Annotated in this window: 103 protein-coding genes, 1 tRNA gene and 1 riboswitch; of the genes, 58 read left to right on the top strand and 46 right to left on the bottom strand. The window is 44.4% G+C overall.

All coding sequences use genetic code 11. From position 1 onward, the window contains the following. Nucleotides 1-545: 545 nt before the first annotated feature. The 28 genes from rpsJ (at nt 546) to rplQ (ending at nt 14,197) form a co-directional block, all read left to right on the top strand. Nucleotides 546-857 (top strand): 30S ribosomal protein S10, encoded by a 312-nt coding sequence (gene rpsJ, locus ACED60_RS16695; RefSeq protein WP_004736761.1) that lies wholly within the window; start codon nt 546-548, stop codon nt 855-857. Between the two features lie 14 nt (nt 858-871). Then, nucleotides 872-1,501 (top strand): 50S ribosomal protein L3, encoded by a 630-nt coding sequence (gene rplC, locus ACED60_RS16690; RefSeq protein WP_004736763.1) that lies wholly within the window; start codon nt 872-874, stop codon nt 1,499-1,501. Between the two features lie 16 nt (nt 1,502-1,517). Further along, entirely contained in the window at nt 1,518-2,120 is a 603-nt protein-coding gene (gene rplD, locus ACED60_RS16685; RefSeq protein WP_004736764.1) for a 50S ribosomal protein L4, read from the top strand. Next, nucleotides 2,117-2,419, top strand: a complete 303-nt coding sequence (rplW, locus tag ACED60_RS16680; RefSeq protein WP_004736765.1) for a 50S ribosomal protein L23 — start codon at nt 2,117-2,119, stop codon at nt 2,417-2,419. Before rplD ends, rplW begins: the two co-directional genes overlap by 4 nt. Before the next feature lie 14 nt (nt 2,420-2,433). Continuing rightward, nucleotides 2,434-3,258 (top strand): 50S ribosomal protein L2, encoded by an 825-nt coding sequence (rplB, locus tag ACED60_RS16675; RefSeq protein ID WP_012604912.1) that lies wholly within the window; start codon nt 2,434-2,436, stop codon nt 3,256-3,258. A 19-nt stretch (nt 3,259-3,277) separates the two neighbouring features. Next, a complete protein-coding gene (gene rpsS / locus ACED60_RS16670; protein ID WP_004736729.1) occupies nt 3,278-3,556 on the top strand; it encodes a 30S ribosomal protein S19 in 279 nt (92 codons plus the stop codon). A 10-nt stretch (nt 3,557-3,566) separates the two neighbouring features. Continuing rightward, nucleotides 3,567-3,899, top strand: a complete 333-nt coding sequence (rplV, locus tag ACED60_RS16665) for a 50S ribosomal protein L22 (protein ID WP_004736732.1) — start codon at nt 3,567-3,569, stop codon at nt 3,897-3,899. A gap of 18 nt (nt 3,900-3,917) precedes the next feature. Then, a complete protein-coding gene (gene rpsC, locus ACED60_RS16660) occupies nt 3,918-4,616 on the top strand; it encodes a 30S ribosomal protein S3 (protein WP_004736734.1) in 699 nt (232 codons plus the stop codon). 11 nt (nt 4,617-4,627) lie between these two features. Continuing rightward, nucleotides 4,628-5,038, top strand: a complete 411-nt coding sequence (gene rplP / locus ACED60_RS16655) for a 50S ribosomal protein L16 (RefSeq protein WP_004736736.1) — start codon at nt 4,628-4,630, stop codon at nt 5,036-5,038. Then, nucleotides 5,038-5,229, top strand: coding sequence for a 50S ribosomal protein L29 (gene rpmC, locus ACED60_RS16650; RefSeq protein ID WP_004736737.1), 192 nt, complete (start codon nt 5,038-5,040; stop codon nt 5,227-5,229). The genes rplP and rpmC overlap by 1 nt, the downstream gene beginning before the upstream one ends. After that, the gene (gene rpsQ, locus ACED60_RS16645) at nt 5,229-5,483 is read left to right on the top strand and encodes a 30S ribosomal protein S17 (RefSeq protein WP_004736739.1); all 255 of its coding nucleotides are present in this window, start codon (nt 5,229-5,231) and stop codon (nt 5,481-5,483) included. Before rpmC ends, rpsQ begins: the two co-directional genes overlap by 1 nt. A 162-nt stretch (nt 5,484-5,645) precedes the next feature. Continuing rightward, on the top strand, nt 5,646-6,017 hold the full coding sequence (gene rplN, locus ACED60_RS16640) for a 50S ribosomal protein L14 (protein ID WP_004736740.1): 372 nt from the start codon (nt 5,646-5,648) through the stop codon (nt 6,015-6,017). An 11-nt stretch (nt 6,018-6,028) separates the two neighbouring features. Beyond that, nucleotides 6,029-6,346, top strand: a complete 318-nt coding sequence (gene rplX / locus ACED60_RS16635; RefSeq protein ID WP_004736742.1) for a 50S ribosomal protein L24 — start codon at nt 6,029-6,031, stop codon at nt 6,344-6,346. Between the two features lie 24 nt (nt 6,347-6,370). Continuing rightward, entirely contained in the window at nt 6,371-6,910 is a 540-nt protein-coding gene (gene rplE / locus ACED60_RS16630) for a 50S ribosomal protein L5 (RefSeq protein ID WP_004736744.1), read from the top strand. A 16-nt stretch (nt 6,911-6,926) separates the two neighbouring features. Next, a complete protein-coding gene (gene rpsN / locus ACED60_RS16625) occupies nt 6,927-7,232 on the top strand; it encodes a 30S ribosomal protein S14 (RefSeq protein ID WP_004736747.1) in 306 nt (101 codons plus the stop codon). Between the two features lie 29 nt (nt 7,233-7,261). Beyond that, nucleotides 7,262-7,654: a 30S ribosomal protein S8 gene (gene rpsH / locus ACED60_RS16620; protein ID WP_009847785.1), complete on the top strand. Its 393-nt coding sequence runs from the start codon at nt 7,262-7,264 to the stop codon at nt 7,652-7,654. Between the two features lie 10 nt (nt 7,655-7,664). Next, on the top strand, nt 7,665-8,198 hold the full coding sequence (rplF, locus tag ACED60_RS16615) for a 50S ribosomal protein L6 (RefSeq protein WP_009847784.1): 534 nt from the start codon (nt 7,665-7,667) through the stop codon (nt 8,196-8,198). A 9-nt stretch (nt 8,199-8,207) separates the two neighbouring features. Beyond that, nucleotides 8,208-8,561 (top strand): 50S ribosomal protein L18, encoded by a 354-nt coding sequence (rplR, locus tag ACED60_RS16610; RefSeq protein WP_009847783.1) that lies wholly within the window; start codon nt 8,208-8,210, stop codon nt 8,559-8,561. Nucleotides 8,562-8,575: 14 nt separating this feature from the next. Continuing rightward, nucleotides 8,576-9,076, top strand: a complete 501-nt coding sequence (rpsE, locus tag ACED60_RS16605) for a 30S ribosomal protein S5 (RefSeq protein ID WP_004736754.1) — start codon at nt 8,576-8,578, stop codon at nt 9,074-9,076. Nucleotides 9,077-9,083: 7 nt separating this feature from the next. Further along, complete coding sequence (gene rpmD / locus ACED60_RS16600) at nt 9,084-9,260, top strand: 50S ribosomal protein L30 (protein ID WP_004736756.1); 177 nt, start codon at nt 9,084-9,086, stop codon at nt 9,258-9,260. 5 nt (nt 9,261-9,265) lie between these two features. Further along, complete coding sequence (rplO, locus tag ACED60_RS16595; protein WP_004736758.1) at nt 9,266-9,700, top strand: 50S ribosomal protein L15; 435 nt, start codon at nt 9,266-9,268, stop codon at nt 9,698-9,700. Between the two features lie 20 nt (nt 9,701-9,720). Beyond that, nucleotides 9,721-11,055, top strand: coding sequence for a preprotein translocase subunit SecY (gene secY / locus ACED60_RS16590; RefSeq protein ID WP_004736759.1), 1,335 nt, complete (start codon nt 9,721-9,723; stop codon nt 11,053-11,055). A gap of 41 nt (nt 11,056-11,096) precedes the next feature. Then, entirely contained in the window at nt 11,097-11,210 is a 114-nt protein-coding gene (gene rpmJ, locus ACED60_RS16585; protein WP_000868186.1) for a 50S ribosomal protein L36, read from the top strand. 149 nt (nt 11,211-11,359) lie between these two features. Then, a complete protein-coding gene (gene rpsM, locus ACED60_RS16580) occupies nt 11,360-11,716 on the top strand; it encodes a 30S ribosomal protein S13 (RefSeq protein ID WP_004738779.1) in 357 nt (118 codons plus the stop codon). Between the two features lie 19 nt (nt 11,717-11,735). Beyond that, nucleotides 11,736-12,125: a 30S ribosomal protein S11 gene (rpsK, locus tag ACED60_RS16575; protein WP_004738778.1), complete on the top strand. Its 390-nt coding sequence runs from the start codon at nt 11,736-11,738 to the stop codon at nt 12,123-12,125. 31 nt (nt 12,126-12,156) lie between these two features. Further along, the gene (gene rpsD, locus ACED60_RS16570) at nt 12,157-12,777 is read left to right on the top strand and encodes a 30S ribosomal protein S4 (RefSeq protein ID WP_004738777.1); all 621 of its coding nucleotides are present in this window, start codon (nt 12,157-12,159) and stop codon (nt 12,775-12,777) included. 22 nt (nt 12,778-12,799) lie between these two features. Further along, on the top strand, nt 12,800-13,792 hold the full coding sequence (gene rpoA / locus ACED60_RS16565; protein WP_004729813.1) for a DNA-directed RNA polymerase subunit alpha: 993 nt from the start codon (nt 12,800-12,802) through the stop codon (nt 13,790-13,792). 24 nt (nt 13,793-13,816) lie between these two features. Then, nucleotides 13,817-14,197 (top strand): 50S ribosomal protein L17, encoded by a 381-nt coding sequence (rplQ, locus tag ACED60_RS16560; RefSeq protein ID WP_004729812.1) that lies wholly within the window; start codon nt 13,817-13,819, stop codon nt 14,195-14,197. A 264-nt stretch (nt 14,198-14,461) separates the two neighbouring features. Here the strand turns inward: rplQ and ACED60_RS16555 are convergent, their stop codons facing one another. Continuing rightward, on the bottom strand, nt 14,462-14,968 hold the full coding sequence (locus ACED60_RS16555; protein WP_065679716.1) for a DUF2780 domain-containing protein: 507 nt from the start codon (nt 14,966-14,968) through the stop codon (nt 14,462-14,464). 134 nt (nt 14,969-15,102) lie between these two features. After that, nucleotides 15,103-15,723 (bottom strand): FKBP-type peptidyl-prolyl cis-trans isomerase, encoded by a 621-nt coding sequence (locus tag ACED60_RS16550; protein ID WP_008220519.1) that lies wholly within the window; start codon nt 15,721-15,723, stop codon nt 15,103-15,105. 213 nt (nt 15,724-15,936) lie between these two features. On the opposite strand from ACED60_RS16550, the gene ACED60_RS16545 reads away from it, so the two are divergent. Next, on the top strand, nt 15,937-16,515 hold the full coding sequence (locus ACED60_RS16545; RefSeq protein ID WP_371728021.1) for a LysM-like peptidoglycan-binding domain-containing protein: 579 nt from the start codon (nt 15,937-15,939) through the stop codon (nt 16,513-16,515). 59 nt (nt 16,516-16,574) lie between these two features. Here the strand turns inward: ACED60_RS16545 and ACED60_RS16540 are convergent, their stop codons facing one another. The 11 genes from ACED60_RS16540 to ACED60_RS16490 all read right to left on the bottom strand — a co-directional run bounded on the left by ACED60_RS16540 (nt 16,575) and on the right by ACED60_RS16490 (nt 26,532). Continuing rightward, on the bottom strand, nt 16,575-17,423 hold the full coding sequence (locus ACED60_RS16540; protein ID WP_012604900.1) for a DMT family transporter: 849 nt from the start codon (nt 17,421-17,423) through the stop codon (nt 16,575-16,577). Beyond that, entirely contained in the window at nt 17,423-17,875 is a 453-nt protein-coding gene (locus ACED60_RS16535) for a GNAT family N-acetyltransferase (RefSeq protein ID WP_371728020.1), read from the bottom strand. The genes ACED60_RS16540 and ACED60_RS16535 overlap by 1 nt, the downstream gene beginning before the upstream one ends. Nucleotides 17,876-17,932: 57 nt before the next feature. After that, a complete protein-coding gene (locus ACED60_RS16530; RefSeq protein ID WP_004735262.1) occupies nt 17,933-18,499 on the bottom strand; it encodes a Crp/Fnr family transcriptional regulator in 567 nt (188 codons plus the stop codon). 71 nt (nt 18,500-18,570) lie between these two features. Next, the gene (locus tag ACED60_RS16525; RefSeq protein ID WP_371728019.1) at nt 18,571-20,325 is read right to left on the bottom strand and encodes a lysophospholipid acyltransferase family protein; all 1,755 of its coding nucleotides are present in this window, start codon (nt 20,323-20,325) and stop codon (nt 18,571-18,573) included. A 12-nt stretch (nt 20,326-20,337) separates the two neighbouring features. Then, complete coding sequence (locus tag ACED60_RS16520) at nt 20,338-20,781, bottom strand: hypothetical protein (RefSeq protein WP_371728018.1); 444 nt, start codon at nt 20,779-20,781, stop codon at nt 20,338-20,340. A 10-nt stretch (nt 20,782-20,791) separates the two neighbouring features. Then, the gene (locus tag ACED60_RS16515) at nt 20,792-21,229 is read right to left on the bottom strand and encodes a YHS domain-containing (seleno)protein (protein WP_371728017.1); all 438 of its coding nucleotides are present in this window, start codon (nt 21,227-21,229) and stop codon (nt 20,792-20,794) included. 9 nt (nt 21,230-21,238) lie between these two features. Continuing rightward, nucleotides 21,239-21,988, bottom strand: a complete 750-nt coding sequence (locus ACED60_RS16510) for an NRDE family protein (RefSeq protein WP_017086680.1) — start codon at nt 21,986-21,988, stop codon at nt 21,239-21,241. Between the two features lie 2 nt (nt 21,989-21,990). Next, nucleotides 21,991-22,533, bottom strand: a complete 543-nt coding sequence (locus ACED60_RS16505) for a DinB family protein (RefSeq protein WP_017078811.1) — start codon at nt 22,531-22,533, stop codon at nt 21,991-21,993. A 19-nt stretch (nt 22,534-22,552) separates the two neighbouring features. Then, on the bottom strand, nt 22,553-23,686 hold the full coding sequence (locus ACED60_RS16500; RefSeq protein ID WP_371728016.1) for a D-alanine--D-alanine ligase: 1,134 nt from the start codon (nt 23,684-23,686) through the stop codon (nt 22,553-22,555). Beyond that, entirely contained in the window at nt 23,683-24,270 is a 588-nt protein-coding gene (locus tag ACED60_RS16495; RefSeq protein ID WP_371728015.1) for a DedA family protein, read from the bottom strand. The genes ACED60_RS16500 and ACED60_RS16495 overlap by 4 nt, the downstream gene beginning before the upstream one ends. Before the next feature lie 285 nt (nt 24,271-24,555). Further along, nucleotides 24,556-26,532, bottom strand: coding sequence for a bifunctional 2',3'-cyclic-nucleotide 2'-phosphodiesterase/3'-nucleotidase (locus ACED60_RS16490; RefSeq protein WP_017096578.1), 1,977 nt, complete (start codon nt 26,530-26,532; stop codon nt 24,556-24,558). 415 nt (nt 26,533-26,947) lie between these two features. Between ACED60_RS16490 and cysD the strand changes: the two genes are divergently transcribed. The 4 genes from cysD to cysC all read left to right on the top strand — a co-directional run bounded on the left by cysD (nt 26,948) and on the right by cysC (nt 31,776). Next, nucleotides 26,948-27,892 carry a sulfate adenylyltransferase subunit CysD gene (gene cysD / locus ACED60_RS16485; RefSeq protein ID WP_226974827.1) on the top strand — a complete coding sequence of 315 codons (945 nt, stop codon included), beginning with the start codon at nt 26,948-26,950 and terminating at the stop codon, nt 27,890-27,892. Nucleotides 27,893-27,910: 18 nt separating this feature from the next. After that, nucleotides 27,911-29,341, top strand: coding sequence for a sulfate adenylyltransferase subunit CysN (cysN, locus tag ACED60_RS16480; protein WP_004735272.1), 1,431 nt, complete (start codon nt 27,911-27,913; stop codon nt 29,339-29,341). Nucleotides 29,342-29,406: 65 nt separating this feature from the next. Next, nucleotides 29,407-31,131, top strand: coding sequence for an SLC13 family permease (locus ACED60_RS16475; protein WP_009847766.1), 1,725 nt, complete (start codon nt 29,407-29,409; stop codon nt 31,129-31,131). A gap of 24 nt (nt 31,132-31,155) precedes the next feature. Next, a complete protein-coding gene (cysC, locus tag ACED60_RS16470; protein WP_122047477.1) occupies nt 31,156-31,776 on the top strand; it encodes an adenylyl-sulfate kinase in 621 nt (206 codons plus the stop codon). Between the two features lie 167 nt (nt 31,777-31,943). Here the strand turns inward: cysC and ACED60_RS16465 are convergent, their stop codons facing one another. The 7 genes from ACED60_RS16465 to ACED60_RS16435 all read right to left on the bottom strand — a co-directional run bounded on the left by ACED60_RS16465 (nt 31,944) and on the right by ACED60_RS16435 (nt 37,566). Continuing rightward, nucleotides 31,944-32,852, bottom strand: a complete 909-nt coding sequence (locus ACED60_RS16465) for a TIGR03899 family protein (protein ID WP_371728014.1) — start codon at nt 32,850-32,852, stop codon at nt 31,944-31,946. A 351-nt stretch (nt 32,853-33,203) separates the two neighbouring features. Then, complete coding sequence (locus tag ACED60_RS16460; protein ID WP_004735277.1) at nt 33,204-33,719, bottom strand: DUF3299 domain-containing protein; 516 nt, start codon at nt 33,717-33,719, stop codon at nt 33,204-33,206. A 14-nt stretch (nt 33,720-33,733) separates the two neighbouring features. Continuing rightward, nucleotides 33,734-34,993: an ABC transporter permease gene (locus ACED60_RS16455; RefSeq protein ID WP_017103586.1), complete on the bottom strand. Its 1,260-nt coding sequence runs from the start codon at nt 34,991-34,993 to the stop codon at nt 33,734-33,736. After that, nucleotides 34,990-35,706, bottom strand: coding sequence for an ABC transporter ATP-binding protein (locus tag ACED60_RS16450; protein ID WP_004735279.1), 717 nt, complete (start codon nt 35,704-35,706; stop codon nt 34,990-34,992). The genes ACED60_RS16455 and ACED60_RS16450 overlap by 4 nt, the downstream gene beginning before the upstream one ends. Nucleotides 35,707-35,845: 139 nt before the next feature. Next, a complete protein-coding gene (locus ACED60_RS16445; protein WP_371728013.1) occupies nt 35,846-36,592 on the bottom strand; it encodes a DUF2796 domain-containing protein in 747 nt (248 codons plus the stop codon). A gap of 41 nt (nt 36,593-36,633) precedes the next feature. Next, a complete protein-coding gene (locus ACED60_RS16440) occupies nt 36,634-36,924 on the bottom strand; it encodes a DUF2607 domain-containing protein (protein WP_083784112.1) in 291 nt (96 codons plus the stop codon). A gap of 90 nt (nt 36,925-37,014) precedes the next feature. Continuing rightward, a complete protein-coding gene (locus ACED60_RS16435) occupies nt 37,015-37,566 on the bottom strand; it encodes a YtfJ family protein (RefSeq protein ID WP_009847759.1) in 552 nt (183 codons plus the stop codon). Nucleotides 37,567-37,818: 252 nt separating this feature from the next. Here ACED60_RS16435 and ACED60_RS16430 point away from each other — a divergent pair, with 252 nt between their 5' ends. Then, nucleotides 37,819-38,019, top strand: a complete 201-nt coding sequence (locus ACED60_RS16430; RefSeq protein ID WP_017103582.1) for a DUF1107 family protein — start codon at nt 37,819-37,821, stop codon at nt 38,017-38,019. A 267-nt stretch (nt 38,020-38,286) separates the two neighbouring features. On the opposite strand, the gene msrA is transcribed toward ACED60_RS16430, so the two are convergent. After that, on the bottom strand, nt 38,287-38,916 hold the full coding sequence (msrA, locus tag ACED60_RS16425; protein WP_371728012.1) for a peptide-methionine (S)-S-oxide reductase MsrA: 630 nt from the start codon (nt 38,914-38,916) through the stop codon (nt 38,287-38,289). A gap of 212 nt (nt 38,917-39,128) precedes the next feature. On the opposite strand from msrA, the gene ACED60_RS16420 reads away from it, so the two are divergent. From ACED60_RS16420 to ACED60_RS16410, 3 genes are read left to right on the top strand one after another with little or no spacing between them, the layout of a single operon-like run. Further along, on the top strand, nt 39,129-40,841 hold the full coding sequence (locus ACED60_RS16420) for an autotransporter assembly complex family protein (RefSeq protein ID WP_371728011.1): 1,713 nt from the start codon (nt 39,129-39,131) through the stop codon (nt 40,839-40,841). Next, entirely contained in the window at nt 40,838-44,596 is a 3,759-nt protein-coding gene (locus ACED60_RS16415; protein WP_371728010.1) for a translocation/assembly module TamB domain-containing protein, read from the top strand. The genes ACED60_RS16420 and ACED60_RS16415 overlap by 4 nt, the downstream gene beginning before the upstream one ends. Before the next feature lie 48 nt (nt 44,597-44,644). Continuing rightward, complete coding sequence (locus ACED60_RS16410) at nt 44,645-44,998, top strand: gamma-glutamylcyclotransferase (protein ID WP_017103698.1); 354 nt, start codon at nt 44,645-44,647, stop codon at nt 44,996-44,998. A 106-nt stretch (nt 44,999-45,104) separates the two neighbouring features. Here ACED60_RS16410 and fbp read toward each other — a convergent pair whose 3' ends face one another. Then, nucleotides 45,105-46,115, bottom strand: coding sequence for a class 1 fructose-bisphosphatase (gene fbp, locus ACED60_RS16405; protein ID WP_371728009.1), 1,011 nt, complete (start codon nt 46,113-46,115; stop codon nt 45,105-45,107). Nucleotides 46,116-46,384: 269 nt separating this feature from the next. Here fbp and mpl point away from each other — a divergent pair, with 269 nt between their 5' ends. The 5 genes from mpl to thiQ all read left to right on the top strand — a co-directional run bounded on the left by mpl (nt 46,385) and on the right by thiQ (nt 52,056). After that, a complete protein-coding gene (mpl, locus tag ACED60_RS16400) occupies nt 46,385-47,743 on the top strand; it encodes a UDP-N-acetylmuramate:L-alanyl-gamma-D-glutamyl-meso-diaminopimelate ligase (RefSeq protein ID WP_371728008.1) in 1,359 nt (452 codons plus the stop codon). A 37-nt stretch (nt 47,744-47,780) separates the two neighbouring features. After that, on the top strand, nt 47,781-48,404 hold the full coding sequence (locus ACED60_RS16395; protein ID WP_371728007.1) for a flavin prenyltransferase UbiX: 624 nt from the start codon (nt 47,781-47,783) through the stop codon (nt 48,402-48,404). A 43-nt stretch (nt 48,405-48,447) separates the two neighbouring features. After that, a riboswitch (TPP riboswitch) is annotated at nt 48,448-48,567 on the top strand. 53 nt (nt 48,568-48,620) lie between these two features. Beyond that, complete coding sequence (gene thiB, locus ACED60_RS16390) at nt 48,621-49,613, top strand: thiamine ABC transporter substrate binding subunit (protein ID WP_017103696.1); 993 nt, start codon at nt 48,621-48,623, stop codon at nt 49,611-49,613. 125 nt (nt 49,614-49,738) lie between these two features. Next, nucleotides 49,739-51,352 carry a thiamine/thiamine pyrophosphate ABC transporter permease ThiP gene (thiP, locus tag ACED60_RS16385; protein WP_017103695.1) on the top strand — a complete coding sequence of 538 codons (1,614 nt, stop codon included), beginning with the start codon at nt 49,739-49,741 and terminating at the stop codon, nt 51,350-51,352. Next, a complete protein-coding gene (gene thiQ / locus ACED60_RS16380) occupies nt 51,352-52,056 on the top strand; it encodes a thiamine ABC transporter ATP-binding protein (protein WP_009847749.1) in 705 nt (234 codons plus the stop codon). Before thiP ends, thiQ begins: the two co-directional genes overlap by 1 nt. A gap of 142 nt (nt 52,057-52,198) precedes the next feature. Here the strand turns inward: thiQ and yjgA are convergent, their stop codons facing one another. Further along, a complete protein-coding gene (gene yjgA / locus ACED60_RS16375) occupies nt 52,199-52,723 on the bottom strand; it encodes a ribosome biogenesis factor YjgA (RefSeq protein WP_009847748.1) in 525 nt (174 codons plus the stop codon). Between the two features lie 118 nt (nt 52,724-52,841). Between yjgA and pmbA the strand changes: the two genes are divergently transcribed. Continuing rightward, nucleotides 52,842-54,185, top strand: coding sequence for a metalloprotease PmbA (gene pmbA / locus ACED60_RS16370; protein ID WP_009847747.1), 1,344 nt, complete (start codon nt 52,842-52,844; stop codon nt 54,183-54,185). 97 nt (nt 54,186-54,282) lie between these two features. Here pmbA and mgtE read toward each other — a convergent pair whose 3' ends face one another. From mgtE to ACED60_RS16310, 12 genes are all read right to left on the bottom strand, one after another. Next, the gene (mgtE, locus tag ACED60_RS16365; RefSeq protein WP_009847746.1) at nt 54,283-55,638 is read right to left on the bottom strand and encodes a magnesium transporter; all 1,356 of its coding nucleotides are present in this window, start codon (nt 55,636-55,638) and stop codon (nt 54,283-54,285) included. 148 nt (nt 55,639-55,786) lie between these two features. Beyond that, nucleotides 55,787-56,062, bottom strand: a complete 276-nt coding sequence (locus tag ACED60_RS16360) for an HPr family phosphocarrier protein (RefSeq protein ID WP_009847745.1) — start codon at nt 56,060-56,062, stop codon at nt 55,787-55,789. A 2-nt stretch (nt 56,063-56,064) separates the two neighbouring features. Beyond that, entirely contained in the window at nt 56,065-56,934 is an 870-nt protein-coding gene (gene rapZ, locus ACED60_RS16355) for an RNase adapter RapZ (protein WP_009847744.1), read from the bottom strand. A gap of 4 nt (nt 56,935-56,938) precedes the next feature. Further along, entirely contained in the window at nt 56,939-57,397 is a 459-nt protein-coding gene (gene ptsN, locus ACED60_RS16350; RefSeq protein ID WP_009847743.1) for a PTS IIA-like nitrogen regulatory protein PtsN, read from the bottom strand. A 1-nt stretch (nt 57,398) separates the two neighbouring features. Then, the gene (hpf, locus tag ACED60_RS16345; protein WP_371728006.1) at nt 57,399-57,686 is read right to left on the bottom strand and encodes a ribosome hibernation promoting factor; all 288 of its coding nucleotides are present in this window, start codon (nt 57,684-57,686) and stop codon (nt 57,399-57,401) included. Between the two features lie 90 nt (nt 57,687-57,776). After that, a complete protein-coding gene (locus ACED60_RS16340) occupies nt 57,777-59,237 on the bottom strand; it encodes an RNA polymerase factor sigma-54 (RefSeq protein ID WP_009847741.1) in 1,461 nt (486 codons plus the stop codon). A 54-nt stretch (nt 59,238-59,291) separates the two neighbouring features. After that, nucleotides 59,292-60,017: an LPS export ABC transporter ATP-binding protein gene (lptB, locus tag ACED60_RS16335; protein ID WP_009847740.1), complete on the bottom strand. Its 726-nt coding sequence runs from the start codon at nt 60,015-60,017 to the stop codon at nt 59,292-59,294. 2 nt (nt 60,018-60,019) lie between these two features. Next, nucleotides 60,020-60,514, bottom strand: a complete 495-nt coding sequence (lptA, locus tag ACED60_RS16330; protein WP_009847739.1) for a lipopolysaccharide transport periplasmic protein LptA — start codon at nt 60,512-60,514, stop codon at nt 60,020-60,022. Then, complete coding sequence (lptC, locus tag ACED60_RS16325; RefSeq protein ID WP_009847738.1) at nt 60,495-61,058, bottom strand: LPS export ABC transporter periplasmic protein LptC; 564 nt, start codon at nt 61,056-61,058, stop codon at nt 60,495-60,497. Before lptC ends, lptA begins: the two co-directional genes overlap by 20 nt. Beyond that, nucleotides 61,055-61,612 (bottom strand): 3-deoxy-manno-octulosonate-8-phosphatase KdsC, encoded by a 558-nt coding sequence (gene kdsC / locus ACED60_RS16320; protein ID WP_009847737.1) that lies wholly within the window; start codon nt 61,610-61,612, stop codon nt 61,055-61,057. Before kdsC ends, lptC begins: the two co-directional genes overlap by 4 nt. Beyond that, the gene (gene kdsD / locus ACED60_RS16315) at nt 61,612-62,583 is read right to left on the bottom strand and encodes an arabinose-5-phosphate isomerase KdsD (protein ID WP_009847736.1); all 972 of its coding nucleotides are present in this window, start codon (nt 62,581-62,583) and stop codon (nt 61,612-61,614) included. Before kdsD ends, kdsC begins: the two co-directional genes overlap by 1 nt. A 34-nt stretch (nt 62,584-62,617) precedes the next feature. After that, complete coding sequence (locus ACED60_RS16310) at nt 62,618-63,583, bottom strand: calcium/sodium antiporter (RefSeq protein WP_009847735.1); 966 nt, start codon at nt 63,581-63,583, stop codon at nt 62,618-62,620. A 263-nt stretch (nt 63,584-63,846) separates the two neighbouring features. On the opposite strand from ACED60_RS16310, the gene mlaF reads away from it, so the two are divergent. From mlaF to ACED60_RS16270, 8 genes are all read left to right on the top strand, one after another. After that, the gene (gene mlaF / locus ACED60_RS16305) at nt 63,847-64,653 is read left to right on the top strand and encodes a phospholipid ABC transporter ATP-binding protein MlaF (protein ID WP_371728005.1); all 807 of its coding nucleotides are present in this window, start codon (nt 63,847-63,849) and stop codon (nt 64,651-64,653) included. Continuing rightward, nucleotides 64,643-65,422 carry a lipid asymmetry maintenance ABC transporter permease subunit MlaE gene (gene mlaE, locus ACED60_RS16300; RefSeq protein ID WP_029223888.1) on the top strand — a complete coding sequence of 260 codons (780 nt, stop codon included), beginning with the start codon at nt 64,643-64,645 and terminating at the stop codon, nt 65,420-65,422. Before mlaF ends, mlaE begins: the two co-directional genes overlap by 11 nt. A 2-nt stretch (nt 65,423-65,424) precedes the next feature. Next, nucleotides 65,425-65,916 (top strand): outer membrane lipid asymmetry maintenance protein MlaD, encoded by a 492-nt coding sequence (gene mlaD, locus ACED60_RS16295; protein ID WP_102249064.1) that lies wholly within the window; start codon nt 65,425-65,427, stop codon nt 65,914-65,916. A gap of 4 nt (nt 65,917-65,920) precedes the next feature. Next, on the top strand, nt 65,921-66,598 hold the full coding sequence (locus ACED60_RS16290; RefSeq protein ID WP_029223887.1) for a phospholipid-binding protein MlaC: 678 nt from the start codon (nt 65,921-65,923) through the stop codon (nt 66,596-66,598). Further along, nucleotides 66,598-66,906, top strand: coding sequence for a lipid asymmetry maintenance protein MlaB (locus ACED60_RS16285; protein ID WP_004735315.1), 309 nt, complete (start codon nt 66,598-66,600; stop codon nt 66,904-66,906). The genes ACED60_RS16290 and ACED60_RS16285 overlap by 1 nt, the downstream gene beginning before the upstream one ends. 13 nt (nt 66,907-66,919) lie before the next feature. Further along, nucleotides 66,920-67,174 carry a BolA family iron metabolism protein IbaG gene (gene ibaG / locus ACED60_RS16280; protein ID WP_004738686.1) on the top strand — a complete coding sequence of 85 codons (255 nt, stop codon included), beginning with the start codon at nt 66,920-66,922 and terminating at the stop codon, nt 67,172-67,174. An 8-nt stretch (nt 67,175-67,182) separates the two neighbouring features. After that, the gene (murA, locus tag ACED60_RS16275) at nt 67,183-68,448 is read left to right on the top strand and encodes a UDP-N-acetylglucosamine 1-carboxyvinyltransferase (protein ID WP_371709901.1); all 1,266 of its coding nucleotides are present in this window, start codon (nt 67,183-67,185) and stop codon (nt 68,446-68,448) included. 150 nt (nt 68,449-68,598) lie between these two features. After that, a complete protein-coding gene (locus ACED60_RS16270) occupies nt 68,599-69,324 on the top strand; it encodes a 1-acylglycerol-3-phosphate O-acyltransferase (RefSeq protein WP_004735318.1) in 726 nt (241 codons plus the stop codon). A 124-nt stretch (nt 69,325-69,448) separates the two neighbouring features. Here ACED60_RS16270 and ACED60_RS16265 read toward each other — a convergent pair whose 3' ends face one another. The 5 genes from ACED60_RS16265 to arcA form a co-directional block, all read right to left on the bottom strand. After that, nucleotides 69,449-69,838: a RidA family protein gene (locus ACED60_RS16265; protein WP_009847729.1), complete on the bottom strand. Its 390-nt coding sequence runs from the start codon at nt 69,836-69,838 to the stop codon at nt 69,449-69,451. A 135-nt stretch (nt 69,839-69,973) separates the two neighbouring features. Then, nucleotides 69,974-70,435 carry an aspartate carbamoyltransferase regulatory subunit gene (gene pyrI, locus ACED60_RS16260; protein ID WP_004735320.1) on the bottom strand — a complete coding sequence of 154 codons (462 nt, stop codon included), beginning with the start codon at nt 70,433-70,435 and terminating at the stop codon, nt 69,974-69,976. A 12-nt stretch (nt 70,436-70,447) separates the two neighbouring features. Then, nucleotides 70,448-71,377 carry an aspartate carbamoyltransferase gene (pyrB, locus tag ACED60_RS16255; RefSeq protein ID WP_371728004.1) on the bottom strand — a complete coding sequence of 310 codons (930 nt, stop codon included), beginning with the start codon at nt 71,375-71,377 and terminating at the stop codon, nt 70,448-70,450. A gap of 287 nt (nt 71,378-71,664) precedes the next feature. Beyond that, complete coding sequence (locus tag ACED60_RS16250; RefSeq protein WP_017097535.1) at nt 71,665-72,669, bottom strand: ornithine carbamoyltransferase; 1,005 nt, start codon at nt 72,667-72,669, stop codon at nt 71,665-71,667. Nucleotides 72,670-72,825: 156 nt separating this feature from the next. Further along, nucleotides 72,826-74,046, bottom strand: a complete 1,221-nt coding sequence (gene arcA, locus ACED60_RS16245) for an arginine deiminase (protein ID WP_371728003.1) — start codon at nt 74,044-74,046, stop codon at nt 72,826-72,828. Between the two features lie 577 nt (nt 74,047-74,623). On the opposite strand from arcA, the gene rraB reads away from it, so the two are divergent. Both rraB and ACED60_RS16235 read left to right on the top strand, forming a co-directional pair. Next, the gene (gene rraB, locus ACED60_RS16240) at nt 74,624-75,040 is read left to right on the top strand and encodes a ribonuclease E inhibitor RraB (protein WP_004735324.1); all 417 of its coding nucleotides are present in this window, start codon (nt 74,624-74,626) and stop codon (nt 75,038-75,040) included. A 124-nt stretch (nt 75,041-75,164) separates the two neighbouring features. Continuing rightward, on the top strand, nt 75,165-75,962 hold the full coding sequence (locus tag ACED60_RS16235) for a hypothetical protein (protein WP_102545690.1): 798 nt from the start codon (nt 75,165-75,167) through the stop codon (nt 75,960-75,962). A gap of 94 nt (nt 75,963-76,056) precedes the next feature. Here the strand turns inward: ACED60_RS16235 and ACED60_RS16230 are convergent, their stop codons facing one another. The 5 genes from ACED60_RS16230 to pepA all read right to left on the bottom strand — a co-directional run bounded on the left by ACED60_RS16230 (nt 76,057) and on the right by pepA (nt 82,713). Then, on the bottom strand, nt 76,057-76,962 hold the full coding sequence (locus ACED60_RS16230) for a GNAT family N-acetyltransferase (RefSeq protein ID WP_371728002.1): 906 nt from the start codon (nt 76,960-76,962) through the stop codon (nt 76,057-76,059). Nucleotides 76,963-77,041: 79 nt separating this feature from the next. After that, nucleotides 77,042-77,446 (bottom strand): DUF2061 domain-containing protein, encoded by a 405-nt coding sequence (locus tag ACED60_RS16225; RefSeq protein WP_017103683.1) that lies wholly within the window; start codon nt 77,444-77,446, stop codon nt 77,042-77,044. Nucleotides 77,447-77,666: 220 nt separating this feature from the next. Further along, nucleotides 77,667-80,540, bottom strand: a complete 2,874-nt coding sequence (locus tag ACED60_RS16220; protein WP_004735333.1) for a valine--tRNA ligase — start codon at nt 80,538-80,540, stop codon at nt 77,667-77,669. A 103-nt stretch (nt 80,541-80,643) separates the two neighbouring features. After that, nucleotides 80,644-81,093 (bottom strand): DNA polymerase III subunit chi, encoded by a 450-nt coding sequence (locus tag ACED60_RS16215; protein WP_371728001.1) that lies wholly within the window; start codon nt 81,091-81,093, stop codon nt 80,644-80,646. Nucleotides 81,094-81,192: 99 nt separating this feature from the next. After that, the gene (gene pepA, locus ACED60_RS16210) at nt 81,193-82,713 is read right to left on the bottom strand and encodes a leucyl aminopeptidase (protein WP_017097529.1); all 1,521 of its coding nucleotides are present in this window, start codon (nt 82,711-82,713) and stop codon (nt 81,193-81,195) included. 191 nt (nt 82,714-82,904) lie between these two features. Here pepA and lptF point away from each other — a divergent pair, with 191 nt between their 5' ends. Together lptF and lptG are read left to right on the top strand one after the other, a co-directional pair. Beyond that, the gene (gene lptF, locus ACED60_RS16205) at nt 82,905-84,005 is read left to right on the top strand and encodes an LPS export ABC transporter permease LptF (protein ID WP_009847716.1); all 1,101 of its coding nucleotides are present in this window, start codon (nt 82,905-82,907) and stop codon (nt 84,003-84,005) included. Between the two features lie 3 nt (nt 84,006-84,008). Further along, nucleotides 84,009-85,079, top strand: a complete 1,071-nt coding sequence (gene lptG / locus ACED60_RS16200) for an LPS export ABC transporter permease LptG (RefSeq protein ID WP_017103680.1) — start codon at nt 84,009-84,011, stop codon at nt 85,077-85,079. A gap of 61 nt (nt 85,080-85,140) precedes the next feature. Here lptG and ACED60_RS16195 read toward each other — a convergent pair whose 3' ends face one another. Continuing rightward, nucleotides 85,141-85,617 (bottom strand): RDD family protein, encoded by a 477-nt coding sequence (locus ACED60_RS16195; protein ID WP_102249060.1) that lies wholly within the window; start codon nt 85,615-85,617, stop codon nt 85,141-85,143. Nucleotides 85,618-85,812: 195 nt separating this feature from the next. Between ACED60_RS16195 and ACED60_RS16190 the strand changes: the two genes are divergently transcribed. From ACED60_RS16190 to ACED60_RS16180, 3 genes are all read left to right on the top strand, one after another. Then, nucleotides 85,813-85,897 (top strand) — tRNA-Leu (locus tag ACED60_RS16190). Between the two features lie 356 nt (nt 85,898-86,253). Then, nucleotides 86,254-86,661, top strand: a complete 408-nt coding sequence (locus ACED60_RS16185) for a VOC family protein (protein WP_029223884.1) — start codon at nt 86,254-86,256, stop codon at nt 86,659-86,661. Nucleotides 86,662-86,742: 81 nt separating this feature from the next. Then, nucleotides 86,743-87,996 carry an HD-GYP domain-containing protein gene (locus ACED60_RS16180; RefSeq protein WP_009847713.1) on the top strand — a complete coding sequence of 418 codons (1,254 nt, stop codon included), beginning with the start codon at nt 86,743-86,745 and terminating at the stop codon, nt 87,994-87,996. Nucleotides 87,997-88,386: the final 390 nt, after the last annotated feature.

The following is an 88,386-nucleotide window of genomic DNA, read 5'->3' as shown; positions in this document are numbered from 1 at the left end:
TCGCAATCCGCGAAGGTGGCCGTACAGTTGGTGCTGGTGTTGTAGCTAAAATCTTCGCTTAATAGCATTTAGATTTTTGCACACTCTTCATTAGAAGAACTGCATAAGAAAAGGGAAGCTTCGGCTTCCCTTTTATTTTTCCACTTTCCACCACTTTTTTGCTTTCCCTTAGTATAATCCCCGTTCCTTGTCGTTCTACTTTTGTTACACAACTTTTCTTCGAATGCTCTGCACAAATATATTCCGATTATTTTTCCAACACCACTTGCATACTAAAACGTGATCTGTATAATGCATCGCACTGGCTAACGCCGGTTTGTGAACCAATGAGCACTGAGGAGTAGGTCTTACCTAGTAATGTATACTCAGCTTATGTTCGCGGTTAATAAAAATAGTAAACCTTGTGTTTACTTCAAAAGTTAACTGACAATGCGTCCTAATCTTGGATGCTACGGTTTCACATAAATCAATCGGCATTCTCTCGTTCTTTCGAGCTTGAGTGGCGATATTGTTTGTGTAATTTTTAATAATTGGAGCTCTGTCTCATGCAGAACCAACGTATTCGTATCCGCCTTAAAGCGTTTGATTACAAGCTAATCGATGCTTCAACTGCGGAAATCGTTGAAACAGCAAAACGTACTGGCGCACAGGTTCGTGGTCCTATTCCACTTCCTACTCGTAAAGAGCGTTTCACTGTTCTTACCTCTCCACACGTCAACAAAGATGCACGTGATCAGTACGAAATTCGTACTCACAAGCGTTTGATCGACATCGTTGAGCCAACAGATAAAACTGTTGATGCTCTAATGCGTCTTGATCTTGCAGCTGGCGTTGATGTTCAAATCAGCCTAGGTTAAGGGAGATAAGAATAATGATTGGTCTAGTCGGACGTAAAGTGGGTATGACCCGCGTATTTACTGAAGAAGGCGTTTCTATCCCAGTAACTGTTGTTGAGGTTGAAGCGAACCGTATTTCTCAAGTTAAAACTCTTGAGACAGACGGCTACGCAGCAATCCAAGTAACTACTGGTGCTAAGAAAGCTAACCGTGTAACTAAACCTGAAGCTGGTCACTTCGCGAAAGCGGGTGTTGAAGCAGGTCGCGGTCTTTGGGAATTCCGTTTAGAAAACGGCGAAGAGTTTGAAGTTGGCGCTGAGCTAAACGTAGAACTTTTCAACGAAATTAAAAAAGTAGACGTTACTGGTACATCTAAAGGTAAAGGCTTCCAAGGCGCTATCAAGCGTTGGAACTTCTCTACTCAAGATATGACTCACGGTAACTCTTTGTCTCACCGCGCACCGGGTTCAATTGGCCAATGTCAAACTCCAGGCCGCGTGTTTAAAGGCAAGAAAATGGCAGGTCACATGGGTGCTGAGCGTGTAACGACTCAAAACCTAGAGATCGTACGTGTTGACGCTGAGCGCAATCTACTCCTTATTAAAGGTGCAGTACCAGGCTCAACAGGCGGTAACGTGATCGTAAAACCTGCTGTTAAAGCATAACGTCTAGGAGTAAGTAATGGAATTGATGGTTAAAGGTGCTGATGCACTAACTGTTTCCGAGACTACTTTCGGACGTGACTTTAACGAAGCTCTAGTACACCAAGTAGTTGTTGCGTATGCAGCAGGTGCTCGTCAAGGTACTCGTGCTCAAAAGACTCGTTCTGAAGTATCAGGCGGCGGTGCTAAGCCATGGCGCCAAAAAGGTACTGGCCGTGCACGTGCTGGTACAATTCGTAGCCCAATCTGGCGTACAGGTGGTGTTACTTTTGCTGCGAAACCACAAGATCACAGCCAAAAAGTTAACAAGAAAATGTACCGCGGTGCTATGAAAAGCATTCTTTCTGAGTTGATTCGTCAAGAGCGTCTAATCGTTGTTGATAACTTCTCTGTAGAAGCACCAAAAACAAAAGAACTTGTAGCTAAGCTTAAAGAGCTTGAGCTAAATGACGTTCTGATTGTGACTGGCGAAGTAGATGAAAATCTATTCTTAGCTGCTCGTAACCTATACAAAGTAGATGCACGTGATGTTGCTGGTGTTGATCCAGTATCACTAATCGCTTTCGACAAGGTTCTGATGACTGCTGATGCAGTTAAGCAAGTTGAGGAGATGCTAGCATGATCACTGAAGAGCGTATCTTAAAAGTTCTACGTGCTCCGCACATCTCTGAAAAAGCAACTATGGCAGCTGAGAAAGCGAACACTATCGTTTTCAAAGTAGCTAAAGATGCAACTAAGAAAGAGATCAAAGCAGCTGTAGAAAAGCTATTTGAAGTTGAAGTTAAGTCTGTAAATACTCTTGTATTAAAGGGTAAGACCAAACGTCAAGGTATGCGTGAAGGCCGTCGTTCAGACGTTAAGAAAGCCTACGTTACTTTGAAAGAAGGTCAAGATCTTGACTTCGTTGGCGGCGCGGAATAACAGGAGTAGTAAAAATGGCTATTGTTAAATGTAAGCCGACTTCCCCTGGTCGTCGTCACGTCGTTAAAGTTGTTAACGCTGACCTGCACAAGGGTAAGCCATACGCACCACTTCTAGAGAAAAACTCTAAGAACGGTGGTCGTAACAACAACGGTCGTATTACAGTACGTCACATCGGTGGTGGTCATAAACACCATTACCGTCTGGTTGACTTCAAACGTACTAAAGATGGCATCCCAGCGAAAGTTGAGCGTCTAGAATACGATCCAAACCGTAGTGCTAACATCGCTCTAGTTCTGTACGCAGACGGTGAGCGTCGTTACATCATTGCACCTAAAGGTGTTAACGCAGGCGACCAGATTCAATCTGGCGTAGATGCTGCAATCAAAGCAGGTAACACTCTGCCGATGCGCAACATCCCAGTAGGTTCTACTGTACACTGTGTTGAACTTAAGCCTGGTAAAGGTGCTCAACTAGCTCGTTCGGCTGGTGCTTATGCTCAAATCATCGCTCGCGATGGTGCATACGTAACTATCCGTCTACGTTCTGGTGAAATGCGCAAAGTTCTTTCTGAAGGTCGTGCAACGATCGGTGAAGTTGGTAACTCTGAGCATATGCTACGTGAACTTGGTAAAGCTGGTGCTTCACGCTGGCGCGGCGTACGTCCAACCGTACGTGGTGTAGTAATGAACCCGGTGGATCACCCACATGGTGGTGGTGAAGGCCGCACATCTGGTGGTCGTCACCCAGTTTCTCCTTGGGGCGTTCCTACTAAGGGCTTCAAGACTCGTAAGAACAAGCGCACTGACAAGTACATCGTACGTCGTCGCACTAAATAATTTATAAAGAGGAATCGCCATGCCACGTTCTCTCAAGAAAGGTCCTTTTATTGACCTACACTTGCTGAAGAAGGTAGAGAAAGCGGTGGAAAGCGGAGACAAAAAGCCTATTAAGACTTGGTCCCGTCGCTCAATGATCATCCCAACAATGATTGGTTTGACCATCGCTGTCCATAATGGTCGTCAGCACGTTCCAGTTTTCGTTACCGAAGAAATGATCGGTCACAAACTGGGCGAATTTGCACCAACTCGTACTTATCGCGGTCATGCTGCAGATAAGAAAGCTAAGAAGAAATAAGGAGTAGATGATGGAAGCTTTAGCTAAACATAACTTTGCTCGTATTTCTCCACAGAAAGCTCGCTTAGTTGCAGACCAAATTCGCGGTAAGTCGGTAGACCAGGCTCTAGAAATTCTAACTTTCAGCAACAAAAAAGCTGCTGTACTAGTTAAGAAAGTTCTTGAGTCAGCTATCGCTAACGCGGAACATAACGAAGGTGCAGATATCGACGATCTAAATGTCGCTAAAATCTTCGTAGATGAGGGCCCTATCATGAAGCGTATTATGCCTCGTGCTAAAGGTCGTGCGGATCGTATCTTGAAGCGTTCAAGCCACATCACTATTGTTGTAGCAGATCGCTAAAGACTAGGAGAGTAAGCAATGGGTCAGAAAGTACATCCTAATGGTATTCGTCTTGGCATCGTTAAGCCTTGGAATGCTACATGGTTTGCTAATACCAACGAATTCGCTGACAACCTAGACGGCGACTTCAAGGTACGTCAGTTCCTTACCAAGGAACTACAAAAAGCATCATTATCTCGTATCGTTATCGAGCGTCCAGCGAAGAGCATCCGTGTGACTATTCACACAGCTCGTCCTGGCGTTGTTATCGGTAAGAAAGGTGAAGACGTAGAGAAGCTACGCGCAGCTGTAGCTAAAATCGCAGGTGTACCAGCGCAAATTAACATCGCTGAAGTACGTAAGCCTGAGCTAGATGGTCAGCTTGTAGCTGATAGCATCGCGTCTCAACTAGAGCGTCGTGTTATGTTCCGTCGTGCAATGAAGCGTGCGGTACAAAATGCTATGCGTCTAGGCGCTAAAGGCATCAAAGTACAAGTAGGCGGCCGTCTTGGCGGTGCTGAAATCGCACGTTCAGAGTGGTACCGTGAAGGCCGTGTGCCTCTACACACTCTACGTGCAGACATTGATTACGCAACTTCTTCGGCTCACACCCAATACGGTGTGATCGGCATTAAAGTTTGGATCTTCAAAGGTGAGATTCTAGGCGGTATGCCAGCTGCTAACGCAGTAGAGCCAAAAGGCGATAAGCCTAAGAAGCAGCGTAAAGGCCGTAAGTAAGGAGTCGAACGATGCTACAACCAAAACGTACTAAGTTCCGCAAGGTTATGACTGGTCGTAACCGTGGTCTAGCTAAAGGTACTGAAGTAAGCTTCGGCGAATTCGGTCTTAAAGCTGTTGGCCGTGGTCGTCTGACTGCACGTCAAATCGAAGCGGCACGTCGTGCTATGACACGTCACATTAAGCGTCAAGGTCAAATCTGGATCCGTGTTTTCCCAGACAAACCGATTACTGAAAAGCCTCTTGAAGTTCGTCAAGGTAAAGGTAAAGGTTCAGTTGCGTACTGGGTTGCTCAAATCCAACCAGGCAAAGTTATGTACGAGATGAATGGCGTACCTGAAGAGTTGGCACGTGAAGCGTTCCGCCTAGCGGCACGTAAACTGCCTGTTAAAACTACTTTTGTAACTAAGCAGGTGATGTGATGAAAGCACAAGATCTACGCGAAAAGAACGTTGAAGAGCTTAACGCTGAGCTATTGAATTTGCTACGTGAACAGTTCAACTTGCGCATGCAAGCTGCAACTGGTCAACTACAGCAAACTCATACTCTAAAAGCTGTACGCCGTGACATCGCACGTGTGAAAACTGTTTTGACTGAAAAGGCAGGCGCATAATGAGCGAAACTAACCGCATCCAGCAAGGCCGTGTAGTAAGTGACAAGATGGACAAGTCTATCGTTGTTGCTATTGAGCGTACTGTAAAACACCCAATTTACGGTAAGTTCATCAAACGCACGACTAAAGTACACGCACACGACGAAGACAACACTTGTGGCCTAGGCGACAAAGTTGAAATCGCTGAGTGTCGTCCTCTGTCTAAGACTAAGTCTTGGACATTGGTTAAAGTTCTAGAAAAAGCGAAGATTTAATCTTTGTAATTCTATAACTTATAAGCGGCTCCAAATAATTTTTTGGAGCCGCTTGTTTTTTGTCTACCCAATTTAAAAAAAGGGTGGTACAATTCGCGTCCCTTTTAAAGAGGCAGCCCGACCCGAGAGGGTCTAGTTTTAATATTTAGCGGAGCACTAACAATGATCCAGATGCAAAGTACACTTGACGCAGCAGATAACTCTGGCGCGCGCAAGGTAATGTGTATTAAGGTTCTGGGTGGCTCTCACCGCCGTTATGCACATATCGGTGACGTCATCAAGGTTACAGTGAAGGAAGCGATTCCTCGCGGTAAAGTAAAGAAAGGTGATGTTCTGAAGGCGGTAGTAGTGCGCACCCGTAAAGGCGTTCGTCGCCCAGACGGTTCTGTCATTCGCTTCGACAGTAATGCTTGTGTATTGTTAAATGACACTACTGAGCAACCAGTCGGCACACGTATCTTTGGTCCTGTGACTCGTGAACTTCGTAACGCGAAATTCATGAAGATTGTATCACTTGCACCTGAAGTTCTGTAAGGAGCGGCAACATGGCAGCTAAAATCCGTCGTAATGACGAAGTAATCATTCTTGCTGGTAAAGATAAAGGCAAGAAAGGTAAAGTAACTAAGGTTCTGACAACTGGTAAAGTTGTTGTTGAAGGCATCAATCTTGTTAAAAAACACCAAAAGCCGGTTCCGGCTCTAGGTCAACAAGGTGGCATCGTTGAACAAGAAGCAGCTATTGATGCTTCTAACGTTGCAGTCTTTAACGCGGCTACTGGTAAAGCAGACCGTATCGGTTTCCGTATCGAAGATGGCAAGAAAGTTCGTTTCTTCAAATCTAACGGCGAAACTGTTTCTAACTAATTAGAAGTAATTTGGAGTTCTACTATGGCGAAACTGCATGATTACTACAAGTCGTCTGTAGTCGCTGAGCTTACCAAAGAGTTCAGCTACACAAGCGTCATGCAAGTCCCTAGGATTGAGAAAATCACCCTAAACATGGGCGTTGGTGAAGCAATCAACGATAAGAAACTGCTAGAAAACGCAGCATCTGATATGGCAACGATCTCTGGTCAAAAGCCTCTTATCACGAAAGCGCGTAAATCTGTAGCTGGTTTCAAAATTCGTGAAGGCTACCCAATTGGTTGTAAAGTAACCTTGCGTGGTGAGCGCATGTGGGAATTTTTAGAGCGTTTAATCTCTATCGCACTTCCACGTGTACGTGATTTCCGTGGTGTTAGCGCTAAGTCTTTTGACGGACGCGGTAACTACAGCATGGGCGTTCGCGAGCAAATCATCTTTCCGGAAATCGACTACGATAAAGTCGATCGTGTCCGCGGTCTTGATATTACTATCACGACATCTGCGGGATCCGATGAGGAAGGCCGAGCTCTGCTGGCTGCCTTTAACTTCCCATTCCGTAAGTAAGGGTAGGGTTACTGTTATGGCTAAACAATCAATGAAAGCACGTGAAGCTAAACGTGCAAAACTAGTAGTTAAGTTCGCTGAAAAGCGTTCTGCGCTAAAAGTTATCATTAGCGATGTAAACGCATCTGAAGAAGATCGTTGGAATGCGGTTCTTAAACTGCAATCTCTTCCACGTGATTCAAGTGCATCACGTCAGCGCAACCGTTGCAACCAAACTGGTCGTCCACACGGTTACCTACGTAAATTCGGTCTAAGCCGTATTAAGGTTCGCGAAGCTTGCATGAAAGGCGAGATTCCGGGTCTTCGTAAGGCTAGCTGGTAATTGCCACTTAATCATTTGGAGTAAATCTTATGAGCATGCAAGATCCGATTTCGGATATGCTGACCCGCGTTCGTAACGGTCAGGCAGCAAATAAAGTTGCTGTAAAAATGCCTTCTTCAAAGCTTAAAGTTGCAATTGCTGCATTACTTAAAGCTGAAGGTTACATCGTAGACTTCGCTGTTGACAGCGAAGCAAAACCTGAGCTAGAAGTTACTCTTAAGTACTTCCAAGCTAAACCTGTAATCGAGCAAATCAAGCGCGTATCACGTCCTGGTCTAAGAGTTTATAAAAATAAAGACTCTTTACCTACAGTGATGGGTGGTCTTGGTATTGCAGTTGTTTCTACTTCCAAGGGTCTGATGTCTGACCGTGCTGCTCGTAAAGCAGGTCTTGGCGGTGAAATCATCTGTTACGTAGCTTAAGGAGTAGATTATGTCTCGTGTTGCTAAAGCACCTGTCGCTATTCCAGCTGGCGTAGAGGTGAAACTAAACGGCCAAGAAGTTACTGTAAAAGGTAGCAAAGGTGAGCTTACTCGCGTTCTTAACAGCGCCGTAGTTATTGCACAGGAAGAAAACAACCTAACTTTCGGTCCGAAAGAAGGTGTTACTAACGCATGGGCACAAGCTGGTACAGCTCGCGCTCTAGTTAATAACATGGTTGTGGGTGTTACTGAGGGCTTCACTAAGAAGCTAACTCTTAAGGGTGTTGGTTACCGTGCTGCTATGAAAGGCAACGCTGTAGGTCTAACTCTTGGTTTTTCTCACCCAGTAGAGCACGCTCTACCTGAAGGTATTAAAGCTGAGTGCCCTAGCCAAACTGAGATCGTTATTACTGGTTGCGATAAGCAAGTAGTAGGTCAAGTTGCGGCTGACATTCGTTCTTACCGTGCTCCTGAGCCTTACAAAGGCAAAGGTGTTCGTTACGCAGATGAAAATGTGCGTACTAAAGAAGCTAAGAAGAAGTAAGGTATCACTATGGATAAGAAAGCATCTCGCATCCGTCGTGCTACACGTGCACGTCGTAAGATTGCAGAACTTGGTGCAACTCGCCTGGTAGTACATCGTACTCCTCGCCATGTTTACGCTCAAGTTATCTCGGCAAACGGCTCTGAGGTTATCGCAGCTGCTTCTACTGTAGAAAAAGCGATCCGTGAGCAAGTTAAGAACACTGGTAACGTCGATGCAGCTAAAGCAGTTGGTAAAGCTGTTGCTGAGCGCGCTCTTGAAAAAGGCGTAGCTTCAGTTGCATTTGACCGTTCTGGTTTCCAATACCACGGTCGAGTAGCGGCGCTAGCAGAATCTGCTCGCGAAGCTGGTCTGAAATTCTAAGGTAGGGTTGGAAGATGGCTAAAGAACAACAACAAGCTAATGATTTGCAAGAAAAGCTGATCGCTGTTAACCGTGTATCTAAGACGGTTAAAGGTGGTCGAATCATGAGCTTCACTGCACTAACAGTAGTTGGTGACGGTAATGGTCGCGTAGGTTTCGGTTACGGCAAAGCTCGTGAAGTACCTGCAGCGATTCAAAAAGCAATGGAAAAAGCGCGTCGTAACATGGTTACTGTTGCGCTTAACGAAGGCACTCTTCACCACCCGGTGAAAGGTCGTCATTCGGGCTCTAAAGTTTACATGCAGCCAGCTGCTGAAGGTACAGGTGTTATTGCCGGTGGTGCAATGCGTGCCGTACTTGAAGTTGCAGGCGTACATAACGTTCTTTCTAAAGCATACGGTTCAACGAACCCAATCAACGTTGTTCGCGCAACGATTGGTGCTCTAGTAGACGTTAAGTCACCAGAAATGGTTGCTGCTAAACGTGGTCTAACTGTTGAATCTATTTCGGAGTAAGCACACGATGGCAACTATTAAAGTAACTCAAACTAAAAGCTCAATTGGTCGCCTACCTAAGCACAAAGCGTGTCTTAAAGGTCTAGGTCTTCGTCGCATCAACCATACAGTAGAACTTGAAGATACTCCGTGCGTACGCGGTATGATCAACAAGGTTTACTACATGGTTAAGATTGAGGAGTAATCAGAATGCGTTTGAATACTCTATCACCGGCTGCTGGCTCTAAACCTTCTAAGAAGCGTGTAGGTCGTGGTATCGGTTCTGGCCTTGGTAAAACAGGTGGCCGCGGTCACAAAGGTCAAAAGTCACGTTCTGGCGGCTCTGTTCGTCCAGGTTTTGAAGGCGGTCAAATGCCTCTAAAACAACGTCTACCTAAATTCGGTTTCACTTCTCGTAAGAGCCTAGTGTCTGCTGAAGTTCGTCTAGCTGAGCTAGCGAAAGTAACAGGTGACGTAGTTGATCTTAACAGCCTTAAAGCTGCTAACGTTATCACTAAGAACATCGAGTTTGTTAAGATCGTTCTTTCTGGTGACCTAAGCAAAGCTGTGACTGTTAAAGGTCTACGCGTGACTAAAGGCGCTAAAGCTGCAATCGAAGCTGCAGGCGGTAAAATCGAGGAATAATCTCGAGGAACGAGGTACAGATGGCTAAGAAACCAGGAAAAGATTTTCGTAGTGCTCAGAGCGGCTTAAGTGAACTAAAGTCGCGCTTATTATTCGTAATTGGTGCACTTTTAGTATTCCGAGCCGGCTCTTTTGTGCCGATCCCTGGTATTGACGCAGCTGTACTTGCCGATTTGTTCGATCAGCAAAAAGGTACCATCGTAGAAATGTTTAACATGTTCTCCGGTGGTGCTCTTGAGCGTGCATCTATATTAGCATTGGGTATCATGCCGTACATTTCGGCATCGATCGTAGTCCAATTGCTAACTGTAGTTCATCCAGCGTTAGCGGAACTCAAAAAAGAGGGTGAAGCAGGCCGTCGTAAGATAAGCCAATATACACGCTACGGCACGCTTGTACTTGCAACATTCCAAGCTATTGGTATCGCAACAGGCTTACCAAACATGGTCGACAATCTGGTTGTTATCAACCAAACCATGTTTACGCTTATTGCTACCGTGAGTTTAGTAACTGGTACCATGTTTTTGATGTGGTTAGGTGAACAAATCACTGAGCGAGGAATCGGTAATGGTATTTCCATTCTGATTTTTGCAGGTATTGTTGCTGGATTGCCTTCTGCAATCGGTCAAACAATCGAGCAAGCGCGTCAAGGTGAATTGCATGTGCTTCTTCTGTTGTTTATCGCGGTATTGTCTTTTGCTGTAATTTACTTCGTAGTTTTCATGGAACGTGGTCAACGTCGTATCGTCGTTAACTATGCGAAGCGTCAACAAGGTCGTAAAGTTTTTGCAGCTCAAAGCTCTCACTTGCCTCTTAAGATTAATATGGCAGGTGTTATTCCAGCGATTTTTGCATCAAGTATTATTTTGTTCCCAGGAACATTAGCACAATGGTTTGGTCAAAATGGTGAAAGCAGCGCGTTCGGTTGGTTAACTGACGTGTCATTAGCTCTTAGCCCAGGTCAACCTTTGTATGTAATGCTTTATGCAGCAGCTATAATCTTCTTCTGTTTCTTCTATACAGCGTTGGTGTTTAACCCGCGTGAAACAGCTGATAATTTGAAGAAGTCTGGTGCATTCGTACCCGGTATCCGCCCAGGTGAGCAGACAGCGAAATATATCGATAAAGTGATGACTAGGCTAACCCTTGCGGGCGCTCTATACATTACTTTTATATGTCTGATTCCTGAATTCATGATGGTCGCGTGGAACGTTCGTTTCTACTTCGGCGGCACATCACTACTAATCGTAGTGGTAGTTATCATGGATTTCATGGCACAGGTACAGACTCATCTGATGTCACAACAGTATGATTCTGTGTTAAAGAAAGCGAATCTGAAAGGTTACGGCCGTTAATTCGGTAGTAATTATTTCGATTCCATTTACGGAGTTTAGCAATGAAAGTTCGTGCTTCCGTTAAAAAAATCTGCCGTAACTGTAAAGTTATCAAGCGTAACGGTGTCGTTCGCGTGATTTGCAGTGAGCCAAAGCATAAGCAACGCCAAGGCTAATCAGCAGAAATTTTTACTTGAAATACTAGGTAGAGTCGAGTATATTCCTCGGCCTACCTTTTGCGTGCAAAAGAAGTAGTATGCCGCAGCGTATCCATAACGGGCTTTGCTGCGGATAATTCTTTTATGAACCCCCTTAGGAGTGAATAATGGCCCGTATAGCCGGCATTAACATTCCTGATCATAAGCATTCTGTAATTGCACTTACTGCAATCTACGGTATTGGCAAAACTCGCTCTCAAGCTATTCTAGCTGAAGTGGGTATTGCTGAAGATGCTAAGATCAGTGAACTAACTGAAGAGCAGATCGATCAACTGCGTGATGGTGTAGCTAAATACACTGTAGAAGGTGATCTACGTCGTGAAGTATCGATGAACATCAAGCGTCTTATGGACCTTGGCTGTTACCGCGGTCTTCGTCATCGTCGCAGTCTACCACTACGTGGACAGCGTACTAAAACCAACGCTCGCACCCGTAAGGGTCCGCGCAAGCCGATCAAGAAATAGTCGGATAAGGTAGAGTACAATGGCAAAACAACCAACTCGCGCGCGTAAGCGCGTACGCAAGCAAGTAGCTGATGGCGTAGCGCACATTCATGCTTCTTTCAACAACACAATCGTAACTATCACTGACCGTCAAGGCAACGCTCTTGCATGGGCTACAGCAGGTGGTTCAGGTTTCCGTGGTTCTCGTAAATCTACTCCGTTCGCAGCACAAGTTGCAGCTGAGCGTTGTGGTGAAATGGCTAAAGAATATGGCCTAAAGAACTTGGAAGTTATGGTTAAGGGTCCAGGTCCAGGTCGCGAATCTACTGTTCGTGCACTGAACGCTGCTGGTTTCCGTATCACTAACATTGTTGATGCGACACCAATCCCTCATAACGGTTGTCGTCCACCTAAGAAACGTCGCGTTTAAGTTTCGTTTCTAGGAATATTGGAGAAAGATCATGGCAAGATATTTGGGTCCTAAGCTGAAGCTTAGCCGTCGCGAAGGTACTGACTTATTCCTTAAGTCTGGTGTCCGTGCGATCGATACCAAGTGTAAAATTGATAACGCACCAGGTGTACACGGCGCTCGTCGCGGTCGTCTATCTGAGTATGGCGTTCAGCTTCGTGAGAAGCAAAAAGTTCGTCGTATTTACGGCGTTCTAGAAAAACAATTCCGCAACTACTACAAAGAAGCTGCACGTCTTAAAGGCAACACAGGTGCAAACCTGCTTCAGCTTCTTGAAGGTCGTCTTGATAACGTAGTTTACCGTATGGGCTTTGGCGCTACTCGTGCTGAATCTCGTCAACTAGTTAGCCACAAGTCTATTCTAGTTAACGGTAAAGTTGTAAACGTTCCTTCTTTCAAAGTAGCGGCAAACGACGTTGTTTCTATCCGCGAGAAAGCTAAACAGCAATCTCGTATTAAAGCGGCTCTAGAAGTTGCTGAACAACGTGAAAAGCCAACTTGGATTGAAGTAGATGCTGGCAAAATGGAAGGTACATTCAAGCGTATGCCTGAGCGTTCTGACCTATCAGCTGACATCAATGAACACTTGATCGTCGAACTTTACTCTAAGTAAGGTTAAAAAAAGAGAGGACACAATGCAGGGTTCTGTAACAGAATTTCTTAAGCCGCGTCTTGTTGACATTGAACAGATCAATACGACACACGCGAAAGTAACTCTTGAGCCATTAGAGCGCGGTTTCGGCCATACTCTAGGTAATGCTCTTCGCCGCATTCTTCTATCTTCTATGCCGGGTTGTGCCGTAACAGAAGTTGAAATCGAAGGTGTGCTACACGAATACAGCACTAAAGAAGGCGTTCAGGAAGATATCCTGGAAATCCTTCTAAACCTTAAAGGTTTAGCTGTACGCGTTGCTGAAGGCAAAGATGAAGTGTTTATTACACTGAACAAATCAGGCTCAGGCCCTGTTGTTGCAGGTGACATCACCCACGATGGTGATGTAGAGATCGCTAACCCTGAGCACGTAATTTGTCACCTAACGGATGACAACGCTGAGATCGCTATGCGTATCAAAGTAGAACGTGGTCGTGGTTACGTTCCAGCTTCAGCTCGTATCCATACTGAAGAAGATGAGCGTCCAATCGGTCGTCTACTTGTTGACGCTACTTACAGCCCGGTCGATAAAATCGCCTATGCTGTTGAAGCGGCACGTGTAGAACAACGTACTGACTTAGACAAGCTTGTTATCGATATGGAAACGAACGGTACTCTAGAACCTGAGGAAGCTATCCGTCGTGCAGCTACTATTTTAGCTGAACAACTGGATGCGTTCGTAGATCTTCGTGATGTACGTGTACCTGAGGAGAAGGAAGAGAAGCCAGAATTCGATCCTATCCTACTACGTCCTGTAGACGATCTTGAACTAACAGTTCGCTCTGCTAACTGTTTGAAAGCAGAAGCGATTCACTACATCGGTGATCTTGTACAGCGCACTGAGGTTGAGCTACTTAAAACGCCAAACCTTGGTAAGAAATCTCTTACAGAGATTAAAGATGTGCTTGCTTCACGTGGTCTTTCTCTAGGCATGCGCCTAGAAAACTGGCCACCAGCGTCAATCGCTGAAGATTAATCGAAAAGTTAGAAGGATTAGGTCATGCGCCATCGTAAAAGTGGTCGTCAACTCAACCGCAACAGCAGTCATCGCAAAGCGATGTTCAGCAACATGGCTAGCTCTCTTGTTCGTCACGAAGTTATTAAAACTACCGTGCCTAAAGCAAAAGAACTACGTCGCGTAATTGAGCCATTGATTACCCTAGCTAAGACAGACAGTGTTGCTAACCGTCGTCTTGCATTTGCTCGCACTCGTGATAACGAAGTTGTGGCAAAACTATTTAATGAACTAGGCCCGCGTTTCGCGGCTCGCCAAGGTGGTTACACTCGCATTCTTAAATGTGGTTTCCGTACTGGTGATAAAGCTCCAATGGCTTACATTGAGCTTGTAGACCGCCCAGCTGCTGAAGAAGCTGCTGAGTAATCTATACTAGATTCTTAATACAAAAGCCGAGCATTAGCTCGGCTTTTTTGTATCTGTAGAATTAGGAGACCGACATAAGAATTGCACCACGATATTTGGCACTTTTCTTTACCTTCTCTGCTCCATTTCTCAATAATATCTCGTATCTCGTATCTCGTATCTCGTATCTCGTATCTCGTATCTCGTATCTCTTTTGTTCAGCGCACAAAAAAGAGCACCGAAGCGCCCTTTAAGTATTTTAAATCAATTATTAATCACTGGTTATTACAACCAAATAGCTTCGAGTGAATCAACGAGACCGCTTGTTGCGCCTTGTGACTCTAGCCCTTGAATAATGATTGGTGCAAACGCCGCAACCATTGATGAATCCATACCTAATCCTGAAAATGCATTTTCAACAGATGTTTTTGAGTCCAATACTGACGTTAAACCGGTAGAATCAAGCGTCGACATTCCAGGGAAAAGCATTTCGAGCTCTTGGTTGTCAAAGTTATCAAGGGTATTTTGGGCAAGAGCTAGCATGGAGCCTACTCCACCTATAGCTTGCTCATTTGTTACAGATGCTTTGTCACTTAGGGAATTAGCAAGGGTGCTCGTAAATGGTGTGGCTTCATTTTTTTGAGACCACATGTCTACAGCGGTCATAAGGGCTGTTTGTGATAGTTGGGAATAGTTAATATCAGAAGTTGAACTAACTTGTTCTGACTCGCTAGTACTAGCGCAAGATACCACAGCAAGGCTGCTTAAAACGGTGATGAGTACTTTCTTCATTATTCGTCCTTAAGTAATAAAGTAATTTACTCTTTCACTATAAACGAAAAACGGCGATGTAGTCACATCGCCGTTGAGCTAATTCAGTCTAATTTACCTATAGTTTTTTGTTTCACTAAAGGTTTTTATAGAAATTAAAGAATTGCTAGAAGTTCTACTTCGAATACTAGAGCAGCAAATGGTGGGATTGCAGCACCTGCGCCACGCTCACCGTATGCTAGATCTTGAGGGATGTATAGCTTCCACTTAGAGCCAACAGGCATCATTTGTAGAGCTTGTACCCAACCTTGAATTACGCCAGTTACTGGGAATTCAGCAGGTTGACCGCGAGATACAGAGCTATCGAAAACTGTACCGTCAGTTAGCTCGCCGTGGTAGTGAACGCGTACTTGCTTGTCTGCAGTTGGGATTTCACCAGTACCTTCAGTTAGTACTTCGTACTGAAGACCAGACTCAAGAACTGTAACTTCTGAACGAAGAGCGTTGTCAGCTAGGAAAGCTTCGCCGTCAGCAGCAGCAGCTTTAGCTAGTTCTTGACGTGCAGCTTCACCACGAGTGTGTAGCTCTTGTAGTGCGTTGTTGATTTCGTCAACTTCGATAGCTGGCATGTCGCCAACTAGAGCTGTTGCGATACCAGCAGCGATTGCATCAACGTTTAGGCCTTCAAGACCAGAACCAGCAAGTTGTTGGCCCATTTGTAGACCGATACCGTAGCTAGCTTTTTGCTCTACAGTTTCAAATTTTACTTCAGACATGAAAAGTCACTCTTTTTGTCAGTACGAAAAGGGTAAGAATACCAGTATTAGCAGCCTGAATAAACGGCTAGCCTCTGATCACTTACGCTTTACCGTGTCCAAATCACAGCTATGTCAATTTTCTTGCTTTGCTCTCTGTTGTCGCGGAAAGATCTATACTGTTGGTACTTTGGTTTTTATACTGTAGTTATTCAATGTATAGGACGCAGTGGCATGAATCGTCGTCAAAAGAAAAAACAGAAAGTAGACCACTTAGCAGAGTTCAAGGACCGACTGAATCAGGTCAAAGAGAAACTAAGCTCGATCGATCTAAAGAAAATGAAAACCTCAACATTGCAAACTTGGGGATCATTGCCGAAATTACACCAGAAATTATTGATGGTGATTTCGCCGATCATATTAATCTTATTGTTTGCACCGCTACCAGAGCCTAAAGTAGACAACGCACCAGCAACATCTCGTGTTGAGCTTGAGATAAATACTGTTGGCTTAAGCGAGCAGAAAAATGCTAAAAGTAATTCTTCTGAGCCAACCAGTTGGCAAGAGTATCTTGTTAAGCAAGGAGATACGTTAGCTCAAGTGTTCCGAAATAATGATCTACCGCTGTCTGATCTTAACGCTTTGGTTCGTATTGAAGGTGCAGACAAGCCGCTTAGCCAGATTCGTAAAGGCCAGCTGGTTCGATTCAAACTAGCCGAGACTGGGCAACTAGACATTCTTCAGCTTGAGAAAGGCAATACTTCGGTGATGTTTTTCCGGTTATCAGATGGTGGCTTTGGTCGCAGTAAATAGATGAATAGTGAACCTGAGTTAAAGCACTTCACCAGACACATATAAACGATAGAAAAGAGCTAAGCATTAGCTCTTTTTTTTGGTCGCTTGAAAGGGGCGAGTGGCAAGATGATGAGCATAATACCGATAAAGGTTAACGTATCTGGTATCTCATCAAACCATATTGCACCTATTAACGCGACAAACACCAGTCCTGAATACTCAGCCAAGGCAATTTGGCTAGAGTGTGCTTTTTGGTAGGCAGCAACCGCAAGGCCGTTGTAACTCAAGATTAACGTTGCACTGAGTGCTATGTATCCCAAATGCTCCACCGATACCGGTTGCCAGTATAGGAAGCACAGTACCAATGATGCTGGAATAGAGAATAACGTTGTCCACCACAGCGTAGTGATCACCGTTTGCTCACTCGGAAGCTTTCTTACCAATACATTGAACAGTGCGAGCGTCAGAGCTGTGCCTAATGCAAACAATGCAGCCCAATGAAATTGCGATGGCCTCAAGACAATCAATGCACCAATAAAACCGATAGTGGTGGCGATGACCTTGCCAAGTGCTGGTTGCTCTTTCAGTAGAAACATAGATAGAGGCAGCATCAATAAGGGCGCGACATAAAATACAGCGTTGGCGGTAGCCAAAGATAAGTGGGTAATCGCGACAACCATACATCCACTGCCAATTAGTATTAGCTGTCCGCGTATGATGGTCACTTTGGCTTGCTGTAAGCGTCGTTGTTCCTTTTTCTGCTGTAGCCACAAAGGGGTGATGATGAGCAGAGATATCAACTGTCGGAAAAAAATATACTGAAGAGGTGGCACTTCGCCATTCAACAGTTTTACCGCTACGTCGGAAAGCGAGGCAAACAAATTACCTGCAATCAGCAATAGGATACCGACAGTGATATTCGACATTACTTCTCTAATCTCATATCAATGTGCGGAATACCGTCTTCCAAGTACATCTCAGAGATCGTTTTGAAGCCGTGATTCGCATAGAAGTTTTCTAGGTGTTGTTGCGCGCCAATATCGATGGTCTTGCTCGGCCAAAGAGTCTCACAGCGTGTTAACGCTTCTTTGATCAATTGATGACCCAAGCCATCACCTCTTGCTGATAGCTTGGTCGCCACTCGGCCGATGCTGGTATTGTCGTAAGAAGTACCTGGTGGTAACAAACGTGCACACGCCACTAGCTCTGCATCAGCATAGCCAAGCAAGTGTTCAACACCTGCGAGTGTATCTTTACCATCGAGCTCTGGATAAGGGCAATTTTGCTCAACAACGAACACATCGACTCGTAATTTAAGTAGTTGATAAAGCTGTTGTGTTGAAAGTTCAGAGAAGGGAATTGAGTGCCAAGTGATCATGTTTACATCCAGAGATTATCGATGCTCTGAATGTACTATGTGCGATGATTGTTGGCATTAACTATTGTTAATTCGACCTTTGATTCTGCTCAGGCTGATCGCGGTTATACCGAGGTAAGCCGCAATTTGATTGTCGTTCAAGCGCTGTTCAAGGTCGGGGTAATGTTCGCAGAACAGTTGGTAGCGTTGCTCTGGGGTATAAAGCAACATAAAGCGTTCTTTGTTTTCCTTGTGCATGAGCTGAGTTTCTAACAGCTTTAAATACAGAGGGTTATTTGATGCACGCCACTCGATAACCGCATTCATTGGCAGTTCTAACATTGTGATGGGTGTGAGCGTTTCTAATAGGTAAGGGGACGCTTGGTTCTTTATCAAACTCTCAAAGCCGATGATCCAGTCTTGTTCCCAGTAGAATTCTTTGCTGTATTGCTTACCGTCATTAGTGAGATAACAAGCGTGGCATAAGCCTTCAAGTACAAAGTAGATCGAACTCGCCATTTCACCTTGATTGATCAGTATGTGTCGGGTTGGCAGTTCAAGCGGTTTCGCGACAGCTAATAGAGATTCAATCTGACTCTCAGAGAAGTCAAAGCTTTGTAGTTGTTCGATAAAAGAGGTGTGCATGAAAATAACCTAACCCAAATAAGTACCGAGATCATCGCACTTATTTGGGGAGAGGTACAGAGCAGGCTAAATCAACGTCGAGCGTGCTGCTCTAGATAATCTTGAGCGAGGTCTCTGCCCATGTATTTGCCTAGGGTTTTCAACGGTACTTTCTTAAGATTAACCACAATCAAGCCATCCAAGGCATCATTAAACGATGGATCGACGTTAAAGCACACAAGTTTACCGTTCATCCCTAAGTATTGGCGTAGCAGTACCGGTAGGCCTTTCCCTTGCTCCATACGTGCTAACACTTTAGAGAGCAGAGGAACACTCGCCAATGACGATAGCAGGTGATTCTGCCAGAACACATTATTACTGGTATTGAGTGGTGACGAAGGAGAAACCAGATTCGCCTTTTGTTCATCGTAATGGTGTATGGATAAGGTCGTCGCAATCAACAGACGCGCATTATGACTGTAATCATTACTGATACTGACAGGGCCGAATAGGTGAGTGTATTGAGGGTGACGATACACGAAGGCCGCGATACCTTTCCACAATAGTAATAGTGAGTTAAGGCTCTTTTGATAAGGCTTGCTTACTACAGAACGCCCAAGCTCGATACTGTTGTCTAAGGTATCGATGAATTCTTGATTGTAGTTAAACAGACTGCGGGAATAGAGTTGATCAAGCCCGTGCTCAGCGATGAGCTTGTCGACCATACCAAGTCGGTATGCACCCACTAATTCAGCCTTGGTTTTATTCCAAACAAACAGTTGATGGTAGTAAAGGTCATACTCATCTAAATCACAGGCAAGCCCGCTGCCTTCTCCGACTTCTCGGAAACTCTCTTCTCTAACTCGACCAATTTCGCGCATTAAGTTAGGAATAGATTGGCTTGGCGTACAGTAGACCTCGAAGTCCCCTTGCTCAAGTAACTTCATCTCTTCAGGAAGAGAACCGACCTCTATTGCCAACACTTCTGGTGGAATAGGCGCAATCACTTGGGTGTCAAAAGAGGGCGCGTGGATTGGCATATTCGGGCTATCTTGTTGACTCATTAGGTAGGTATTGAGTCGTAGGTAGTTGACGATATCCATCTCTTTTTCAAACGATTTGATCTCTGAATACGGAATCGAAGAGCCAATCGAGATCGAGATAGTCGTCGCCTGTTTATTAAGAAGTTCACGGCCAAGTAAAGCCGTTCTCAGTAGTGGGTGAACACGGCCCGCTTGGTAGAAAAGCTCACTGTTCTTGCCATTGATAAAGATAGGCACCGTGGTGGCTTGGTGACGCTTAACAAACTTTGCGACTGATTTGCTCCACTCGATGTCTGTTAGTGTCTTGGCCCCTTTACGGTAACTCGATACTTCGCCAGCAGGGAACACAATCAAGAGTCCACCGTCTGCTAAATGACGATTGGCATCTCGAATAGCTTTAGCATTGGTGCGTTTCGATTCTTTACTGTTAAAGACATCGACCCCAATGAAAAGATCATCCAGTTCAGGCAGTCGCTTGAGCAACTCATTGGCCAACACCTTCACATCCTTTCTTACCGATCCTACGAGATCAGCAAGGATCACGCCTTCAATCGCACCAAGCGGGTGGTTAGCTACAATGACTACTGGCCCTTGTTCGGGAATATTATCAGTGGCGCCTGCTGAAACGGAATAGTCGATATTCAATGCTGACAAGGTGTGATGCATGAATTCAAAGCTAGATAACTCATCAGGTCTATCTTGATAGAGCTTATCTAGCTTAGATAGCCCAGTTGCCCACTCGACAACAGACTCACCTAAACCAAAAGGCGTGTAACGTGGTAAACGAAAAGGACTATCAATCATAATGAAGCTACCTTATTGACTAAAGTTGTTTAGGAAACCGTCTTGATTCTTGAAATCTTTTACACTTAAAAATGCACCACAAAGCCATACTAGGCATGCCATGCCAAACAGTAATCCGCCGTCATAACCGACAATTTCACCCGCTGCGTTAAACTCAGGCATTTGAATACCGAGTGGCGTAAACAGATGGAAAAATATCGCGCCACTCATAATCGCCACACTCATGATGGCACCCAGACCATGCCAACGAGTAAACAAGAAAATGGCCGCAATCAATTCAGCGAACCCAATCAAGTAGCCGCCAAATGAACCGAACCAACTTAAGCCAGACCATGTCGCCAAGGTGCCAAAGATATGCTCAGTCTCGTATGAGCCTGTGAACTTAAAAAACAGCGACTGAACAAATACGAAAGCGATAAATGCCGCAGGAATATGTTTAGCTGGAGTGAATGTCATGGTTATTCCCTTATTTGATCAGTTGCGGCCAAATGGTGTCGGCTTTTTGAATATGTTGTGCTTGGTCTTGTTCCCAACGCTGTTTAATCTCTTGGTCGTAGTTGAGGTAAAGCTTGTTATCAACAATTGTCCATTGGTTCGGGTCACCGGGTGCAAAGTCACTTTTTTCTGAAACAGCCCAAGCGCAATAACCCCCATATTGAGGGGCATATTTTTCAGGATTATTAACAAATAAAGTCAGATTCTTTTCAGAAGAGAAATACCAGTCCGCGCCTTTGTACTCGGTGCTGAATTTTTTATTGCCTTCAATGGGCTTACCTGAAGTGAAATAAGCCACAGTGTCGTAGCCATCGAGCGCCTTACTGCTAAAGAACCCTGTGTAGATTTCATCGTCGGCAAATACGTATGGGCTAACAAGTAGCATGACCATGGTTAATAGTTTTCTCATGATGGATTCCTATAGATTGATTACGGGTGATAAATCGAAGGTAAAGCGCTGTTGATTTATCTGGCATGGCTTAATGGGTTCACAAGGCGAGCCGGGTGCATAAAACATCGAGGCTTGGCCATGTAGATTACGTAAGTGTGTAAAGCTCACCGTATGTGCGTCTTCACGATGCATACAGGTTGCTAAATGAGGCTGTTCGCTATGATGGTGAGAGTGAAATTGAAGTAAGTTCTGCTGATTCTTACCTGTTGTCATAAGCTGATCGTATTTTGCTTGTCGGTAGGCTTGTACTCGCTCTAAATCAACACCGGATGAGAAGAGTGGAGAATCAGTGTCGACGATGTGCTGTTGAATACCATCCCACATGTAGGCGATAACCAACCCATTGTTCTGAGTTAAGTTCGGCGCAAAAGCCAACAAGGTAAACGGGGCAAAAGAGTGCAGGTCGAGCTGATGAAATGCTTCAGAGAGCTGACTGATGTTACGACTCGATGATAGATTCTTGAGTAGCAAACCACGGCTGACTAAAAGTCCATCAGGTACGATACCTTGATAGTTATTGAGAAGGCATAACGAAAGCCCGAACTCATTGATACTGATCCAGCTACCACCGCCGGTTGGGTCGAGTGGCATGATGATATCGACGCCGTTAACTCGATATTGTTTCGGTGGCATCGCCAGTGCCCGTGTCTTTTGTTCATCACGATTAAAGAAGACCTGATAGCCATTCTCTTCAAGCAGCCAAGATACTGAACACATGATTATTGCTCCCTCAAATAGCTGCTGGTGGTTGGGGCATAACCAAAGGTGTTGCATGTTTCGACATCAAGAAAGGTCGTGATCACTTTGATCATCGCGTAATGATGATTGGCGTGCAGCGCAGCAAAGGTAACCTCTCTTTCTAGCGTAGAAGGCAGGCTGGCGAATACTTGTGTATCCATCGAAACTTCGGTTTGGATCATGATAGGTGCTTCGAGATCTCTACGGTCTAATCGTTCAAGCCAATTGATCACGTAATGGATCTCTTTCAACGCAATCGACCTATCGAATTCGACGGGGTGACCACGACGACGAGTGTTGTAATCAACGGTCGCATTCTCTTTTAAAATCAAAGCGTGAAAAAGATCGAGCGTGTGACGAGTATGCTCACCAATAGAACTTGTGACGTGCGGCTTTGCTCGTGTCAGATAGTCGCTGTCAGATATGGCTAACAAAAACTCTAAACCCTGATTCAATATCTCTACCGCTCCCTTGATACTAGGAGAGAAAGAAGTGAGGGCGCTCGGTTGGGCTATGGGGTTCATTCATGATCCTCGTACAAAGTTAATCGGTGGTCGGATATTGTTGAACAAGACGTCGCTCTTCTTGCCACGCGTTAAATAAGCTCTTAAAAGAAGGAGGCTGGTGGCCTCTTTGTTTCTGTTGAGCGCCAATATCAAAAAGAATGCGGTATTGCAGGAGTAGCGTCGAAAATATCTCTCGCAGCGGTGTGTTGCGATCCCAGATGTGCCCGGCCTCACTGCTTGCTCCATTGACCTCAAGGATGGTGAAGTCCTCGCCGTTCATTAGGCTGTGCATGTCCTTGAATTTGACGTCGAGTCGACCAAAGTGAAAGCCATCGAAGTCGTCGAATATCTCATCTAAGCGTTCGGTTAAAACCTGAGTGATGTATTGATTGCCGTCTCGGAAGATACAGCCACGGCTATGGCTACCTGCGAACGCGAGTTGGAACTCTTCGCCCTCTGCGAGCACTTGATCTAATTTATCTTCATGTCTCGGTAGATACAGGTGACTAAGCTGCCCAGCACGCGGGCTATTTTCAATTAACTGCTTGAGTGTCGAGCTGCCATCACCCGTCACCATTGGTGCGTACTTGAGTGTGATCGAGATGATCTCGCCTTGCTTTTTATTTGGGTAGCGAACATAGAAAACACCCGCCTCGGCTTGATAAGGCGCCTTTTCTTGCAATAGAAAGCGAGCATTATTTGGGAAAGACTCAACATACTGCTCAAGTTGATCTTGTGTGTTGATCAGCTTAACGCCAACACCTCGACAGCCAAGATCCGGTTTAGCCACAATGGGGAAATCGAGATCCGACTGTATGAGTGCGCTGCGCGCATCTTCGGCTTGTTTCTTACTGCTAAGATCCGTTTTGGTTAAGGTGATAAACGGAGAGATCCAACGCTGACTCGATGATCCAGCAAGGCTCAGTATCTCGTGTTTTGATTCGCCGACCATGCCGCTTAACTTAATACTCGGGTTGGCGATGAGCGGCAGTGCCCAGTCAAAGTGCCGCAACCCTTGCATCAGGCTTTGAATCACCACTGGCGTGTAGAAGAACCACGTTGGAAGAAACTCATAAGGAGAGACACTGCGTACGGTATCTTTTTCAAGCAAGGGCATACCTGCATTGATTTGATGTGCTGGAATGATGCGAATATCTTGCGGTGAACTCATGATAATCCTCTAGAGTAGGTTCTATTCATTAATCGATTGCCGATAAACAGCAAAGCGATGGCACACGGGATGATGATCCATTGATATTCAGAGGCTTGCAGCCACGCTGATGTCCCTAAATAGTAGATGGCAGAGAAGACAATGCCAGTCCAGAGCGCAGTGGCACTAATAACGGCAAACAAGAAAGTAGGCAGTGGGATTGCGAAAAAGCCACTTAAGGTAAAACCGACGGTACGAAGCCCAGGAATAAAGCGGATGACAAAAAGACTGCTGAAAGCGTTTTGACGTAATTTAGTACGAAGTGCACGAAAGTATCGGTTGGTGAGGGCTTTGTAACGAACGCCGCGGAAATAACGTCCTGATTTGCCTAGGTAGTAGAGACCGAGATCACCTGTGGCAATGCCGATGAAAATGGCAAGCAACGCATATTGAGGAAGCATGAGTCCTTGAGTTGCTACACCTGCCGCTGTAACAATCGCCAGATCTTCAAGCAAGTAAGAAAGCGCGATAATGCCAAGCATCAGCCATAGCAGCGATTCTTCTCCTGTATTTAACCATGCTTGAATACTCTCGACGGTGCTCATCAAATACCCTTATCTATCCTATAGATGAATGGCTTATTGGCCATTCATTGAGTGTAGTAAATTAAATAGACAGGAGGAGCAGAGAAAAACTTACAGCTGATTCGTGTTTTTTTGTGGGGACTTAAATCGATTGACGGTTTGAGTGGTGCTGTTTGGGGGTTGAATTAGCGGGTGTTTACGGTGAGAAAAGTAGGGCAGTGGATTCGGTTTATAAATAACAAAAGAAAAAGGCTGAGTCGTTAAACTCAGCCTTTCAGAACGTTAACTATGGATTACTTAAGCAATCTATTTAGTTAGGTCAATCTGGTAAACAGCAAAACCAACATCGTCAGTCGCAACACGTTTCATCGGGTATTGACCCTTTTCTTTGATGAACTCTGCCGCTTTGTCGCTTGGAGATGTTTCAAAGCGGATATCTAGCTTTTTATCCGTTTTGATTGGCGCAAATGACCAGTTGTTATCAGCCGTTGGGCTCACTTGACCTTGCTCTTTGCTCACTCGAGAGATGTAGTTTGCTAGAACAGTACGGTTCTCATCTGGTGCATCAAATGCGATGAAGTCTTCACCCGTACCTGGGAACTTATTGCTGTATGCTCGGTAGTTGTTGGTTGCGATCAGGAAGTCTTGCTTCACGTCGATTGGCTTACCTTGGTAAGTTAGACCTACGATACGCTCAGAGCCTTCATTAATAACTTTACAGTTACCATCGTATTTTGCTGGTTGTGTAACATCGATTTGGTACTCAACGCCATCGATGACATCAAAGTTGTAAGTGCGGAAGCCGTCCCATTCAACCAACTGCTGTGGTGCGGTCGAATTAACATCTATTTGTTGGAATTGACCAGCAGAACACTCAAGCCACTCTTTTACTTCGTGGCCTGTTACCTTCATTGCAACTAGCGTGTTCGGGTAAAGGTATAAGTCAGCCGCGTTACGGAATGTCAGTTGACCAGATTCAACTTCAGTGAAGTTCGCTGGGTCATTCTTACGGCCGCCTGCTTTGAATGGTGCAGCTGCTGAAAGTACAGGTGTGCCATCTAAGTCTGGATCACCTTGGATGAACTGCTCAACGTAATCTTTTTGCGCAAGGTTCACAATTTGAACAGTTGGATCGTCTTGTACTAGAGACAAGAAGCTGTACATCACATCGTCTGCTTTACCAATCGGTTGGTTAACAAATTCACGAGTACCTGCGTGGTCTTTTTCTAGTGCAGAAACGATGCCTTCATCAGCAGCAGCAAGAGATTTCTTTTCTACCTTGTCGTAGATTGGGCGTGCTTCTGATTGGCCTTTAACGACTTCCCACTTACCGTCTTTTTGTGCAAGTGTTAGATCCATAACACCAACGTGGCTACCCCAGCGGCCTGGCATTACTGCCGCAACGCCGTTCATTGTGCCCGTTTCGTTGTTGATGCCTTGAATGTCATCAAAACCTTTTCCTGGGAATACTGCGTGAGAGTGACCAAATGCGATTGCATCAATGCCGTCTACTTCAGATAGGTAGAACGTTGAGTTCTCTTCGCCATTTTTGTACGGGTCAGTTGATACGCCTGAGTGAGGGATAGCAACGATTACTTCAGCGCCTTCCGCTTTCATTTGAGGCACTAACTCGTTAGCTGTCTCAATGATATCGCGAGCGATCACTTTGCCTTCAAGGTTCTTCTTATCCCACGTCATGATTTGTGGTGGAACAAAACCGATGTAACCCACTTTTACTTCATGTTCTACGCCAGCAGTATCTTCAAAGGTGTGCGTCTTGATGATGTAAGGCGTGAAGTAGTGTTCTTTGGTTTCTGCATCGTAAACGTTAGCACTGATGTATGGGAAGTCAGCGTCGTTGATTGACTCTTCTAGGAACTCAAGACCGTAGTTGAATTCGTGGTTACCTAGGTTTGCAGCGTCATAGCTTAGTTGGTTCATTGCTTTATATGCAGGGTGAACTTCGCCCGCTTCGATGCCTTTGTCTGCCATGTAGTCACCCATCGGGCTACCTTGCAGCAAGTCACCGTTATCAACTAATACGCTGTTGGTTACTTCGCTTTGAGCTTCTTTTACTAGAGTTGCAGTACGTGCTAAGCCGATTTTTTTCGACGGCTTGTCTTTGTAGTAGTCGTAATCCATTAGGTTGGTATGGATATCCGTCGTTTCTACGACACGTAATTTAATCACTTCATCGGTATCTGGTGTTGTTGTGCAGCCTGCTAAAGTCAGACCAAGACCAGCAAGTACAGCCAATGACAAAGGTTTCATTGCAACTTTCATTTTGGAGCTCCAAAGTGGATTAGTAGAAAATTCGTTGCGTAATGTAACAAAATGGAATGAAACAATGATTACAACGAATGTTAATTCGTGACTTAGATCGATTACTTTATAGTGTTCTGCAAGGCGCCTCCCAAAGCTGCTCAATCGATGCGCAACTGATATCGATAATATTAGCCCATTCATTTCACCTATTTATCGATGAATCTCATCCCTTATCAGCTTTTCGAATAAAAAATGAAATTTTAGAATTTCCAGTAATATGAGAGGCTCGTCATAATGCCTATATCAAGGACGTATCAGGCAGATGAATAGCAAGGATAGCTCAAAACGAAGCTTCTGTTTTCTTCTAGTGCCAATACTCCCATTCACTCAAGTGGATGAGTTAAATCCCTTGCTTGGCAAGACCAAGTAATGAATTGCTCGTACTGCGAGCCTTAAAGGAAGCACTGAAATGGACCAAGAACGTTTAACCCACCTAAAACAGCTTGAAGCGGAAAGTATTCATATTATCCGTGAAGTTGCTGCTGAGTTTGATAACCCAGTGATGATGTATTCCATCGGTAAAGATTCTTCTGTGATGCTTCATTTAGCTCGCAAAGCGTTTTATCCAGGCAAGATTCCATTCCCACTATTGCATGTAGATACGGATTGGAAATTCCGCGAGATGATTGAGTTTCGTGATCGTACGGCTAAAAAGTACGGCTTCGACCTTTTAGTACATAAGAACCCAGAAGGTATTGAGATGGGGTGTAGCCCATTCGTACATGGCTCTTCTAAGCATACAGACATCATGAAAACTCAAGGCCTTAAGCAGGCGTTAAACAAGTACGGGTTCGATGCCGCTTTTGGTGGTGCGCGTCGTGATGAAGAAAAATCTCGAGCAAAAGAGCGTGTTTATTCTTTCCGCGATAAGAACCATACATGGGATCCAAAAAACCAGCGTCCAGAGCTTTGGCACACCTACAACGGTCAGGTTAATAAGGGCGAAAGCATTCGTGTCTTCCCACTATCTAACTGGACTGAGCTTGATATCTGGCAATACATCTACCTAGAGAGCATCGATATTGTTCCGCTTTACCTATCTGATAAACGTCCTGTGGTTGAGCGTGATGGCATGCTGATCATGGTTGATGATGACCGTATGGAACTGCAAGAAGGTGAAGTGATTGAAGAGAAAAGCGTTCGCTTCCGTACTTTGGGATGTTACCCACTAACCGGAGCCGTTGAATCTGAGGCGAATACGCTAACAGGCATTATTGAAGAGATGCTGGTGGCGACGTCCAGTGAGCGTCAAGGTCGAGCGATTGACCATGATCAGTCGGGCTCTATGGAGCTGAAAAAGCGCCAAGGTTATTTCTAAGAATCTAAGGAAAGAAAAATGAATAGTGCAGTAGAAGCCGAATTGGCTGAACTAGGGATTGAAGGTTATCTAAGTCAGCATCAGCATAAATCTATGCTTAGATTTTTAACTTGTGGCTCGGTAGACGACGGTAAAAGTACCTTAATCGGTCGCTTGCTCCATGATACAAAACAGATTTATGAAGATCAGCTAGCAGCGGTTCACTCGGATAGCCAACGAGTGGGTACCACAGGTGAGAAGCCTGACTTGGCACTGCTTGTTGATGGCTTGCAAGCTGAACGTGAGCAAGGCATCACGATCGATGTGGCTTATCGCTACTTCTCGACGCAAAAACGTAAATTCATTATTGCTGATACTCCTGGGCATGAGCAGTACACGCGCAACATGGCAACAGGCGCTTCAACGTGTGATCTGGCTGTGATCTTGATTGATGCTCGTAAGGGTGTACTGGATCAAACACGTCGTCACTCGTTTATTTCTAACCTGCTTGGTTTGAAGCATTTCATCGTCGCAGTCAACAAAATGGATCTCGTCGAGTACTCGCAAGATCGTTTTGAGGAGATTCGCGATCAGTACCTAGAGTTTGCTGAAAACCTAGAGGGCGAAACTAATATTCAGATTCTGCCAGTTTCGGCACTTGAAGGTATTAACGTTGCTGCGCCAAGCAAAGAGCTTGCATGGTTCGAAGGTCCATCGCTATTAGAAGTGTTAGAGAACGTAGACATTGACCAAAAACGTTCTGCGGGCGAATTCCGTTTCCCTGTGCAGTATGTCAATCGTCCTAACTTAGATTTCCGTGGCTTTGCCGGCACCGTGGCTTCTGGTCGTGTCAGCGTCGGTGATGAAATCAAGGCGTTGCCTTCAGGTAAAACCTCTAAGGTGGCAAGCATTGTGACCTTTGATGGTGAACTTGAATCAGCACAAGCGGGTTTGGCGGTAACACTGACTCTTGAAGATGAAATCGATATCAGCCGTGGTGATTTGATTGTGCTAGAAAATGCACAGATTGAATCAACCAACCATGTATTGGCAGACATCGTGTGGATGACAGAGCAACCACTGCAACCGGGTAAAGCTTACGACATCAAGATCGCAGGTAAGAAAACCGTCGGTCAGGTTGAAACGGTTCGTCATCAATATGATATCAACAACCTGTCGACTCACGCTGTTGATGAGTTGCCACTGAATGGTATTGGTTTGTGTGAATGGTCATTGAACGAGACCGTCGCGCTGGATAAATACCGTGAGAGTGCGGACACCGGTGGTTTCATTGTTATCGACCGCCTGACTAATGTGACGGTTGGTGCTGGTTTGATTCGAGACCGTTTGGACTCTGTTGAACAGCAAGTCGGTAACTTCTCTGCATTTGAACTTGAGTTCAACGCATTGGTACGCAAGCACTTCCCTCATTGGGATGCCAAAGATCTAAGCCAACTACTGAAGTCATAAACGACTAAGTAACAGCTTATTGAATCAGGCGGAAACCGATCGTTTCCGCCATAAAGGACGGGTATATGTGGCAACAAGGATTTGTATTAGCGATTTTGCTCGGCATCATTACTTGCCTGCTCGTTACCCGTATTAAGCCAAGCTTTATCTTTGCTGGCGCGGCTTTTATTGCTTTTATGGCTGGCATGATCGATTTGTCGAGCCTAGCCAATAACTTCACTAACTCCTCGTTACTGACTTTAATTCTTCTGATCCTCGCATCAAGTGCGTTGGAGAAAACTCGCTTAATCAGTTGGGTTAGCCGTAATATCTCTGAAGGTAGGCTAGGTACCGTGGTTGCGAAGTTGGGTATTTCCACAGCGCTACTTTCTTCTTTTACTAATAACACAGCGGTGGTTGTCTCTTTGATCGGAGCGATCAAACGCAATCAACAGCACGCGCCATCTAAGTTACTTATCCCTTTGTCATACGCCGCCATTTTAGGCGGAACCCTGACATTGATCGGCACTTCAACCAATTTGATCATCAATAGTTTTGTTGAAGATGCTGGACTGCCAAGCTTAAACTTTTTCACACCAACCTTGATCGGTTTAGCTGTCTTAGTGGGTGGTGTTTTGATCCTTATCCCTCTGAGTTACTTCTTACCAAGCTACGATGATGGATCGCAGGACGATCTGCCTTACTTTTTAGAGGCGCGAGTTGAACCTGGCTCACCGTTAGTTGGCCGCAGTGTTAGCGAAAATAATCTCAGAGCTTTGAGAAAGCTGTTCTTAGCCGAAGTGATTCGCGACGGTAAGACCACGGCTTCGATTGACCCTGATTTTATTCTTCAAGCCCGTGACCGGTTGCTGTTTTGTGGTGATGTCGAGAGTGTGGCGACATTACAAGAAATCCAAGGACTGACTCTGTTTGGCCAGCACCACCTTAACGGCCAGAGCTTTGTTGAGGTTGTGGTGAGTTCATCGGCAAGCTTCTGTAACAAAACCCTGAAAACTAGCCAGTTTAGAGATCGTTTCGATGCGGTTGTGGTTGCTATTCGTCGTGGCCATGAGCGCCTTGAAGGTGGGCTAGGGAATATCACACTAACCGCTGGTGATACCTTGATTCTGGTTCCAGGCAAACGCTTTGAAGAACAGCGTCAGCAACACAACAAAGAGTTTGTGTTGATGAATGACTTGGACTCGAGTGCCAAGCTTGATGCCGATAAATCGACGTTTGTATTGCTCGGTTTTGCCAGTGTGATTGGTCTAGCCCTTGCTGAAGTCGTGCCGATTATCAAAGGGCTGGCTGGTTTCTTACTGTTGCTGGTGGCCTTTGGTGTGGTGCAACTGGGTGAACTCCGTCGCCGTTTTCCGGTTGATATTGTGGTGATCGTTGGCTCCGCTCTGTCTATTGCTCAACTGATGATTTCATCTGGGCTGTCTGAGCGTATGGGGCTGATGTTTATGGAAGCCTTTAATGGCTGGGGCGTGTTTGGTGCGTTAGTCGCGACCTATTTTATGACCTTGGTTCTAACAGAACTGGTTACCAATAATGCGGCCGCAGCACTCTCTTTCCCAATCGGCTATAGCATGGCTATCGGCTATGGCGTTGACCCTATGCCGTTCATTATGGCGGTTCTATTTGGTGCCAGTGCCAGTTTTATTTCGCCATACGGCTACCAAACTAATTTACTTGTTTATAGCGTAGGTAATTACCATCTCACGGATTATCTACGTATCGGCATCCCAATCTCGATTGTCTATTCGGGCTTAGTGCTGACCCTGATTCCTTACTTTTTCCCATTTTAATGCTGTTTATTTAAAGGACTAATTATGACCGCAGTACTCAAACCAAAAGATGAGAATGTTGTGTGGCATCAACATTCGATTGATAAAACATTTCGTGCGGATCTGAAATCACAGAAACCAGCTGTGCTCTGGTTCACTGGATTATCTGGTTCTGGGAAATCAACAGTTGCTGGAGCATTAGAAAACCGCTTGGCACAGCTTGGTTACCATACTTACTTATTGGATGGCGATAATGTGCGTCATGGGTTATGTAGCGACCTTGGCTTCTCAGAGCAAGACCGTCGAGAGAATATTCGTCGTATTGGTGAGCTCGCTAAATTGATGGCGGATGCGGGTTTGATCGTGTTGTCAGCGTTTATCTCTCCACATCAAGCGGAGAGACAGTTGGTACGTGATTTATTACCGGAAGGGGAGTTTCTTGAGGTGTTTGTGAACACACCACTTGAGGTGTGTGAGCAGCGTGACCCGAAAGGCCTGTATAAGAAAGCACGAGCGGGAGAAATCCCGAACTTCACGGGTATTAGTTCTGTGTACGAAGCGCCTCAGAGCCCTGAGATAGATCTACCCGCGGGCGAAAAGACACTCGATGAACTGGTCGAATTGTGTATTGAGGCTTTAGAGAAGCGTAATATTTTATCCAATTGAGAACGATGGTATGACTAAGGCTACTCTCCTGTTTATCTGCTTAATTTACTGCGGATAAATAGTGCAGCCTTGGTTTTCCGAGACAAGAACCTTATCCTCTAGATTCTCTTCACTCTTATCAATACTCTTCACAGCGTACACCGTCTATTTTTTACAGTATCGATTGTCTAGATGGTGTAGTTCACACTGCTTTTAACTTCTGTTTGAACCGTAAATTTTTGGCTCAATAGCGCAATCAGCTGGTCGTAATACTGCGTGTTAGGCTTGTTGCCAAGTAAGTTGCAAAGCTCATTGCCTGTTGGACTGAATCGGTAGTAAATCAGCTTCACCCCTTTTGATAATGGTGCCAGTGACATGCCCTTACCTTGATAAGTTAAGTGCAGAGCAGGATCGAAATCAATCTCTCCAGATTCTAGTTCTGTGCCCAGAATAATCCCGAGTTCAATCAAGTGGAGCAAGCTAGAGTAGGGAAGGTTGTGTCCACCAAGATTGATGGTGTTGGTGGTGTCCCTTTTACCAAAGCTGAAGATTCCAGCATGGGATTTAAAGCCGAGTAACAGTTTTCTGCTGTTATCACTACCAAAGCTACAACCAAGTGACGCTGCTCTTTGCAGGGTGAGCGCTTCTTTTGGTGTCATGTCTTTTAAGATCTGCAGCGCTTTCATCGAAGTCGAGCCTGGGTTGGTGACTTCTCGTTTCAGTACTTGAGCCCATAGCCTCTGCATCGATGTATTGTGGATCTCTTGTGCCATATCGAAGAAACGGTATAGCCAGTCCTGATCAGGATCTCCAGCCGCTTCATCCTTACATGAAGAGTGTGCCAACTTTAGAATCTGTTCTAGGTTCTTTTGGCGAAGTTCTCTACGTTTTTTCTCTCGTAATAGTGCCCGTTCGATAAGCGTACTCTCAGCTTTATCGTTTGGCTTTGCACTATGACTAATTAAGGAATCTAGGCCGAAGCTTTGTGCGATGTGCCGCATTCTGCTTGCACTGTCGGCAATATGAGGCTTTTTCTCATGCTTTTGCTGTGTATCGCTAGCATGCTCAATGATCACTGGCTGTTTGGTTTCTGACATAAGAGTACCCTAAGGAAACGACTTAACTGTCTCAAATGTAATCCTTTATCTTATTGGTGGCTAGATTTTGCGTGCAGAGTTGAAGGTTTCAACAAAATTTTACTTTTGCTAATGATAATAAAATGTTAAATTTGTTGTAATTCTCAAGGAGGAGTTATGAATCAAGTCAATGATAACAAGCTGAAGAAACAGCTTAGTATAGGGTTATTACTCGCTACTTATGTCGCTGTTCTAGCGTACCTGTCTAATTACATCGCATAATTTAGAATAAAATTATCGTTATTAAACTGTTATTGAATGATCTCACTCGTTCAGTGACGGCAGCTCATCCTTGAGCCACCCTTCTAATGACTACATGTCGTCATATTCTTCAATCGCAGTACCTTCAATAAGATAACCTGTTTGAGCTAAGTCGTGGCTTATTGACTCGGTTTTTAGTGTACCTACTAAATAAATCACATCCCATAGCTGCTGTATTGGTGCACCTTTAGGGAACTTCACGTAGATGATTTGGTTCGGCGGCGGTGGCGGTACGTGGATACATGCGCCAAAGTACGGCACTAACAGAAACTCAGTGATCATGTTCTCATCGCCTTCCAATGGAATCACAAAGCCAGGAATCTTGACTGTGCTGCCATTCAGCTCTGGGCGAACAGCGCCAAGTGTCGATTGTTGAGGTTTGTCCATACTGTCGTGGTTAACCATCGGCATGCCAAATGAGTCGAGTTGTGCTCGCTCTGACTCTGGAATCAAGTCAATCCAATCGAGTGTTAATACCGATTCGTCAGTCTGAGTGGTTTCAGCGTGAGCTGTGCTGATAAATGGGAACATAAGTAACCCAAGTATCAGTAGGAATTTGCGTTGCATCGTAGGTTCCTATTTTAGATTCGAATAGTCATGCCATCAGACAATGACTGACGGTAAGCTCTGAAAGCGGGAATAAAGCCAATAATGATTCCGGCAACTTGCACCAACATAAGCAGTTTCCACTCATGAGGTGTGATTGCGGATATCGATATGTTGATACCATAACTTTGTTGCACAATAGGAGCAACTACTGCGATTAGCGCAAACAACACGGCAACACCCAATGTGATACCGAGGAAGGTTAGGGCACTTGCTTCACTGATCAGTAAACCGAACACATGACGAGGCCTTGCTCCCATCGCGCGCAGAATGGCCATCTCTCGACGTCTTTCTTGCAAGCTAGTGAGTAGACTACTCAGCATCCCTAACAGTCCCGCGATTACCACAAACCCTGAAACAATCAGTAGTGCTTGCTCTGCTACGGCCATCATTCCCCACAATTCGTGAAGCGCAATACCTGGCATAATGGCGCTCAACGGTTCTTGGCGGTAGTTATTGATTTCTCGTTGCAGTGCAAAGGTTTGGATCTTCGATTTAAGGCCAACCATCATCGCGGTAATCTGCTTTGGTTGGAAGTCACGTTGCTTTAGCGCTTCAGCATTCGGTGTGTGGCCTAGGTTAGCCCCCGATTCCCAACCAACGTGAATCGCTTCAATGGCCTCTAACGAAACATGCACCGTTTTATCTACTGGTGTGCCGGTTGGCGCGAGTATTCCGACAATGGTGAAGGGCAGGTTGTCGTGGCGACTGAAGGCGACATCACTGATACCGTGCGCCAGAATGATGTGATCACCAATCTTGTAATCTAACTTCTTCGCGACATCGGCACCAATCACGACATCAAATAGCTGATTGAACTCTTTGCCTTGTTGAAAAGTAAGTGGTTGCTTACTTCCATAGCGATAATTATCAAAGTAACTATGGTTAGTGCCCATTACACGAAAGCCTTTATGTGAATCTCCCAATGAGATGGGTATCGCCCACTTTACTGCATTGTGCTGGCTAAATTCTTGATAGCTTTTCCAGTCGATGTTGTTGGTTGCATTACCAATCCTAAATACCGAATAAAGCAGTAGGTTTACCTGACCAGAGCGGCCACCAACAATAAGGTCGGTACCTGAAATCGTATTAGCAAAACTGCTCTTTGCTTCGGTTCTTACACGTTCAACACCGAGTAATAGAATCACTGACACTGCCACGGTGAGAATCGTCAGAATAGCGGTGGCTTTACGGTTGAGTACGCTTTTTAGGGCTAAGTGAGTAATTACTTTCATACGACAACCTTAGCTTGGTTAACGGTTTTTAAATCTATGGTTCGGGTGAACAGCTTTTCTAATGTTGGATCGTGACTGACAAATATCAGAGTAGACCCGGCTTGATTTGCTTGCTCTAGTAACAATTCGATGAAGGCTTCTCGGTTGTCATGATCCAAAGCCGAGGTTGGCTCGTCGGCAATAATGATTTTCGGTTGGCCGATCAAAGCGCGAGCGGCAGCAACACGTTGTTGTTGACCAATGCTCAACTCGGTAACAGGCTTGTCCATTAGAGCTTGAGGTAGCTTTAATCTGAGCAACAACTCTTGAGCGGTTGCTTGCAGGCTGTTCTGACTTTCAGTGACTTGCTGCTTACGAATCTTAGAAAACTGACAAGGAAGCGTCACGTTGTCGATCACTGACAAGTAAGGAAGCAGATTAAATTGTTGGAATATATAGCCAATATGATCGGCTCTGAACTTGTCCCTCTGACGAGGTGTTAGCTGTGTGAGGTCTTGGCCAAGGATAGATACTTCGCCTTGTTCAGCTTGGTTGATTCCGGTCAGTAACCCTAACAATGTTGATTTCCCGCAACCACTAGGCCCTTTGATGAAAAGGTGCTCTTGGGCTTGGATATGCAGTGAGGGGATCTCTAGCGTTGGGGGTAATTCAGGCTTCCAACGAAAGCTGATATTTTCGAGTTTGACCACAAGTGATGAACTGTCAAAAGACATATTAGCTCCAATGATTAAAGCGGTGTATTTACTGGACAGCTATTAGAAAAATAAATTCCCAGAACACACCGATTTGCACAACCAAGTAAGTGACTACTTACTTGGCTGCGTATCTACGTTTAATTCAATCTAATACGGATTAGAATCGAAAACTAATACGATCTGCGTTAAGCACTTCTTGAATTTGAGCGCTGTCAGTTAGAAGGTTTACCGTCATTGATTTTGTGTTGCTGAACTTAGAGAACCATTGAGTGCTCACGGTATCTAGCTTCGCAATATCTGAACATTGGTAATGGTACTCGACAGTGAATTCGCCGTGCCCACCTTCTGAATGGTCGTGGCCTTCATGGTCATCATGATCGTGTTCTGCATGGTCATGGCCTTTGTGGTCATCATGGTCGTGTTCTGCGTGATCATGGCCTTTGTGGTCGTCATGATCGTGTTCAGCGTGGTCATGGCCTTTGTGGTCGTCATGATCGTGTTCAGCGTGGTCATGGCCTTTGTGGTCGTCATGATCGTGCTCTGCGTGGTCATGGCCTTCATGGTCATCATGGTCATCATGATCGCCTTCCAAGGTGTTCGTCACCGACTTGAACTTCAGAGTACAGCTTGCATTTTTGAAACCAAATAGCTCATCTGGCTTGTTTAATTGCGCAATCGCTTGTTCAAATACTTTCTTTTGCTCAGCAGTTTCTGGAGCATGTTCAAAGCCAACCACATCAGCGCCGGGAGCTGTTACTTCAACAAGTAGTTCTTGCCCATCTTGAGCGATGTTCACCTCAACTTTACCGTGCACGTGTGCTTCGTGAGAGCGGAATTCTTCGTTAGCTAGAACATTAGTAGAGACAGTCATACCGATAACAACGGCTAGAATAGTAGGTTTCATGTTTTTTTCCTGAATAAAGGTTAATTAAAAAGTAGTGGTAATTAAGAAATCTTTACAGGAGGTGAACGTGCTAAATAAGCGAAATACAGGCGCTGTAACGAAATGACTGACTCTGTGATAGCGACAGTAAATTCCGAATGGAACTCTGGGATCTGTGGAAGTGAATGCGCCGTTATGAACTGATTTATCGAAAACAGCTCACAGTGATGTGAAGAGTGATGATGTGGGTCGATATCTACAATATGTGTCGCTGCTAACACGCTCAACATGAGCATCAGCCCAAGCAAGAAGCCTGTTTTACGTTTCACATTATTAGGTGTGTTTTTCCACATCAGGATGATTAACCACAGAATTAAAAAAGGATACTGTTATAATATAACAATATCCTTTGGTCAGGTCTCGAAAAAGACGCGAATATCTTATTAAAGGCTCGCTTTAATCAACTCAATAACTTGAGTGACTTCTGAGTCGTTTAATGCCCCTTCTTTAACAAACAATATTTTACCTTGCTTGTCTTGAACGATAATCGCTGAGCTCTCTTCTTTTAAAGCCCATGATGACGCTACGGTTCCGTCTTCATCTAGCACCATAGAAGACCATGGAAATTCTTCTTTGCTACTTTCTGCTGACGATTTAACAAAAGACCCAGTTCCCCAAATCGCATCATCTTGGTTGATGATGGTAGTGGTTTGGTAGCTGTCTTCTGCGAATTTCGATGCTGTAATTGCTGCCATCAGTTGTGCGTTGAGCTCTTTCGAGCTGCTACGGCCAGCAATAGCTTGAACGACGCGAACTTTACCTAGAAGATCATTGGTTGCCCAAGCTTGATATCCAGTATTTCCGTCGTTTAGTACGATTTCACCATAGTTGCTAACATCGACAGCAGGCAGAGTTGCACCGACTGATAGATTATGAGCATTGGCGAAAAGTGGAGAGGCTGCGGCTAAAAAAGCCAGTAGAGTTTTGTTTTTCATTATATTTTTGTTCCGCTTATTGGTTTGCTCTGGAAGTATAATATGAAATTTGAAAAATGCCTCTTTAACTTTTTTATCGTACGGTGTAGAAATAAGTTGCAGGCTTGTTACCAAAAGGTATAATGCATCAATATCGAGATGAACAATAGTTTATCTTGCTGTTTGCTAAAGGAATTAGCGATTGAATGTGCTTTGAATACGTTGGTGTTCAGGTACGTGGCTGTAGTACTCAAATGGAATTGAGGTTGTATTATGTTAAGAAAATTTTCTACTTACCGTCCACATCAGGTGGCGCGTTTCGTTAAAGTCCTGTTCAAAGGCAAGTTTGCTATAGAGGGTATCGGAGAGTTTCGCTTCGACCAAGGCAAGGTGCTTCTTCCTGAAGTTTCAGACAAACAAAAGCTCACTATTTTTAAAGAAGTTAACGGCACGATTGCTGCGCTGCCGGTGTAACTGACTGTTATAGATTTGCATTGCGTCAAATAGATTTCCAATGAAAAAGGGCTTCCTAGCGGAAGCCCTTTTTTAATGGATGTTGTTCTCGTTTGTATGCCTAATACCAATCGTAGTAAATAACTGTTCATCCTAGCTGGTTAAAACACTCGATAACATCGTTAGAAATTTTGATTGTAGAATAACTACTTATCGAAAACTTCTGCCTTGTTCTCAAGCATTTTTCCTGCGCTATTTATGATCACTTACTGTGATTGGTATAACACATTATTGCGGAGGGAAGCACACACCTGTTCCACCCAATCCACAATAACCATTCGGATTTTTAGCTAGGTATTGCTGGTGGTAGGTTTCTGCGAAAAAATATTTTCCAGCTGGCAGAACTTCCGTTGTGATTTCGTTGCCTAATGATTCAGTCATTGCTCGTTGGTATTCACGTTTAGAGTGCTCAGCGGTAGTCTGTTGTTCTTCGCTGAAAGTGTATATCGCAGAACGGTATTGAGTCCCTAAATCGTTGCCTTGGCGCATCCCTTGAGTTGGGTCATGACGCTCCCAAAAGGTTTCAAGTACTTGAGCGAGAGATGTTTGTTCGCTATCAAAAATGACACGAACGACTTCGGTATGGCCAGTTTGTCCGCTACATACCTGCTCATAAGTGGGGTTAATCGTGTATCCACCAGCGTAGCCAACAGATGTTGAAATAACGCCGTTCAACTGCCAGAACAAACGCTCAGCTCCCCAGAAGCATCCCATACCAAGTAGGACTTCTTGTTGAGAACCCGTAGGAGTATTGAGCAAGTCAGTTTGATTGACGAAATGGCGCTCAGTGATTCGGATTGGGTCAGCATTTCCCGGTAATGCGGTTGCTGCGGAAACCAGTTGTTGTTTGTTTAGCATGTTATATTCCTTTTCGCATACGTTTACCGCGTTAGTTAACATTAGATCTAGGTTTATATTAACTGGAGGCTCATCTTAACGGCCGGTTAATATTGATTAAGTCTTTACATTAGACCGTGTTATTGCCGGATTTATTGCAGACTCAATGTCGTTTTAGCGGTATGATTTCTTTTCACTTATTAACGTATTGATAACTTCTTCACCAATTAAACATGATAAGAAAAACTTTACCAGTTCTGATTGGCACTCTACTGTCATCGATGCTCGCTTTTGCTGACGTTTCCCTTGAAACTAAAGGGTTGGACGGCGCGCTTGCAGATAATGTGGATGCTTATCTGAGTGCAATTCCTGAAGAAGAGTATTCGGTTTCATTGAGGTTCCAATCTCGCTTGGAGTCGATGATCAAAGAAGCGTTGAATGCATTAGGCTACTACCAATCTAACATCACATTTACTCATTCTGAAGATGATACCGAATTGACTGTTACGGTTGAGCCGGGAGAGCCGGTTGTTATTTATGCTTCAGATATTGTTCTGACTGGTGAAGCCAAAGATGATCCTGATTTTTTGGCCTTAATAGCTAAGAGCAAGTTGTCTAAAGGTTCGATTTTGAATCATGGTAATTATGACTCTTTAAAATCATCGATCCGCAATCTTGGATTAGCGAAAGGTTACTTCGATGGGGCGTATGATCTTAGCAAACTAGAAGTCGCTCCTGAATTAAACCGCGCTTATGTCCGCCTTCATTATAACAGTGGTATTCGTTATCACTTTGGCTCTACTCAGGTTACTGGTAGCCAAATAGAAGAAGAGAAGGTGCAGTCACTTAAACCATTTGAAGATGGCGAACCTTACTCGATAACCAAAGTTGGTGAATACAACCAAAACCTTTCCAATACGGATTGGTTCTCTTCAGTCTTTGTTGAGCCTGATTTAAGTCAATTGGGTGAAGGTCGAGAAATTCCGATGAAGGTAAGCCTTGCTCCGCAAGCGCGGAACCAAATTGAAACGGGTATCGGTGTATCAACAGACTTGGGTGTAAAAGGTACCCTTAAATGGAAGAAACCTTGGGTTAATGAGAAAGGTCATAGTTTTAATAGTAGTTTATCGATCTCCAAGCCTGAGCAGACGATTACGGCGGCTTATAAAATCCCATTGGATGACGTGCTTAATGACTACTATCAAATTAAGTATGGAATGAAGAATCTGGATAACCGTGATACCAAGAGTTTGGAGTCAAACTTAGCCTTAGAAAGGTACTGGCGTCTAGATAATGGTTGGCAACGCACGGTATTCATTCGATACCTAGTCGAAAACTATAAACAAGGTTTACAAGACGATTTGGCGCAGTTTGTGTTGCCAGGTGTCTCTTTCTCACGCACTCGAACCCGAGGCGGTTCAATGCCGATGTGGGGCGATAAACAAACCATCATGGTTGAAGCGGCTGATGATACCTTGTTATCTGAAACCCAAGTCGTACGTTTTCAAGGGCAAACCGCATGGATTCGAAGCATTGGTAATAACCACCGAGGTTTAACCCGCCTTCAATTCGGCGGAAACTTTGCGGACGAATTTGATAAGTTATCTCCTTCTTTAAGATTTTTTGCGGGTGGTGATAATAGCATCCGTGGTTATGGCTATGAGTCTATCTCTCCTCGAGATGAAAGTGGCGCACTAACGGGGGCGAAATTCATTGCAACCAGTTCGTTTGAATACCAATATCGCTTAGTTGGGAATTGGTGGGGAGCGGCCTTCTACGATATTGGTGATGCATTCAATGATACGCCAGAGTGGAAGCATGGTACTGGTGTAGGGATTCGTTGGGCGTCCCCCGTCGGTCCTGTGAGTTTAGATTTTGCTTGGGGTCTAGATGCGAAAAAAGGTGATGAGTTCCAACTGCACTTTAGTTTAGGGCCAGAATTATGATCAAAGTGGTGGGTAAGTGTATAAAGTGGGCGTCGATTTCATTGACGTCGATTTTGCTATTGTTAATCGCCCTACTAGGTTTTGTTTTGTTCACCAATTCGGGGTTGAATACTGTGTTGTGGGGCGCTGAAAAAGCATTGCCACAACTGAAGGTGGAAAGTACTAAAGGCGCTCTTTTCCCAAGCTTTACGCTTAACAATGTCGAGTTCAAAGATGATAGCCTACATATCGATACCAAGGTTGAAAATTTGGCATTGGCTATCAATCCGCGCTGTCTGCTCGACCCTAAAGTGTGTGTTGACCGCATAGCGATTCAAGGGCTGGACTTTGCACTTACTGAATTGCCACCAGCTTCTACAGAAGAGGCAGAACCTACTCCGCCCGTAACATCGGTAAAAACACCACTACCAATCGTCATTAATCGAATCGCTTTATCTGATATCAAACTGAATATCTTAGGTCATGAAATTGAATGGGGTTTGTTCTCTACTGCCCTGAGTATGCAGGGGGAAAAGCTGACAGTATCTCCAACCTTATTCAATGATCTTAAGGTTAAACTTGCAGAGTCTACTGAAGACCCACAATCAGAAATCGTCGAGCCAGAGACTGCAGCTAAGACAGCTATCGAGTTGCCTGAAGTCTTAATTCCTTTGCAGGTTGTACTTGAGCGTTTTGATCTCAACAATTTCACTTTAGAACAAGAAACATCGATTGTGGTAAACCATCTTGGATTAGAAGCTCGAGCAGGTAAACATACAGTCGATGTTTCTACTCTCGAACTCGATATGCCACAAGCAAGCGCGAACCTAACGACGAAGGTTGAGCTCAAGGGCGGCTATCCGCTAGAGCTTTCTTTGGGTGCGTTGGTGAAAGAAACCGATCTTGCTGGTCAGAAACTGTCTCTGAAAGCACAAGGCAGCGTGGCTAAGCTGCACTTAGATTCTCAGCTTTCTGAATTGATTGAGGCTCAACTGTCTGGTGATATTCAACCCTTAGAACCGACTCTGCCATTTGACCTTGTTTTAGAGGGAGGTAAAGCGCAATGGCCTTTGACAGGTAAAAGTGACTACCAAGCTGCAATTGATAAATTCAAAGCCGATGGTTCATTAGATGGTTTTAATGTGCAGCTTAAAGCGGAAGCCGATGGTAAGGAGATACCTGCATTAGCAATAGATCTGCAAGGTAAAGGCACCACGGAACAGATTGAACTTGAACGCTTGAAACTGAATACCTTGGGTGGCGAACTAAATGGTGTAGTCAAAGCGAACTGGAAGAAGCTCGTTAATTGGCAAGCCGATGTGACGCTCAAAGACATACAACCGGGTCTGCAGTGGCCAGAAGCCGAGGGTAACATTAGCGGAAGCATCGTTACTTCGGGTGAACTGACACAAGCGGGTGGTTGGGCGATTGAACTGCCTAAGCTCGATATCGAGGGGATCCTACGTGAATACCCTCTGGATATTAAAGGGCAGTTGTCAGCGTCAGATCGCAGCGCGAGCGGTGAACCTAAACTGAAAACCAGTGGTTTGAGCTTGGCTCACGGTGTTAATTCGATTAAGGCTCAAGGGCAACTGGATAAGCAATGGGCTATGGGCGTTGCGATTAATTTCCCACAGTTAGATAAGAGTGTTCCAGAGCTGACGGGTAAAGTGATGGGTAATATCCAGCTTAGTGGCCCAACGAAAGAGCCAAAGGTCGATCTCGCGCTTAATGTTGATAAGGTCGATTGGAATAACGAAGCAACACTAGAATCCTTATCGCTTAATGGCTCAGTGGTTCCTCTGCCATTGCCTGAAGCTCAAGCCGATCTTGTATTAAAAGCTAAGAACTTAACCTATCAAGATCAAAGCGTGGAAAGCATTGGTCTAACCGTGAGTGGTGGCGAGAAGAAACACACTGTGACACTTGATGTGATATCCGACATCGTGTCGACCAGTTTGGCTATCTCTGGAGAATTGATTCAGAAGCCTTCTCTTATTTGGGATGGGTCGTTAGACAGAGTCAGAATTACCACTCAACAGGGACCTTGGGTATTAGACCAACCCGTTGCGATTAAGGCGGATGTCGATAAGCAGTATGCCGACGTTCAAGCGCACTGTTGGAAGCAATCGGGTTCGAGCGTGTGTCTGGATGAGGATATCCGCGCTGGAAAGTCAGGTGAGGCCAAACTGGGCGTTAACCAATTCGACTTTGAGCAGATCCAAGCCCTCATGCCTAAAGAAACGCAATTACAGGGTTTAGTCAATGCGACCGCTCATGCCAAATGGTCGGAACAAGGTGAACCTGAGGTGACGGTAAGCGTCGATATGCCGAAAGGTCAGGCTGTTCAACAAGTTGGTGAGCCAATCACACTCGGTTGGGAAAGCGTTGCATTGAATGCACAGTTGAAAGACAACCAACTGAACGCCGACTTTAAACTGGATGTTTCCGACAATGGTGACCTGTCTGGCACGGTGTCGTTACCAGACATTCTCGCAGAAGACAAAATGGTCGATGCGGCAATTAAGCTGACAACCTTCCATCTGGACTTCTTACAGCCAATCCTCGGCGAATACAGCCTGTTGAAGGCCGTTCTTGAGAGTGACCTACAGGTAAAAGGCTCTTTGATGCATCCTCAAGTCTTTGGTCAATTCTCTGTTGATGGTATTCAAGTCAAAGGCGATGTCACACCTGTCGATATTAAAGATGGTCGTATTGACCTCGATTTTGACGGCTACAGCGCGAAGTTAGAGGCCAATGTTGAAACACCCGATGGTCACCTTGATATCGAAGGCTCCGGGGATTGGCAGGATCTTAAAGCATGGCACTCTAACGTTAGAGTTTTTGCTGATGAGTTGATGGTTGATATTCCGCCTATGGTTAAGGTGAAGGTCGTGCCTGACATGACCATTGATGTCACGCCAGAGCTTGCAAAAATTACGGGTGATATCGCATTACCGTGGGGACGTATCGTTGTCGAAGACTTACCACCGTCAGCGGTCGGTGTCTCTTCTGATCAAGTGATCTTGAATAAAGATCTTGAGCCAGAGAGCGAAGACACGATTCCATTCAATGTGATGACCAATATTAATATCTCCATTGGCGATGACTTTAAACTGTCTGCTTTTGGTCTTGAAGGTGATTTGGTCGGCAAGCTCAACGTGGCTCAAAAAGACCAAGGTCCTTTTATCACAGGTGAGGTAAACATCGTCGATGGTACTTACCAATCCTTTGGACAAGATCTCTTGATCAAAGAAGGTAAGATTCTAATGAATGGGCCTCCGGATCAGCCATATGTAGCGATCAATGCGATACGTAACCCTGATAATACTCAGGATGATGTGACAGCTGGTATTCGAGTGACAGGCCCGGCGACAGAGCCGACCATCGAAATTTATTCTGATCCTGCGATGCCGCAAGCCAACGCGTTGTCTTATATTTTGCGTGGTCAAGATATTGATGGTGAGTCGAATGGTTCAATGACAACGGCCTTAATTGGCTTAAGCTTGGCGAAGAGCGGCAAGGTTGTCGGCGAAATTGGTGAGGCTTTTGGCGTACAGGACTTGCAATTGGATACTGCAGGCTCTGGAGATGACTCCCAGGTTACGGTCAGCGGCTACATTCTCCCTGGTTTACAGGTGAAGTATGGCGTAGGTATCTTTAACTCGTTAGGTGAGTTTACTGTTCGTTATCGATTGATGCAGGATCTCTATGTTGAAGCCGTATCGGGGCTAGACAGTGCCGTGGATCTTCTCTATCAATTTGAATTCGAGTAACACTTGAGTCGTGATTGATTTGCGGATGACGAATGCTGAGGAGGGGTTATGCAGCAACTTGTTTTTGTTTATGGAACCTTGAGGCAAGGTCAGTCCAACCACCACTATTTGCAGCAGTGTAAGTGCTTAGGAAGGTTTGACACCCCTGAGGAATACGCTCTTTTTGATTTAGGTGCCTATCCGGCGATGATTTCTGGAAAGAAAAATGTCGTTGGCGAGGTCTATATCATTAACGATGAAGTTTTGGCTTCGCTCGATCGGCTAGAAGATGTTCCTGTTGAGTATCGTCGCGAACAAATAGAGACTATATTTGGACTAGCATGGGTATATTTGTATCAGCTTGATCTAACGGCTAATAAAGAAATACTTTCGGGTGACTGGTGTAAGCGGGACAATTCGTAATAGTTATCTATCCGTAACATCTATGTATTCTGAGTTGTAGAACAAAAAGCCAGCATGTAAATGCTGGCTTTTTTAATGGCGTTAATTTGAGAAATAAGCGAGATGATTAGTCTCGGTTAAGTTCAAGGAACTCTTCTACCTTGTTCACCATGTTCTTAGAACCGACAAAGAAAGGCACACGTTGGTGCAGTTCTGTTGGTTTTATATCCATGATGCGTTGGGCGCCATCGGAGGCAATACCGCCAGCTTGCTCCATGATGAAGGCTATTGGGTTGCACTCGTACAGCAGACGCAGTTTACCTTGAGGGTGGCTTTGTGTACTTGGGTATAAGTAGATACCGCCTTTCAGAAGATTACGGTGGAAATCTGATACTAGAGAACCGATGTAACGTGATGTGTAAGGGCGATTGTCGCTTGGCTCATTTTCTTGGCAGTACTTGATGTACTTCTTAACACCCGTAGGGAAGCGAATGTAGTTACCTTCGTTGATGGAATAAATCTTACCTTCATCAGGGATCATCATGTTTTCATGAGACAGACAGAAGGTGCCCAGAGATGGGTCGTAGGTGAAGCCATTTACACCTGCACCAGTTGTGTAAACAAGCATAGTTGAAGAGCCGTAAATTACGTACCCCGCGGCTACTTGCTTGTGTCCTGGCTGTAGGAAGTCTTCTTGTGTTGGTGGGGTACCAACAGGCGATACTCGACGATAGATAGAGAAGATTGTACCAACAGATACATTGACATCGATGTTTGAAGAACCATCAAGTGGGTCCATCAGAACGACGTATTTTGCGTTTTTGTTGAGCTCTTTATTGAAGGCGACAGCTTCGTCTTCTTCTTCACTTGCAACACCACAAACTTGATCACGAGCTTCTAGAGCCGCTTTAAACTTGTCGTTCGCGTAAAGGTCTAGCTTTTGCTGTTCTTCACCTTGAACGTTGTCTGTACCAACAGCGCCAGTGATGTCGACTAGACCAGCCTTGTTGATCTCACGGTTAACAATTTTTGCAGCAAGTCGAATAGACGACAAAAGGGATGATAGATCACCGCTTGCATGGGGGAAGTCACTCTGTTTCTCAACAATGAACTCACCAAGGGTGCGCATCTCAGACATGTTATTTCCTTAAACTTCTCTCAATATTAGGGGGGATTTGAGCACTATAGAATTTGCCTCTTACTTGGGCTTTATTCACCTAGACGCCTACTTAAATTCTAAAGGTTAGATCTTTTTAATGGTAATGAACTAAGCGACGCAGATCTCACTTACTATGTCGACTAAATTTGTTTTGCATTGCTACTCGCTTTTAATCGCCATTTAATGATAATGAGTGCAGTAGTTTGATTTAGACATGGTTCATTTAGCCAAGCGTTTGGAAGCAATTTATGCATATTCATATCTTAGGAATTTGTGGCACCTTCATGGGAGGTGCTGCGGTATTGGCTCGTCAATTAGGTCACAAGGTTACCGGTAGTGACGCGAATGTTTACCCACCAATGAGCACTTTGTTGGAGTCTCAAGGGATTGAAATTATTGAAGGGTTTGACCCAAGCCAGTTAGAACCAAGACCTGACTTAGTGGTGATTGGCAATGCGATGAGTCGTGGTAACCCGTGTGTTGAGTATGTATTGGATAACAACCTTAGATACACTTCTGGGCCGCAGTGGTTGCAAGAGTTCTTGTTGCATGATCGTTGGGTATTAGCGGTATCGGGAACGCATGGCAAGACAACAACATCGAGCATGCTGGCTTGGATCCTTGAAGACTGCGGTTACGCACCGGGTTTTCTTGTCGGTGGTGTGTTGGGTAATTTTGGTATCTCAGCTCGCCTTGGTGAAAGCATGTTCTTCGTGGTTGAAGCTGACGAATACGACAGTGCTTTCTTTGATAAACGATCTAAGTTTGTTCACTACCACCCAAGAACCTTGGTAATGAATAACCTCGAGTTCGATCATGCTGACATCTTCGATGATCTTGAGGCGATTAAGCGTCAGTTCCATCATTTGGTTCGCACAGTGCCAAGTAATGGCCGTATTTTCTCACCGAAGCAAGATACCGCGATCCAAGATGTGTTATCTCGTGGCTGCTGGAGTGAAACTGAGTCGAGTGGTGAACTCGGTGATTGGGATGCCAAGAAGCTGGTTAAAGACGGCTCTAAATTTGAGGTGTACTTCCAAGGCGAATGTGTTGGAACCGTCGACTGGGATTTGGTTGGCGACCATAACGTCAATAATGCTTTGATGGCGATTGCAGCTGCGCGACATGTAGGGGTGACACCTGATTTAGCGTGTGAGTCGTTGGCGAAGTTCATCAACACCAAACGTCGTCTAGAGTTTAAAGGCGAAGTGGCAGGCGTTTCTGTTTATGACGATTTTGCACATCACCCAACGGCAATTGAACTTACGCTGGGCGGCTTACGTAATAAGGTCGACACGAAAAAAATAATTGCCGTTTTAGAGCCTCGTTCTGCCACGATGAAACGTGGAGTGCACAAAGAAACGCTGGCTGATTCGTTGAAGCAAGCGGATTCTACTTACTTATTCCAACCCGATAGCATTGATTGGTCGGTACAAGACGTCGCCGATGCGTGTCACCAACCCGCGCACGTAAGTGATGATATGGATGCATTCGTTGCTAAAATTGTCTCTGAGGCACAAGCGGGCGACCAAATCTTGGTAATGAGTAATGGTGGCTTTGGTGGTATTCATCAGAAACTGTTGGATGGATTGGCACTCAAAGGCTAACGCATCCACGACCTTATAATTTGAAGTAATTGAGAACATGACAAAACACGATAAAGAGATAACTCTGGCTTTCACTGGCGCATCCGGTGCGCCTTATGGCCTGCGTTTACTTGAATGCCTTTTGGCCGCCGATTATCAGGTCTACTTGCTGATATCATCGGCAGCACGAGTGGTGTTGGCGACCGAGCATGAACTTAAGTTACCTGCTGGGCCGGATGCTGCGAAACAAGCTTTGGTTAAGCATTTAGATTGCGACCCAGAAAAGCTGGTGGTGTGTGGCAAAGATGATTGGTTCTCACCGGTTGCCTCTGGTTCAGCAGCACCGAAGCAGATGGTGGTGTGTCCATGCTCTGCAGGAAGCTTGGCATCGATTGCTCATGGCCTATCAGATAACTTGATCGAGCGTGCAGCCGACGTGGTTATGAAAGAGCGAGGACAGTTGTTGTTGGTGGTTCGTGAGACGCCATTTTCTACGTTGCATTTAGAGAATATGCACAAACTCTCGACCATGGGCGTGACGATTATGCCTGCAGCTCCGGGTTTTTATCATCAACCTAAGTCGATTGAAGACCTGGTCAACTTTATGGTGGCACGCATTCTAGACCATCTTGGTATCGAGCAAGGTTTAGTGCCACGTTGGGGGTACGATCAACGTAATTGATCCAAACTTGATGGCTTATTGTTAAAAATCAAATTACAATCCTGAACACTCATCGGGGAGCGAACCATTCAAATAATGAATGCGAGCTGAGATCAAGCAGACACTTGGGACCCGTAAACCTGAACCAGATAATGCTGGCGTAGGAATTGAGTTAGGAACAACCTCTACCGTTCTCCTCCCTCAAACCTGTGCCGCTCAGACCATGGAGAGCGTCCAGTGAAATTAACATTAACAACTCTTGCTGTTACTACAGCCATCTCTTTTTCTGCCTTCGCAGCAGACAACACCTTAACGGTTTACACTTACGACTCTTTTGCTGCGGATTGGGGCCCTCGTCCTGCCGTTGAAAAAGCATTCGAAGAAAAGTGTGGTTGTGATGTGAATTTTGTCGCGTTAGAAGATGGTGTGTCTATTCTAAACCGCTTACGTCTTGAAGGTGGCAACAGCAAAGCTGACATCATTTTAGGCCTAGATAATAATCTCATGGCTGAAGCGAAATCTACGGGCTTATTGGCTGAGCACAGTGTTGATACATCATCTGTGACGCTTCCTAATGGTTGGAACGACAGTACCTTTGTTCCTTATGATTTTGGTTACTTTGCGTTTATCTATAACAAAGAGAAGCTAGCAAACCCGCCAAAGAGCCTGAAAGAACTGGTTGAGCAACGTGACGATCTTAAGGTTATCTATCAAGATCCACGTACATCAACACCAGGCCAAGGCATGATGCTATGGATGAAGTCGGTTTACGGTGATGAAGCAACTGCAGCATGGAAGAAGCTTGCTCAGAAAACGGTGACTGTGACTAAAGGTTGGTCTGAAGCTTACTCTATGTTCCTAGAAGGCGAGTCTGATTTAGTGTTGTCTTACACAACGTCTCCGGCTTATCACATCATTGCAGAAAGTGATTCTAAGTACGCAGCTGCAAGCTTTGAAGAAGGTCATTACACTCAAGTGGAAGTGGCAGCGAAGGTTAAAGGTAGCAAGAACGAAAAGCTTGCCGGTGAGTTTATGGCATTTATCTTAAGTGATGAGTTCCAATCGGCGATGCCTACTGGCAACTGGATGTACCCAGTGACCGATGTTGAGCTACCAAAAGGGTTCGAGCAACTTACGGTTCCTCAGAAAGCGCTAAGCTTCACACCAGAAGAGATCGCCGAGAAGCGTAAGCCTTGGATTCGTGAATGGCAGAATGCGCTTACTTTTTAACTTACGATTTAACTTATTATTTAGGAACATGAGTTTTCTAACGTACTTTTAAAAAACTAGCTTTCTGTATTTAAAGGTTCATTCGTTATGTTTGGAGTGAACCATTTACGGTAAAAAATCAATTTATGATAAAGAAAACACCTAAGGTCGGGGTTTGGGTTGCGATACTCATTACCACCTTCGTGGTTTCAGCAGTTGGGGCATTGCTTAGCAATGCCCCTTCTCTTGATATCAGCCAAGTATGGTCCGATCCTTACTATTGGCATGTAACGAAATTCAGTTTCTATCAAGCGACACTCTCAACGATGCTGAGTGTTGGCTTTGCTATACCTATTGCTCATGCTCTGTGTCGCAGACAATTTTTTGGACGGGCCTTGTTGTTAAGGCTGTTTGCTTCGACCTTGGTTTTGCCCGTATTAGTTGGCGTATTTGGTTTGCTAGCTATTTATGGAAACAGTGGTTGGTTAGCTAAATTTCTGGCGAACTTCGATATTAAACTGCCATTCTCGATTTATGGGTTGAATGGTATTTTGCTCGCACATGTCTTCTTTAACCTGCCTTATGCTAGCCGTTTACTTTTACAAGCTTTAGATACCGTACCTGCCGAGCAGCATAAGCTGTGTGCTCATTTGGGTATGAGTCATTGGAACAAATTCAGATGGGTTGAATGGCCTCGCTTAAGACAGCAACTGCCACATGTGTGTGGTTTGGTCTTCATGCTGTGTTTTACCAGCTTTGCTACCGTGATGGCACTAGGCGGTGGACCTAAATCAACCACTATCGAACTCGCTATTTATCAGGCGATTAAATTCGACTTTGACCTGCAGGCTGGTGCCTTGCTCGCGATATGGCAAATGCTGCTGTGTGGTGTGCTAGCTGTGAGCATTCAACGCCTATCGAAACCTATTTCAGTGACAGCCAGTCAATTGTCGGAAGAGAAATATTTGGTTAAGGATAGCTGGTGGTCAAAAGCTTGGGATAGCTTTTGGATCATCACCGTCTCAATGCTGGTATTGCCGCCATTAGCTATGGTTATCGTCAGTGGCATTAACTCGCAGGCATTAATCGTACTGAGCAGCGAGCCGTTTTGGGCTGCGTTAATGACCTCGGTTAAAGTCGCGTCATTAGCAAGTGTTATCGCGGTTGGTATTGGTATCGCCATACTGCTGACTAGTCGAGCATGGCGCTTACAGAATAAGAATTTTCGAGCCGATAAAATCGAGCTGATTGGCACTATTATCTTAGTTACTCCCGGGCTTGTGATCAGTACGGGGCTCTTCTTATTACTGCGTTCATTCACCGATGTTTTCAGCTTAGCTTTCTTTATCGTGATTGCAGTAAACAGTTTAATGGCGCTTCCTTACGTAATTAAAACCTTGGCTCAACCTATGCTGCATTTGTCTCAGCAGTATCAGTATGTGTGCGCAAGTTTGGGAATGACTGGTTTCACGCGTTTTAGGCTAGTGGAGTGGCGTGCATTGCGAAAACCGATGGCACAAGCTTTCTCGATCAGCTTTATGTTAGCAATGGGTGACTTAAGTGCGATTGCTTTGTTTGGTAGCCAAGATTTTAGAACTCTGCCTTTGTACCTATTCCAATTATTAGGCAGCTATCAAATGGAAGCCGCAGCTGTGGTTTCCGTGAGCTTACTGTTACTGAGTGTTGGCAGCTTTAGCCTGATTGAATTTTTATTTACTCGAAGATCTAAGCTCGATGCTAAAGAGTTGAGGAACCGATGATGTTAGTGATGAAAGATGTGGACTACCACTATCACAGAGAGTTGTTTTGCTTTGATTTTCAAGCTGAGCAGGGCGATATTGTTGCGCTGATGGGGCCAAGTGGCGCAGGTAAATCAACGCTGTTGGCATTGGTTGCTGGGTTTATTGAGCCCACTTCGGGTGAGATCTCTGTAGCGGGACAATCACTGATTGGCAAAGAAGCACATCAGCGTCCATTAGCGATGTTGTTTCAAGAGCACAATTTGTTTGCCCATCTCACCGTACGTGAAAATATTGGCTTAGGCTTGCATCCAGGGTTAAAGCTTACGGCAACTCAAAAGCACGAAGTCGAACAGGCCGCTGCACAAGTGGGTGTCGCGGAGTATTTAGATAGATTGCCTGAGCACTTATCGGGCGGTCAACGTCAGCGTGTCGCGTTAGCTAGATGCTTTGTTCAGCCTCATGATATTTGGCTGCTTGATGAACCTTTCTCTGCGCTTGACCCTTTGCTTCGTGAGGAAATGCTTAACCTTGTTAGGCGATTAGCCGCCGAGCGAAACATTACGGTATTGATGGTTACTCACCACTTAGGTGATGCACGCAGTATCGCAAATAAGTTCGTTTTTGTAGCGCTAGGTAAGGTGTTGGTTGCAGACTCGATAGAGACACTGACGGCTGAACATCCACAGCAAGAGCTAAGCTCGTTTGTTAAAGCGGGTGAATGATAATTTTTCACTCCTGTGAGTACTTCTTAATATTGAGTACTTATTGATATTGAGAGCTTCTTGATATCGAGTGCGTCAAAAACAAAAAGACCTAGCATGCGCTAGGTCTTTTATTATCTTTCTGATTAAAGGGCGGCGAAGATTAGTCGCCTAGCTTTAGCTCTTTTAAGATTTGGAATATTTCACGAGAAGACTTAGCCGGTTTGTTTGCCGCTTTCTCTTTGTTAGCTTGACGAGCGAGCTGACGAAGACGTTGACGGTCTGCTTCAGGGTACATTTCCATAACGTCTGAAATGGCCGCATCGCCTTCTGCAACAACACGATCACGCAGTTGTTCTAGTTTGTGCAGTTCAACTGTTGCTTGAGAGTGTTTGTTGCGAATCTTATCTAAAGCCGCTTGAATTGGCTCTGGATCGACACTGCGCATTACTTTACCAATGTATTGAAGTTGACGGCGTTTCGCTTCATTTTTAAAGCGTTGTGCATCTTTAATCGCTTGTGCCAAATCTTCAGACAGCGGAAATTTGTCTAATACAGAAGGCTTTAGGTCAACAAGCTCTTCTCCCAGCTTTTGCAGGGCGTCCATGTCCGTTTTCATTTCTGTCTTACTTACCCAGATGATTTCTTCTTCTGGTTCCCATGGGGCTTTTTGGTTTTTGCGAGCCATCTTTTCTGCCTATGTCACTATCTCAAACGAATATATTGCCTATTTTAGCAAGAATCTTGGGGAGAAAGCGAAATTCTTGTTATCCTACGTAATATTGACCTAAAAAATTAGAATAGATATGGATGTAAAACAGCAAGTCGCCCAACAACGAGTTGAGCTAGAAGCCGCAGTAGCTAAAGCGTTGGATATGGCATCAGTGAGTGCAGACGCCGCTGAGGTTGCTATTACTAAGTCAACGGGTTTAAGTGTTTCAACACGTATGTGTGAAGTGGAAAACGTTGAATTTAATAGTGATGGTGCTCTAGGTATTACTGTTTACCGCGGTCAGAAAAAAGGCAGCGCATCTACATCTGATCTGAGTGAGAAGGCAATTGCTCAAACAGTCGCGGCTGCGCTTGATATCGCTCAGTACACTTCTGAAGACCCGTTTGCTGGTCCTGCCGCAAAAGAATACATGGTAAAAGAAATTCCAGATTTGGATCTTTTCCACCCTGATGAACCAAACCCTGACTATGCCGCTGAGATTGCAATTGCTGCTGAGAAGCAAGCGCTAGCTTATAGCGACAAGATCAAACAGAGTGATGGCGCAAGCTACGACAGCCATTATGGCGTTAAGGTTTATGGTAACAGCCATGGCTTACTAGCCAGCTACGCTTCAAGTCGCCATAGCACGAGCTGCTGTGTGATTGGACAAGGCGCTAACGGTGAGATGGAGCGAGACTACAGCTACACCGTTGCACGTCACCGTGATGAGCTATGGACGCCTGAGCGCGTAGGTCAAGAAGCAGCTGAAAAGACAATTAGCCGTTTGGATGCGAAAAAGCTACCAACAGGCCAATACCCAATCATGTTTGCTAACGATGTCGCGACTGGCTTGATTGGCCACCTTGTGATGGCGATCAGTGGTGGTAACCTATACCGTAAGTCATCGTTCTTATTGGATCACCTAGGTCAGAAAATTCTACCTGATTGGTTTAACATTTCTGAGCGTCCTCATATCTTACGTGGTTTGGCTTCAAGCCCATTCGATAGCGAAGGTGTGTTCACTCAAGATCGTGAAATCATCACTGATGGTGTGTTAGCAACTTACCTGCTAACTAGTTATGCCGCACGTAAAATGGATATGACACCAACAGGCCATGCTGGTGGTATTCATAACTGGTTCGTTAAATCAACGGGTCAAAACTTTGAGCAGATGCTAAAAGAACTAGGCACCGGCTTCCTTGTGACTGAAGTAATGGGTCAAGGCGTTAATACCGTGACCGGTGATTATTCACGTGGCGCAGCAGGTTTCTGGGTTGAGAATGGAGAAATCCAATACCCAGTATCTGAAGTGACGATCGCGGGTAACCTAAAAGACATGTTCACTCAGATTGTTGCGGTTGGTAACGATGTTGAAACGCGTTCACAAATTCAAACGGGTTCTATCTTGCTTGAGTCGATGAAAGTCGCGGGTGACTAATGAAGTTAGCGCCAATATGATGAATTAAAAAAGGGAGCCGATGGCTCCCTTTTTGTTTTCTGTATTTCGCCAAAAATAGGCTAGCTGCTTATGATAACTAGATCAGTATGGTTGCTAAGCCTAAGAACACCGATAGGCCAATAACATCGGTTACTGTGGTCAGTGCCATACCGCCTGCCAATGCCGGGTCGATATTCATCTTTTTCAGCATTACCGGGATGGTTACACCGGCGATACCAGCGACAATCAAGTTGGTCATCATCGCTGCTGAGATGATGCCTCCCAGTATCCAGTTACCTTTCCAAGCAACCACAATACCACCAATGATAACAGCCCATAACACGCCGTTTAGGAAGCCGATGGCCGCCTCTTTGAGTAGTAGTTCGCGTTTGTTACTGTCACCGATATGACCGAGTGCTAAACCACGAATCACAAGCGCAACGGTTTGGTTACCAGCAACCCCGCCCATTGAAGGTACGATAGTCATTAGAACCGCAATCGCTGCCATTTGGTCGAGTGTTGCTTCAAACATATTGGATACAGATGCAGCAGCAAGTGCAGCGAGTACGTTGGCACCCAACCAGACACTACGACGACGAGCAGATTTTACGACTGGAGCGAAGGTATCTTCGTCATCGTCCATACCCGCCATGCTCATCATTGAGTGCTCGGCGTCTTCACGGATAACATCAACCACGTCATCGATAGTGATACGACCAACAAGATGCTGGTTACTATCAACAACGGGTGCAGAAACCCAATTACGACGTTCGAACAGACTGGCGATATCGGAAGCACTGGTTTCAACCGCAATCGCTTCGTCAGCATCTTCCATCACTTCGGAAACCTGAATATCGGGCTGAGTCGTTACTAGTGTGGTAAGCGATAGGTTACCGATCAGACGTTCTTCTTCATCAATAACATACAGAGCATCGGTTGCGTCGGGCAATTCGCCACGCATACGCATATAGCGCAATACAACGTCGACATCGACGTCGCCACGAATCGTGATTACGTCGGTATTCATGATCGCACCCGCTGAATCTTCTGGGTACGAAAGGGCGGTTTCTACTAATGCACGATCGACGGAGTCCATTTGAGAAAGGACTTCGCGAGAAACATCGTCGGGTAGGCTTCGAAGTACGTACGCGACGTCATCGGTTTCCATACCTTCTGTTGCTTCTGCCAAGGTTTCTGGTGCCATTTTCGACACAAGCGCATCTTTGACGTCTTCGTTTAGTTCATCAAGAATTTCACCGTAGTCTTCTGGATCGGTGAGTTGCCAGAGTACGTCACGACTTTTGCGAGGGGAGGCTTCTAAAAGGTGTGCAATATCTTCAGGTTCCATGTCCTGAAGTTGTCGACGTACGTGAACAAATCGGCCGTTTTCTAGGGCTTCGCTGACTTCTTGGAGGGTTTGGTGAGCTTGGTCGAATTCTAATTGCTCTGCCATATTTTCCTCCTATTTCATTATTCTAACAATGCTTGGGATAGTAACTTAATTCTGGGGCTTATTTAAATCATAAACTTAGCTAGAACTAAGATTTAATACTGGTTGGTTCGAAGTTTGAGTCTTCAGTGTTGTCAGTGACTCGTTTTCGCTACTCACCCTCATCAAACTTGTCTTCAATGAGGTGGCAAACAGCATCAAGTGCTTGTTGTGAATCGGTGCCTGTAGCTTGGATCGTGATGTGTTGCCCTTGCGCTGATTCCAGCATAAGCAAACCCATCACACTGTCTGCAGTTGCGATTTTATCTTCTTCGCTATGGATAGTGATAGTTGCATCAAAACTTTGGGCAAGCTCAACCAATTTTACGGCTGCTCTAGCGTGAAGACCCAAGCGATTTTGGATCAGTACAGTTCGAGTTAATTCCATGGTTAGCCCTGTTGGTGCTTCTCTAGGGAGGCATGTCTGATTTGAACTTGATGACCGAGTTGTTCGAAGTATTCACCAATTTTCTGAGTTAGATAAACTGAGCGGTGTTTGCCGCCAGTGCAACCAATCGCGACCGTTAGGTAACTGCGATTATTCTTCTCTAACATGGGTAACCACTGCTCAACAAAGCCTTGAATTTGTTGCTTGAGTTCAAGAACTTCAGCGTGTTTCTCTAGGAAAGAGTGAATTGGTGCATCAAGTCCTGTCAATGGTCGTAGTGCCGGTTCCCAGTGAGGGTTTGGCAGAAATCGAACATCAAACACATAATCGGCATCACTTGGTAGGCCGAACTTAAAGCCGAAAGACTGAAAAACGATAATGAGTTCTTGTTTTTCTTTGCCCTCAACTTTGAAACGAACCTGTTCACTCAATTCGTAGAGGTTACAGTCACTGCTATCAATCACAATGCTGGCTTGCTCTACAAGAGGAGCCAGAAGTGTTTTTTCTAAATCAATAGCTTGTTCAAGAGAGAGTTTTTCTTGGCCGATCGATAAAGGATGAATTCTGCGTGTTTCGCTGTAGCGCTTGAGTAGCGTCTGTTTACTCGCATCTAGAAATAAGACGTTTAGGTCTATATCTGTGGCGGCTTCTAGCTGGTCTAGCGTTTCTGTAACTAACTGAGGCTCTTTTGGTAGGTTACGAATATCAATGCTAACAGCGACGTTTTGATTGATCTCGCGTACCGATTCGACGAAGTCGTTGAGCAGGTTTACTGGTAGGTTATCAACACAGTAATACCCCAAGTCTTCAAGAACTCGTAGCGCAACACTTTTCCCGGCTCCTGACTGGCCACTGACAACGATTAATCGCATGTTATTACTCGCAAGTTGGCACTTGAATCATGATGTCGTAAAGCTCTTGATCGCTTTGAGCATTACGCAACTGTTTAAGAGTCTGCTTGTCGTTAAGTCGCTCTGCCATACAAGAAAGGGTTTTCAGATGCTCTTTACATTGTTCACTAGGAACAAGTAGAGCAAACAGTAGATCAACTGGGCGGTTATCGATAGCATCAAATTCGATTGGGTCTTGGCATTGTATTAATACAGCAATCGCTTTATCACTGACATTCATGCGTGCATGGGGAATCGCAATACCGTTACCGATACCTGTACTGCCCATTTTTTCACGGCTCAGCATGCACTCAAACAGTTCTGTTGAATCTTGACCGCAGCTTTCTGCTGCGATTTGACTGATCAGCTCAAGGGCTCTTTTTTTGCTTGTGCATTGGACTGCACTTTTAGTGCAGTCCAATGAAAGTACTTCGCTTAATTGCATGTTAGTGACTACTTAGTTTTTCTTTGTGCTTGTTGAGTTGGCGAACAAGTTTATCAACCAATGAATCAATCGCGGCATACATGCTTTCATCTGTTGCTGTCGCATGAATTTCCCCTTGATTTATATGCAGGGTAGCTTCTGCGATTTGATTGATTTTCTCAACTTTTAAAACAACTTGAACCCTATTGATATGATCAAAGAAGCGCTCAAGTTTGTCGAATTTGGTGTGAACATAGTCTTGCATTGAATCGGTAAGATCAACGTGATGGCCTTGAATATTGATTTGCATAGACTTTCCTTTTCAGTTGGTTGCCAGGTTACAACTAAATTAATAGTTAACTAATCAATCGTTAATGAATAAAGAGCTAACTACTTTAGTTTATAGCAGGCGTTTACGCTGACTCGATGGGGCAATGCCCAGAGATTCACGGTATTTCGCTATGGTACGTCTAGCTACCTGAATTCCTTGGTCAGCCAGTAAAGCAGCAATCTTACTATCACTTAGAGGCTTTGCGGTATTTTCCGCTGCGACAAGCTTCTTAATGAGTGCGCGAATTGCTGTAGATGAACATTCACCGCCATTGTCAGTGCTGACATGGCTTGAGAAAAAGTACTTGAGTTCGAAGATGCCACGCGGTGTGTGCATGAATTTTTGAGTCGTCACACGAGAGATCGTGGATTCGTGCATATCAACAGCTAAAGCCACATCATTCAGTACCATCGGCTTCATGGCTTCTGCGCCATGTTCGAAGAAACCGCGTTGATGTTCAACAATACACCGAGCGACTTTTAGTAGTGTTTCATTTCGGCTCTCTAGACTTTTAATTAGCCATTTTGCTTCTTGCAAATTTGAGCGGATAAATTGGTTGTCAGCACTACTGCCTTTGCTACTAAGGGCCGCGTATTGTTGATTCACTTTTAGTTTTGGCACGCTATCTGGATTGATGGTGACCAACCATTTCCCAAGCTCTTTGAAGACGGATACGTCAGGAACCACATACTCGGTTTCGTCTGGCGTGATCTTACTGCCAGGGCGAGGGTCCAGCTGTTGGATTAATTGCAAAACTTCGCGTAGTTCCGCTTCTTTCAACTTGGTCTCTTTGATAACCAGTTTGTAATCGCGATTGCCGAGTTGGTCGATATGGCTAGTAAGTACTAACTTAGCTTCGTTAAGCCAAGGGGTATCTTGTGGGAAGGTCGCCAATTGCAGTAACAAGCAATCTTGCAGATTCACAGAACCGACACCTAGCGGATCAAACTGCTGAATTCGTTTACGAACGGCTTCAATTTCATCAAGCTCGATCTCTTCGTTGTCGAAGTTCTCAAGGATGTCTTCACAAGATACGGTAAGGTAACCGCGGTCATCGATAGCATCAATTAGCGCAAAAGCTATGCTGCGGTCAGTTTCAGTAAATGGTGTTAAATCGAGTTGCCAGAGCAGGTAATCGTATAGACTTTGTGTGGTTTCGCCTTGATAAACGGGCATATCGTCATCAATCGCAATGCCAGTGTTACCTGTGTTTGCGCTGTAAACGTCTTCCCAAGTTGTATCGATTTCTAGTTCGTTGCCGATCTCTGATTTTTCGATTAAATCGGAGCTGTCAGGTAAGTCTTGTTCAACTGTTTCAACTGTTTCTTTCTCGTCACTGCTAGGTTTTTCTTCCGATGTTGGCGTATCTTCATTGCCGTCTTCGACATCGAGTAGTGGGTTCGATTCAAGTGCTTCTTGAATCTCTTGTTGCAAATCCAAAGTAGACAATTGCAACAAACGAATCGCTTGTTGCAATTGAGGAGTCATTGCTAACTGTTGGCCTAGCTTAAGTTGTAATGAGGGTTTCATTCAGTGTTACTTACCTAGTTATTATTCTAAGAACTCTCGATACTCTCTATCTAATCATAGACGGAATTGTTCGCCTAGATAAACTTGTTTAACTTGTTCGTTATTGAGAACATCTTCAGGAGTTCCCTCAGCTATTAGATGCCCTTGACTTACGATGTAAGCTTTTTCACACACGTCTAATGTTTCACGAACGTTGTGGTCGGTAATCAAAACGCCTAAGCCGCGATCGCGTAAGTGAACGATGATTTTTTTGATATCGATAACCGATATAGGGTCAACACCGGCAAAAGGTTCGTCCAGGAGAATGAATTGAGGGTTTGCTGCTAGTGCACGAGCAATCTCAACACGTCGACGCTCACCACCCGACAAAGCCATACCATTACTCGCTCGAATATGTTGGATGTGAAACTCTTCGAGAAGATCTTCCAGCTTATCTTGACGTTGTGCGTTAGTCATCTCATCGCGCGTTTGCAAAACAGCCATGATGTTGTCTTCAACTGACAATTTACGAAAAATGGATGCTTCTTGAGGAAGGTAACCGATACCAAGACGAGAACGACTGTGCATTGGTAAGATACTGATGTCTCGGTCGTCAATGCTGATAGTACCTTCATCACGCGCAACCAGACCCACTATCATATAGAAAGAGGTGGTTTTACCTGCACCGTTTGGGCCAAGTAGCCCGACGATCTGACCTGACTCTACTTGCAAGCTTACGTCTGTTACAACTTTACGTTTTCCGTAGGTCTTCGCTAGGTTCTTTGCTGTAAGGACTGCCATGATTACTTATTCACTTCCGCTGGTTGTAAAACCGTTGATACACGCTCACTGCTATCACTATCGGCAACCAACTTTTGAGAGGTGATCTGATAGGTAATCTTAGAGCCACGAATGATACTGCCATCTTGAGATAGCATCGCGTTCTTAGTCATGATCAATCTATCGGCAATCAGCTGGTAATGTAAATCGTCAGCTTCACCATAGAGTGTTTTCCCATCGTCAGTAAGTTGAGAAAAGGTTGCGGGCTTTCCGAAACCTTGTATTTCTTCAATTTCACCGTTGACGGCATTACGTGTAACAATGACCTTATCGGCATTGATATTGATGCTACCTTGTTTAAGGTTCACATCGCCAAGAAAGGTAACTTGATTGCTTTTCATATCTAATTGCTGACTGTCTGAATCAATATAGACAGGCTGCTCGCTATCCGAAGATAGAGCATAGACATTAGACGCCGCAAGGGTCAAAGCCAATAAACTAAGGTGTGAGAGTTTCATATCTACCCTGAACAGAATTAAAGAGAGTCGCATTGTTGGTACCGAAGTTCCCTTTCATTGCTTGCCCCTCATTTTCAAAAAATGTACCGATCATATGGACCGGAGTGTCTGAATAAAAATCTCGGCTAGTCAGTTCAACAACCATTTTATCAGTGGTCATTGTATCGAAACTAGCATCTGGCAACAGGTTCTTCGCCACAACGTTGTCATAAAAAGTGATGACTTGATTTTCATCCATAATTGCGCGATCAGCGGTCACTCGCCATTCTATCGTATGCCCTTCACGGAATACTGAAAGAATAGGGGCTTGAAAGTGTGTATCGCCAACGACGGAGTAGTGCTCTAGATTGGTCGATTCAACTTGATAGCTACGAATACCGCTTTCGTCATAGCTAATATTATCAAGATTCTTGCCACTAAACGCGGGCAGTTCTAAATTTGGATCTACTTGTATCGTCGAAGTTTGCTCTTTGTCGTACAAGTAATAGGCTGACCAAGAGGTAATAAAGATGAGTATTAAGTAGATAATACGATTAAAACTCATATGCTTAAACCTTTGTGCACGTCGAGTTCGTTTCTTGCTTGTAAAATAAGGTCGCAGACTTCACGTACTGCACCGTAACCGCCGTTAATGGTTGTTACGTAGTTGGCTCTTTGTGCAAGTAATGGGTGACCGTCTGCCACACATACCTTTAAGCCGACCTTTGCCATTACAGGCCAGTCGATTAAATCGTCTCCGATATAACCTGTGTTTTCAGGATTAACTGAAAGCTTATCGCAAATATCTTGGTAGGCTTTAACTTTATCATCCTGACCTTGATAAATTAGCTTAATACCGAGAGCGGTCATTCGATTCTCAACAATTTGAGATTTACGGCCAGTGATGATTGCGATTTCAACGCCGGCGTTCATCAACGATTTAATGCCGTAACCGTCGCGCGTATGGAAAGTTTTTAGCTCTTCACCGTTGTTACCCATGTAGATGCGGCCATCAGAGAATACGCCATCTACATCACAAATCAGCAGTTTGATCTCTTTTGCAATCGCAAATACACGTGAATCCACTGTGCCGTAAAGGGTTTCAATTGCCTGTGACATTACATTACTCCTGCTTTCAGTAAGTCATGCATATTTAAAGCGCCTACTAATTTGCCATTATCACACAACATCAGGCCATTGATGCTCTTAGCTTGCATCAAATTTAAGCCCTCAACTGCGAGCATATTTGGTTCTGCTACCGTTGGGTTCAGTGTCATCACATCGCCGATCTGCGTGTTATGAATATCAATACGTTTATCTAAGATACGGCGTAAATCACCATCGGTAAAAATGCCCTTCATTTGGCCATCTTCACCGACGATTGCCGTCATGCCCAAGCCTTTTTGAGATATCTCTAACAGGGCATCTCGAACTAGTGCATCCGGAGCAACAGTTGGGAGTGCATCGCCGGTGTGCATGATGTCGTCTAGTTTCAACAGCAGTTGACGGCCTAAAGCACCACCAGGATGAGACAGTGCAAAATCTTGAGCGGTAAAACCTCTTGCCTGTAAAAGTGCAACGGCTAATGCATCACCCATAACCAAGGTAGCGGTAGTACTGGTTGTTGGTGCTAAACCAAGGGGACACGCTTCTTCGGGTACTGAAATCTGTAAATGAATATCAGATAAAGTCGCCATGTTTGATGCTGGCTTGCCAGTCATGCTGATAATCTTAATGTTTAAACGCTTTAATACTGGGAATAGGCTGAGGATTTCTCCTGATTCACCTGAGTTGGATATTGCTATCACAATATCGCCAGGTTCGATCATGCCTAAATCACCATGCGCCGCTTCACCTGGGTGTACAAAGAAAGCCGATGTACCAGTACTTGCCAGTGTAGCTGCTATTTTGTTACCAATGTGGCCTGATTTGCCCATGCCCATTACTACGACTTTGCCTTTGTTGTTCAGGATTAGGTCGCAAGCTTTGCTAAAATCATCATTAAAATATTGGTCTAATTGCGTGAGACCTGCAACTTCAGTTTCCAAAACTTGTTTTGCAACGCTGCAATAATCAAATGGCTGAGACATCAAATACTCCAAGTACGGGAAGTTAAATCAACAATTAAGCTGACATGTTCATTAGTAGGTAACTTTGATATGCCACAAACGTCACGATTAACACGCCGCCTTCGATACGATTCACGCTACGAGATTTTCCTAGTGCCATGATAACAAGAAGTAGTGATACGCCTAGCATTACCCAGAAGTCACGACCCATTGCAAACTCGCTCAAGATTGAAGGGTTTAGGATGCCTGGGATACCCATCACGGCAAGGATGTTGAATACGTTTGAGCCAATGATATTACCCACAGCCATATCATCTTCACCTTTCATAACACCAGCTAGTGATGCTGCAAGTTCAGGTAAACTTGTGCCAACGGCAATAATGGTTAAACCAATCACAAGGTCGCTCATACCAAAGAACTTCGCGATTACAACCGCGTTATCAACCAACATGTTGGCCGCTAGAGGTAGAATAATCAGGCCAACCACCACCCACATTGCGGCTTTGGGGTTGCTCACGCCTTCAGGAACTTCAGATTCTTGTTCGTCAAGAAAGGCATCACCGTTCTTTTTCTCACTACGGCTGATTTGCAGCATCGCAAATAAGAAAGCGGCAAAAAGAACAAACAACAACACACCTTCATAGAAACCTAAGTGATTATCCCAAAGCAGTGCGCCCGCTAATAGAGTGACACCTATCATTAAAGGTAGTTCACGACGAATCACACCAGAGCTAATCGATAATGGCTTGATAAGGGCTGTAATACCTAAAATCAGCGCGATGTTAGCGATGTTTGAGCCTAATACGTTACCTACCGCCGTATCTGTTTTACCATCAAGGGCTGCTGTCGCAGAAACCATCATTTCAGGGGCTGAAGATCCCATTGCTAAGATTGTCATACCGATAACTAGTGGTGAAATACCGAAGTTGCGAGCAAGAGCTGCGGCACCGTATACCAGCTTATCTGCACTCCACACCAAAAAACCTAGACCGATAATAAGAAACGCAATCGCTTCAAGCATGATGATTCCTAAAAATTAATAAAAAACGGAGAATTAACCGCTAATTTTGACTTGTTGCTAGATAAAAGGGAAGTCACTCGACAAATTAATTGCTAGTTAGTGGTAAAGAAATGTTGATGAGGAATGAATTTCTCAATGCTTTCAAATCCCTGCCTTTGTTTTCTGTTTTTAATAATTAATTGAACAGCGCTTTTAATTCTAAAGTAGACTCATTATTATTGCAGCCATAATTGGCGTTTTTAAAGCAAGGAAACAACAAAAGTATGTTGAACACTGAGTTTGTGAAAGTTAAGAATCTCAGCTTCTCACGCGGTGAGCGAATTATCTTTGATGACATCAGTTTAGAGGTTCCTCAAGGAAAAATAACCGCGATCATGGGGCCGTCAGGGATCGGTAAAACAACCTTATTACGTCTGATCGGTGGACAATTACCACCAGATGAAGGTGAAATTTGGTTTGATGGCGACAACATCCCTGCATTGCCACGTCGAAAGCTATATCAAGCACGCAAGAAAATGAGCATGCTTTTCCAATCGGGGGCACTTTTCACGGATCTGAATGTCTTTGATAATGTGGCGTTTCCTTTGCGAGAGCACACTGAACTTAACGAAAAATTCATTCGTACCATTGTATTGCTTAAGCTTGAGGCGGTAGGGTTGCGAGGCGCGGCGCAATTAATGCCGAGTGAGTTGTCTGGTGGTATGGCGAGACGAGCGGCGTTGGCCCGTGCGATCGCATTGGACCCAGAACTTATTATGTATGATGAGCCTTTTGTTGGCCAAGACCCAATCACCATGGGTGTTTTGGTTGAGTTGATTCGTAACCTCAATCAAGCCTTGGGTTTAACCTCGATTGTCGTTTCTCATGATGTCCCTGAGGTGATGAGCATTGCTGATTGGGTTTATTTGATGGCTGATGGGAAAATTATTGCTGCAGGTTCTCCTGATGAGTTGTACAACAACAGCGACCCAAGAGTGCAGCAATTTTTGCAAGGTGAATCGGATGGCCCTGTGCCATTTAGGTTTCCTGCAAATAGCTTAGAAAAGGATTTGTTTGAATATGATTGCTAAAACTATTGCGGGTGTCGGTAAGCGCGCACTTGCGATCTGTGAGTCATTTGGTCGAGCAAGCCTAATGCTATTTGGGGCTTTGTTTGGCATCCCGAAACTAAAAAACTTCCCTCTATTAGTTAAACAATTTTATAGCGTTGGCGTTCAGTCATTGGCTATCATTTTAGTTTCGGGTTTGTTTATTGGCATGGTACTCAGTCTGCAGGGCTATGTCGTATTAATCGACTATGGCGCAGAGGGTAACCTTGGGCAAATGGTCGCGCTCTCGTTGTTACGGGAACTGGGCCCTGTGGTGACAGCACTTCTGTTTGCTGGCCGTGCGGGTTCAGCATTAACGGCTGAGATCGGCTTAATGAGAGCAACGGAACAGATCTCTAGTCTTGAGATGATGGCGGTTGATCCTCTTAAACGCATTATTGCGCCACGTCTCTGGGCCGGCCTTATTTCTATGCCACTGCTCGCTATGATCTTTATGGCGGTCGGGATTTGGGGTGCTCAGTTAGTCGGTGTGGATTGGAAAGGTATTGACCACGGCAGTTTCTGGTCTGCGATGCAGTCTTCCGTTGAGCTTGGCCGTGATATTGGTAACAGCATGATCAAATGCATGGTCTTCGCTATCACCGTAACTTGGATCGCACTTTTTAATGGTTATGATGCAGTACCGACATCCGAAGGTATTAGTCAGGCAACCACACGCACAGTAGTACACTCTTCTCTAGCGGTATTAGGGCTAGATTTTGTTCTTACCGCATTGATGTTTGGGAATTAATCATGCAACAAACTCGAAAATTAGAATTATGGGTCGGCACCTTTGTTATTGCCGGAATTTGCGCAATCTTAATCATGATCTTTCAAGTCGCTGACGTAAAAGGTATAGGTTCAAACCATACTTATAACCTAAAAGCGACCTTTGACAATATTGGCAGCCTAAAGGTTCGCTCACCAGTAAAGGTGGGGGGCGTCGTTGTTGGTCGAGTTCAAAGTATTGAACTTGATACTGAGAGCTACCTTCCTGTGGTTGAACTGTCTATTGATGCGAAGTACTCACAATTTCCTGATACCTCTAGTGCTCAAATCTTAACGTCGGGCTTGATCGGTGAGCAGTACATCAGCTTAGTTCCAGGCTTCATCTTTGAAGATGAAGAGATGTTGATTGATGGTGATTCTATCGAAGACACCAAGTCGGCATTAGTATTAGAAGATTTGATTGGTCAAGTGCTGTATAGCGTCGGTGGCTCTGATAATAGCGAAGCTAAGGAGTAGGCTCATGTTAAAGACGAATAATTTATTGAAGACTAATTACTTATTGAAAATATGGTTTCTGGCAGCAGTCGCTTTACTGATGTCGACTCCAGCTTTTTCGGCAAAACCGATTGACCGAACTCAGCCTTATCAGATGATGACTCAAGTTGCGGAAGAGGCTTTCGCCCGTTTGAAGAACGAGCAAGAGAATATCCATCAAGACCCAGAGTTACTGAAGGTCATCGTGGAAGAAGAGTTGATGCCTTATGTGAATGCTCAATATGCGGCGCTGAAGTTGCTAGGGCCGAACTTGAAAGGTGCTGATAGAGGAGACGTGCGCGTATTTATTGATGCATTTCGTAAATATCTCGTTTCTTCTTATGCTCAAGTGTTAACTCAATATACAGATCAGACGATTAAATTTGGTCCAGAACCAACAATTAAAACAGATAGCCGTATTACCAGTATTAAGGTTGATATCATTGATACGCCTCGACCAAACATTAACCTTGAGTTTAAACTGCGCAAAGATAAGAAGTCAGGTGAGTGGAAGGCATTTGATATGGTTGCCGAAGGTATAAGCCTGTTATCAAGTAAGAAGTCTGAGTGGAACACTAAGATTCGTCAAGAAGGCATCTTACAAGTAGCTGACGAACTCGAGAAACTGGCTTCTCAACCGATTCGTTTTGAGAGTAATAAATAATGAGCCATTCTCAATGGCAAGCGCTAAGCTCTAAAGAATATCAACTTCTTGGTGATATAGATCGAGATAGTGTACCTGCAATCTGGCGTATATTGGAAAAGTGGCAAACGACGGAATCGAGCGTTGAAATTGACCTTAGCCATATAAATCGAGTCGATTCAGCAGGAATGGTGATGCTAATTCACTTATTAGAGCATGCAAAAAATCAAAACTGTCATATAATGCTCAGTTTCGTGCCAGAACAATTACGAACGTTGTTCCAATTGAGCAATATCCAGCCAATGATGGCAGAACACATAAAAAATTAGGCAGGAGCTATTTGTGGACAGCACAAAAGTACAAGAATTATTAGCAGAGGCTCTGAACCTTCAGGAAATTATCGTGAAGGGTGAAGGCAGTCATTACGAAGTTGTTGCGGTTGATCCATGTTTTGACGGCATGAATCGAGTTAAGAAGCAGCAACTAATCTACGGCCCACTAATGGAATACATTCAACGCAATGATATCCATGCTCTTTCTATTAAGGCTTTCACGCCGGAAGAGTGGGAACGTGATAAGAAACTGATGTCACTTTAAGGTTTATGATGGAAAAGTTTCGAGTTATTGGATCGGATAAGCCGCTAAGCGGTGAAGTGACGATCTCAGGCGCAAAAAATGCAGCCCTACCAATCCTATTTGCTTCAATTCTAGCTGAAGAGCCGGTTGAAGTGAGTAATGTTCCTCACCTACGTGACATCGATACTACGATGGAATTGCTTAAGCGTTTAGGCGCAAAAGTATCACGCAATGGTAGTGTTCATGTTGATGGCAGCGAAATTAATGAATTTTGTGCACCTTACGATTTAGTAAAAACAATGCGCGCTTCTATTTGGGCTTTAGGTCCTTTAGTCGCTCGTTTTGGTGAAGGCCAAGTGTCACTTCCGGGCGGTTGTGCAATTGGTGCTCGACCTGTTGATTTACATATCCATGGCCTAGAGCAACTAGGTGCGACTATTAAGTTGGAAGATGGTTATGTAAAAGCAAGTGTTGACGGCCGTTTGAAAGGCGCGCACATCGTGATGGATAAAGTAAGTGTGGGTGCCACCATTACTATCATGTGTGCAGCAACGCTAGCGGAAGGTACAACTGTGTTAGATAATTCAGCGCGTGAGCCTGAGATTGTTGATACGGCTGATTTCCTAAATAAACTAGGTGCTAAAATTTCTGGTGCAGGTACAGATACGATTACTATCGAAGGCGTTGAGCGTCTTGGTGGTGGCCAACACTCTGTGGTTGCAGACCGTATTGAAACGGGTACCTTCCTGGTTGCTGCTGCGGTTTCTGGCGGTAAAGTGGTTTGTCGCAACACCAACGCTCATCTTCTTGAAGCTGCCTTAGCGAAGCTTGAAGAAGCGGGAGCGAAGGTTGAAACGGGCGAAGGTTGGATCAGCCTTGATATGACTGATCGTGAGTTGAAAGCGGTGAAAATCGTAACGGCACCTCACCCAGGCTTCCCAACCGACATGCAAGCACAGTTTACCCTGCTTAACATGATGGCGAAGGGCAGTGGTGTAATCACTGAGACTATCTTTGAAAACCGCTTTATGCACATTCCTGAACTACAGCGAATGGGAGCAAAAGCGGAAATAGAAGGCAACACTGCTATTTGTGGTGAAACCAAAAAATTGAGCGGCGCTCAAGTAATGGCAACGGACCTTCGCGCATCTGCGAGCCTTGTTATTGCTGGTTGTATCGCTCAAGGTGAAACCATCGTTGACCGTATTTATCACATCGATCGTGGCTACGATAAGATTGAAGATAAATTGTCAGCCTTAGGCGCAAACATTACACGGTTTAGCGAGTCGAACTAACTTAGGTTAGTGAGTTCATGAATCAGTAAGATGAAAACAGAAAAGTCGGAACCTTGGTTTCGGCTTTTTTATAGTTGTATTTACCGCCAGTGAATCTATTGCCTATGTTGTGCAAATAGATGAATCAACTTGGTGGTTGTGAGGAACAAAATGATAGCAATATTACGTATTTTCGCAGTGGCGATATTTGCGATTCTTATGTTTGTATTTGGGTGTGGTTACTGTTTACTAAGCCCACGTAACCCGAAACACGTATTTACCTTTGGTCGTTATTTCGGTCGCATGTCGAAAATCTTTGGTATGAAGTTAGAGCTTCGTATCCCGGAAGATGCTTACTCTCGTGGCCAACATGTTTACGTTGCAAACCACCAAAATAGCTGGGATCTATTCACGATTTCATCTGCGGTAACACCTAAGGTTGTGACTGTTGGTAAGAAGAGCCTAGCGTGGATGCCTCTTTTTGGTCAGCTGTACTGGTTGACGGGTAATATCCTAATCGACCGGGCTAACCGCAGCAAAGCGGTAGGTACGATCGATCAAGTGGTTACTAGCCTTAAAGAGAGTGATGTTTCAGTATGGATGTTCCCTGAGGGGACTCGTTCTCGTGGTCGTGGTTTGTTGCCATTCAAAACGGGTGCTTTCCATGCTGCGATTGGCGCTGGCTTACCTATTATCCCTATCGTGTGTAGCTCAACAGGTGGCGTGAAGCTGAACCGTTGGAACAATGGTCATGTGATTGTTGAAATGCTGCCACCAATCAGCACTGAAGATTACGATAAGTCTAATGTTCGTCAACTGGCTAACCTAGCTCGTGAGCAGATGGCTGCGAAGCTTGAAGAGTTAGACAAAGAAGTGGTTGAGCTTAATAAGAAGTAATCATCTAAGCGAAACGATGAACAAGAAAAAAGGTTGCCAATTGGGCAACCTTTTTTGTATCTGATAAACGCTCAGTATTATGCCAACTTGTTTACTAGAAACCGTTTATTCTAGATATTAAAACCTATTTGCGAACCGCAATAGCTTCGATCTCAATACCTACATCTTTTGGCAGACGCGCTACTTCAACACATGAGCGTGCAGGGTAGTTTGCAACACCGTGCTCATCAAAGAATTTACCGTAAACTTCGTTTACTGTACCGAAGTCGTTTAGGTCTTTAACGAATACCGTTAGTTTTACTATGTCTTTTACAGTCAGGCCAGAAGCTTCAACAACCGCTTGAACGTTGTCTAGAGATTGGCGAGCTTGCACTGCGATATCAGCAGATACTTCACCAGTTGCTGGGTTTACTGGGATTTGACCAGAAGTCAGAACCATATTGCCAAGGTCAACACCTTGTACGTATGGGCCGATTGCAGCTGGAGCAGATTCTGTGTGAAGTACTTTAGTCATTGGTTATTCCATCAGTTATTGGATAAAAAGCGATTTTTAGTGTGCCTTCAAACTTAGGATAGGTAAAGAGCAAAATACCCCGCACAGGCGAGGTATTGAATAGTTTTTGCGTTCGATCGGTGTTGCCGTATGACGTTATCTTTCTGTCACGATCTCACGAGAGAAGACTTTTTCGCAGTATTTGCACTTCAATCGAATATCTTCTTTCTTTTCAAAGATCTTAAAGCTGCTTTCAACGGGTTCATTGTGAGTAATACAGTTGGTGTTTGGACACTCGAACACATCGTTGATTTGCTCAGGAAGTTCTAGTGGTAGCTTCTTAACCACTTCGTAATCTTCGATTTGGTTTACGGTCGCGTGAGGCGCGTAAAGAGCTAACTTGCTCGCCTGTTCTTCAGTGATAAACACATTCTCTATCTTGAGCAGGTCTTTACCGCCTAGAGCAGAAGATGGAAGGTTTAGGCCAATGGTTACTCGCTGATTAGAGTTATGCATGTCGAACAGTTTGAGTACCTTGATCCCGATATTGGCTGGGATATGGTCGATAACCGTTCCGTTCTTGATTGCTTCAACTTTTAATTGAGTCTCTTTAGACATGATATCTCTCCTCTACAGCGTTTCGTTAAGAACAAGGGCTAGCAATGCTTCACGTGCATAAACACCGTTCTCTGCTTGCTGGAAGTAGTAAGCGTAAGGTGTTTTATCGACATCGACAGTAATTTCATCAACACGAGGAAGAGGGTGAAGAACCTTTAGGTTATCACGTGCACTTTCCAACATCGGAGCCGTCAGGATGTACGCTGATTTGATGTGTGCGTATTCCGATTCATCAAAACGTTCTTTTTGAACTCGAGTCATGTACAGAACATCCAACTCTGGAATCACATCCTCCATGTCTGTCAGCAGTTGGTACTTGATGCCCGCTTCATCAAGCTCTTCACAAATGTAGTCAGGCATTGCCAGTGCTTCTGGAGCAACGAAGTAGAAACAGATGTTGTCGAATTTAGCTAGTGCTTGAGTTAGCGAGTGAACCGTACGGCCGTACTTAAGGTCACCAACGAATGCAACGTTAAGGTTGTCGAGGCGGCCTTGAGTTTCGGCGATAGAGAACAGGTCTAATAGCGTTTGTGTTGGATGTTGGTTTGCGCCGTCGCCTGCGTTAATAACAGGTACACCGTTAGAGAACTCAGAAGCCAGACGCGCTGCGCCTTCTTGAGGATGACGCATTACGTAAGCATCAACGTATGAAGAGATAACCTGTACCGAGTCTGCTAGCGTTTCGCCTTTCTTCGCCAGTGAGGTGTTACCACCACTGTCGAAACCAATCACATCACCACCGATGCGTTGAATAGCCGTTTCAAAAGAGAGACGAGTTCGCGTTGAAGGTTCGAAGAAGCAGCTGGCAACAACTTTGTTCTTGATGAGTTCTGGGTTTGGTTCAGCCTTTAGCTGACCTGCCGTTTGAACAATTAATTCTAGCTCTTCACGAGAAAGCTCTGGAATTGAGATGATGTGCTTTTGATAGAGCGTATTCGCCATGATCTTCTTCCCCACAATAATGTATTGGCCATAAAAAAGCCCCCCATAATGGGAGGCTTTAAAAAAGTGCTGAAAAGCAGAATAGACGGCCTGGCAAGCATGCTAGCTTGCGAGCAATATTTGGTGTTTTCACAATTTTATTATGTGTTTTCACAATATCATTATGTTTTATCACAACATTGCTTGGCGTCATTTTCACTACTCTCAGACAAATTGCCGAGAATTATACGCTTTCAATTTGTGAGCGCAAGCGATTACATCAAGCTTTTGTTTACTTTCAGTATTCGCTATTGGCCCAGAGTCGCAACCATTACCGCTTTGATGGTATGCATGCGATTCTCTGCTTCATCAAATACAATTGAGTAATCCGATTCAAAGACTTCGTCAGTGACTTCTAAGCCGTTCATTCCATATTTGTCTGCAACTTGCTGGCCGATCACGGTTTCATTGTTGTGGAAAGCGGGCAGGCAATGCATGAATTTCACTTGAGGGTTACCTGTGAGCTTAATGACATTCATATTCACTTGGTAAGGTGTCATTACAGCAACACGTTCGTCCCAAGCTTCTGGCGCTTCACCCATAGAAACCCAAACATCGGTATAAAGGAAATCACAGCCTTTCACACCTTCGGCAACGTCTTCTGTCAGCGTGATTTTTGCACCTGTACTTTGCGCGATAGCTTGGCACTCTTCGACAAGGTGCTCTTCTGGCCAAAATGCTTTTGGCGCGACAAGGCGAATATCCATGCCCATTTTCGCGGCACCCACTAACAGAGAGTTACCCATGTTGTTACGTGCATCACCAAGGTAAGCAAAGCTGATTTGATGCAGATGTTTACCGCGACCATGCTCAAGCATAGTGAGGAAATCAGCCAAGATCTGAGTGGGGTGGAACTCATCGGTTAAGCCATTCCAAACCGGTACACCAGCATAAGCGCCTAGGTCTTCGACAATGCTTTGGCCAAACCCTCGGTATTCAATGCCATCGTACATGCGACCTAATACACGCGCCGTATCTTTCATTGATTCTTTCTGACCAATCTGAGAACCAGAAGGGCCTAAATAAGAGACTTGAGCGCCTTGATCAAAAGCAGCTACCTCAAAAGCACATCGAGTTCGAGTGGATGCTTTTTCAAAGATCAAAGCGATGTTTTTACCGTTAAGCTTTTTCTGCTCTGTACCTGCATACTTAGCTTTTTTAAGGTCGGCAGACAGGTCGAGTAAAAACTGAATCTCTTTAGGAGTAAAGTCGAGAAGTTTTAGAAAGTTACGATTGCGAAGATTAAAGGCCATCTCTCGCTCCTTGCGTATATAGAATCAATGAAGAACCCAGTTAAACATAAAAATGCTATATTTGTGAATATTTATTTTATTAATTTGATAAAAAAGGCCAGTACAATGGTACTGGCCTAGATAAGTTAGTGTGTTCGCTTTATTGAGTTTTGTGGCTTAGATACCGTATCTTTCGATAGGACAACTCATACAGCGAGCGCCACCTCGGCCACGACCTAGCTCATTGCCCGGAATCGTCAGAACTTCGATACCTGCTTTGTCGTATTTTTCATTGGTGTAAACATTACGCTCATAGCCGATAACCGTACCCGGTTTCACCGTCAGTACGTTGTTAGCGTCATTCCACTGCTCACGTTCAGCTTCGTAGTTATCACCACCGGTTGTGATGATCTTCAGTTGATCGAGATCCAGTGCGCCTTCAATCGCTGTTAGGTAGTTTTCAGCTTTCTCTACTCGCATTTCGCCATTTTCTTTTGGCGTTAAGCGCCAAGTATCTAGGTCTTTACGAACGATCTCTGGATAGACTGAGAATGTGTCGATATCCATGTGTGTCATTACCGTATCAAGGTGCATACAAGAGCGGTGCTTCGGTAAATCAATCGCAATCACTTCTTTAGCTTGACCTGACTTGAATAAACTCGCAGCTAGGTTTTCGACACCTTGTGGCTTGGTACGCTCTGAAATACCGATAAGAACAGCGCCTTTACCGATTACCAGTACATCACCACCTTCAATATTGGCGTTGTCGTAATGAAGATCTTCATCACCGAAGTACTTTATGAAATCTTGCCCCGCGAATACAGGGTGCCAGCGATATATTGCTCGCAAGTGATTCGTTTCTCGTTGACGAGCAGGCATCATCATCGGGTTAAGAGAGACACCGCCATAAACCCAGCAAGAAGTATCGCGGGTAAATAGATGGTTAGGTAGCGGTTCAATAACGAAATCAAGTGGGCGGTGCATCTTCGGTAGCATTGAAGAAGATTTAATAGGAAGCTCAGAGTAGGCTAAACCACCAAGTAGGATCGTCGCCAAGTGCTCATTGTCCATTTGAGCAAGGTACTCTCTTAAATCACGTGCGAATGTAGGGCCGTAACGGAAATCAGAGATTTGAGTATTAAGCAGCCACTCACGAGCTTGTGCTACAGCGAGTGTCTCAACCAGTAGATCATGCAGTAATAACACTTCAACGTCTTGGTTACGAAGTGTTGTCGCGAAGGCATCGTGTTCTTCACCTGCTGCTTCTACTGCAAGTACATCATCAAAGAGTAGCTCATGACAGTTAGAAGGGGTGAGGTGGGTGAGTGCCCTTTCAGGCCTATTTAGGAGAACTCGTCTTAATTGACCGACTTCGGAGCCAACGTACAGCTTACTCATTTTGCATCCTTACTATTAATCCAGCGTCTATTTATGACAAGCTTGTTCGTAATATGCAAGTTTTGAAACTTGTGTAAAGGTTATGTTATTTTGATATTTTTGGTTTTAAATGCTGAGTTGTTTGTGATTGTTAATATTAAAATCCAACTGAAAGGCTGAGTTCTGGAACAAACTTTTTGCGGATCTATGCTCTAATTTCAGTGATTTGATAATCCACTTTGCTTGGTGAACGTGATTTTTCATTCAAAATTTATGCAGTTACTTACTTATAAGTGAGGTTTTATGCATCGATGAAGTGTTCGGCAGTATGCATCTGATATGACTAACCACTCAATTTTGAAGGAGTAAGGCTAAAAGTAACAATAAAAATGAAATGCTAAAACACACGGTAGTTAATAATATGTTGAAAATTTGTTTCTGTGATTTTGATTTCACTTTTTAATTGATATCCCTTCTGTTATCTAGCGATAAACTTACTCTTCTGCGCCTGATCTAGGTGGCTTTTCTAGGCGATCCGTGCCATATTTCGTGGCAATCAAATTTGATCTTTTCACAGTCAACACTCTGGAGCAGACACATGTCTCACGAAGATGAATATCTATCAGTAGCGGAATTAATTGAATTTCAAAAAGGAGAGACTCGCGACATCATTGAAGCACTAATCGAAGATGGTAGCGATCCTGAAGCTCTATACGATATCGAGCATCACCTATTCGCTGAAGATTTCGCAGTACTTGAGAAAGCCGTTGTTGAAGCATTCAAAATGGGCTTTGAAGTGCTTGAAGCTGAAGAGACAGAAGACGAAGATGGCAACAAGCTACTTTGTTGTGATGCAACGATGCAGTGTACTCTGAACGCAGAAGCGATTGATGAGCAAGTTGAGAAGCTTGTAAATCTTGCAGAGAAGTTTGACATTATCTACGACGGTTGGGGCACTTACTACGAAGGTGAAGATGCTATCTACCCTGACGAAGATGATGAAGACGAAGAGTAATCTCTCCCAGTTTTAAAGAATGCCAGCCTTGAGCTGGCATTTTTTTGTCCTCAGAAAAATAAATGTCTTTATATGCATTCATTCATTATAATGCGGTCAAAATTGATCTAGCTCAAGGAATGACATGCGGCTACCTCTCGATGGTCTTTGGCAAATTTCGCCACTGACGGATCTCTCTATCCCACAAGATGACATTACCTTTCCTGCTCCATTAAGCTCAAAGCTCCCTAATAGCTTGAGTGAAGAGGAAATCGCAGAGCAAGAATGGCACCTGATGCATGACATCGAAGTGGATGATGCCATGTTGGCATGCCCATTTGTTGAGCTAGTCGTCGCAGGCGTTGACTACTTTGCAGAAGTGCGACTCAATGGCGTTGCCGTGTTTGACTGTGATGGCAGCGAAGCCGAATATCGCAAGGACATTCGTCCTTATATGCAGCCTGGTCGAAATCGTTTTGAGATCCTTTTCCTTGAAGAAGAGGAGAGCCTGTTGCTTGAAGAGGATATGGATGACTCTATCTCTTCACAGGTCGTCGCTAAATCAGATTCTCGTATCGGAATCTGGCAAGCTCCATATCTTCAGTTCGTTCGTAACGTCAAGCTTGAGCAAGTTGTCACCGAGCAAATCTGGCATCACGGTGGTGGCTGTGAGTTTAAAGTAGATGTTATCTATCAAACGCTAAAGCCGGGGTTAATATCGGCATCAATCAAATTTAATGGTATGACTCTCGTGATGCCGATTGATGTGCGAGCAGAACATACGGGTGTTGTGTTTCAGGTTGAGGCTCCAATGGTATTTAACCTTGAGAAGCCCAACCCTAAGCATTTATATCAATTAGAAGTGGAACTCGATGGGCAAAAAGAGAGTTCTTTCGTAGCCTTGAATCCAGCCTCTTGCGTGAGTAACTTTTTGCGTAACTAGCGGTTATTCAATTAGCCCGTTACGTAATGAATCAATTTGCTCACTCGCTTGTCATCTAATGAACTGCCGACGCTCACCCTATTTCAAAAACACATTATAGCGTTTTGGCCATGACAACCTCACAAGCGTCATGGCCTGTTTCTCCCCAAGCTGAATCAAGGTGTTCAAAGCCCAATTTTTCGTAAAGTTTAACGGCGGCATTAAGGCATTCGGTCGTTTCCAGATACATATGTTGATAACCCAGTTCCTTAGCTTTCTCCATCGACATATTAACCAACTTCTTCGCTAAGCCTTTGCCTCTTGTTTCTGGCAAGAAGTACATTTTTTGCAGTTCGCAGACTTCAGGCATACCTGCTAATGGTGCAAATCCACCACCACCAACAACCTTTCCATCAAGTTCAATCACCCAATACTGAGATCTTTCATTGTTATAAACACTGAACATGTCTTCTAAGGTGGGATCAGCCACACCATAACCTTTATCTTCAGTTAGCCCGTTTTCATAAGAGACTTGGCGAATCACATTGGCCACTACGGTGTTGTCTTGCTGTTGTAGGGGGCGAACCACCACATCGATTGAAGCGTGGCTTTGTTGCAGTGCTTTAAGGTAGTGCTCGATTCCCCCCGAAACTTGTTGAGTTTCCGCTTCCGTTAAACGCTCAAGTACCGAGTCATAAAATTGATTTTGTTGATTGTGAAGTTTGGCAAGAGTGTTTATCCCTTGCTCTGTTACTGATGCTACAACACTACGCTTATCGTTGGGGTGTGGTGAGGTTTGAATTAACGAGTTCTTCGCTAGATTGTTGACTGCTCTACTGGCGTTGGATTTATCAATATTGAGCTTATCCGCTAATTGGTTCACGGTTAATGGCTGCTGTTCTAGTTCAATCAGTGTATGAGCTTGAATCGGAGGTAGGGCAATAACACCACAATCTTTGTCGAGCATTCCAAGCTGTCGAACGAGTTGACGTGATAATTCTCTAAGTTGTGCTGAAGTCATGTTGCCTCTCAGTATAGTTGCGATGTACAACTATAATTTAATTGCGAATCGCAACCATGTCAACAGTAAACTGTTTAGGTTAAGCATGTTGGTGCAAACAAAACTGTGGTTGTGCTGCTTTGCTTTCTGCTTTTCGTAACCACACCTTCTCATGGAAATAGTAAGCCACAGTATTCAAAGCGGGTTCTAACGTTGCCATCACACCACCAACAAAGGCGTCGCCAGTCAATAAGTAGACAACAGTAAAGGCAACACTAAAGTGGATAGTAGCGAAGCTTGCTGTTTTTAACTTTGTCATCCACTGACGAGCTTTAAGCGCTGGAACTTGAGCCCACGCCTTTTCATGAAAATAGAAGGCGACGGTATTCACAGAAGGCTCAATCATAGCGATTAAGCTACCAATTAAGATGTCGCCAGTTAGTACGTAAGCGACACTAAATGCGATAGTAAAATGTAATGCAGCAAAGGTTAGTGTCTTTTTCATGATAATTACTCAGTCGTTGTGTTGTTTCGATAGAACTATTATTGAGAATTATTATCATTAAATCTAATGGGAAGTTAAGATTGTTTTGATAGGCAAAAGCTATCAATAAGCTGGAGTGAGGTTGATTGGACTGGAACTTAGGGCACAAAAAAAGGCTGACCATGAAGGCCAACCTTTTTGTCTAGAGCGGGAGGTTCGAAACCTCCTCGTTCATTCAGTTTTAAAGAGCAGCGATTGTCGCTTTTTGCTCTTCTAGCTTAACAAGAGTTTCTTGGTAGCCTTCAAGCTTTTCACGCTCTTTCGCGATAACCGCTTCTGGTGCTTTAGCAACAAAACCTTCGTTACCTAGCTTACCTTCGATACGCTTAATCTCACCGTGAGTCTTCGCTACTTCTTTATCTAGACGAGCAAGCTCAGCATCTTTGTCGATAAGACCCGCCATTGGGATCATCAGCTCAGATTTGCCAACAAGTTTAGTTGCACAAGCTGGAGTCGCTTCGCCGTCTGCTAGAACTTTAATATCGTCTAGCTTAGCTAGAGAAGTAAGAACGATCTTATTTGCTTCGATACGAGCTGCATCTTTCTCATCAGCGACTTTGATCATTACTTCTAAGCCTTGGCTTGGTGCAATGTCGTATTCCGCACGTAGGTTACGGATAGCTGTGATGAAAGTTTTAACCCATTCGATGTCGTCAACGATCTCAGCATTGAAGTTAGCTTCATTAAACTGAGGAAGCGCTTGAGTCATGATGGTCTCGCCTTCAACGCCGTCTACTAGCGGCTTAACGCTTTGCCAGATAGATTCAGTGATGTAAGGAAGAACAGGGTGAGCAAGACGCAGAGTCTTCTCTAGAACCGTGATAAGCGTGTAACGAGTCGCTTGTTGTTGAGCTTCAGTACCCTTCCAAAGAACAGGTTTAGTTAGCTCTAGGTACCAGTCACAGAATTGGTTCCAGATGAATTCGTAAAGCGTGTTTGCTGCCATGTCTAGACGGTAGTTGTCTAGATGAGCGTTAAATTCTTTCGCTGCAACTTCAAACTGAGATTCAATCCACTTGTCTGCTAGAGAGAATTCCATGTTTGCACGGTCTTCAACAGACAGTGACATGCCACAATCGTGCTCTTCTGTGTTCATCAGTACGTAACGGCTTGCGTTCCATAGCTTGTTACAGAAGTTACGGTAACCTTCAAGACGCTTCATGTCCCAGTTGATGTCACGGCCAGTTGAAGCCATAGCAGCAAGAGTGAAACGCAGTGCATCAGTACCGTATGGTTCGATACCATCTTCGAAAGTCTTACGTGTTGCTTTTTCGATCTTAGCAGCCAGTTTAGGTTGCATCATGTTGCCACAACGCTTTTCTACTAGCTCTTCAAGGCCGATGCCGTCAATCATATCGATAGGGTCAAGTACGTTACCTTTCGATTTAGACATCTTGTCGCCGTTTTCATCACGGATAAGGCCCGTCATGTAAACTGTTTTGAAAGGTACTTGAGCCTTGCCGTCTTCGTCTTTCACGAAGTGCATGGTCATCATGATCATACGAGCAACCCAGAAGAAGATAATATCAAAACCAGATACTAGTACTTCTGATGGGTGGAATGTTTTCATTGCTTCAGTATCTTCAGGCCAGCCTTGTGTGCCGAACGTCCAAAGTGCAGAAGAGAACCATGTATCAAGAACGTCGTTGTCTTGCTTAAGAACAATTACCGGTGAAAGGTTGTTCTTTTCACGAACTTCTTCTTCAGTGCGACCTACGTAAACTTTACCATCGTTGTCGTACCATGCTGGGATACGGTGGCCCCACCAAAGTTGACGAGAGATACACCAGTCTTGCACGTCACGCATCCACGCGAAGTACATGTTTTCGTACTGCTTAGGTACGAATTGGATCTCACCATCTTCAACGGCTTTAACAGCAGGAGCAGCAAGAGGCGCTGTACGTACGTACCATTGGTCCGTCAGCATTGGTTCGATAACCACGCCACCACGGTCACCGTAAGGAACGGTTAGATCGTGATCTTTGATTTCTTCAAGTAGGCCTAGCTCTTCAAATTCAGCAACCGTTGCACGACGAGCGGCAAAACGCTCCATACCTTGGTATTTTGCTGGAAGCTCTGTTGAGTACACATCGCTTTCTTCACCGTTCGTTGTGAAGATTTCTGCCGCGTCACGGATATCACCGTTGAACGTTAGGATGTTGATCATTGGTAGGCTATGGCGCTTGCCCACTTCGTAATCGTTAAAGTCATGAGCTGGCGTGATTTTCACACAACCCGTGCCTTTATCCATGTCAGCGTGCTCATCACCTACGATAGGGATAAGACGATTTACGATAGGAAGCAGGATTTCTTTGCCGATAAGATCTTTGTAGCGAGGATCTTCAGGGTTAACTGCAACGCCTGTATCACCAAGCATGGTTTCAGGACGTGTAGTTGCAACGACAATGTAGTCTTTGCCATCAGCGGTTTTAACACCATTCGCTAGTGGGTAGCGGAAGTGCCACATGAAACCTTTTTTGTCTTTGTTTTCAACTTCAAGATCAGAAATTGCAGTGTGCAGTTTAGGATCCCAGTTTACTAGACGTTTACCACGATAGATTAGGTCTTCTTCGTATAGGCGAACAAATACTTCTTGAGTCGCAGCTGATAGGCCGTCATCCATAGTGAATCGCTCACGATCCCAGTCTACAGATGCACCAAGACGACGAAGTTGTTGAGTGATCGTGCCACCTGATTCGCCTTTCCATTCCCAGATCTTGTCGATGAAAGCTTCACGGCCGTAGTCGTGTTTTGTTTTGCCTTCTTCAGCAGCGATCTTACGCTCAACAACCATTTGAGTTGCGATACCAGCGTGGTCAGTACCCACTTGCCAAAGCGTGTTTTTGCCTTTCATACGTTGAGCACGGATAAGTGTATCCATGATCGTATCTTGGAACGCGTGACCCATGTGTAGGCTACCAGTGACGTTCGGTGGCGGGATCATGATGCTGTAAGCTTCTTTTGATGTGTCACCGTGTGGCTTAAAGTAGCCTTTCTCTTCCCAAGTCTTATACAGAGCTTGTTCGATTGATGTTGGGTTGTATGTCTTTTCCATAGTGCTCTTATAACGGATACTGTGAATGGTTAATCGTGGTCAAACTTCATAAGTGAAGCTTCTTGAATCTAAATCCAAAGATAGCTTTAACTATGAGGTTTGACTATGGATGTTGAATCTCGATAGTTTGTAGCTGATATCCAGCCTGACGGTAAATTTTATACCTTTCTCGAGCGAGTTGCTTAGCTTTTTCTTCGCAAGGAACGAAGTCTATCACCTGAGCAAAGGCGTTCGCAAAGGTTGTATGATTATCGGCCAGATTTATTACCAATTGGCGGTTCCAATTAGGTTTGACTCCTTGATGGCCTATCTCAATATTCGTTGAATATTTTGGACCTTCGCCAGCCAAGTTGTGCGCGAGAAATTCAGTAGGCTCTACCTGCCAAAAAACTTCAGCGATACGCTCAGCATGAACTTTATCGTTACAGTTGAGATAAAGTTTAGCGCCTTGTTTTGCAAAATGCTGAGCAAGAAACAACACGTAGTGAGCAAAACCCTCTTCGCTGGCTTGTGGGCTGTCTGAAGACACAATGTAAAATGTGGCAGTCTGCATACTGAATACTCGAACTTGGAATCGTGGAAACCAATGTTACTTGGTCAACAGGAGCTAGCAAATAACGCTTATTAAAAAAGGGCCCGTAGGCCCTTTCTATTATTTTGAAGATTGCTCTTCAGTCTCATGGCCGCTGCGGTTCAATAAGAATTGGACAAGCATTGAGACAGGACGACCTGTCGAGCCTTTCGCTGCGCCTGACTTCCAAGCTGTGCCGGCACTGTCAATGTGTGCCCAGTGGTACTTTTTAGCAAATTTAGATAAGAAACATGCTGCTGTGATTGTACCAGCAGGTCGGCCACCGATATTTGCCATATCTGCAAATGGACTCGTTAGTTGCTCATGGTATTCATCGGCCATTGGCATGCGCCATGCTCTGTCACTTGCTTGCTCAGAAGCATTAACTAACTCGTGAGATAGTGGGTTGTGATTAGACAGTACAGCACTGATGTGGTGACCTAACGCCATCACACACGCGCCAGTGAGTGTTGCTACATCGACAACACAGTCTGGTTCAAAGCGTTCAACGTAAGTAAGCGCATCACATAGAACCAAGCGACCTTCAGCATCTGTGTTTAACACTTCAACTGTTTGGCCTGACATGGTCGTTAGGATATCACCTGGGCGGTAAGCATTGCTGCCTGGCATGTTTTCACAACCTGCTAGGATACCAACTACATTAATCGGTAGGTTCAGTTTAGCTAGTGCCTTCATTGTACCGAATACAGAAGCCGCACCACACATGTCGTACTTCATCTCATCCATACCTTCACCAGGCTTAAGCGAAATACCGCCTGAATCGAAAGTAAGACCTTTACCGACTAGAACAATCGGTTTTGCATCTGGGTCAGCAGCACCTTTATATTCCATGATAGACATCATAGATTCGTTCTTAGAACCACGGCCTACCGCTAAGTATGAAGTCATACCCAGCTTTTCCATCTCTTCTTCGCCAATGATCTTAGTTTTCACTGTCTCGTAATCATCGGCCAAGCGACGAGCTTGAGAAGCAAGGTAAGCAGGATTTGCGATGTTAGGTGGCATGTTGCCTAAATCTTTAGACGCTTTCACACCTGAAGCAATCGCAAGACCGTGAGAGATTGCTTTCTCACCAAGGCTCAATTCACGACGAGTTGGTACGTTGAATACCAGTTTACGTAGTGGACGACGAGTCTCTGGTTTATTACTCTTGAATTGATCAAAAGTGTAAAGGCCATCTTTAGTCGCTTCGACTGCTTGGCGAACTTTCCAGTAAGTATCACGACCTTTAACGTGCAGTTCAGTCAGGAAACATACTGCTTCCATAGAACCCGTTTCGTTTAGTGTGCTGATGGTTTTTTGGATAATTTCTTTATATTGACGCTCGCCTAGCTCACGTTCTTTACCGCAGCCTACAAGCAGAACACGTTCTGAAAGTACACCAGGTACTTGATGCAGTAGTAGCATCTGGCCAGGTTTACCCTCTAGATCACCGCGACGAAGCAGTGAACTAATATAGCCATCGCTAATCTTATCTAACTGCTCGGCTACTGGAGAAAGGCGGCGCGGTTCGAATACACCGACAACGATACATGCGCTGCGCTGTTTCTCTGGGCTGCCACTTTTTACACTGAACTCCATGCGTACTCCTACATCCTGAAGACAAATCGAACTAAATGTTGGATAATGGGTTCTTACTTGTTGGATCCTATAATGGAACTGACCTTAAAGAAGAACGTTAACACTTAGCTAAAAATTTAAAAAATAAAAGGTTCAACGGGAAATTATAGTGATTCAATCAAAAAAACAAGTTTTGTATAGGTAATTTGAGCGTGATTATTGTTAGATATTTGATCCGAGAGACAATCAAGAGCCAATTTGCGATATTTTTTGTTCTCTTTCTCGTGTTTCTCAGCCAAAAGTTCATCAGTGTTTTAGCCGACGCCTCTGATGGTGATATTCCAGCAAGCCTTGTATTATCGATCGTGGGTCTAAATATGCCAGCGATGGGGCTCTTGATGCTTCCACTTAGTATCTATATTGGCATTTTGCTGACTTTTGGCCGCCTTTATGCCGAAAGTGAGATTGTGGTGATGAATGCTACGGGTATTGGCAATAAATTCCTCATCCAATCAGCACTTTATCTGGCGTTGATTACCGCAACTGTCGCTGCTTTTAACTCCTTTTGGCTGTCTCCGTGGTCACAAGATAAAGTAGAACAAATGTATGAGGAAGTGGCTGCAGAGAACAGCGTCGATTTACTACCCAAAGGCAAATTTGCAAGGACTCCCGATGGTTCTTCAGTTGTGTTTATAGAGGGTATCGATGGTAATCAATTAGACAATGTGTTCGTTTCTCAAATGCGACCTCGTGACTCAGTGCTTCCTAGTGTGATGTTCTCTAAGTCGGGAGACGTAAAAGAATTGAGCGATGGCCGCCAAGTTATTGTGATGTACGATGGTACTCGTCATGAAGGAGTGCCTTCTCGCCTTGATTATAGAGTGACGCACTTTGAAGAGTATGAAGGCTTAATTGGTCAGCGTGAAGTAGAGAAGAAAGGTCGAGAGTGGGAAGCGATTCCAACTATTGATCTTATTGGAAATCAAGATAATCGTGCCAAGGCTGAATTGCAGTGGCGCATGTCACTGGTGTTGTGTATCCCATTGTTGACTATGCTCGTTGTACCGCTGTCAGCAGTTAATCCACGACAAGGTCGTTTTGCAAAAATAGGTCCGGCAATCCTGATTTATTTGACTTACTTCTTGGCAATCAGTGCAACCAAATCTTCAATTGAAGAAGGGGACATTCCTGCTGCAATAGGCATGTGGCCAATCAATGCATTATTATTGTTTGTCGCGATTGGTGCCAACTTTATGGATAGTGTGCCTGTTAGGCGTTTGAAAGAAAAATTCAAGAATAAGAGGTTGGCTTAAGCCGTGTTTAAGATTCTCGATTTATATATAGGCAGAACCATCATCGCGACCACGTCACTGGTATTGGTGACGTTTGTCGGTCTCTCTGGAATTATCAAGTACGTTGAGCAATTGCGGAAGGTAGGTCGTGGTACATACGATCTATTACAAGCGTTGTATTTCGTTTTATTGAGTATTCCTCGTGATATCGAAATGTTCTTCCCAATGGCGGCATTGCTTGGTGCATTGATTGGGCTTGGTATGCTTGCTGCGAGTTCTGAGCTTGTGGTTATGCAAGCCGCGGGTTTCTCTAAGTTAGATATTGGTTTATCGGTACTTAAGACTGCGATTCCGTTAATGGTGATAGTGACATTGCTTGGGCAGTGGGGAGCTCCGCAAGCGCAGAAGATGGCTCGTGACTTAAGAACCATCTCGGTTGCTGGTGGTAGTATTATTTCTACTCAAAGCGGTGTTTGGGCTCGAGATGCCAACGACTTTATTTTCATTGTTAAAATAGACGATGATAAGCTCTATGGTTTGAACATGTGGCGCTATGATGAGAACAAGGCTCTGAAAACGGCCATATACTCAAAAGAAGTCGATTACGTTGGAGACAACGTTTGGACAATGCGCGATGTTGAGGTCACCTCTTTTGAGAATGAAATTCAGGTCACTAAAGAGAATTTACCGACTTTTTCTTGGGAAACATCGTTAGCTCCAGACAAACTCGCGATAGTGACGGTGAAACCGGAGGAGCTGTCGTTAAGTGGCTTGTATGATTATGTTTCTTATCTCAAAGCATCAGAGCAAGATGCTGCACGTTATGAGCTAGCTTTGTGGAGGAAGATTACTCAACCTATTTCGATAGCGGTCATGATGTTGATGGCGTTGTCGTTTATCTTTGGTCCTCTACGTAGCGTGACCATGGGTGCAAGGATTCTCTCTGGTGTGATTGCTGGTTTTACTTTCTATATATCCAGCGAGTTCTTTGGTCCAATCAGCTTGGTTTATCAAATACCACCAGCCTTTGGTGCGATAGCCCCTAGCGTGGTATTTTTCGGAATTGCCATCATGCTCTTGAGGCGGAAACTATAAATGATAAAGGAAGGCGTTAAGCCTTCCTTTTTTGATCTTGCTTTAAGTTCGCTTAATAGCATTATTGTGCCTTTGGCAACACAACGACTTCGGTCTTTGCCCAGATATCGTGAAAGCCACGTTTCTGAGGATCGAATGGAACACATAAATTGGCTAGTCCAAATCCCGAAGTACCTAAGCGTATTAGTGCTTGAGTTATTGTGATCGCAGAGCCATCTTTGTTTTGAACGCGCAGTTTCCAGGCCCTCATGCCTAGTGTTTGACCAGCTCTAGTCCAGAAGAAGACAAAGAAGTACACCCAAACGATGACTAAGTAAAAAGTATACGTCGGGCTCCAAATTGGATGGTTGGTTAAGAAGTCACTGACATCGGCATAACCGCTATGGTTAAAAATACCAAGAGCCATGAGCGCGTGCAGTAGAGCAACAATGATGCCGGCAGCCATCATTTCAATAGCGATTACAATGAGTGCGTCATAGAACAAGGCACCAAATCGGCGCATTACCCCAGCTGGTGGCAGAGTGTTTGTTGATGTCATGGTGTTATTACTTCTTTAAAAATTGAGGCGTCAGAATATAGTTTAAGGCTTGGCCTGAAAAGAGACATGACGCACAGCTTATGACTTAGTGGCGAAATTATCGGCAAACACACATGAATTCAAGTTTTTATACTTGCCACATCAGTTCGCATACGTATAATGCCAGACATCGAAAGGGCAATGCCCCAAGATAATGCCGGTATGGTGAAATTGGTATACACGACGGATTCAAAATCCGTTGCCTTCGGGCGTGGCGGTTCAAGTCCGCCTACCGGTACCAAATATAGAAAGGTCGCTTTTATAGCGACCTTTCGTCGTTTTGGACATTTGTGAATTCCTAACCCAGCGTGTCGGCTTGGATGCAAGCCCAGTAAAGTCGCCTACAGGCACCATATTTTAAGATAGAGCCTTAACGAAAGTTGGGGCTTTGTTGTATCTGGAGAATAGAAAAGCTTACCTTTGTATTAACGACAGAAACGCTTTTTCAATCAGTCAGATCTTGTGGTTTCATTCCTAAATCTCACCGTTTCCCTTCGCAATTCGATTCCTTAGTAAATTAATTATCTTAAATCAGAATGTTATCTGTCATTCTCACGTCTATTGTCTATGTTTAAAGGACTAATAGAGGAGAAACATATGCTGACAGTAACCCCTTACTTGTTTTTTGATGGTCGTTGTAGTGAAGCGTTAGATTTTTATCATAAATGCTTTGGTGGTGTTGTTTTATCGAAGCAACTCTTTAGTGATGCTCCTCAGGTAATAGAGGGGGCACAACCTAGTTGGGTTATGCACGCTGAGTTCGAAGCATTTGGTATGAAGCTCATGATGTCTGATGGCGTTAAAGCTAAAGAACTTGAAGGGAACAATCTGGCACTTTCCTTGGTTACAGAGGATACCGCGACTCAAGAGAAAATTTTTGAGAAGCTTAAACAAGGGGGGCGAATAATGACGCCACTCGCAGATACGTTTTGGGGCGCTAGATTTGGTAAAGTGGAAGATAAGTTCGGTATTCGTTGGATGGTGCATTGTGATTCTTTAAGTTGAACCTGTGAAATTGGATAGTGAAATTCCCGTGTGGTTTTATTAGAATTATAAATATAGATTATTAATCAATATTATATAAATATGGGCAGCATAAAGATTACTGTAGATCGCATCCAGCCCGGCCTACACATACGACTCCCCCTAAAATGGAACGAACACCCATTTTTATTCAACAGCTTCAAAATAAAAGATGACGCTCAAGTGAAAATAATTCGGCATCTTGGGATTAAGCATGTCTATATAAATCTAAGTCAAAGCGATACTGCACCTTTACCTTCTAATCACGAGATAGATAAAGGGGCCGATTCAGATCTACAGATAAGCCTTGAAACTGAAAGGATGTGGAAAGATAAGCATGAACGTATCGAAACCCTAAGCTCTTACCGTCGTAGAGTCAGTCATTGTGAGAAAGAGTTCGAGCGCTCGCTTGCTCGAATGCGTTCAGTAATGACAAAAATTCGTAACCGACCTATAGATGCGGTAGGAGAGGTTAAAAGTCTAGTTGATGATATTGTTGAAATACTGGCAAGTGACGATAGCGTTACCTTACATCTTATGAATGCTAAAGCTGACTTTGAAGACATTTACTTTCATACATTAAATGTCTCTGTCGTTGCGTTAATGATAGGTAAAGCTAAAGGCTACAATACTCAACAATTGAAAGCGCTTTCTTTTGCTGCTTTGTTCCATGATGTAGGAAAGATCAAAATACCAGCTGCAATACTTAGAAAGCAGAGTACGCTGACAGCACCGGAAGAGAATTACCTAAAACTTCATACGAAATATGGTGCTGATATTGTCTCTGGAATTGATGACTTTCCTGAAAGTGCCAAAAAAGTAATCGTTCAACATCATGAAATGAATGATGGCTCTGGTTATCCTGAAGGCTTAAAAGAAGAAGAGATAGATGAACTAACCAAAATAGTTTCAGTGGCTAACGCATTCGATAATCTTTGTCATGGTAAAGCGCAATCTCAACAAATGATCCCATACTTGGCATTGTCCCACTTATATAAGAACTGCAAACATCTATATAGTCAGGATAATTTGAGTCTATTGGTTAAGTTCATGGGAGTCTATCCGCCGGGTACTGTCGTGCAGCTTTCCAATGAATCAATTGGAATCGTGATTTCGGTTAATGCCAAACATATGCTTTATCCGAACGTACTGATCTATGATCCTAGCGTTCCAAGAACCCAAGCCCCGATCATTGACCTATTTACTAAAGAGATAAAAATTGTCAATGCAGTTCATCCAAGCAAGTTACCGGAGCAAGTTAGAGAATATCTAAACCCTAGGGCTCGTTTATCTTACTTTTTTGATAATGGTGAGTAGTTACCCACAGGTTCTTGTGGGTAGTTTGTTCGAAACTTGGGTTGAAAGTTGTATAAATAAGCCCTTGGTTGAAATGTCTTCACTTAACCTCTTTTTTAAATAAAAAACGTATTTAATGCTTGCCAATGAGAGCTGCATCTCTATAATGCCGCCTCACTGACACGGCTGACGCCATAAGGCTTCAGCGAAGAATGTTAGTAAGGCAACTAGCTTTAAGCGATGATTCGCTTTTGCTTTTTAAAAGTAGAAAATAATTCCGAATAAGTGTTTGACACTGAGAATTAAATAGCTAGAATGGCCGCCTCTTCCGAAGTGATGTAAGTCACAACGAAGAGAAGCTCTTTAACAATTTAAACCTATCAATCTGTGTGGGCACTCGTTGATGAATAT

Source organism: Vibrio sp. 1F279 (assembly GCF_041439815.1).
Taxonomy (GTDB): Bacteria; Pseudomonadota; Gammaproteobacteria; order Enterobacterales; family Vibrionaceae; genus Vibrio; species Vibrio tasmaniensis_A.
Note: the sequence above shows the minus strand (reverse complement) of the source record. Positions and strands in the feature narration are given on the sequence as shown.

Excerpts from the sequence above, each read along its gene's own strand:
- ACED60_RS16230 (WP_371728002.1), bottom strand. The coding sequence starts at position 76,962 with ATGACTTCAGCACAACTTAGAGAATTATCACGTCAACTCGTTCGACAG.
- rplX (WP_004736742.1), top strand. The coding sequence starts at position 6,029 with ATGGCAGCTAAAATCCGTCGTAATGACGAAGTAATCATTCTTGCTGGT.
- rplC (WP_004736763.1), top strand. The coding sequence starts at position 872 with ATGATTGGTCTAGTCGGACGTAAAGTGGGTATGACCCGCGTATTTACT.
- rplD (WP_004736764.1), top strand. The coding sequence starts at position 1,518 with ATGGAATTGATGGTTAAAGGTGCTGATGCACTAACTGTTTCCGAGACT.
- rplQ (WP_004729812.1), top strand. The coding sequence starts at position 13,817 with ATGCGCCATCGTAAAAGTGGTCGTCAACTCAACCGCAACAGCAGTCAT.
- ACED60_RS16440 (WP_083784112.1), bottom strand. The coding sequence starts at position 36,924 with ATGTGGAAAAACACACCTAATAATGTGAAACGTAAAACAGGCTTCTTG.
- lptC (WP_009847738.1), bottom strand. The coding sequence starts at position 61,058 with ATGAGTTTTAATCGTATTATCTACTTAATACTCATCTTTATTACCTCT.
- yjgA (WP_009847748.1), bottom strand. The coding sequence starts at position 52,723 with ATGGCTCGCAAAAACCAAAAAGCCCCATGGGAACCAGAAGAAGAAATC.
- rpmC (WP_004736737.1), top strand. The coding sequence starts at position 5,038 with ATGAAAGCACAAGATCTACGCGAAAAGAACGTTGAAGAGCTTAACGCT.
- ACED60_RS16430 (WP_017103582.1), top strand. The coding sequence starts at position 37,819 with ATGTTAAGAAAATTTTCTACTTACCGTCCACATCAGGTGGCGCGTTTC.
- ACED60_RS16270 (WP_004735318.1), top strand. The coding sequence starts at position 68,599 with ATGATAGCAATATTACGTATTTTCGCAGTGGCGATATTTGCGATTCTT.
- ACED60_RS16500 (WP_371728016.1), bottom strand. The coding sequence starts at position 23,686 with ATGAGTTCACCGCAAGATATTCGCATCATTCCAGCACATCAAATCAAT.
- rplB (WP_012604912.1), top strand. The coding sequence starts at position 2,434 with ATGGCTATTGTTAAATGTAAGCCGACTTCCCCTGGTCGTCGTCACGTC.
- ACED60_RS16460 (WP_004735277.1), bottom strand. The coding sequence starts at position 33,719 with ATGCAACGCAAATTCCTACTGATACTTGGGTTACTTATGTTCCCATTT.
- rplO (WP_004736758.1), top strand. The coding sequence starts at position 9,266 with ATGCGTTTGAATACTCTATCACCGGCTGCTGGCTCTAAACCTTCTAAG.
- rpsE (WP_004736754.1), top strand. The coding sequence starts at position 8,576 with ATGGCTAAAGAACAACAACAAGCTAATGATTTGCAAGAAAAGCTGATC.
- rpmD (WP_004736756.1), top strand. The coding sequence starts at position 9,084 with ATGGCAACTATTAAAGTAACTCAAACTAAAAGCTCAATTGGTCGCCTA.
- mpl (WP_371728008.1), top strand. The coding sequence starts at position 46,385 with ATGCATATTCATATCTTAGGAATTTGTGGCACCTTCATGGGAGGTGCT.
- ACED60_RS16395 (WP_371728007.1), top strand. The coding sequence starts at position 47,781 with ATGACAAAACACGATAAAGAGATAACTCTGGCTTTCACTGGCGCATCC.
- ACED60_RS16505 (WP_017078811.1), bottom strand. The coding sequence starts at position 22,533 with ATGAACCCCATAGCCCAACCGAGCGCCCTCACTTCTTTCTCTCCTAGT.
- rpsJ (WP_004736761.1), top strand. The coding sequence starts at position 546 with ATGCAGAACCAACGTATTCGTATCCGCCTTAAAGCGTTTGATTACAAG.
- rplN (WP_004736740.1), top strand. The coding sequence starts at position 5,646 with ATGATCCAGATGCAAAGTACACTTGACGCAGCAGATAACTCTGGCGCG.
- fbp (WP_371728009.1), bottom strand. The coding sequence starts at position 46,115 with ATGTCTGAGATGCGCACCCTTGGTGAGTTCATTGTTGAGAAACAGAGT.
- ACED60_RS16475 (WP_009847766.1), top strand. The coding sequence starts at position 29,407 with ATGTGGCAACAAGGATTTGTATTAGCGATTTTGCTCGGCATCATTACT.
- mlaD (WP_102249064.1), top strand. The coding sequence starts at position 65,425 with ATGCAACAAACTCGAAAATTAGAATTATGGGTCGGCACCTTTGTTATT.
- thiP (WP_017103695.1), top strand. The coding sequence starts at position 49,739 with ATGATAAAGAAAACACCTAAGGTCGGGGTTTGGGTTGCGATACTCATT.
- lptB (WP_009847740.1), bottom strand. The coding sequence starts at position 60,017 with ATGGCAGTCCTTACAGCAAAGAACCTAGCGAAGACCTACGGAAAACGT.
- ACED60_RS16180 (WP_009847713.1), top strand. The coding sequence starts at position 86,743 with ATGGGCAGCATAAAGATTACTGTAGATCGCATCCAGCCCGGCCTACAC.
- ACED60_RS16550 (WP_008220519.1), bottom strand. The coding sequence starts at position 15,723 with ATGTCTGAAGTAAAATTTGAAACTGTAGAGCAAAAAGCTAGCTACGGT.
- ACED60_RS16185 (WP_029223884.1), top strand. The coding sequence starts at position 86,254 with ATGCTGACAGTAACCCCTTACTTGTTTTTTGATGGTCGTTGTAGTGAA.
- rplP (WP_004736736.1), top strand. The coding sequence starts at position 4,628 with ATGCTACAACCAAAACGTACTAAGTTCCGCAAGGTTATGACTGGTCGT.
- ACED60_RS16450 (WP_004735279.1), bottom strand. The coding sequence starts at position 35,706 with ATGTCTTTTGACAGTTCATCACTTGTGGTCAAACTCGAAAATATCAGC.
- rraB (WP_004735324.1), top strand. The coding sequence starts at position 74,624 with ATGTCTCACGAAGATGAATATCTATCAGTAGCGGAATTAATTGAATTT.
- thiQ (WP_009847749.1), top strand. The coding sequence starts at position 51,352 with ATGTTAGTGATGAAAGATGTGGACTACCACTATCACAGAGAGTTGTTT.
- ACED60_RS16410 (WP_017103698.1), top strand. The coding sequence starts at position 44,645 with ATGCAGCAACTTGTTTTTGTTTATGGAACCTTGAGGCAAGGTCAGTCC.
- cysN (WP_004735272.1), top strand. The coding sequence starts at position 27,911 with ATGAATAGTGCAGTAGAAGCCGAATTGGCTGAACTAGGGATTGAAGGT.
- ACED60_RS16250 (WP_017097535.1), bottom strand. The coding sequence starts at position 72,669 with ATGGCCTTTAATCTTCGCAATCGTAACTTTCTAAAACTTCTCGACTTT.
- rplF (WP_009847784.1), top strand. The coding sequence starts at position 7,665 with ATGTCTCGTGTTGCTAAAGCACCTGTCGCTATTCCAGCTGGCGTAGAG.
- rpsM (WP_004738779.1), top strand. The coding sequence starts at position 11,360 with ATGGCCCGTATAGCCGGCATTAACATTCCTGATCATAAGCATTCTGTA.
- ACED60_RS16340 (WP_009847741.1), bottom strand. The coding sequence starts at position 59,237 with ATGAAACCCTCATTACAACTTAAGCTAGGCCAACAGTTAGCAATGACT.
- ACED60_RS16455 (WP_017103586.1), bottom strand. The coding sequence starts at position 34,993 with ATGAAAGTAATTACTCACTTAGCCCTAAAAAGCGTACTCAACCGTAAA.
- rpsN (WP_004736747.1), top strand. The coding sequence starts at position 6,927 with ATGGCTAAACAATCAATGAAAGCACGTGAAGCTAAACGTGCAAAACTA.
- ptsN (WP_009847743.1), bottom strand. The coding sequence starts at position 57,397 with ATGCAATTAAGCGAAGTACTTTCATTGGACTGCACTAAAAGTGCAGTC.
- mlaF (WP_371728005.1), top strand. The coding sequence starts at position 63,847 with ATGTTGAACACTGAGTTTGTGAAAGTTAAGAATCTCAGCTTCTCACGC.
- secY (WP_004736759.1), top strand. The coding sequence starts at position 9,721 with ATGGCTAAGAAACCAGGAAAAGATTTTCGTAGTGCTCAGAGCGGCTTA.
- ACED60_RS16435 (WP_009847759.1), bottom strand. The coding sequence starts at position 37,566 with ATGAAAAACAAAACTCTACTGGCTTTTTTAGCCGCAGCCTCTCCACTT.
- ACED60_RS16235 (WP_102545690.1), top strand. The coding sequence starts at position 75,165 with ATGCGGCTACCTCTCGATGGTCTTTGGCAAATTTCGCCACTGACGGAT.
- lptA (WP_009847739.1), bottom strand. The coding sequence starts at position 60,514 with ATGAAACTCTCACACCTTAGTTTATTGGCTTTGACCCTTGCGGCGTCT.
- murA (WP_371709901.1), top strand. The coding sequence starts at position 67,183 with ATGGAAAAGTTTCGAGTTATTGGATCGGATAAGCCGCTAAGCGGTGAA.
- rplV (WP_004736732.1), top strand. The coding sequence starts at position 3,567 with ATGGAAGCTTTAGCTAAACATAACTTTGCTCGTATTTCTCCACAGAAA.
- ACED60_RS16465 (WP_371728014.1), bottom strand. The coding sequence starts at position 32,852 with ATGTCAGAAACCAAACAGCCAGTGATCATTGAGCATGCTAGCGATACA.
- rplE (WP_004736744.1), top strand. The coding sequence starts at position 6,371 with ATGGCGAAACTGCATGATTACTACAAGTCGTCTGTAGTCGCTGAGCTT.
- ACED60_RS16415 (WP_371728010.1), top strand. The coding sequence starts at position 40,838 with ATGATCAAAGTGGTGGGTAAGTGTATAAAGTGGGCGTCGATTTCATTG.
- ACED60_RS16545 (WP_371728021.1), top strand. The coding sequence starts at position 15,937 with ATGAATCGTCGTCAAAAGAAAAAACAGAAAGTAGACCACTTAGCAGAG.
- pepA (WP_017097529.1), bottom strand. The coding sequence starts at position 82,713 with ATGGAGTTCAGTGTAAAAAGTGGCAGCCCAGAGAAACAGCGCAGCGCA.
- ACED60_RS16495 (WP_371728015.1), bottom strand. The coding sequence starts at position 24,270 with ATGAGCACCGTCGAGAGTATTCAAGCATGGTTAAATACAGGAGAAGAA.
- pyrI (WP_004735320.1), bottom strand. The coding sequence starts at position 70,435 with ATGTCTAAAGAGACTCAATTAAAAGTTGAAGCAATCAAGAACGGAACG.
- ACED60_RS16555 (WP_065679716.1), bottom strand. The coding sequence starts at position 14,968 with ATGAAGAAAGTACTCATCACCGTTTTAAGCAGCCTTGCTGTGGTATCT.
- rpsS (WP_004736729.1), top strand. The coding sequence starts at position 3,278 with ATGCCACGTTCTCTCAAGAAAGGTCCTTTTATTGACCTACACTTGCTG.
- ACED60_RS16195 (WP_102249060.1), bottom strand. The coding sequence starts at position 85,617 with ATGACATCAACAAACACTCTGCCACCAGCTGGGGTAATGCGCCGATTT.
- ACED60_RS16225 (WP_017103683.1), bottom strand. The coding sequence starts at position 77,446 with ATGAAAAAGACACTAACCTTTGCTGCATTACATTTTACTATCGCATTT.
- ACED60_RS16290 (WP_029223887.1), top strand. The coding sequence starts at position 65,921 with ATGTTAAAGACGAATAATTTATTGAAGACTAATTACTTATTGAAAATA.
- ACED60_RS16540 (WP_012604900.1), bottom strand. The coding sequence starts at position 17,423 with ATGTCGAATATCACTGTCGGTATCCTATTGCTGATTGCAGGTAATTTG.
- kdsC (WP_009847737.1), bottom strand. The coding sequence starts at position 61,612 with ATGTCACAGGCAATTGAAACCCTTTACGGCACAGTGGATTCACGTGTA.
- ACED60_RS16265 (WP_009847729.1), bottom strand. The coding sequence starts at position 69,838 with ATGACTAAAGTACTTCACACAGAATCTGCTCCAGCTGCAATCGGCCCA.
- ACED60_RS16490 (WP_017096578.1), bottom strand. The coding sequence starts at position 26,532 with ATGAAAGTTGCAATGAAACCTTTGTCATTGGCTGTACTTGCTGGTCTT.
- ACED60_RS16520 (WP_371728018.1), bottom strand. The coding sequence starts at position 20,781 with ATGACATTCACTCCAGCTAAACATATTCCTGCGGCATTTATCGCTTTC.
- ACED60_RS16360 (WP_009847745.1), bottom strand. The coding sequence starts at position 56,062 with ATGGAATTAACTCGAACTGTACTGATCCAAAATCGCTTGGGTCTTCAC.
- mgtE (WP_009847746.1), bottom strand. The coding sequence starts at position 55,638 with ATGGCAGAGCAATTAGAATTCGACCAAGCTCACCAAACCCTCCAAGAA.
- ACED60_RS16525 (WP_371728019.1), bottom strand. The coding sequence starts at position 20,325 with ATGATTGATAGTCCTTTTCGTTTACCACGTTACACGCCTTTTGGTTTA.
- ACED60_RS16445 (WP_371728013.1), bottom strand. The coding sequence starts at position 36,592 with ATGAAACCTACTATTCTAGCCGTTGTTATCGGTATGACTGTCTCTACT.
- ACED60_RS16285 (WP_004735315.1), top strand. The coding sequence starts at position 66,598 with ATGAGCCATTCTCAATGGCAAGCGCTAAGCTCTAAAGAATATCAACTT.
- pmbA (WP_009847747.1), top strand. The coding sequence starts at position 52,842 with ATGGATGTAAAACAGCAAGTCGCCCAACAACGAGTTGAGCTAGAAGCC.
- ACED60_RS16530 (WP_004735262.1), bottom strand. The coding sequence starts at position 18,499 with ATGCACACCTCTTTTATCGAACAACTACAAAGCTTTGACTTCTCTGAG.
- ACED60_RS16310 (WP_009847735.1), bottom strand. The coding sequence starts at position 63,583 with ATGCTTGAAGCGATTGCGTTTCTTATTATCGGTCTAGGTTTTTTGGTG.
- pyrB (WP_371728004.1), bottom strand. The coding sequence starts at position 71,377 with ATGGCGAATACGCTCTATCAAAAGCACATCATCTCAATTCCAGAGCTT.
- hpf (WP_371728006.1), bottom strand. The coding sequence starts at position 57,686 with ATGCAAATCAATATTCAAGGCCATCACGTTGATCTTACCGATTCAATG.
- rplW (WP_004736765.1), top strand. The coding sequence starts at position 2,117 with ATGATCACTGAAGAGCGTATCTTAAAAGTTCTACGTGCTCCGCACATC.
- msrA (WP_371728012.1), bottom strand. The coding sequence starts at position 38,916 with ATGCTAAACAAACAACAACTGGTTTCCGCAGCAACCGCATTACCGGGA.
- rpsQ (WP_004736739.1), top strand. The coding sequence starts at position 5,229 with ATGAGCGAAACTAACCGCATCCAGCAAGGCCGTGTAGTAAGTGACAAG.
- rpsK (WP_004738778.1), top strand. The coding sequence starts at position 11,736 with ATGGCAAAACAACCAACTCGCGCGCGTAAGCGCGTACGCAAGCAAGTA.
- rpsC (WP_004736734.1), top strand. The coding sequence starts at position 3,918 with ATGGGTCAGAAAGTACATCCTAATGGTATTCGTCTTGGCATCGTTAAG.
- ACED60_RS16220 (WP_004735333.1), bottom strand. The coding sequence starts at position 80,540 with ATGGAAAAGACATACAACCCAACATCAATCGAACAAGCTCTGTATAAG.
- rapZ (WP_009847744.1), bottom strand. The coding sequence starts at position 56,934 with ATGCGATTAATCGTTGTCAGTGGCCAGTCAGGAGCCGGGAAAAGTGTT.
- kdsD (WP_009847736.1), bottom strand. The coding sequence starts at position 62,583 with ATGTCTCAGCCATTTGATTATTGCAGCGTTGCAAAACAAGTTTTGGAA.
- arcA (WP_371728003.1), bottom strand. The coding sequence starts at position 74,046 with ATGAGTAAGCTGTACGTTGGCTCCGAAGTCGGTCAATTAAGACGAGTT.
- ACED60_RS16215 (WP_371728001.1), bottom strand. The coding sequence starts at position 81,093 with ATGCAGACTGCCACATTTTACATTGTGTCTTCAGACAGCCCACAAGCC.
- mlaE (WP_029223888.1), top strand. The coding sequence starts at position 64,643 with ATGATTGCTAAAACTATTGCGGGTGTCGGTAAGCGCGCACTTGCGATC.
- rplR (WP_009847783.1), top strand. The coding sequence starts at position 8,208 with ATGGATAAGAAAGCATCTCGCATCCGTCGTGCTACACGTGCACGTCGT.
- ACED60_RS16535 (WP_371728020.1), bottom strand. The coding sequence starts at position 17,875 with ATGATCACTTGGCACTCAATTCCCTTCTCTGAACTTTCAACACAACAG.
- cysC (WP_122047477.1), top strand. The coding sequence starts at position 31,156 with ATGACCGCAGTACTCAAACCAAAAGATGAGAATGTTGTGTGGCATCAA.
- rpmJ (WP_000868186.1), top strand. The coding sequence starts at position 11,097 with ATGAAAGTTCGTGCTTCCGTTAAAAAAATCTGCCGTAACTGTAAAGTT.
- rpsD (WP_004738777.1), top strand. The coding sequence starts at position 12,157 with ATGGCAAGATATTTGGGTCCTAAGCTGAAGCTTAGCCGTCGCGAAGGT.
- ACED60_RS16510 (WP_017086680.1), bottom strand. The coding sequence starts at position 21,988 with ATGTGTTCAGTATCTTGGCTGCTTGAAGAGAATGGCTATCAGGTCTTC.
- rpsH (WP_009847785.1), top strand. The coding sequence starts at position 7,262 with ATGAGCATGCAAGATCCGATTTCGGATATGCTGACCCGCGTTCGTAAC.
- ACED60_RS16515 (WP_371728017.1), bottom strand. The coding sequence starts at position 21,229 with ATGAGAAAACTATTAACCATGGTCATGCTACTTGTTAGCCCATACGTA.
- ACED60_RS16420 (WP_371728011.1), top strand. The coding sequence starts at position 39,129 with ATGATAAGAAAAACTTTACCAGTTCTGATTGGCACTCTACTGTCATCG.
- rpoA (WP_004729813.1), top strand. The coding sequence starts at position 12,800 with ATGCAGGGTTCTGTAACAGAATTTCTTAAGCCGCGTCTTGTTGACATT.